Origin of the sequence: Streptomyces shenzhenensis, from assembly GCF_003688995.1 — a bacterium.
GTDB lineage: Bacteria > Actinomycetota > Actinomycetes > Streptomycetales > Streptomycetaceae > Streptomyces > Streptomyces shenzhenensis_A.
The window spans coordinates 1-113,620 of record NZ_PENI01000021.1 but is presented as its reverse complement, the minus strand read 5'-3'; the positions used below and the strand labels follow the sequence as shown (position 1 = coordinate 113,620).

General features: G+C 69.8%; 106 protein-coding genes and 6 pseudogenes (1 of these 112 cut by a window edge). 70 read left to right on the top strand and 42 right to left on the bottom strand.

Annotated elements, in window-relative coordinates; genetic code table 11:
- Nucleotides 1–693 carry the 5' portion of a GlxA family transcriptional regulator gene (locus CTZ28_RS28580; RefSeq protein ID WP_183154639.1) on the bottom strand. It extends 327 nt beyond the left edge of the window, so only the first 693 of its 1,020 coding nucleotides appear in the window; it begins with the start codon at nt 691–693; its stop codon lies beyond the left edge, outside the window.
- Between the two features lie 70 nt (nt 694–763).
- On the opposite strand from CTZ28_RS28580, the gene CTZ28_RS28575 reads away from it, so the two are divergent.
- The 3 genes from CTZ28_RS28575 (at nt 764) to CTZ28_RS28565 (ending at nt 3,890) form a co-directional block, all read left to right on the top strand.
- On the top strand, nt 764–1,789 hold the full coding sequence (locus tag CTZ28_RS28575) for an NADP-dependent oxidoreductase (protein WP_121892582.1): 1,026 nt from the start codon (nt 764–766) through the stop codon (nt 1,787–1,789).
- A gap of 170 nt (nt 1,790–1,959) precedes the next feature.
- Nucleotides 1,960–3,138 carry a sodium:calcium antiporter gene (locus CTZ28_RS28570; protein WP_121892581.1) on the top strand — a complete coding sequence of 393 codons (1,179 nt, stop codon included), beginning with the start codon at nt 1,960–1,962 and terminating at the stop codon, nt 3,136–3,138.
- A gap of 188 nt (nt 3,139–3,326) precedes the next feature.
- Nucleotides 3,327–3,890, top strand: coding sequence for an EF-hand domain-containing protein (locus CTZ28_RS28565; RefSeq protein ID WP_121892642.1), 564 nt, complete (start codon nt 3,327–3,329; stop codon nt 3,888–3,890).
- A 105-nt stretch (nt 3,891–3,995) separates the two neighbouring features.
- Here CTZ28_RS28565 and CTZ28_RS28560 read toward each other — a convergent pair whose 3' ends face one another.
- The gene (locus CTZ28_RS28560; protein ID WP_121892580.1) at nt 3,996–5,120 is read right to left on the bottom strand and encodes an FAD-dependent oxidoreductase; all 1,125 of its coding nucleotides are present in this window, start codon (nt 5,118–5,120) and stop codon (nt 3,996–3,998) included.
- 155 nt (nt 5,121–5,275) lie between these two features.
- Here CTZ28_RS28560 and CTZ28_RS28555 point away from each other — a divergent pair, with 155 nt between their 5' ends.
- A complete protein-coding gene (locus CTZ28_RS28555; RefSeq protein WP_121892579.1) occupies nt 5,276–5,929 on the top strand; it encodes a cyclase family protein in 654 nt (217 codons plus the stop codon).
- A 65-nt stretch (nt 5,930–5,994) separates the two neighbouring features.
- Here CTZ28_RS28555 and CTZ28_RS28550 read toward each other — a convergent pair whose 3' ends face one another.
- The gene (locus CTZ28_RS28550; RefSeq protein WP_121892578.1) at nt 5,995–7,260 is read right to left on the bottom strand and encodes an MFS transporter; all 1,266 of its coding nucleotides are present in this window, start codon (nt 7,258–7,260) and stop codon (nt 5,995–5,997) included.
- A gap of 236 nt (nt 7,261–7,496) precedes the next feature.
- On the opposite strand from CTZ28_RS28550, the gene CTZ28_RS28545 reads away from it, so the two are divergent.
- Nucleotides 7,497–8,741 carry a SpoIIE family protein phosphatase gene (locus CTZ28_RS28545; RefSeq protein ID WP_259471846.1) on the top strand — a complete coding sequence of 415 codons (1,245 nt, stop codon included), beginning with the start codon at nt 7,497–7,499 and terminating at the stop codon, nt 8,739–8,741.
- A 28-nt stretch (nt 8,742–8,769) separates the two neighbouring features.
- Here the strand turns inward: CTZ28_RS28545 and CTZ28_RS47265 are convergent, their stop codons facing one another.
- The 4 genes from CTZ28_RS47265 to CTZ28_RS28525 form a co-directional block, all read right to left on the bottom strand.
- Nucleotides 8,770–9,792 carry an XdhC family protein gene (locus CTZ28_RS47265; protein WP_183154638.1) on the bottom strand — a complete coding sequence of 341 codons (1,023 nt, stop codon included), beginning with the start codon at nt 9,790–9,792 and terminating at the stop codon, nt 8,770–8,772.
- Nucleotides 9,793–9,864: 72 nt separating this feature from the next.
- A complete protein-coding gene (locus CTZ28_RS28535; RefSeq protein WP_398656933.1) occupies nt 9,865–11,934 on the bottom strand; it encodes a xanthine dehydrogenase family protein molybdopterin-binding subunit in 2,070 nt (689 codons plus the stop codon).
- A gap of 190 nt (nt 11,935–12,124) precedes the next feature.
- Nucleotides 12,125–13,114, bottom strand: a complete 990-nt coding sequence (locus tag CTZ28_RS28530; protein ID WP_121892575.1) for an FAD binding domain-containing protein — start codon at nt 13,112–13,114, stop codon at nt 12,125–12,127.
- Nucleotides 13,111–13,653: a (2Fe-2S)-binding protein gene (locus CTZ28_RS28525; RefSeq protein ID WP_121892574.1), complete on the bottom strand. Its 543-nt coding sequence runs from the start codon at nt 13,651–13,653 to the stop codon at nt 13,111–13,113. Before CTZ28_RS28525 ends, CTZ28_RS28530 begins: the two co-directional genes overlap by 4 nt.
- Before the next feature lie 192 nt (nt 13,654–13,845).
- Here CTZ28_RS28525 and CTZ28_RS28520 point away from each other — a divergent pair.
- Nucleotides 13,846–14,435, top strand: a pseudogene (locus CTZ28_RS28520) (AraC family transcriptional regulator).
- Here the strand turns inward: CTZ28_RS28520 and CTZ28_RS48715 are convergent.
- Nucleotides 14,387–14,689, bottom strand: coding sequence for a hypothetical protein (locus CTZ28_RS48715; protein WP_259471845.1), 303 nt, complete (start codon nt 14,687–14,689; stop codon nt 14,387–14,389). The pseudogene CTZ28_RS28520 and the gene CTZ28_RS48715 overlap by 49 nt on opposite strands.
- A 729-nt stretch (nt 14,690–15,418) precedes the next feature.
- On the opposite strand from CTZ28_RS48715, the gene CTZ28_RS28510 reads away from it, so the two are divergent.
- From CTZ28_RS28510 to CTZ28_RS28470, 9 genes are all read left to right on the top strand, one after another.
- Nucleotides 15,419–16,975 (top strand): ABC transporter substrate-binding protein, encoded by a 1,557-nt coding sequence (locus tag CTZ28_RS28510; protein ID WP_121892573.1) that lies wholly within the window; start codon nt 15,419–15,421, stop codon nt 16,973–16,975.
- Nucleotides 16,972–17,925 carry an ABC transporter permease gene (locus tag CTZ28_RS28505; protein ID WP_121892572.1) on the top strand — a complete coding sequence of 318 codons (954 nt, stop codon included), beginning with the start codon at nt 16,972–16,974 and terminating at the stop codon, nt 17,923–17,925. Before CTZ28_RS28510 ends, CTZ28_RS28505 begins: the two co-directional genes overlap by 4 nt.
- Complete coding sequence (locus CTZ28_RS28500; protein WP_121892571.1) at nt 17,922–18,773, top strand: ABC transporter permease; 852 nt, start codon at nt 17,922–17,924, stop codon at nt 18,771–18,773. Before CTZ28_RS28505 ends, CTZ28_RS28500 begins: the two co-directional genes overlap by 4 nt.
- Nucleotides 18,770–19,564, top strand: a complete 795-nt coding sequence (locus tag CTZ28_RS28495; protein ID WP_121892570.1) for an ABC transporter ATP-binding protein — start codon at nt 18,770–18,772, stop codon at nt 19,562–19,564. Before CTZ28_RS28500 ends, CTZ28_RS28495 begins: the two co-directional genes overlap by 4 nt.
- Nucleotides 19,561–20,343 carry an ABC transporter ATP-binding protein gene (locus CTZ28_RS28490; RefSeq protein WP_121892569.1) on the top strand — a complete coding sequence of 261 codons (783 nt, stop codon included), beginning with the start codon at nt 19,561–19,563 and terminating at the stop codon, nt 20,341–20,343. Before CTZ28_RS28495 ends, CTZ28_RS28490 begins: the two co-directional genes overlap by 4 nt.
- Nucleotides 20,340–21,080, top strand: a complete 741-nt coding sequence (locus CTZ28_RS28485) for an aspartate/glutamate racemase family protein (RefSeq protein WP_121892568.1) — start codon at nt 20,340–20,342, stop codon at nt 21,078–21,080. The genes CTZ28_RS28490 and CTZ28_RS28485 overlap by 4 nt, the downstream gene beginning before the upstream one ends.
- Before the next feature lie 64 nt (nt 21,081–21,144).
- On the top strand, nt 21,145–22,200 hold the full coding sequence (locus CTZ28_RS28480) for an aminotransferase class V-fold PLP-dependent enzyme (RefSeq protein WP_121892567.1): 1,056 nt from the start codon (nt 21,145–21,147) through the stop codon (nt 22,198–22,200).
- A gap of 77 nt (nt 22,201–22,277) precedes the next feature.
- Complete coding sequence (locus CTZ28_RS28475; RefSeq protein ID WP_183154637.1) at nt 22,278–24,317, top strand: hydantoinase/oxoprolinase family protein; 2,040 nt, start codon at nt 22,278–22,280, stop codon at nt 24,315–24,317.
- A gap of 26 nt (nt 24,318–24,343) precedes the next feature.
- Nucleotides 24,344–26,044: a hydantoinase B/oxoprolinase family protein gene (locus CTZ28_RS28470; RefSeq protein ID WP_121892565.1), complete on the top strand. Its 1,701-nt coding sequence runs from the start codon at nt 24,344–24,346 to the stop codon at nt 26,042–26,044.
- Here the strand turns inward: CTZ28_RS28470 and CTZ28_RS28465 are convergent.
- A complete protein-coding gene (locus CTZ28_RS28465; RefSeq protein ID WP_220795418.1) occupies nt 26,020–26,337 on the bottom strand; it encodes a hypothetical protein in 318 nt (105 codons plus the stop codon). The genes CTZ28_RS28470 and CTZ28_RS28465 overlap by 25 nt on opposite strands.
- Entirely contained in the window at nt 26,301–26,540 is a 240-nt protein-coding gene (locus CTZ28_RS47780) for a hypothetical protein (protein ID WP_220795417.1), read from the bottom strand. Before CTZ28_RS47780 ends, CTZ28_RS28465 begins: the two co-directional genes overlap by 37 nt.
- A 319-nt stretch (nt 26,541–26,859) precedes the next feature.
- On the opposite strand from CTZ28_RS47780, the pseudogene CTZ28_RS49995 reads away from it, so the two are divergent.
- From CTZ28_RS49995 to CTZ28_RS28390, 17 genes and pseudogenes are all read left to right on the top strand, one after another.
- Nucleotides 26,860–26,943, top strand: a pseudogene (locus CTZ28_RS49995) (hypothetical protein); the annotation flags it as partial.
- On the top strand, nt 26,909–27,286 hold the full coding sequence (locus CTZ28_RS49680; RefSeq protein WP_472926673.1) for an aldo/keto reductase: 378 nt from the start codon (nt 26,909–26,911) through the stop codon (nt 27,284–27,286). The pseudogene CTZ28_RS49995 and the gene CTZ28_RS49680, both read left to right, overlap by 35 nt.
- Nucleotides 27,172–27,414, top strand: coding sequence for a hypothetical protein (locus CTZ28_RS49675; RefSeq protein ID WP_398656935.1), 243 nt, complete (start codon nt 27,172–27,174; stop codon nt 27,412–27,414). The genes CTZ28_RS49680 and CTZ28_RS49675 overlap by 115 nt, the downstream gene beginning before the upstream one ends.
- Nucleotides 27,415–27,436: 22 nt before the next feature.
- Nucleotides 27,437–29,155, top strand: coding sequence for a gamma-glutamyltransferase family protein (locus CTZ28_RS28455; protein WP_121892564.1), 1,719 nt, complete (start codon nt 27,437–27,439; stop codon nt 29,153–29,155).
- A gap of 27 nt (nt 29,156–29,182) precedes the next feature.
- Entirely contained in the window at nt 29,183–30,562 is a 1,380-nt protein-coding gene (locus tag CTZ28_RS28450) for an amidohydrolase (protein WP_121892563.1), read from the top strand.
- Entirely contained in the window at nt 30,559–31,986 is a 1,428-nt protein-coding gene (locus tag CTZ28_RS28445; RefSeq protein ID WP_121892562.1) for an amidase family protein, read from the top strand. Before CTZ28_RS28450 ends, CTZ28_RS28445 begins: the two co-directional genes overlap by 4 nt.
- Nucleotides 31,983–32,492, top strand: a complete 510-nt coding sequence (locus tag CTZ28_RS28440; RefSeq protein ID WP_121892561.1) for a RidA family protein — start codon at nt 31,983–31,985, stop codon at nt 32,490–32,492. Before CTZ28_RS28445 ends, CTZ28_RS28440 begins: the two co-directional genes overlap by 4 nt.
- Nucleotides 32,493–32,608: 116 nt before the next feature.
- Complete coding sequence (locus CTZ28_RS28435) at nt 32,609–33,457, top strand: ABC transporter permease (RefSeq protein ID WP_183154636.1); 849 nt, start codon at nt 32,609–32,611, stop codon at nt 33,455–33,457.
- 1 nt (nt 33,458) lies between these two features.
- Entirely contained in the window at nt 33,459–34,319 is an 861-nt protein-coding gene (locus tag CTZ28_RS28430; RefSeq protein WP_121892559.1) for an ABC transporter permease, read from the top strand.
- Nucleotides 34,316–35,374, top strand: a complete 1,059-nt coding sequence (locus CTZ28_RS28425; RefSeq protein WP_121892558.1) for an ABC transporter ATP-binding protein — start codon at nt 34,316–34,318, stop codon at nt 35,372–35,374. Before CTZ28_RS28430 ends, CTZ28_RS28425 begins: the two co-directional genes overlap by 4 nt.
- The gene (locus CTZ28_RS28420; protein WP_183154635.1) at nt 35,371–36,378 is read left to right on the top strand and encodes a phosphotriesterase family protein; all 1,008 of its coding nucleotides are present in this window, start codon (nt 35,371–35,373) and stop codon (nt 36,376–36,378) included. The genes CTZ28_RS28425 and CTZ28_RS28420 overlap by 4 nt, the downstream gene beginning before the upstream one ends.
- Nucleotides 36,379–36,415: 37 nt before the next feature.
- Complete coding sequence (locus CTZ28_RS28415; RefSeq protein WP_121892556.1) at nt 36,416–37,864, top strand: aldehyde dehydrogenase family protein; 1,449 nt, start codon at nt 36,416–36,418, stop codon at nt 37,862–37,864.
- 206 nt (nt 37,865–38,070) lie between these two features.
- Nucleotides 38,071–39,327: an aminotransferase class V-fold PLP-dependent enzyme gene (locus tag CTZ28_RS28410; RefSeq protein WP_121892555.1), complete on the top strand. Its 1,257-nt coding sequence runs from the start codon at nt 38,071–38,073 to the stop codon at nt 39,325–39,327.
- Nucleotides 39,324–40,421 (top strand): N-methyl-L-tryptophan oxidase, encoded by a 1,098-nt coding sequence (gene solA / locus CTZ28_RS28405; protein ID WP_121892554.1) that lies wholly within the window; start codon nt 39,324–39,326, stop codon nt 40,419–40,421. The genes CTZ28_RS28410 and solA overlap by 4 nt, the downstream gene beginning before the upstream one ends.
- Nucleotides 40,418–41,944, top strand: coding sequence for a gamma-glutamyltransferase (locus CTZ28_RS28400; RefSeq protein WP_121892553.1), 1,527 nt, complete (start codon nt 40,418–40,420; stop codon nt 41,942–41,944). The genes solA and CTZ28_RS28400 overlap by 4 nt, the downstream gene beginning before the upstream one ends.
- Nucleotides 41,945–41,984: 40 nt before the next feature.
- The gene (locus tag CTZ28_RS28395; RefSeq protein WP_121892552.1) at nt 41,985–43,895 is read left to right on the top strand and encodes a primary-amine oxidase; all 1,911 of its coding nucleotides are present in this window, start codon (nt 41,985–41,987) and stop codon (nt 43,893–43,895) included.
- Between the two features lie 127 nt (nt 43,896–44,022).
- Nucleotides 44,023–44,949 (top strand): phosphotriesterase family protein, encoded by a 927-nt coding sequence (locus CTZ28_RS28390; protein WP_183154634.1) that lies wholly within the window; start codon nt 44,023–44,025, stop codon nt 44,947–44,949.
- A gap of 81 nt (nt 44,950–45,030) precedes the next feature.
- Here CTZ28_RS28390 and CTZ28_RS28385 read toward each other — a convergent pair whose 3' ends face one another.
- Nucleotides 45,031–46,191 (bottom strand): FAD-dependent oxidoreductase, encoded by a 1,161-nt coding sequence (locus CTZ28_RS28385; RefSeq protein WP_183154633.1) that lies wholly within the window; start codon nt 46,189–46,191, stop codon nt 45,031–45,033.
- 114 nt (nt 46,192–46,305) lie between these two features.
- Between CTZ28_RS28385 and CTZ28_RS28380 the strand changes: the two genes are divergently transcribed.
- Nucleotides 46,306–47,004 (top strand): TetR/AcrR family transcriptional regulator C-terminal domain-containing protein, encoded by a 699-nt coding sequence (locus CTZ28_RS28380; protein WP_183154632.1) that lies wholly within the window; start codon nt 46,306–46,308, stop codon nt 47,002–47,004.
- A gap of 147 nt (nt 47,005–47,151) precedes the next feature.
- Here CTZ28_RS28380 and CTZ28_RS28375 read toward each other — a convergent pair whose 3' ends face one another.
- The 4 genes from CTZ28_RS28375 to CTZ28_RS28360 form a co-directional block, all read right to left on the bottom strand.
- Entirely contained in the window at nt 47,152–48,408 is a 1,257-nt protein-coding gene (locus CTZ28_RS28375) for an MFS transporter (protein WP_183154631.1), read from the bottom strand.
- Between the two features lie 12 nt (nt 48,409–48,420).
- Nucleotides 48,421–49,044: a cysteine hydrolase family protein gene (locus tag CTZ28_RS28370; RefSeq protein ID WP_183154630.1), complete on the bottom strand. Its 624-nt coding sequence runs from the start codon at nt 49,042–49,044 to the stop codon at nt 48,421–48,423.
- Entirely contained in the window at nt 49,041–49,397 is a 357-nt protein-coding gene (locus CTZ28_RS28365; RefSeq protein WP_121892548.1) for a cupin domain-containing protein, read from the bottom strand. Before CTZ28_RS28365 ends, CTZ28_RS28370 begins: the two co-directional genes overlap by 4 nt.
- A 71-nt stretch (nt 49,398–49,468) precedes the next feature.
- Nucleotides 49,469–50,194: a GntR family transcriptional regulator gene (locus CTZ28_RS28360; protein ID WP_121892547.1), complete on the bottom strand. Its 726-nt coding sequence runs from the start codon at nt 50,192–50,194 to the stop codon at nt 49,469–49,471.
- 176 nt (nt 50,195–50,370) lie between these two features.
- Between CTZ28_RS28360 and CTZ28_RS28355 the strand changes: the two genes are divergently transcribed.
- The 7 genes from CTZ28_RS28355 (at nt 50,371) to CTZ28_RS28325 (ending at nt 59,817) form a co-directional block, all read left to right on the top strand.
- Nucleotides 50,371–51,315 (top strand): PDR/VanB family oxidoreductase, encoded by a 945-nt coding sequence (locus CTZ28_RS28355; RefSeq protein WP_121892546.1) that lies wholly within the window; start codon nt 50,371–50,373, stop codon nt 51,313–51,315.
- Between the two features lie 109 nt (nt 51,316–51,424).
- On the top strand, nt 51,425–52,753 hold the full coding sequence (locus CTZ28_RS28350) for a Rieske 2Fe-2S domain-containing protein (RefSeq protein ID WP_121892545.1): 1,329 nt from the start codon (nt 51,425–51,427) through the stop codon (nt 52,751–52,753).
- Nucleotides 52,746–54,287: a glutamine synthetase family protein gene (locus tag CTZ28_RS28345; RefSeq protein ID WP_121892544.1), complete on the top strand. Its 1,542-nt coding sequence runs from the start codon at nt 52,746–52,748 to the stop codon at nt 54,285–54,287. The genes CTZ28_RS28350 and CTZ28_RS28345 overlap by 8 nt, the downstream gene beginning before the upstream one ends.
- A gap of 60 nt (nt 54,288–54,347) precedes the next feature.
- Nucleotides 54,348–54,674, top strand: coding sequence for a N,N-dimethylformamidase alpha subunit family protein (locus tag CTZ28_RS28340; RefSeq protein ID WP_121892543.1), 327 nt, complete (start codon nt 54,348–54,350; stop codon nt 54,672–54,674).
- Between the two features lie 50 nt (nt 54,675–54,724).
- Nucleotides 54,725–56,992 (top strand): N,N-dimethylformamidase beta subunit family domain-containing protein, encoded by a 2,268-nt coding sequence (locus CTZ28_RS28335; RefSeq protein ID WP_121892542.1) that lies wholly within the window; start codon nt 54,725–54,727, stop codon nt 56,990–56,992.
- Nucleotides 56,993–57,109: 117 nt separating this feature from the next.
- Nucleotides 57,110–58,201, top strand: a complete 1,092-nt coding sequence (locus CTZ28_RS28330) for an extracellular solute-binding protein (protein WP_183154629.1) — start codon at nt 57,110–57,112, stop codon at nt 58,199–58,201.
- Entirely contained in the window at nt 58,186–59,817 is a 1,632-nt protein-coding gene (locus tag CTZ28_RS28325; protein ID WP_121892540.1) for an amidohydrolase, read from the top strand. Before CTZ28_RS28330 ends, CTZ28_RS28325 begins: the two co-directional genes overlap by 16 nt.
- A gap of 84 nt (nt 59,818–59,901) precedes the next feature.
- On the opposite strand, the gene CTZ28_RS28320 is transcribed toward CTZ28_RS28325, so the two are convergent.
- Together CTZ28_RS28320 and CTZ28_RS28315 are read right to left on the bottom strand one after the other, a co-directional pair.
- Nucleotides 59,902–60,225 carry a hypothetical protein gene (locus tag CTZ28_RS28320; RefSeq protein ID WP_121892539.1) on the bottom strand — a complete coding sequence of 108 codons (324 nt, stop codon included), beginning with the start codon at nt 60,223–60,225 and terminating at the stop codon, nt 59,902–59,904.
- A complete protein-coding gene (locus CTZ28_RS28315; RefSeq protein WP_398656890.1) occupies nt 60,222–61,643 on the bottom strand; it encodes an amidase in 1,422 nt (473 codons plus the stop codon). Before CTZ28_RS28315 ends, CTZ28_RS28320 begins: the two co-directional genes overlap by 4 nt.
- 99 nt (nt 61,644–61,742) lie before the next feature.
- On the opposite strand from CTZ28_RS28315, the gene CTZ28_RS28310 reads away from it, so the two are divergent.
- Nucleotides 61,743–63,257 (top strand): GMC family oxidoreductase, encoded by a 1,515-nt coding sequence (locus CTZ28_RS28310; RefSeq protein WP_183154628.1) that lies wholly within the window; start codon nt 61,743–61,745, stop codon nt 63,255–63,257.
- A gap of 9 nt (nt 63,258–63,266) precedes the next feature.
- Nucleotides 63,267–64,295 (top strand): phosphotriesterase family protein, encoded by a 1,029-nt coding sequence (locus CTZ28_RS28305; RefSeq protein ID WP_121892537.1) that lies wholly within the window; start codon nt 63,267–63,269, stop codon nt 64,293–64,295.
- A gap of 97 nt (nt 64,296–64,392) precedes the next feature.
- Here the strand turns inward: CTZ28_RS28305 and CTZ28_RS28300 are convergent, their stop codons facing one another.
- From CTZ28_RS28300 to CTZ28_RS28275, 7 genes and pseudogenes are all read right to left on the bottom strand, one after another.
- Nucleotides 64,393–65,388: an SLAC1 family transporter gene (locus tag CTZ28_RS28300; RefSeq protein WP_259471854.1), complete on the bottom strand. Its 996-nt coding sequence runs from the start codon at nt 65,386–65,388 to the stop codon at nt 64,393–64,395.
- Nucleotides 65,389–65,408: 20 nt separating this feature from the next.
- Complete coding sequence (locus tag CTZ28_RS28295; protein ID WP_121892535.1) at nt 65,409–66,293, bottom strand: phosphonopyruvate hydrolase; 885 nt, start codon at nt 66,291–66,293, stop codon at nt 65,409–65,411.
- Nucleotides 66,290–67,219 (bottom strand): DUF1932 domain-containing protein, encoded by a 930-nt coding sequence (locus tag CTZ28_RS28290; protein ID WP_183154627.1) that lies wholly within the window; start codon nt 67,217–67,219, stop codon nt 66,290–66,292. The genes CTZ28_RS28295 and CTZ28_RS28290 overlap by 4 nt, the downstream gene beginning before the upstream one ends.
- A 126-nt stretch (nt 67,220–67,345) precedes the next feature.
- Nucleotides 67,346–69,004, bottom strand: a complete 1,659-nt coding sequence (gene phnE, locus CTZ28_RS28285) for a phosphonate ABC transporter, permease protein PhnE (RefSeq protein ID WP_183154626.1) — start codon at nt 69,002–69,004, stop codon at nt 67,346–67,348.
- Nucleotides 69,001–69,504 (bottom strand): phosphonate ABC transporter ATP-binding protein, encoded by a 504-nt coding sequence (locus CTZ28_RS28280; RefSeq protein WP_398656887.1) that lies wholly within the window; start codon nt 69,502–69,504, stop codon nt 69,001–69,003. The genes phnE and CTZ28_RS28280 overlap by 4 nt, the downstream gene beginning before the upstream one ends.
- Nucleotides 69,505–69,622: 118 nt before the next feature.
- Nucleotides 69,623–69,706: pseudogene (locus CTZ28_RS48710) on the bottom strand (ATP-binding cassette domain-containing protein); the annotation flags it as partial.
- Between the two features lie 116 nt (nt 69,707–69,822).
- Nucleotides 69,823–70,758, bottom strand: a complete 936-nt coding sequence (locus tag CTZ28_RS28275; protein ID WP_121892532.1) for a phosphate/phosphite/phosphonate ABC transporter substrate-binding protein — start codon at nt 70,756–70,758, stop codon at nt 69,823–69,825.
- 240 nt (nt 70,759–70,998) lie between these two features.
- On the opposite strand from CTZ28_RS28275, the gene CTZ28_RS28270 reads away from it, so the two are divergent.
- The 4 genes from CTZ28_RS28270 (at nt 70,999) to CTZ28_RS47260 (ending at nt 73,318) form a co-directional block, all read left to right on the top strand.
- On the top strand, nt 70,999–71,895 hold the full coding sequence (locus tag CTZ28_RS28270; protein WP_220795416.1) for a MurR/RpiR family transcriptional regulator: 897 nt from the start codon (nt 70,999–71,001) through the stop codon (nt 71,893–71,895).
- Nucleotides 71,896–72,070: 175 nt separating this feature from the next.
- Nucleotides 72,071–72,325 (top strand): hypothetical protein, encoded by a 255-nt coding sequence (locus CTZ28_RS28265; RefSeq protein ID WP_121892530.1) that lies wholly within the window; start codon nt 72,071–72,073, stop codon nt 72,323–72,325.
- Nucleotides 72,322–72,696, top strand: coding sequence for a PIN domain-containing protein (locus CTZ28_RS28260; protein ID WP_183154624.1), 375 nt, complete (start codon nt 72,322–72,324; stop codon nt 72,694–72,696). Before CTZ28_RS28265 ends, CTZ28_RS28260 begins: the two co-directional genes overlap by 4 nt.
- A gap of 472 nt (nt 72,697–73,168) precedes the next feature.
- A complete protein-coding gene (locus CTZ28_RS47260) occupies nt 73,169–73,318 on the top strand; it encodes a hypothetical protein (RefSeq protein WP_183154623.1) in 150 nt (49 codons plus the stop codon).
- A 170-nt stretch (nt 73,319–73,488) separates the two neighbouring features.
- Here the strand turns inward: CTZ28_RS47260 and CTZ28_RS28255 are convergent, their stop codons facing one another.
- A complete protein-coding gene (locus CTZ28_RS28255; RefSeq protein ID WP_121892529.1) occupies nt 73,489–74,427 on the bottom strand; it encodes an SDR family oxidoreductase in 939 nt (312 codons plus the stop codon).
- Between the two features lie 491 nt (nt 74,428–74,918).
- On the opposite strand from CTZ28_RS28255, the gene CTZ28_RS47775 reads away from it, so the two are divergent.
- The gene (locus CTZ28_RS47775) at nt 74,919–75,284 is read left to right on the top strand and encodes a hypothetical protein (RefSeq protein ID WP_220795415.1); all 366 of its coding nucleotides are present in this window, start codon (nt 74,919–74,921) and stop codon (nt 75,282–75,284) included.
- A gap of 198 nt (nt 75,285–75,482) precedes the next feature.
- Nucleotides 75,483–75,749 (top strand): hypothetical protein, encoded by a 267-nt coding sequence (locus CTZ28_RS28245; protein WP_183154622.1) that lies wholly within the window; start codon nt 75,483–75,485, stop codon nt 75,747–75,749.
- Between the two features lie 3 nt (nt 75,750–75,752).
- Here the strand turns inward: CTZ28_RS28245 and CTZ28_RS28240 are convergent, their stop codons facing one another.
- On the bottom strand, nt 75,753–76,118 hold the full coding sequence (locus CTZ28_RS28240) for a MerR family transcriptional regulator (RefSeq protein WP_121892528.1): 366 nt from the start codon (nt 76,116–76,118) through the stop codon (nt 75,753–75,755).
- A 147-nt stretch (nt 76,119–76,265) separates the two neighbouring features.
- Between CTZ28_RS28240 and CTZ28_RS28235 the strand changes: the two genes are divergently transcribed.
- The 3 genes from CTZ28_RS28235 to CTZ28_RS28225 all read left to right on the top strand — a co-directional run bounded on the left by CTZ28_RS28235 (nt 76,266) and on the right by CTZ28_RS28225 (nt 79,169).
- On the top strand, nt 76,266–77,171 hold the full coding sequence (locus CTZ28_RS28235) for an NADP-dependent oxidoreductase (RefSeq protein ID WP_121892527.1): 906 nt from the start codon (nt 76,266–76,268) through the stop codon (nt 77,169–77,171).
- A gap of 253 nt (nt 77,172–77,424) precedes the next feature.
- Nucleotides 77,425–78,267: a helix-turn-helix transcriptional regulator gene (locus CTZ28_RS28230; protein WP_220795414.1), complete on the top strand. Its 843-nt coding sequence runs from the start codon at nt 77,425–77,427 to the stop codon at nt 78,265–78,267.
- A 443-nt stretch (nt 78,268–78,710) separates the two neighbouring features.
- A complete protein-coding gene (locus CTZ28_RS28225) occupies nt 78,711–79,169 on the top strand; it encodes a DUF5707 domain-containing protein (RefSeq protein ID WP_121892526.1) in 459 nt (152 codons plus the stop codon).
- Nucleotides 79,170–79,413: 244 nt separating this feature from the next.
- Here CTZ28_RS28225 and CTZ28_RS28220 read toward each other — a convergent pair whose 3' ends face one another.
- The gene (locus CTZ28_RS28220; RefSeq protein WP_121892525.1) at nt 79,414–79,845 is read right to left on the bottom strand and encodes a hypothetical protein; all 432 of its coding nucleotides are present in this window, start codon (nt 79,843–79,845) and stop codon (nt 79,414–79,416) included.
- A 339-nt stretch (nt 79,846–80,184) separates the two neighbouring features.
- Here CTZ28_RS28220 and CTZ28_RS28215 point away from each other — a divergent pair, with 339 nt between their 5' ends.
- Entirely contained in the window at nt 80,185–80,394 is a 210-nt protein-coding gene (locus tag CTZ28_RS28215) for a hypothetical protein (RefSeq protein WP_121892524.1), read from the top strand.
- Nucleotides 80,395–80,542: 148 nt separating this feature from the next.
- Here CTZ28_RS28215 and CTZ28_RS28210 read toward each other — a convergent pair whose 3' ends face one another.
- Nucleotides 80,543–81,313 carry a transposase gene (locus tag CTZ28_RS28210; RefSeq protein ID WP_121892523.1) on the bottom strand — a complete coding sequence of 257 codons (771 nt, stop codon included), beginning with the start codon at nt 81,311–81,313 and terminating at the stop codon, nt 80,543–80,545.
- Nucleotides 81,314–81,407: 94 nt separating this feature from the next.
- Between CTZ28_RS28210 and CTZ28_RS28205 the strand changes: the two genes are divergently transcribed.
- Nucleotides 81,408–81,962 carry a hypothetical protein gene (locus CTZ28_RS28205; RefSeq protein WP_121892522.1) on the top strand — a complete coding sequence of 185 codons (555 nt, stop codon included), beginning with the start codon at nt 81,408–81,410 and terminating at the stop codon, nt 81,960–81,962.
- Nucleotides 81,963–82,316: 354 nt separating this feature from the next.
- Here the strand turns inward: CTZ28_RS28205 and CTZ28_RS48705 are convergent, their stop codons facing one another.
- The 4 genes and pseudogenes from CTZ28_RS48705 to CTZ28_RS28185 all read right to left on the bottom strand — a co-directional run bounded on the left by CTZ28_RS48705 (nt 82,317) and on the right by CTZ28_RS28185 (nt 83,987).
- The gene (locus tag CTZ28_RS48705; protein WP_259471843.1) at nt 82,317–82,928 is read right to left on the bottom strand and encodes an SRPBCC domain-containing protein; all 612 of its coding nucleotides are present in this window, start codon (nt 82,926–82,928) and stop codon (nt 82,317–82,319) included.
- Nucleotides 82,912–83,055 (bottom strand): annotated as a pseudogene (locus CTZ28_RS48700) (ArsR/SmtB family transcription factor); the annotation flags it as partial. The pseudogene CTZ28_RS48700 and the gene CTZ28_RS48705, both read right to left, overlap by 17 nt.
- Nucleotides 83,056–83,301: 246 nt before the next feature.
- Nucleotides 83,302–83,472, bottom strand: a pseudogene (locus CTZ28_RS28190) (STM4015 family protein); the annotation flags it as partial.
- Between the two features lie 137 nt (nt 83,473–83,609).
- The gene (locus CTZ28_RS28185; RefSeq protein ID WP_121892521.1) at nt 83,610–83,987 is read right to left on the bottom strand and encodes a hypothetical protein; all 378 of its coding nucleotides are present in this window, start codon (nt 83,985–83,987) and stop codon (nt 83,610–83,612) included.
- A gap of 397 nt (nt 83,988–84,384) precedes the next feature.
- Here CTZ28_RS28185 and CTZ28_RS28180 point away from each other — a divergent pair, with 397 nt between their 5' ends.
- From CTZ28_RS28180 to CTZ28_RS28165, 4 genes are all read left to right on the top strand, one after another.
- The gene (locus CTZ28_RS28180) at nt 84,385–86,841 is read left to right on the top strand and encodes a sensor histidine kinase (RefSeq protein WP_147481207.1); all 2,457 of its coding nucleotides are present in this window, start codon (nt 84,385–84,387) and stop codon (nt 86,839–86,841) included.
- Nucleotides 86,805–87,482, top strand: a complete 678-nt coding sequence (locus CTZ28_RS28175) for a response regulator (protein WP_183154621.1) — start codon at nt 86,805–86,807, stop codon at nt 87,480–87,482. Before CTZ28_RS28180 ends, CTZ28_RS28175 begins: the two co-directional genes overlap by 37 nt.
- Nucleotides 87,483–87,780: 298 nt before the next feature.
- Nucleotides 87,781–89,064, top strand: coding sequence for an alpha/beta fold hydrolase (locus CTZ28_RS28170; protein WP_121892519.1), 1,284 nt, complete (start codon nt 87,781–87,783; stop codon nt 89,062–89,064).
- A gap of 232 nt (nt 89,065–89,296) precedes the next feature.
- Nucleotides 89,297–90,232, top strand: a complete 936-nt coding sequence (locus CTZ28_RS28165) for an endonuclease/exonuclease/phosphatase family protein (RefSeq protein ID WP_121892518.1) — start codon at nt 89,297–89,299, stop codon at nt 90,230–90,232.
- Between the two features lie 95 nt (nt 90,233–90,327).
- On the opposite strand, the gene CTZ28_RS28160 is transcribed toward CTZ28_RS28165, so the two are convergent.
- From CTZ28_RS28160 to CTZ28_RS28150, 3 genes are all read right to left on the bottom strand, one after another.
- Entirely contained in the window at nt 90,328–91,668 is a 1,341-nt protein-coding gene (locus CTZ28_RS28160) for an alpha/beta hydrolase (protein WP_310887628.1), read from the bottom strand.
- Between the two features lie 315 nt (nt 91,669–91,983).
- Complete coding sequence (locus CTZ28_RS28155; protein WP_121892516.1) at nt 91,984–92,733, bottom strand: helix-turn-helix domain-containing protein; 750 nt, start codon at nt 92,731–92,733, stop codon at nt 91,984–91,986.
- A 221-nt stretch (nt 92,734–92,954) separates the two neighbouring features.
- Nucleotides 92,955–93,563 (bottom strand): TetR/AcrR family transcriptional regulator, encoded by a 609-nt coding sequence (locus tag CTZ28_RS28150; protein ID WP_121892633.1) that lies wholly within the window; start codon nt 93,561–93,563, stop codon nt 92,955–92,957.
- 143 nt (nt 93,564–93,706) lie between these two features.
- On the opposite strand from CTZ28_RS28150, the gene CTZ28_RS28145 reads away from it, so the two are divergent.
- Together CTZ28_RS28145 and CTZ28_RS28140 are read left to right on the top strand one after the other, a co-directional pair.
- Nucleotides 93,707–94,168 carry a cupin domain-containing protein gene (locus CTZ28_RS28145; RefSeq protein WP_121892515.1) on the top strand — a complete coding sequence of 154 codons (462 nt, stop codon included), beginning with the start codon at nt 93,707–93,709 and terminating at the stop codon, nt 94,166–94,168.
- The gene (locus tag CTZ28_RS28140; protein WP_121892514.1) at nt 94,165–94,509 is read left to right on the top strand and encodes a hypothetical protein; all 345 of its coding nucleotides are present in this window, start codon (nt 94,165–94,167) and stop codon (nt 94,507–94,509) included. Before CTZ28_RS28145 ends, CTZ28_RS28140 begins: the two co-directional genes overlap by 4 nt.
- Nucleotides 94,510–94,566: 57 nt before the next feature.
- Here the strand turns inward: CTZ28_RS28140 and CTZ28_RS28135 are convergent, their stop codons facing one another.
- Nucleotides 94,567–95,532, bottom strand: a complete 966-nt coding sequence (locus CTZ28_RS28135; protein WP_121892513.1) for an NAD(P)-dependent alcohol dehydrogenase — start codon at nt 95,530–95,532, stop codon at nt 94,567–94,569.
- A 104-nt stretch (nt 95,533–95,636) separates the two neighbouring features.
- Between CTZ28_RS28135 and CTZ28_RS28130 the strand changes: the two genes are divergently transcribed.
- Nucleotides 95,637–96,317: a TetR/AcrR family transcriptional regulator gene (locus tag CTZ28_RS28130; RefSeq protein WP_121892632.1), complete on the top strand. Its 681-nt coding sequence runs from the start codon at nt 95,637–95,639 to the stop codon at nt 96,315–96,317.
- Between the two features lie 73 nt (nt 96,318–96,390).
- On the opposite strand, the gene CTZ28_RS28125 is transcribed toward CTZ28_RS28130, so the two are convergent.
- Complete coding sequence (locus CTZ28_RS28125; protein ID WP_121892512.1) at nt 96,391–97,350, bottom strand: NAD(P)-dependent alcohol dehydrogenase; 960 nt, start codon at nt 97,348–97,350, stop codon at nt 96,391–96,393.
- A 151-nt stretch (nt 97,351–97,501) separates the two neighbouring features.
- Here CTZ28_RS28125 and CTZ28_RS28120 point away from each other — a divergent pair, with 151 nt between their 5' ends.
- Entirely contained in the window at nt 97,502–98,344 is an 843-nt protein-coding gene (locus tag CTZ28_RS28120) for a helix-turn-helix transcriptional regulator (protein WP_121892511.1), read from the top strand.
- 115 nt (nt 98,345–98,459) lie between these two features.
- On the opposite strand, the gene CTZ28_RS28115 is transcribed toward CTZ28_RS28120, so the two are convergent.
- Nucleotides 98,460–99,056, bottom strand: a complete 597-nt coding sequence (locus tag CTZ28_RS28115) for a TetR/AcrR family transcriptional regulator (protein WP_121892631.1) — start codon at nt 99,054–99,056, stop codon at nt 98,460–98,462.
- An 89-nt stretch (nt 99,057–99,145) separates the two neighbouring features.
- On the opposite strand from CTZ28_RS28115, the gene CTZ28_RS28110 reads away from it, so the two are divergent.
- Nucleotides 99,146–100,078, top strand: coding sequence for a zinc-binding dehydrogenase (locus tag CTZ28_RS28110; protein ID WP_121892510.1), 933 nt, complete (start codon nt 99,146–99,148; stop codon nt 100,076–100,078).
- Nucleotides 100,079–100,306: 228 nt separating this feature from the next.
- Here the strand turns inward: CTZ28_RS28110 and CTZ28_RS28105 are convergent, their stop codons facing one another.
- A complete protein-coding gene (locus tag CTZ28_RS28105) occupies nt 100,307–101,095 on the bottom strand; it encodes an SDR family NAD(P)-dependent oxidoreductase (protein WP_121892509.1) in 789 nt (262 codons plus the stop codon).
- Between the two features lie 125 nt (nt 101,096–101,220).
- Here CTZ28_RS28105 and CTZ28_RS28100 point away from each other — a divergent pair, with 125 nt between their 5' ends.
- Nucleotides 101,221–101,829: a TetR/AcrR family transcriptional regulator gene (locus CTZ28_RS28100; protein ID WP_121892508.1), complete on the top strand. Its 609-nt coding sequence runs from the start codon at nt 101,221–101,223 to the stop codon at nt 101,827–101,829.
- A gap of 258 nt (nt 101,830–102,087) precedes the next feature.
- Here the strand turns inward: CTZ28_RS28100 and CTZ28_RS28095 are convergent, their stop codons facing one another.
- Nucleotides 102,088–102,975 (bottom strand): haloalkane dehalogenase, encoded by an 888-nt coding sequence (locus tag CTZ28_RS28095; RefSeq protein ID WP_121892507.1) that lies wholly within the window; start codon nt 102,973–102,975, stop codon nt 102,088–102,090.
- A 367-nt stretch (nt 102,976–103,342) separates the two neighbouring features.
- On the opposite strand from CTZ28_RS28095, the gene CTZ28_RS28090 reads away from it, so the two are divergent.
- The 3 genes from CTZ28_RS28090 (at nt 103,343) to CTZ28_RS28080 (ending at nt 107,526) form a co-directional block, all read left to right on the top strand.
- On the top strand, nt 103,343–105,559 hold the full coding sequence (locus tag CTZ28_RS28090) for an MMPL family transporter (protein ID WP_121892506.1): 2,217 nt from the start codon (nt 103,343–103,345) through the stop codon (nt 105,557–105,559).
- Between the two features lie 90 nt (nt 105,560–105,649).
- A complete protein-coding gene (locus tag CTZ28_RS28085) occupies nt 105,650–106,852 on the top strand; it encodes a sensor histidine kinase (RefSeq protein WP_121892505.1) in 1,203 nt (400 codons plus the stop codon).
- Nucleotides 106,849–107,526 (top strand): response regulator transcription factor, encoded by a 678-nt coding sequence (locus CTZ28_RS28080; protein ID WP_121892504.1) that lies wholly within the window; start codon nt 106,849–106,851, stop codon nt 107,524–107,526. The genes CTZ28_RS28085 and CTZ28_RS28080 overlap by 4 nt, the downstream gene beginning before the upstream one ends.
- Nucleotides 107,527–107,584: 58 nt before the next feature.
- Here the strand turns inward: CTZ28_RS28080 and CTZ28_RS28075 are convergent, their stop codons facing one another.
- Entirely contained in the window at nt 107,585–108,493 is a 909-nt protein-coding gene (locus CTZ28_RS28075) for an alpha/beta fold hydrolase (RefSeq protein WP_121892503.1), read from the bottom strand.
- 254 nt (nt 108,494–108,747) lie between these two features.
- Here CTZ28_RS28075 and CTZ28_RS28070 point away from each other — a divergent pair, with 254 nt between their 5' ends.
- The 3 genes from CTZ28_RS28070 to CTZ28_RS28060 are packed head-to-tail and all read left to right on the top strand — an operon-like array spanning nt 108,748 to nt 111,371.
- On the top strand, nt 108,748–109,500 hold the full coding sequence (locus tag CTZ28_RS28070) for a GntR family transcriptional regulator (RefSeq protein WP_259471852.1): 753 nt from the start codon (nt 108,748–108,750) through the stop codon (nt 109,498–109,500).
- A 42-nt stretch (nt 109,501–109,542) separates the two neighbouring features.
- Nucleotides 109,543–110,262, top strand: a complete 720-nt coding sequence (locus CTZ28_RS28065; protein WP_121892630.1) for a phosphonatase-like hydrolase — start codon at nt 109,543–109,545, stop codon at nt 110,260–110,262.
- A complete protein-coding gene (locus CTZ28_RS28060; RefSeq protein WP_121892501.1) occupies nt 110,259–111,371 on the top strand; it encodes a zinc-binding dehydrogenase in 1,113 nt (370 codons plus the stop codon). The genes CTZ28_RS28065 and CTZ28_RS28060 overlap by 4 nt, the downstream gene beginning before the upstream one ends.
- Before the next feature lie 145 nt (nt 111,372–111,516).
- Here CTZ28_RS28060 and CTZ28_RS28055 read toward each other — a convergent pair whose 3' ends face one another.
- Entirely contained in the window at nt 111,517–113,142 is a 1,626-nt protein-coding gene (locus CTZ28_RS28055) for a GMC oxidoreductase (protein ID WP_121892500.1), read from the bottom strand.
- A 330-nt stretch (nt 113,143–113,472) separates the two neighbouring features.
- On the opposite strand from CTZ28_RS28055, the pseudogene CTZ28_RS49990 reads away from it, so the two are divergent.
- Nucleotides 113,473–113,620, top strand: a pseudogene (locus CTZ28_RS49990) (IS630 family transposase); the annotation flags it as partial.

Sequence of the window (113,620 nt, the reverse complement as noted above, 5' to 3'; positions counted from 1 at the left end):
CCGCTGCAGCGCCCAGTCGCGGGTCGGCCCGGTGCCGGTTCCGCTCGTCGGCGGCAGGGGCCGCTCGATGTACTGCGCCTGCCCGCCGTCCCGGTACGGCGGCACGACGCAAAGGCGGGCGACCTGGTTGGCCACCTCGCTGCCGTGGTCCTGGCGCACCAGGTGCAGGCAGACGTCGACACCGCTCGCCGCGCCCGCGGAGGTCAGCACGTCACCGTGGTCGACGAAGAGCACGCCGGCGTCGAGCTCGACCCGGGGGAACAACTCCTGGAAGCGGTCGGTGAGCGCCCAGTGGGTGGTGGCCCGGCGCCCGTCCAGGAGACCGGCGGCGGCCAGCAGGAAGGCGCCGGTGCAGATGGACACCAGACGGGTGCCGGGGCGGACACGGGACAGGGCGGCGAGGGCCCGCGGGTCCGGGGCGGCGGCCGAGGCCGGGGAGATCGCGTACGGAGGGATGACCACGGTGTCCGCCTCGGCCAGCACCTCGGGACCGTGCCCGGGGGTGACGGTCAGGTCCGAGCCGGTACGCACGGGCTGCCCGTCCACGCTCGCGGACAGCACCTCGTAGCGGCCGTCCGCGGATCCCAGAACCCGGTGCGGGATGCCGAGTTCGAAGGGATAGACACCGTCGAGGGCAAGGACGACGACCTTGTGGGCGCCGGGAGCACGGCGGGCGGCAGGGTCGATATGCATGGCAGGAATGTATCGGAGGATGACCTTCTGGCCATCGCCCGGGGCCGGACCGTACGGCCAGGATCGAGGCATGACTTCGACGTACACCCCTGTGAACCCCGATTCCCCGGACCCGACGGCCGCCACGGACTCCCAGGACAGCGCCGCCGAGGACGGCACTCCCGTGATGCTCGCCCTGCACCAGACGGCCCTCGGCGGCCCCGAGGTTCTGCAGCTGACCGAGCTTCCGCGGCCCACGCCCGGCCTCGGGGAGATCCTCGTCGCCGTGCACGCGGCCGGACTCAACCCCACGGACTTCAAGCACCGCGCCCTGAGCATCTTCCTGCCGCCCCCGCCACTGACCCTCGGTTGGGACGTCTCCGGCACCGTGGTGGAGACCGGCCACGGTGTCACCCTCTTCAAGCCCGGTGACGAGGTGTTCGGCATGCTCCCCTACCCGCACGGGGCCGGCTCCCACGCCGAGTACGTGACCGGCCCCACCCGCGCCTTCGCCGCCAAGCCCGCCGGGATCGACCACGTCCAGGCGGCCGCCCTACCGCTGGCCGCGCTCACCGCCTGGCAGGCCCTCGCCGAGACCGCGCGCCTCCGGGCCGGGCAGCGGGTGCTGATCCACGCCGCGGCCGGCGGTGTCGGTCATCTCGCCGTACAGATCGCCAAGGAGCGCGGCGCGCACGTTACCGGGACGGCGAGCTCCCCCAAGCACGACTTCCTGCGCGGGCTCGGCGCGGATGCCTGCATCGACCACCGCTCCGAGGACTTCACCGACACCGACGAGCGCTACGACGTCGTCCTCGACGCCCTTGGCGGGGAGAACGCCACGCGTTCCGTGGGCGTGCTCCGTCCCGGCGGCGTCCTCGTCACCCTGCTGCCGGGCGCCGAAGGCACCCGAGCCGCGGCACAGAAGGCACAGGTTCGCGCCGTCCACCTGGCCGTCGAGCACGACCATGCCGGGATGCGCGCCATCGCCGACCTCGTCGACCGGGGCAGGCTCCGCGCCCACGTCTCCGGCACCTTCCCCCTCGCCGAAGGCGCCCGGGCCCACACCCTGGGGGAGACGGGCCGCACCACGGGCAAGCTGGTCATCACCATGCGCTGAAGCGGGACGGTCCAGGGGGCGTCCCGGGTCCGCAGCACGTTCAGAGCTGTCCGTATCTGTCCCCATGCGGATAGTCACCGCTCTGATCCGCTGCTAGCTTCTGAATGACCGTCACCGCTCAGGCCCTGGGGAACCGGGCCGGTCCGTTCTGCTCAAGGGGGAGCAATCGGATGACGTCCATCCTCATCTTTGCCGGCGGAGCGGTGCTGTTGGTCTTCAGCGCCGAGAAGTTGATCACCTACCTGGTCGGCGCGGCGCGCGGTCTGGCGATCTCGCTGTTCTTGCTGGCCATCCTGTTCACCGGGATCGAGTTCGACGACCTCGCCTTCGGGGTGGTGCTCAATGTGGAGGGACTCGAAGACGTCGCGCTCGGTGTCGTCTTCGGAACCGTCATCTCGATGACGGGTCTGGTGGTCGCGATTGCCGCTCTCGTCGCGCCCTCCCGGGTGGAGATCCCGAAGGACTACATCGCGTTGTTCGCGATCGCCCCACTGATCCTGATCGGGCCCGCACTGCTCGGCGAGCTGGGGACGGTGTCCGCGATCGTTCTCATCCTGCTGTTCGTGCTGTTCGTCGCCTACGTCGCCTACCGCGAGTCCCGTCGTGCGGTGCCGACGTTCCGGAGCGCAGAAGTGCTCGAAGCGGTCGACAGCCCCGAGCTGGTCGGCGTCGCCGCCGGGACGGCCGGGGGCGGAGGCGGTACCGGCGGCAGTGGCGCCGGTGATCTCTACGAGACCGGCGAGGTCGCCGCGGCGAAGTCGAACAAGCGGCCCGGATGGGCGCTGCTCCTGCTGGCGGTCCTGGCGCTGACCGGACTCGTCGCCGGCGCCTGGGCCATGACGGAGGGGACCGGGGGCATCCTCGAGGACTTCGCGGTCAGCGGCACGGTCTTCGGGGCGACGATCGCGACGCTGGTGCTTTCCCTGGAGGACATTTTCCTGACCGCGGAGCCGGCCCGGCGAGGCGCGCCCGCCATCGGTGTCGGCAACGTCATCGGGAGCGTCGTGTTCTCGGTGACCGCGAAGGTGGGCATCATCGCCCTGGCCGGAGGCGCGCTCGTGATCTCCCCGGAGATCTTCACCTGGCACCTGCCGGCCCTCGTGGTGATCAACGGGTTCGCTGCGTACGCGCTTCTCACCGGCCACCTGCGGCGCTGGCACGGTGCGGTGCTGCTGGTGGGCTACGTCGCTTACTGGGCCGTCAGCTTCTCGGTGTTCGGGCTGGTTCCCGTCGACGACGCCCCAGGCTCCGACGACGCCGCGCGGCGTCCGGGCATCGAGGCACCGGCGGTCCCGGGCGCGCCCGCGCCCGACAACGCCGGCATCCCCGCTCCGATCGCCTCTGGCTGAGCGCCGGTCCGCTCCCGCTCGTCCCTGTCACCCAGTTGGCAATGCGTGCGCACACCGCAGTCACTCACGGTGTCGGTAACGTGCTGTTCCGTCGCCGCATCGGTGCGGCACTTCACAGATGCACCGGGTGCCGCTGCCGGCCGTCCCTGGACCGGCCCGCCCGGACGAACCACCTGGAGGTCTCCGAGATGACCAATTCCGTGCAGCTCGACCGCATCCAGAAGCGTTTCGACGGCTGGGACGTGAACGGCGACGGCCGCATCGACCGGTCCGACTGCGACGCCGAGTCCCAGCGCATCCTGCATGCCTTCGGCGAAGTCCCCGCCTCCCCGAGGGGCCGCGCGCTGACCGACGCCTACCGGGGCATGTGGAACTTCTTCGCCGACCACGCCGGGATCGACCAGGAGAACGGCCGGCTGACCCGGGAGCAGTTCAACGACATCTGCCGGCAGCACGTCCTGAAGAACGGCGGCGCGGGCTTCAGCAAGGTCGTCAAGCCGGCGATCAAGGCCATGATCCAGCTGGCGGACGCGGACGACGACGGCGGGATCAGCCAGGCCGAGTTCAAGACCTGGCTGGACGCCATGAGGGTCGAGAACATCGACCCGGCCGACGCGTTCCGCCAGATCCACGCCAACGGCGACGAGCAGCTCTCCGTCGACGAGGACGACCAGCTCTCCGTCGACGACCTGGTCCGGGCCGTCCGCGCCTACCACATGGGCGAGATCGACGTGCCGCTGCTCGGCCGCTGAGCTGACAAGAAGGCCTTCGAAGCGCGCGAAGGTGTTCGTGGAACGGTCACGGTGACCGTTCCACGAACGGAGGTGCCAGTCACCGTGGTGATCTCGGCCGGCGGTTCATGGGGTCTGCTCGTCCCGGGTGAAGAAGTTGAGCAGGTCCTCGAGCGTGGGGTTGACAGGGGTCTCGGCCTCGGCTTCGCCGACCGCGGCACTGCGAGGGAACATCACTTGCTCGTACGCGGCCAGCGCCGCCTCGACGTCGCCGGGGTGTGCCGCGAGGGCCTCGCCGAGTTCAGCGCCGTCCAGCATGGCCAGGTTGGCGCCTTCGCCGTTCGGGGGGATGAGGTGGGCGGCGTCGCCGACCAGGGTCACCCCCGGCACCCGATCCCACCGGTGTCCGACCGGCAGCGTGTAGTGGGGGCGCAGGACCGGTGTGGTGTCGCTGTCGGTGATCAGGGCGGTGAGTTCTGGCGCCCAGCCGGCGAACTCCTGCGCGATCAGCGCGGCAGTCGCGGCGGCATCGGCGAAGTCGACACCGGCGAACCAGTCCAGCGGCTTGGACAGCACCACGTAGGCGTGGAGAGTCCCGTCCTTCTCCCGGTGCGCTCCGATCTGCCGCTTACCCGGATCGACCGCGAACAGTGACCCGCCACCGACCGCCTTCGCGGCAGCCGGGTGCCGCGTGTCGGCGTCGAACAGATAGGTCTCGACGAACGACGTGCCGGTGTACTCGGGGGTGGCGGTGGAGAGCAGCGGCCGGATGCGTGACCACGCGCCGTCCGCGCCGACGAGCAGGCTCGTGACGGCGGTGCCGCCGTCGGTGAAAGTCACCTCGTGGCGGCCCTCGTCGAGGCCACGGGCACCGCTGACCTTGTGGCCCCACCGGACGGTGCCGGCCGGGAGCGAGTCCAGCAGGATCTGCCGGAGTTCGCCGCGCTGGACCTCGGGGCGTCCTCCCGTGCCGTCGTCGGCTTGGTCAAGCATGACAGTCCCGTTCCGGTCGAGGATCCGCATCGCCTGGCGGCCCTCCAGGATGATGCCGCGGAACTCGTCCATCAGGCGGGCGGCCTGCACGGCCAGTTGGCCGTTGTAGTCGTGGATGTCGAGCATTCCGCCCTGCGAACGATCCGTCAGTGAGGCCTCCGCCTCGTAGACCGTGGCCGGGATGCCGTGGACGTGCAGGACACGGGCGAGCGTCAGTCCGCCGAGTCCCGCGCCGACGATCGTGATGTCAGTGGTCATGGTGATCCTTGCCTGTCGCACGCCTGCCGGATCGGCATCCGGCAGGATCTCCAGAAAGGCTCCGTCCCCCCGCCGACAAGCCGCCGACATCGCCCCGACCGCCCCGACATAGCACCGACACACGTCGCTCCGCTGGCGACCGGGTGGATGGCGTGATGTCCCACACCGGTGTGAGTGTCGCGGCCGACCTGATGCTGGTGCAGAACCATCATGTGAAGTCGACACATATCGACGCACTGGCGCACTGGTCCAGCGACGATGAGGTCTACCCGGGCCGTCCGAGGGACCAGGTCGTGACGGCCGGAGGTGTCACCTTCGCCTCGACGGCGGCCTTCGCGGCCGGGATCGTGACGCGGGGGGTCCTGCTCGATCTGGCTGTCGAGGAACCCCTCCCGTCCGGGTACGCGGTGACATCGCGCGATCTGGAGGAAGCCGAGAAACGGCAGGGCGTCGAGGTACGGTCCGGCGACGCGCTGGCGATCCGGCTCGGCCGGCCCGCCACTCCGGTCCACGGCACGCCGACACCGGGAATCAGCCTCGACGCGGTGCGCTGGATGCATCATCGGGAGGTCTCTGTCCACACGGGTGACAGGGGCGACGCCTTCCCGCCGCTGGACCCGGACGGGCCGTCCCCGTTGCACGGCGTCGCGCTCGGCCGGATGGCGATGCCGCTGATCGACGCCTCACAGCTCGACGACCTCGCGGCGCTGTGCGCGGAGTTGGAGCGCTACAGCTTCCTGCTCATCGTCGCCCCGCCCCGCGTGCACGGGATGACCGGCAGCCCGGTCAACCTCATCGCGGTCTTCTGACGGCGCGAACCGACTGACCGCCGGTCATCGGCCGTCCGAGGCCCGGCCCGGTGCCGACCACGCCGTCAGCCGGCGGTCGTCGTGGTCGCCTCGGACCCCGGGACGGGCTGGGCGGACGTGGGGCCGGAACCGGAGTCGGCCTGGGCCGGTTGGGCCAGGGAGCCGGCGACGAGGAGGACGCCCAGGACGAGCAGCAGCGGCACGCACATGGCCGCCCGGTAGGAGACGGCCGCCCCCACCGCCCCGACCAGGGGCGGGCCGATCAGGAAACCCACGTAGTTGAAGAGGTTGACGCGGGCCACGGCGATGTCCACCGTACCCGGCAGCCGCTGCGCACCGACCACGAAGAGCTGGGGCAGGATCACGGACAACCCCGCGCCGAGGACGGCGAAACCGAGGGCACCGGTCAGGGGTTCCGGGGCGGCGGCGACGACGGCGAACCCCACGGCGGAGAGCAGGACTCCCGCCCGCACCACGGCCACCGCTCCCCACCGCTGCACCCAGCCGTCCCCGAGACCACGGCCCACCAGGGTGGCCGCCATGTAGAGGGCGTACGGCACGGTCGCCATCGCCTCCGAGCTGTGCAGGGTGTCCTCAAGGAACTTGGCGCTCCAGTTGGTGGCGGTGGAGTCGGCGATGACGGCCACGGTCATGATCAGGCAGATCGGCAGCAGCGGCTTCCAGGGGACTCCACGCGGGCGAGCGGCCGGTGAGGAGGAGGGCTGCGCGGCCGGCTCGGCTGCGGCACGACTGTCGGTCACCGTGCGCGGCTGCTTCGTCAGGCGCGGGCCGACCGACATCGCGAACGGCAGCAGCAGGGCGACGGAACCGACGAAGAGGGCGAGCAGGGACAGGTGCCAGTGGGCTCCGGCCCAGGCGAGCAGGGCGCCGAGGATGCCGCCGAGGCTGGCGGCACCGTGGAAGCCCAGCATGATGCTGCGACCGTAGCCGCGCTGGATCCCGACGCCCGTCATGTTCAGGCTCGCCTCCATGGCGCCCACCAGCAGCCCGAAGACGCCGAGGCAGGTTACGAGCTGCCAGACGGCCTCGCCCGCCCCGACTCCGACCAGACACAGACAGATCAGGGGCTGGAGCACACGTACCACCGCCGGCGCGGGAACCCGGCGCACCACCCGCGAGACGGTGACGCTGCCGACACCGGCCAGGAGCGGCACGGCGGCGAGAAACAGCGGGAGCGCGGCGTCGCTGAGGCCGTACCGATCCTGGATCGCCGGGATGCGGGTGACCAGCAGAGCGAAGACCGAGCCGTGGACGAGAAAGACCAGGAGCAGCGCGGAGCGGGCCCGTCGCAGCCGTACCGGGATCTCCATGGCGCCTCCTTCGGTGTTCGCCGCCACTCACCCGAGGCAGCGCTGGGCGTGACCATAGGGAGCGACGCTGAAGCGCGGCTTGAGCGGCAGGCAGGACCATGAGGGCATCGACCCCGAGAGCAGGGGCCCGGAACCCGTGCTGGGCGGCCCGAACCTCACACAACTGTTACGTTCAGCGTGGGACCACGGACGTGAAACCGGACAGGGGGCCACCCGAGAGGAACGGGAGAGCGGCTGTGACCATAGCGCCGATCGACTACCGGGCACTGTTCGTCGCCACCCCCAGCCCCTACCTGGTACTGGGCCCGGATCTTGTGATCCTCGACGCCAATGCGGCCTACTGCCGGGCGACCGGCCGCTCACGGGACGAACTGATCGGGCAGTACCTCTTCGATGCGTTCCCCGAGAACCCGGCCGACCCCGAAGCCGACGGAGTGCGGAACCTCAGTGCCTCGCTGCACTGGGTCCTGCGCTCGCAGCAGCAGGACACGATGGCGGCCGTGCAGAAGTACGACATCCCCATTCCCGGCCGCCCCGGGGTGTTCGAGGAACGCTGGTGGTCCACGATCAACGTCCCCGTGCTCGGGCCGGACGGACAGGTGGCCTGGATCATCCACCGGGTGGAAGACGTCACCGAGTTCGTGCTCACCCACGCCACCCGCGCGCAGCCGGGCCGGGCGATCGGCGAGCGCGAAGCGATGGAGGCCGAACTGTATGCGCGGGCGCGGGAGCTCCAGTTGGTGAACGAGCAGTTGCGGCAGGCCCACGCTCGGGAACGCAAGGTCGCCGTCACCCTCCAGGAAGCGATGATGCAGTCCCCGGACCTCGGTCAGCACCCGAACATCGCGGTGCGCTACCTGCCCGCGGCCCAGGGACTCAACGTGTGCGGCGACTGGTACGACATCGTGGACCTGCCCGATGACGGCTTCTCCGTCGCGGTGGGCGACGTGGTCGGCCACGGTCTGGAGGCGGCCGCCGCGATGGGCATGCTGCGCAGCGCGCTGTCCGCCGCCGTCCGGGCTCTGCACGATCCGGCCAGGGCGATGGAGGTACTGGACCTGTATGCCTGCTCGGTCGAAGGAGCCCTGGCCACCACAGTGGTCAAGGCCGTCATCGACGCCCGTCGCCGGCGCATCACCTACAGCAGCGCCGGGCACCTGCCGCCCGTCCTGGTACACGCCGACGGTACTTTCGTCCTGCTCGACCAGGCCACCGATCCGCCCCTGGGAGCACGCCCGCGCCATGTGCCGCGTCCGCAGGCCGCCGTGCCCTACACAGCAGGCGACACCCTCGTCCTCTACACCGACGGGCTCGTCGAACGCCGCGAGGAGGACATCGACGCCGGCCTCGACCGGCTCACCTACACCCTCGCCGACAACCCCCGGCTCGGCCCGGATCATTTGGCCGACGTCCTGCTGTCCCGCCTCGGCGTGAGCAGCGGCGGACGTGACGACATCGCCTTGATCGTCGCCCGCCTGTAGGGTCTCCCGAACGCCGGTCCGCCCGCCGTCACTGCCATCTCCTGGCGACAGGGCGTAGCCGCGTGGGTCGGGTGAGCGCCTCGGCCGTGGTGGCCCGGATGGGCAGATCGCTGTCGCGCAGGCGACGTCCGCCGCGGGCGTTGTCCACCGCGACGAGCTCGGCGAGGATCGACAGGGCGCTCTCGGCGAGCGACGCTCCGCCGAGGTCGAGGCCCGCCGGGCCGGTCAGCCGGTCAAGTCCGGGCGCGTCGGCCAGGCGCCGCAGGCGTTGCGCGTGGGTGGCCCGGCTGCCGAGCGCGGCGACGTACCCGGCGGGGCCTGCCAGAGCGGCGCGCAGCGCGCGGTCGTCGATGCGCGGGTCATGGCTGAGCGAGACGACCGCGTCGCGTACTCCGAGCGGATGGCGGGCGATCCAGTGGTCGGGCCAGGCACGGACGACGTCGGCAGTGCCGGTGAAGGCCCCGGAGGCGACATGCCTGGGGCGTGGGTCGAGGACGACGACCTTGCGGTGCACGGTCCCGGCCAGGGTGGCCAGGACTGCGGCGAGATCTGTCGCGCCGGCCAGCAGCAGCCGCGGCCGACCGGTCAGTTCCTCGGTGAACGCGGGTCCCATGTCGGGCAGTTGGTCGGCCGTGGCGGCAGTCGACCAGTGGTGGGGCGGCCTCAGCCCGACCCGCACGGTGAGCGGCCGGTCCTCGGCCAAGGCCGTGGTGATGGCGGAGTGCACCGGCTCGGGCGGCGCGGGCGTGATGAGGACGCGCAGTTCGCCGGCGCAGCCGGGAGTGTCCTCCCAGGGCAGGAGATGGTCCCCGGGCGATACCGCCGTCACCTGCGGCGCGGCCCCTGCCAGGACGGCGCGGGTCGCGTCGAGGACGATGCCCTCGACGCAACCGCCCGACAGCGAGCCGCGCCACGTACCGTCCTCGGCGACGGCCATGGTGGCGCCGAGCGGTCGTGATCCGGGACCGTCACGGTCCACCAGCCGGGCCAGCGCGACGGGCCGGCCCGCCCGACGGTGGGCGTCGACGAAGGTCCATACCTCGCGCAACACGTGTACCTCTTGTTCGGGTTCCGGGCCGGGGCGGCGACGGCAGTGGTCCACGAGCCCTTCCTCGTGGACGGCTCACGGCAGGGGCCGTTCCTCGACCAGGTGGTCCGGGCGGATGGGCAGGGTCCGCCGGCGGTGGCCGGTGGCGTGCCAGACGGCGTTCGCGATCGCGGCGGCGGTGCCGACCGTGCCGATTTCACCGACACCCTTGATGCCTGACGGGTCGCCGGGCTCATAGTCGGGTACGAAATCAGCCTCGATGTCGGGTACGTCGGCGTGTGCGGCGATGTGGTAGCCGGCGAAGTCCGTGTTGAGGTGGCGGCCGGTGGCCGGATCACGGACGCCTTCCTCGTGCAGGGCCATCGACAGCCCCATGATCATGCCTCCGACGAGCTGACTGCGTGCCAGCAGCGGGTTGATCACGCGGCCCACGGCGAACATCCCCAGGAGGCGCCGCACCCGGACCTCGCCGGTCGCAGGATCGACGGTCGCTTCGCAGAACACGGCACTGTAGGAGTGCCGTTCCATGAGGGGCAGCTCACCGAGCGACTCGGTGGTGTCGAACGAGACGGTCAGCGGCAGCGTGGCGCCGCCCGGTCGGGAGCGCAGCTTCGCCGCTGCTTCGGTGATCGCCCAGGACCATGAGGTCGTCCCCCGGGATCCGCCGGCGCCCCACGCGGGACCGAGGTCGCTGTCCGCGATCAGCAGCCGTATCCGTTCGGGAGGTACGCGCAGTGCCTCGGCGGCCACCGCGGTCAGCGCGGTGCGTGCGCCCGTGCCGATGTCGCTGGCGCCGATGGCCACGGTGAAGGCTCCGTCGGTCTCGGCGGTGATCGAGGCCGTCGAGGGCAGTGCCCCGGCGCCGAAGGACGTGGCCGCCATCCCGGTGCCGACGAGCAGATGTCCCTCTCTCCCTGTCCGCGGCCGGTGGTCGCGGGTGGCCCAGCCGAACCGGCGAGCACCTTCCCTCAGACATGCGGTGAGGTTGCGGCGGCTGAACGGCAGGCCGGACACGGGTCCCGCGGAGGGCTCGTTGCGCAGCCGAAGCTCAAGGGGATCCATGTGCAGGCGCTCCGCCACCTCGTCCATGGCGGATTCAAGCGCGAAGGAACCGGGTGTCGCGCCGGGGCCGCGCACCGAGTACGGCGGCAGGATGTCGACCGGGACAGCGCTGCGCCGGGTACGGATGGCCCGTGCCGCGTAGAGCGTGTTGGTGAGCTCGGTGCAGTTCTCCAGGTAGTCCGCGAGCTTGGACACCTCGAAGGCCGCTGTGTGGTCGATGGCGCGCAGTCGGCCGTCGGCATCGGACCCGATCCGCACCCGCTGGTCGGTCGTGGGCCGCATCGAGACCGTCTGGAACACCTGGCTCCGGGTCAGGGTGACACGCACGGGGCGGTCGAACATCGCCGTGGCCATCACCGCCAGGACCAACTGGGGGCCGCACCCCCCTGATTTGGATCCGAAGCCGCCACCGACGTGCGGAGAGCGGACGCGCACCTGCTTCGGGTCGAGGCGGAACAGTGCGGCCACCGTCATGGCGACCAGGAAGGGCCCCTGGTTGGAGTCGACGATCTGCAGGCGCCCGTCCTCCCACCAGGCGGTCGCGGAGTGCGGCTCCATGGCGGCGCCGTGTGTCTCGGGGGTGACATAACGTGCGTCGACGACCACCGCGCTCGCGGCCAGCTCCGTGTCCACGTCCCCGACGGTGGCGTCCGCTCCGATGAACGACGTCGCCGGCCGGGCGGCCGGGTGGTCGAGTGAGAAGTCGACGTCGCACGGTTCCTCGTCATACGTCACCCGCAGCGCCCTGGCCGCCGACCGGGCCTGCTCCGCGGTCTCGGCCACCACCAGCGCGACCGGTCGGCCGGAGTGGGGGATCTCATCGGTCTGCAGCAGGTGCATGCCACCGTCGGGCCCGAAGAACGATCCGGCCTCCAGGTCGAGCCGGGGGGCGTTGCGGTGGTCGATGACGCCCAGCACGCCGGGCATGGTCAGTGCCGCGGAGGTGTCGAGGTCGCGGATGCGACCGCGGGTCACCGTGGAGGTCACCGCCCAGCCGTGGGCCAGGTCGCCCATCGGCTCGTCCGAGGAGTAGCGCACCGCGCCGGTGACCTTGGCCGTTCCCTCTATCCGGGGTCGCGCCATGCCGACGGCTCCCAGCAGCGGCTCCGGCGTGCCGGCCGACGGGGCGGAGGTCCTGGTGGGGTGCGGCGTGGGTGTCCGGTCGCCGGTCGGAGCCGGGGATGGGCTGGTCGAGGAGGCGTTCATACGTTGATCTCCTTGAGGACGTGTGACGGGACCGGCGCCGGCCGGCTGCACGCCGCCGGTGCGCCCGTCACTCGGCCCGGTGGGCGAGCTCGGTCAGGACGGCCACGATGAGGTTGCGGGCCAGCGTGACCTTGTACGCGTTGTCGCGCAGCGGCCGCGCGGCGGACAGTTCCGCATCCGCGGCGTCACCGAACCGGTCGGCCGTGGCGGGGGCGTCCCGCAGGGCGGACTCGGCGACGAGCGCGCGCCAGGGCCGTGAAGCGAGGCCGCCGAGCGCGATCCGGACGCCTCGGACGACGCCCTCCTCGACGTCCAGCGCCGCTGCGACGGACACGTTGGCGAAGGCGTAGGACGCGCGCTCGCGGACCTTGCGGTAGCGCGCTCGCGGGCCTGCCGCGGCGGCCGGCAGGGTGACCGCGGTGATCAGGGCGCCCGGGGGCAGCACGGTCTCCCGCTGGGGACTTTCGCCGACCGGCAGATAGAAACCGGACAGCGGGATCTCGTGGCTCCCGTCCGGGGTCTCGTAGTGCACGACCGCGTCATACGCGGCCAGGGCCACGGTCATGTCCGAGGGATGGGTGGCCACACAGTGGTCGGACCAGCCCAGGATCGCATGGTTGTGATGCTCGCCGGTGATTGCCGAACAGCCGCTGCCCGGGCTGCGCTTGTTGCACGGCTGCGAGGGATCCGCGAAGTAGCCGCACCGGGTCCGCTGCAGCAGGTTGCCGCCCACCGTGGCCATGTTGCGCAGCTGCCCCGACGCGCCCGCCAGGACGGCCTGGCTGAGCGCCGGGTACCGGCGGCGCACCTCGGGATGGGCCGCCAGGTCGCTGTTGGTCGTGGTCGCGCCGATGACGAGTCCGCGGTCGGGGGCCTCACGGATCCCGTCCAGCGGCAGCCGGCGCACGTCCACCAGCCGGGTGGGTGTCTCGATGCCGTCCTTCATCAGGTCGACGAGATTGGTACCACCGCCGAGGAACCGGGCGCCGTCGTCGGCGGCGACCAAGGCGAGAGCCTCCCGGACCTGACTGGGCCGTAGATAGCCGAACTCCTTCATCCCGTCACCTCCGCCCGGGCGGCCGTCTCCAGCACGGCGCGCACGATCGACGGGTACGCGCCGCAGCGGCACAGATTGCCGCTCAGGCGTTCACGCACCTCCACGGCGTCCAACTCCGGTGCCGGTCGCTCGGGTGAGACGTCGGTGGTGACGGCGCTGGGCCAGCCCGCCGCGTGCTCGGCCAGCATCGCGACCGCGGAACAGAGCTGGCCGGGTGTGCAGTAGCCGCACTGGAAACCGTCGAGCTGTACGAACGCCTGCTGCAGCGGGTGCAGTTCACCGTCGGGTGCGAGGCCCTCGACCGTGGTGACGTCCGAGCCGTCGGCGGCGACCGCCAACGTCAGGCAGGACACCACACGCCGGTCGTCCAGCAGTACCGTGCAGGCGCCGCACTGCCCGCGGTCGCAGCCCTTTTTCGGCCCCGTGCGGCCTGTGTCCTCACGGAGTGCGTCGAGCAGTGTCCTGCGGTTGTCGACGTCCAGACGGTGCGTCAGACCGTTGACGCGAAGAAGTATCTCGCTGCGCGTTCCGTCCGTCATACCGCTTGTCCTTCCTCAATGCAGCGAACCTCCGAACAACAAGGTTTCAGCGACTCCGGACATTCAATCAGCACGCCCGGGGGACTGTGCTGCCCAAAAGTGGCGAAGTCTTGCACGATCCTCTCCGCGGCTGCCGCATGCCCCGGAAAGGACTGCTGGACCTCTTCCCGCCCGCGGTGTTTCAATCGGCGCATGATGCTGGAAGAACTCCGGACCCTGCTGGAGCGCCATGCCCGAGCTGACGGGACAACCGCCATCGAGCACGTTCTGGTCGGCCGCGAGGAGTCGCAGGCACCTCATGCGTCCATGACCGGAACGGTCATGGCACTGATCGCCCAGGGCGCCAAACGTCTCGCTCTGGGCGATTACGTGTACGAGTACCGTGCCGGGCAGTATCTGGTCGCGTCGGTCGACCTGCCTGTCACCGGCCACTTCACCAAGGCCACCGCCGAGCGGCCGGCGCTGGGGTTCGGCCTGCGCCTGCTCGATCAGCCGTCCGCCAGATCGGTCTCGCCGACAGCGAACTCTCCCATGTCGCAAAAGCCGTGCAGTGGATCAGGGAGAATTACCGAGAGCCGTTCCGGGTGGACGACGTGGCGGAGCTGATCGGGATGAGCACTTCGGCCTTCTACCGGAATTTCCAGGGGTTCGCATACTTCGGATACCGCGTCGGATACGACAGTCCGTCCCAGTTCAGCCGGGAATACCGACGCCTTTTCGGCGCGCCACCGAGTCAGGACGCGATGCTGCTTTCGGCACGCACGGCCGGCGAAAGGGAGTGACCGGCCGGAACACGCGGCCTGCGGGCGGAATACACCAGAGCGGGCGGCAGGTTACGGTACACCGTCCTGCTGGCGGCCACTTCTTCGAACAGCTGCCGTACCTGCGCGAGCCGGTGACGGCTCGGAGGCGCCCAGCGGGCGAAGGCGTAGGTGAATTGCGTATACACGCCGCTCTCGGACAGCAGCGAGGCGATCTTGGGTACCAGGGTACGGCCGTGCGGGCCGGCGAACGCCGACCAGGGCAGGCTGCTCACCACCACGTCCGCTGTGTGCACACCCCGGTCAGCGAGGACGCCGGGGAGGTCCCAGGCGGAGGCGGTGACTATCTCGGCGCGAGGAAACCGCTGAACCAGATGCGTGGCGAGCCGCTCGACCAGGCGAGCCGAACTCGGGACCAGGGACGCCGTCCTGAGCGGAAACCGTAGACCGATCCTCGCTCTGCCTTGCGCGATCCTTCTGCGCGCTCCGGCTTCCGCGGCAGTTGGGAAGCCACCGGACGGTAGCGGTTCACCATGTGGGCGTCGCTTGACACTGCGGATTTTCTGATCGCATCCTGAGCCCCACACACCCGGCCGTCTCTGGAGCACCATGTCCGCCTGCGCCCAGGCATCCGCGTACCGCGCGTCGCGCGACGGTGGAGCCTGCCCGGGGTGTCCGACGGGGTATGCCGCCGGGGGACAGGCGGCCGTGGCCGGCCGGTCCGTCGCACCGCGACCCCTCCGCGTGGTGCAGTGCGTCCAGCCGCACTCGGTGACCGGTTCCCGATGTCCTGTGTGAGGGCCCACCGCCTCAACGGATGAGGCGAACCTTCGACATGTCCTGAGCTCGCGCCCTCCTCGGACGCGACGTCTCCTTGCCTCCTCGTGCCATGTGCTGCGCGCGTGTTCGACGTGCGCGGCGTCCTGCCGAGCGGGCTCATCTTCCGCTCCGTGCCGCACCTTCGCGCGCCGTGGCGTACACATCGATTCCAAGGACATCTCCACATGCACATCCACGCCCGGCGCCGCCGCACGGCCGCCGCCGTTCTCGCTCTCGCCGTGCTGACGACGGGAGCGGCGGCCTGCGACTCCTCCGCCACCAAGTCCAGCGGCGCCGAAGGCTCCGGCGGCACCTTGGTGTTCGCCCGCACCAGCCGCGGTGTCACCGACCTGAACCCGACGGCCGACGAACTCGCCACCAACAACGCGTACACGCTCGACAAGATCTTCGAGCCCTTGGTGGAGCTGCAGAAGAACGGCGACATCAAGCCACTGCTCGCGAAGTCCTACAAGGTCGCCGACGACGGCCGCAGCTGGACGTTCACCCTCAGGGACGGCGTCACGTTCTCGGACGGCTCGGCCCTGGACTCCGCTGACGTCGTCTACACCCTCGAGCGGCACCTCGAACACGGCGGCGCGCTGCCGCTGTCCGCGCCGATCACCGCCGTCACCGCGTCCGACGCGCGGACCGTCGTCGTCAGACTGTCCCGGCCCTACGCCCCGCTGCTCGCGGACCTGGCGACCTTCGCCAACGTCATCCTGCCCAAGGACCTCGACGGCCGCACCGAGAAGGAGTTCTTCAACAACCCCGTGGGCACCGGGCCGTTCACCCTGAGTTCCTGGGACCGGACCACCGGGGAGATCACCCTGGCCGCCAACAAGACCTACTGGCAGGGCGAACCGGCCGTCGACAAGGTCGAGTTCACGGTCGTCGACGACGACAACCAGCTGCTCCAGCAGCTCCAGGCCGGCCAGGTCGACGTGATCGACTCGGTGCCCGCCGCCAACGTCGCGCAGCTGCGCGCCAACCCCGACGTCAAGGTCACCGTGTCCGACTCCTGGCAGCAGGGCCTGCTGGCGTTCAACACCGCCGACGGCGCCTTCAAGGACGTACATCTGCGCCGCGCGGTCGCCGCGGCGCTCGACCGCAAGGCGATCGCGAAGGCGACGACGTACGACACCGCGGCCCCCGCCACGACGTTCCTGCCGTCGAGCATCCGATTCTCCGCCCAGGACACCAAGATCCTCGGCTACGACCCGGCGACGGCGCGCGCCGAACTGGCGAAGTCGCAGCACTCCGGCGGCCTGTCGACCACGCTGATCGTGGAGAACTCCGCCACGAGCCAGACCCAGCAGGCCCAGGTCGTCCAGGCGGCACTGGCGAAGATCGGCGTCAAGGTGAAGATCGAGACGCTCGACTCGACGACGTTCTGGACCCGCTTCGGCAAGCGGGACTACGACCTGGCGGTCACCTGGGCCATCAGTGACACCGGCGATCCGAGCAACCTCGTCAACTGGCAACTGCTGCCCGACGCGGCGGATTCCTACCACACCGGCTACCACAACAGCGAGGTGACCAAGCTCGCCGCCCAGGGTGTGGCCGCCACCGACGACACGAAGCGGGCCGAGATCTACGCACAGATCCAGCAGATCGCCGCCGACGACGTGCCGACGGTGCCGCTGACCTACATCCCGACCATCACCGCGACGCGCTCCGACGTCCACGGTCTGGTCGTCCTGCCGAACGGCACCACCCGCCTGCGGGACGTGACCAGGAAATGAAGGCATCCGTCACGCCGCTCGCACGCCGAGCGGCCCACGCCCTCCTGCGAGCGGGCGGCGTGGCGGCCGGCGTCGTCGTCATCGCGTTCCTCCTCGTCCGTCTGATCCCCGGCGACGCGGCGACCGCCCTGCTGGGCAGCCGTGCCACACCGACGGCGGTCGCCCAACTGCGCGAGCGGCTCGGACTCAACGAGTCGCTGCCCGCACAGTTCTGGCACTTTCTGACCCGGTTGGTCACCCACGGAGACACCGGCGCCTCGCTCGTGAACGGTGTCCCGACCCGAGAGTTGATCCTCGCCCGGCTCGAACCGACGCTCTGGCTCGTCGCGTTCGCCACGGTGTTCGCGGTCGCCCTGTCGGTGCCCCTGGCACTGTGGGCGGCGACGCACCGCGACGGCCTCGCCGACCACGTCGTACGGATCCTCACCACGGCCGGGATCGCGATGCCCGCGTTCTGGACGGGGCTGCTGCTGATCCTGCTGTTCTCGGTGCGCCTGGGCTGGTTCCCGGTCGGCGGCGTCCGGGACGGCTACCCGACGAGCATCGTGCTGCCCGCCCTCACCGCGGCCGTCGCGATCGTCCCCGTCCTGGTGCGCAGCCTGCGCGCCGAACTGGTCGAGGTCCTGCGGGCGGACTTCGTCGCCACCCTGCGCGCCGCCGGACTGCCGGAACGGCGGATCCTGGCGCGCCACGTGCTGCGCAACGCGGCGCTGCCCGCGCTCGTGCTCGTCGGCACGAACATCTCCTATCTGCTCGGAGGCGCGCTGATCGTGGAGAAGGTGTTCGCCCTGCCCGGCCTCGGCGACCTCATGTTCGACGCCATCGGCAGCCGTGACCTGCCGGTCATCCAGGGCGTGGTGATCTACACGGCACTGGCCGTGGTCCTGGTCACCCTGGTGACCGACCACCTTGCCACCGTCCTCGACCCCCGGCTGAGGAGGGCCGCATGACCGTCGCCCCGGCCGCCGTCGCCGCGAACGTGCCCCAGAGACGGCGCGCACTCGCCCACCCGTCACTGATCGCGGGCGCCGTCGTCTTCGGCGCCGTCCTGCTCGCGGCCCTGCTCGCACCGCTGATCGTGACACACGACCCGGCCGCCCAGAACCTGGGGGCGGCCCTGCTGCCGCCCTCCGGGGAGCACCTGCTCGGCACCGACTACCTCGGCCGCGACGTGTTCTCCCGTCTGGTGTACGCGGCCCGTACCGACCTGCGGATCGGCGCGGTCACCGTGATCGTCCCGTTCGTCGCGGGCACCCTGCTCGGCAGCGTCGCGGGCTATGCCGGGGGCCGTGTGGACCGGCTGCTGGGCTATCTCGTCGACACGGTACTGGCCTTCCCCTTCTACGTCCTGATCCTCGCGATCGTCGCCATGGTGGGCACCGGGGAACGCGGCATCTACGTCGCCTACGCGCTGGTGGGCTGGGTGGCGTACGCGCGTGTGACACGTACCGCGACTGCTGTCGCCGTGGAACGGCCGTGGGTGCACGCGGCACGGGAGAGCGGCCTCTCGCACCGCCGGGTCCTGCTCCGGCACGTGCTGCCGAACACCCTGCCCCAGGCGGTCGTGTTCCTGTTCACCGACGTGGTGTTCGTGATCGCGGCCGTCGTCACGCTGTCCTACCTCGGACTCGGCATCCAGCCGCCCACCGCCGACTGGGGCTCGATGATCGCCGACGGCCGGCCCTTCCTCACCACCAAGTGGTGGCTGGCCACCGCGCCCGGACTGGCCGTCGTCGTCACCGGAGTCGGCCTGTCGCTGCTCGCGGACGGCCTGACCGACCTGTGGGGTGAGCGATGAGCACGGGACTGCGGGTCGACGGCCTGCGCGTCACGGTCCGCTCCGGGGCAGCCGAACGCACCGTCGTCGACGATGTGTCGTTCGCGGTCGAGGCCGGCGGGGCGCTGGGCATCGTCGGCGAGTCCGGTTCCGGCAAGAGCATGACGCTGCGTGCCGTGATCGGCCTGCTGCCCGAGCGGGCGCGGGTGACGGCCGGGACCGCGACGGCGTTCGGCGCGACGCGCACCCTGGGGCCGCGCGGCCTGCGGGACGCGGGGCCCGGGCACGTCGGCATGGTCTTCCAGGACCCGCTCAGCGCTCTCGACCCGCTCACCCGGGTCGGTGCCCAGGTGCGCGAGGTGTGCCGGGTGGCCGGCGACGGCCGGCGCTCCGCCAGGGAACGCGCCACCGCGCTCCTGGAACAGGTGGGACTGCCCGACCCGGACGACCTCGCACGCCGTTACCCGCACGAACTCTCCGGCGGACAGCGCCAACGGGTGGTGATCGCGCTGGCCCTCGCCGCCCGGCCACGGATCCTGCTGTGCGACGAGCCCACCACGGCGCTCGACGTCACCGTGCAGGCCACCATCCTGCGGCTGCTCGCCGACCTGCGCCGCGAACTCGGCCTGACGGTCGTCCTGGTCAGCCACGACCTCGCGGTCGTCACCTCGCTCTGCGCATCCCTGACCGTGCTGCGCCACGGCCGGGTCACCGAGGCCGGAACGGTCACCGACCTGCTGACGGCGCCCCGCCACCCGTACACGCGCGAGCTGAGCGACGCCGCCCGCGCCCTCGAACTGGAGGCACCATGACGGCCCCCACCGCCAGCCTCACGGTGTCCGGCCTCACCGTGTCCTACGGCAAGGCGGCCGTGCTGCACGGCGTCGACCTGGACGTACCGGCGGGGACCGTCGCCGGGATCGTCGGCGAGTCCGGCTCCGGCAAGACCACCCTGGCCCGCTGCCTGACCGGCCAGGTCACCGCCACCGGAGGCACCGTCACGCTCGGCGGACAACACCTGGGCCCCCGCCGCAGCGTGGCCCAGCGCCGGGCGCTCCAGATGATCTACCAGGACCCCTACTCCTCGCTGAACCCCCGGCTGACCGTCGGGCAGACACTTCAGGAACTGCTGGCCGTCCATCGGCTGGTGCCCCGCGAGACCCGGCGGGCGCGCGCGACCGAACTGCTCGACCTGGTGGGGCTGCCGGCCGAGGCGCTGCGGTCCCGACCGCGCCAGTTCTCCGGCGGCCAGCGCCAGCGCATCGCCATCGCCCGCGCGCTCGCCGTCGAACCCCGCGTCCTCGTCGCGGACGAGCCGACCTCCGCGCTCGACGTCGCCGTACGCGCCACCATCCTCGACCTGTTCGCGCGGCTGCGCGACACCCTGGGCGTGAGCATCGTGCTCATCTCCCACGACCTGTCGGTGGTCGCCCATCTGTGCGACACGGTCACCGTGCTGCGCGACGGGCGGGTCGTGGAGCACGGCAGTGCCACGGACGTCCTGCGCCACCCCCGGCAGGAGTACACCCGGTCCCTGATCGCCGCCGTGCCCCGGCTTCCGCACCCCGGCCCGCAGGAGGCGAGTGCATGACACGTGTCCTCCTGCTGGCCCCGGTCGGCACCGACATGCATTTGGCCGCCGAGGAACACTCCGCGCGCCGGGCCGTCCGCCCGGACACCCGCATCGAGGTCCGTCACCTGGCCGGGCTGCCCGAGACCGTCTACGTCCCGCCCGAGGAACTGTTCGTGCCGGTCCTCGTCCGGGCGGCCGTGGCGGCGGAACGCGCCGGCTACGACGCGGTCGGCATCTCCTGCTGCTCCGACCCCGGCCTCGACGAGGTGCGCGCCGCGGTGTCGATCCCCGTGACCGCCCCGTTCGAAGCGGCCCGCGCCCTGCTGCCCGCGCTGGCACCCCTGTGCGTGCTCTACGTGGATGTCCCGCCCGGAGCCGGCGAGAGCGACCTGGCCGGGGCCGACTGGGTGCCCGAACTCGCCGCCCGGTACGGCATGACGCACCTGATCACCGAGCCGCAGCCGGTGCCCGTGCCACGACCCGCCGTGGAACGCACCGATGGACGGCACACCGCACGCGACGTGGGGGAGGCGCTGATCGCCGCCCAGCGGTACGGCCTCGAACGGCACGGGCCCGCCGTCGCGCGCCGCGCCGAGGCCGCGGGAGCCCGCGGCATCCTGCCCGCCTGCACGTACTGGACCGGCACCACGGACGCCCTCACCGCCGTCACCCGCCTGCCCGTGCTCGACCCGGTCGAACTGCTGGCCCGGCACGCCGAATCTCTGGCCCTGGCCGCGCGCGTCCACACGGGATGAGCCGGACGAGCAGCACCGCGCCCCCGGGCCCCAACACCACCCATGAGACGAATGGAGCACCACCATGAGCGGGACCGCCTTCCCACCCGACCGCTACCGTCGCATCACCGACGGACTGGGGCGGCTCGCCGGCGGCGCCGGCCCCTCCGTGCTGATCCAGGCGGAGGCCGTCGTCGCCCTGGAAGCGCTGGCCCACGGGATCGGACTGGCCGGACGGCCCGTGCTCAGCATCGAGTCGAGCCGTTACGGGCGGCTGTCGACCGACTGGCTGCGCGCAGCCGGCGCCCAGGTCACCGCGCTCGAACTGCCCGACGGCGAGGCCGCCGACCCGCAACGCGTCGACGACCTGCTGCGTGCCGAACCGGACACCGCGGCGGTGGTGTTCACCCAGGCCGAGGTGCTGACCGGCGTCGCCCACCCGGTCGACGACATCGTGGAGGCCGCCCACCGCCACGACGCCGCCGTCGCCGTGGACGCTGTCGCGGCCGTCGGCGGCCTGGCCGCGCCACGGAATGCCGACGCCGTCGTCATCGGACCGCAGAAGGCACTCGACGGACCCTCAGGACTCTCCGTCGCGACCCTGTCCGAGCGCGGCTGGGCGCTGCTCGGCCGGCAGGACGAGACGTTCGCGTCCGTGCTCTCCCTGCCCTACCTGCGCCACAGCGCCCGGGACCAAGGAGTGCCCGGCACCCCGTCGGTGCCCGAACTGGAGGCGGCCGAACGGGCCCTCGCCGCCGTCGAGGCCGAGGGCATCGAGGCGCGGATCACCCGCCACCACGCCGCGCGTGCCGCGATCCGCGAGGGGCTGCGAGCCATGGGCCTGACCCCCTGGGTCGCGGCCGAGCAGCACGCCAACACGCTGGCCACCACGGTGGAGGTGCCGGCCGACGCGGACGCGCGCGAACTGGCCGGGCACGCCGTCGCCTCCGGCGGCCACTGGGTGTACGGAGGCAGCACCAAGCGCGGTGCGTACCTACAGGTCAGCCACTACGGACGGCGCGCCACCCTGGCCCACGTGCTCGGCGAACTGGCCGCGCTCGCCCGCGCCGCCGGCCACTTTGCCGACGTCGGAGACGCGGCCGAGGCGGCGTCCGAGGCATGGCACACGGCCGTCCTCTGACGTCTGCGACGCCCACCGATCCTGCACCACGAGGCCGTCCACTCCACGCCCCGTCCACCACCGGAAGGAACCCACCCATGCCCTACCGCCTCGCCGCCGACGTCGGCGGCACCTTCACCGACATCGTCCGCCTGGACGAGGCGACCGGCGCCTGCCTGGCCACCAAGGTGCCCACCACCCCCGACGACATCGCGGCCGGCGTGGTGCGCGGCTTCGACGAGATCGTCGACGGCGACTACTCGGACGTCACCGGCATCGTCTACGGCACCACCGCCGGACTGAACGCACTCATCCAGCGCACCGGCGCCAGGACCGCCCTCGTCACCACGCGCGGATTCCGCGACGTCTACGAGATCGGGCGCGGCAACCACCCCGACATGTACGACAACCAGTACCGCAAGCCCGAACCGCTGCTCCGCCGCCGCGACGTGCTCGAGGCGACCGAGCGCGTCGACCGGCACGGGAGGGTCGTCACCCCGGTCGACCACGGCGAACTACGCGCGCTCGCCCAGCGGTTGACCGACGGCGGCTACGAGTCGGTGGCCGTCGCCTTCCTGCACTCCTACGTCAACCCCGCCAACGAACGGGCCGCGGCCGAGATCCTGCGCACGGCCCTGCCCAGCACGGTCCCCGTGACCCTCTCCAACGACATCGCCCCGGAACTCGGCGAGTACGAGCGCGTCAGCACGACCGTCCTGAACGCCTATGTCACCCCCGTCATCCGTCGTTACGTGACGCGGCTGCGGCACCTGCTCACCGAGCGGGGCTTCACCGGGCACGCCTTCGTCATGCAGTCCAACGGCGGCGTGCTCACCGAACAGGTCGCGGCCGCCCAGCCGGTGCGCATCATCATGTCCGGACCGGTCGGCGGCGTCATAGGCGCCGGCGCGATCGGAGCGGGCCTGGGAACCGGGCACGTCCTGGCCGTCGACATGGGCGGGACCAGCTTCGACGTCAGCCTGATCGTCGACGGCGCCCCGCAGATCGCACTGGAGTCGCACCTCGAAGGCTTCCCCGTGCTGGCCCCCTCCGTGCAGACCCTCAGCATCGGGGCCGGCGGAGGCAGCATCGCGTGGACGGAGGCGGACAGCATGCGCCTGGGACCGCGCAGCAGCGGTGCCCGGCCCGGCCCGGTCTGCTACGGACTCGGCGGACGCGAGCCCACCACCACTGACGCCAACGTCGTCCTCGGCCGGATCGCGACCGAGGACTTCCTCGGCGGGCGCATGCCCCTCTCCCCGGACCTCGCCGGCCGGGCGCTCGACGACTACGGCGCCCGCCTCGGGCTGAGCGCAGCCGAGGCCGCCGAGGGCATCCTCACCGTCGCCAACAGCGCCATGGCCGACGCCATCCGGCAAATCACACTGCAACGTGGCCTGGACGCACGGGACTTCACGCTGCTCGCCTACGGCGGCGCCGGCCCGCTGCACGCCGTGGCCCTGGCCGAAGAGCTGGAGATCGGCCGGGTGGTGGTACCGCCGCGGCCCGGGGCGTTCTCGGCCTGGGGCATGCTCCACGCCCCGCTGCGCCACGACGGGGCGGTCTCCGTGCTCCGTCCGCTCGACGCGCTCACCGCGGAGGACCTGGACGACACGTTCGCCGCGATACGCGCCGGTCTCGATCCCGGCATCGTCGCCACCCTCGAGGCCGACGGCTCGGTACGGGAACAGCGCTCGCTCGACCTGCGCTACCGCGGCCAGAAGTACAGCGTGAACCTCCCGCTGGACGGGCTCGCCGGAACCGGCTCCATCCGCGCCGCGTTCGACGCGCGCTACCGGGTGCTGTTCGGCTTCGCCTCCCCCGACACACCGGTGGAAGTGGTCAACGCCCGGCTCGCGCTCGTCGTGAAGCAGGCGTATGCCGGGCCGCACGGTGTGCCCCAGCCGGCCGGCCCGGCCCGGCCACGGCACAGCATCCAGGGCCGGTACGACGGCCTGCGCCACGTGACCGCCGTCGTCGACCGCGACGACCTCGCCGCCGACGAGCAGGTCCCCGGTCCCGCCGTGCTGACCGAACTCACCGCCACCACCGTCGTACCGCCCGGCTGGCGGGCCGCCGTGGAGGCGGACGGCTCCCTGAGCATCACCCGCCTTCCGGACACCGACACCGCCCGCTGAGCCCGCCCAGAGAGAGGAACCGCACCATGACCGCCCCCGTCAGCCCCGTTGTCGTCGAGGTCGTCCGCAACGCGTTCAACTCCGCGGCGGAGGAGATGAGTGTCTCCCTCTTCCGCGGCGCCCACACACCGGTGATCTACGAGGCGAAGGACTGTGCCGTCGGCCTGTACGACGCCGACGCGCGGCTGCTCGGCCAGGCACCCGGACTGCCCATCTTCCTCGGCAACATCCAGGCCTGCATCCAGCACGTCACCGCCAAGATCGGCCTCGACGGCTACGCCGACGGCGACGTGTTCGTGCTGAACGACGCCTACATCCAGGGCTCGCACCTGACCGACATCACCGTGCTCGCGCCGATTTTCGTGGACGGCGCCCTCGTGGCCTTCGCCGCCACCCGGGCCGACGGCGGACACCTGGGCGGCAAGGACCTCGGTGTGTCGACGGGCACCCGGCACATCTACGAAGAAGGGCTGCGTATTCCGCCGGTCCGGCTGGTGAAAGCGGGTGTCCCGGACGAGGAGATCTTCGACCTTCTCTCCCTGAACAGCTTCTTCCACTCCGCCCGCCGCGGCGACCTCGAGGCCCAGATCGCCGCCTGCTACAAGGGCGCCGAGCGCATCCGGGCGATCTACCGCAAGTTCGGCCGCCCGGTGGTCGAGGCCGCCACGGCCGACATCTTCCGCCAGTCCGAGGAGCTCGACCGCCGCGCGGTCGCGGCCATCCCCGACGGCACCTACACTGCCTCCGGCCTCATCGACGACGACGGTGTCTCGGGCACGCCTGTGCGTGTGCAGGCCACGGTCCGGGTCGCCGGGGACGAGATCACCGTCGACCTCACCGGTTCGAGCCCGGCCACCCCTGGTCCCGTCAACTCCGGCCGGGTTCAGGCGATTTCCGCCTGCCGGGTCGCCTTCAAGGAGCTGATCAACCCCGAGGCCCCGGTCACCGGCGGGAACTTCCGCAATCTGTCGGTCGTGATCCCCGAGGGCAGCGTCTTCGACGCGCACGAGCCGTCGCCCGTCCAGTGGTACTACACGCCGCTGGGCCTGCTCATCGACCTCGTCCAGCAGGCGCTCGCCCCCGTGCTGCCCGAACGGGTCGCCGCCGCGCACTTCGGTGACTCGATGATCGTGTCCTTCGTCGGCACGGCCCGCGACGGCGCCGGGGCCGAGGACTTCGTCCTGATCGACGCCGAGACCGGCGGCTGGGGCGCCTTCCACGACGGCGACGGCCAGGACGCGATGATCAACGTCATCAACGGCGACTTCAAGAACCTGCCCATCGAGTTCGTCGAGAACAAGTTCCCCATCACCGTGGAGTCCTACGGCCTTCGGCAGGACTCCGAGGGCGCGGGCCGGTTCCGCGGGGGACTGGGCGTGCACAAGACGTTCCGCGTCGAACAGGAGGGCACCGCGCTGTCCCTGTGGCTCGATCGCTCCGTCACCCCCGCGTGGGGACTGTTCGGCGGCCACGAGGCCACCGGCCCGGTCGCGATCGTCGCCCCCGGCACACCGGACGAACGCCGGCTGAACAAGATCACGGACCTGCGCCTGCCCGCCGGCCGGAGCGTCCAGATCCTGACCGGCGGCGGAGGCGGCTACGGCGACCCCCACGACCGGGACCGCGAGCACGTGGCCCGCGACGTCACCGACGGATACATCTCGGCACGCCGGGCCGAGGAGGTGTACGGCCTCGACGCGAGTCAGGCCGTCACGACGACGGACTGATCGCCCGGCGCGCGGGCTTCCCCGGCTGCGCCGTGGCCGGGGTCCCTGTGGAAGGCACCGCCCTTCATGATTCCGACGATCCTCTCGCGGTGCCGCAGGACGGTGATGCCCATGAGCGGGTCGCCGTCGACGAGGATGAGATCGGCGTAGTAGCCGGGCGTCTCCATCGGGGTGTAGCCCGGGAGTTCGACGAAGTGCTGCAGGTCGCGTGCGTACGTGCCGTGCGGGGTCCAGGCGAAACCGTAGTCGCCGCCGGTCAGGACGCGGATGCCGCGTCGCCCCCGACGGCGCACTCGAGCTCGCGCCGGTAGCCGAAGGCCGCGGCGTCGTTGAGTGTGGCCACCGCGGACATGCCGCCCTCGCGGACGGTGTGGGCGCGTGTGCGCGTGGCCTCCCTGGCCTGCGGGTCCTGGGCGCGGGCCGGACCCAGCAGCACGAGCTCTGTGACCCGGCCGGGATGGGCGGCGGCGAAACCGGACAGGGCCACGGTGCCCATGGAGTGGGCGACGACGGCGGTCTCCTCGATCCCGCGCCGAGCGAGTCGGCCCCTCCTCGATCATCGCGAAGCTCTCCGCCCCCGTTGACGTCACGGCCGCCGGAGCCCCCGATCGCGGCATCCGAAAGCTCGGCGAATGAGTCGGTGACATTAGTGATGGGATCCAGTAGTGTCCGTTGTGGATCCAACCGGAGGGTGGCATGGGTGATCTCGGAGGCGCTGACGTGCTGATCGTCGGGGCAGGGCCCGTGGGTGCCGTCGTAGCCGATCGGCTCGTGCGAGCCCCGCACAGCGCCCCCGGTCCGCTGGTTCCGCCGGCATCGGCGCCGGCACGGACTGGATCGACGCCGACCACGTACACCGGCCCGATCCGGACACCGACTTCGACCAGACGCTGGGCGCGCTCACCGACCTGGTACGCACCGGCAAGATCCGCGCGATCGGCACATCGACCTTCCCCGCGTACGGCGATCGTCGAGGGGCAGTGGCCGGCCGAGCGACGCGGACGCGAGCGGGTGAGATGCGAGCAGCCGCCCTACTCGTTGCTCACCCGAGCAGCCGAGACCGAGGTGCTGCCGCTGTGTCGCTCCTATGGCATGGGCGTGCTGATCTGGAGTCCGCCGGCCGGCGGGTGGCTGTCCGGCCGGCACAGCGGCGGATCGGCGACGGACTCCAGCAGGGCCGGACGCTTCCCGGAGCGATGGAGCATCTGGAGAGCCGGCTCGGCGCGGCCGAGGTCTCGCTGAGCACCGATGTGCTCGATCGGATCGACGAGATCGTCCCTCCGGGAACAACCTTCAACCCGGCCGATGTCGACTACGACGCTCCGGGGCTGACCGACCTGGCCCTGCGGCGCCGCAGTCCCGGATCCTGAGCGAGCCACGAGAGAGGAATCCATGAGCACCCCGTCCTGGAACGTCCCCCGTCCGAGCGTGTTCGGCACCCGCCACGCCGTCTCCTCGGGGCACTACCTCGCCTCCTCGGCGGCGCACGCCATCCTCGAGGCCGGCGGCAATGCCATCGACGCGGGGTGCTGTGCCGGTATGGCGTTGGCGGTCCTCCACGCGGACGAAGTCAACTTCGCCGGCGTGGCCCCGATCATGATCCGACTGGCGGACGGCACCGCGATCAGCATCGACGGCCTGGGCGTCTGGCCCGCCGGCATTCCGGCCGATCTCTTCATGACCGACCACAACGGGACCATCCCGTCCGGACTGCTCCGCACGGTCGTGCCCGCTGCCCCCGACGCCTGGATCAGTGCCTTGCGGGACCACGGCACGATGACCTTCGGCGAGGTGGCCGAGGCCGCGATCCGACTGGCGCGTGACGGGTTCGCGGCGTTCCCGCTGCTGGTCGAGGGCATCACCGCGCGGCAGGCGGGCTATCGGAAGTGGCCGGCCAACGAGGCCATCTACCTGCCCGGAGGCCGCCCGCCCGCGGTGGGCGAGCGATTCGTCCAGACCGACCTCGCGCGCAGCATCCAGCTCATGGCCGACGCGGAGGCGCGCACCACCGGTAGCCGGGTCGATGGGCTGGAGGCCGCACGGGCGGTCTTCTACGAGGGCGAACTGGCCCGCGAGATGGTGCGCTACCACGAGGAGAACGGCGGCTATCTGACCGCCGAGGACCTGGCCGGCTTCCGCTGCCGTCACGAGCCCGTGATCACCACGAAGTGGCGTGATGTCGACATCCTCACCTGCGGCCCGTGGTGCCAGGGCCCAAGCCTCGCCCAGGCGCTCCAGATCCTGGAGGCCTACGGCATCGAGGGCCTCGCGCACAACTCTCCTGACTACATCCACATCGTCGTCGAGGCTCTGAAAGGTGTCTTCAGCGATCGCGAACACCTCTACGGCGACCCGGCCTTCGTCGACGTCGATGTGGAGCGGCTGGTGTCGGCGGCTCATGGCGCGGCGCGCGCGGCGCTGATCGATCCCGATCACGCCCACCCCGGCCTTCCCGACATCCTCTTCGGTGAGACACAGCCGCTTCCCGAGCCGAAGGACTACGACCAGTTGCCCGTGGTCGGTGAGGGGGCCACCTCGTACGTCTGCGTCGTGGACCGATGGGGTAACGCCTTCTCCGCCACGCCGTCGGACGGTGCGTCGTCGTCCCCTGTCATCCCCGGCACCGGCTTCGTGCCCTCGCTGCGAGGCATGCAGTCCCGACCGGACCCGCGTCACCCCTCAGGGGTGGCACCGGGGAAGCGGCCACGTCTCACTCCGAACCCGGCCATCGCGGTCCGCGCGGACGGATCGGTGCTGCCCTTCGGGTGCCCGGGCGGCGACATGCAGGTCCAGGCGATGCTTCAGGTCTTCCTCAACGCATTCCACTTCGGGATGCCGCTGCAGGAGGCGGTCAACGCGCCCCGCTTCTCCACCTGGAGCTTCCCGAACTCGTTCGCCCCTTTCGACTATCTGCCTTCCCGCCTCTTCCTCGAGGACCGCTTCGCGCCCGGGACGCTGGACGCCCTGCGAGCCAAGGGCCACGACGTCCGCTCCTGGCCGGCCTTCACCCGCGACGCGGCCGCGGTCGAGGCGATCTTCCGCGACAACCGGACCGGCTTTCTCGAGTCCGCGGCCGACCCCCGTCAGCCCGCCGCCGCCTATGTGTCGTGACCCGAAACCATCTGCACAGGAGGACACATGCGCCTGACCGCTCCCGACGATGTGCCGGATCGAGCCGCCACCGTCGTCATCGGACAGCTGCGGACGATGGACCCCGAGCGCCCGCACGCCGAGGCGATGGCGATCGTCGGGGACCGGATCATCGCTGTGGGCTCACGGGAGGAGGTGGCCGCGGCCTGCCCCGGAGAAGTCGCTGTGCTGGATCTCGCCGACACGACCGTCATGCCCGGCCTCATCGACACCCATCTGCACATGCAGCGCGGCGGGTTGAAGATCCTCCACGATCTCGGCGACGGCACCCATGACCTCGGTCTGGTCACGGCCACGATGAAGGAGAAGGGCTTCGAGGCCGGCTGGGGCGAGCAGCCCCCGACGCTGGAGGACCGCGCCGCGGCGATGCGCCTCGTCCAGCCACTCATGCACCAGCTCGGCTTCACCGGGATCATCGACCCGGCTGCCACCGAGGACGAGCTCAGCGGCTATCAGGAGTCGTGGCGCCGCGGCGAGATGACCATGCGTGTCGTCGCGATGCCGTACCCGGACGTCGGCGACCGGGACACACCTGAGGTCGACGCCGCCATCGAACGTCTCGAGGGCGTGGGCCTCTCGACAGGCTTCGGGGACGACCTTCTGCGCATCGGTGGCATCAAGGTGTACTTCGACGGCGAGGCGATGAAGGGAGAGGCGCTGCGCCGTACGCCGTGGCCGCACAACGGCTCGGTCGGCCACCAGCGCATCCGCACCGAGGAGTTCCAGAAGCTGGTCGACCACTGTGCCACCAGCGGCTGGTCGGTGGGCGTCCACGCCGTCGGGGGCGCCGGCATCGCAGGAGCCCTCGATGCCTTCGAGAAGGCCGACGCGAAGCAGTCGATCGCCGGGCGACAGTGGCAGATCATCCACGGCTATCTGGAGACGGAGCAGGAGTCGATGGAGAAGGCGGCCCGACTCGGTGTCGTCATCGCCGCTCAGCCGTCGATCCCGCTGCGCAATGCCGCGGGTCTGGTGGACCGGCTCGGTGACACGGCCCTGACCATGAACCCGCTGCGTTCCTGGCTGGACGCCGGTGTGGCCCTCGCGCTCGGCTCGGACGGGCCGTTCTTCCCGTTCGACCCGAGGGAGTTGATCTGGTCCGCGGTGACCCGCCGGGTGTGGGGCCGGGAGGAGCCGCTCGACCTCTCGGAGGCCATCACGATCGAGGAGGCTCTGCGGGCGTACACCTCCACCGCCGCGGTGGTCGCCTTCTCCGGGGACCGCCGCGGAATGCTCAGCCCGGGCAAGCTGGCCGACTGGGTGGCCTTCGATCGCGATCCGGTGACGCTCATGCCCGATGAGCTGCTGGATCTCCGGGTGCTCCGCACGGTGGTCGGCGGGCGCACCGTGCACGAGGTGACGCGATGAGCACCTCGGCCGACGAGCGGCTGCACTGGTGGAGCGCGCGCGACCTCGCAGCCGCGATCGCACGGAGGGACCTCTCGGCACGGGAGGTCATGCAGGCGCACCTGGACAGGATCGAGGAGGTCAACGGGCGTATCAACGCGGTCGTCTCGCAGCTGCCCGCCTCCTCGGCCCTCGCCCTCGCCGACGAGGCGGATGAGGCGGTCGCCCGTGGCGACGACCTCGGTCCGTTGCATGGTCTGCCCACGGCGGTCAAGGACCTGATGGACGTACGCGGCTTTCCCACCACCCACGGATCCGCGGCCCACCGCTCCGCCGAACCCGCCACCGCCGACTGCGTGCTGGCAGCACGGCTGCGCCGCTCGGGCGCCGTCATCATCGGCAAGACGAACACGCCCGAGCACGGCCTGGGTACGCTCACCTTCAACCCCGTGTTCGGGACCACGGTCACGCCCTGGGACGAGCAGCGCCACGCAGGCGGAAGCAGCGGGGGAGCGGCAGCGGCACTCGCAGCGGGGATGCTGCCGATCGCCGACGGGTCGGACTCGGGCGGGAGCCTCCGGTATCCCGCGGCCTTCTGCAACGTCGTCGGGCTGCGTCCGACTCCCGGCACGGTGCCCACCGGCCGGCGAGGGGACGGCTGGAGCCCGCACGGCGTGCTCGGTCCGATGGCGCGCAGCTCGTCCGACGCCGGCTTGCTGCTCTCCGCGATCAGCGGCATCGACAGCGGATGGCCGCAGTGCTGGGTCAAGGATCCAGCCGGCTTCGCCGGTCTTGACGAGGTCGATCTGCGCGGTGTGAGGCTGGCCTGGAGCAATGACGCCGGCGGTCTCGAGGTCGACCCCGAGGTGAGAGCCGTGCATGCCGCGGCGCGGACTGCTCTCGAAGCGGCCGGAGCCACGATCGTGGCTGCCGAGCCCGACTTCTCCCGGGCCGACGCGGCCTGGGAGGCGATCGAGATGTTCGAGTTCTATCTGGGCGGGCACGCGGCTGTGGACCTGGACCCGACCGGTTATCGCGAGGACTACCTGCGCAACGTCGAGCAAGGCCGCCGCACGACGGCCGCCGAGCTCGCCGAAGCGCTGAGCCTGCGCACCGAGCTCTTCCGCCGTACGGCCGGGCTTCTCGAGGAGCACGACGCGCTGGTGCTGCCTGCGGCCCCCGTGCCCCCTCCGGCCAAGGCGCTGGAGTGGGTCCCCGAGGTGGCCGGGGTCAGCTACGACCGGTACTTCCGCTGGCAGCGGATGGCCAACCGGATCACCGTCACGGAGCACCCGGCGCTGGTGACACCGGCCGGCTTCACCGCGGCCGGGCTGCCCGTCGGCCTCCAGGTGGTGGGCCGCTACCGCGGCGACCGTGCCCTGCTCGGCCTGGGAACCGCCATCGAGGCCGCGCTCGGTCACACCAAGAGGAGACCACGGCTGTGAGCACACCGGACACGAGCCCCGAATCGAGGGTGCGCGCCCTCGGCCTGGAGATCCCCGACTATGCCGATCCGCCGTACGGCGGGAGGTACGGAACGGTGAAGGCGTTCCATCGCACCGGTCGCCTGGTGATGCTCAGCGGCATCACCGCGGAGGACCGCCAGGGGAACGTCTTCAACCCGGGGCGCCTCGGTGACTCCCTGACCGTCGAGCAGGGGTACGCCGCTGCCCGTCAGGCGGCCGTCAACACGCTCGGGCTGATGCGGCTGGCGCTGGGGTCCTTGGACGAGGTCGGCGCGGTCGCCACCGTCCTCGGCTTCGTGGTGGCAACGCCGGAGTTCGAGGAGCACCATCTGGTCGGGCAGGCCGTCAACGACGTCTATGTCGACGTCTTCGGCAGGGACCGGGGAGTGTCGGGGCGGGCCTTCATCGGTGCGTCCAGCCTGGCCCGCCGCAATGCCGTCGAGCTCTGGGTGACGATCGAGGCCTTGAGCGACCCCGCTGAGTGAATCCGGGATTTACCTGTAGGAAACACCTTCACAACCGACACGGATCCAATAATCCATAGTATGGATACAATCTATCGTAGGGGGTGTCTATGTCCACATCGGGTGCCGCCGTGTCCGTGGCGACTCGAGCGCGGCGCCGCGGATCCAAGACCTTCGGCACTGCCGAGCGGCATTGGCTGCTGTGGCCGCCGTTGATCTTCTTCGCGCTGCTGCTGGTGGTGCCGCTCGTGGCCCTGTTCCAGCAGGCCCTGACGGGCCAGGGCAACACATTCTCCGAGGCCGTCCACATGGATGTGTTCGCGAAGGCGGTCGAGCGCACTCTGATCCTGGCCGCTGTGGTCACGGTTGTCACCGTGATCCTGGGCGCATGCTACGCCCTGGCCATCGCGGTGGGCCCGGTGTGGATCAAGGTCACGTTGATGGCGGGCCTGCTGATCTCTCTGTGGACCTCGGTCATGGTCCGCACGTTCGGATGGATGCTGATGGAGCTGCCGACAGGGGCGCTCTTCTGGGCGCTCGACAAGCTCCAGCTCCGCTCCGAGCCACTGAACCTCTACCAGACCACTCCGGGGATGTATCCGGCGATGGTCGCCGTGATGCTCCCCTTCGCCGTCCTGCCCGTGATGGCCGCGCTCTCCTCGCTGGACGGCGAGCAGGTCGACGCGGCCACCATCTTCGGGGCCGGGCCGCTGCTCGTGCTTCGGGCGGTGGTGCTGCCGGCGCTGCGGCCCGCCCTCGTCAGCGCGGGTGTGCTGGTCTTCGTGATGGCGCTGGGGTTCTATGTCACCCCCCTGCTGCTGGGCGGGCCGTCGAACATGACGCTCTCGGGTGTCATCAACGCCCAGCTCAACAACGCCAATCGCGCCGATGTCGGCGCGGCGATGAGCATCATCCTCATCGGCGGGACGGTCGTGATCTATCTGATCGCCGACCGCCTCTTCAAGGTGAGCGAGAGGTGGGGTTGAGATGGCCCGCACTGCCCCGCCGCCGCTCACACGTGGAGTGGGCTGGACCCGGCTGCCCATCCTCCTGGCGGGGCTGGCCGCGTGTGTCCTGCTGTTCATCGTTCCGTTCCTGGTCGTGGTCGCGACCAGCTGGACGAGGACCTCCTTCGTCGCCTTTCCGCCCCAAGGGTTCTCCCTGAGCTGGTATCGCGACGTGCTCCACGACCCGGAGTGGACGGATTCGTTCAAGGTCTCGCTCCGTGTCTCGGCCATCGCCACGCTCATTGCCGTCGTCTTCGGCACACTCGGCGCCCTGGCCCTCAGCCGCCTCAGGTCACGTGCGGCACGGAGCTGGCTGAGGACCTTGTTCATCATTCCCATGGCGATCCCGCCGGTGGCCTACGCGGTCGGCATGTATTCGGTGAACCTGAAGGTGAGCGCCTTCCAGGAACACCTGACGTTGCTGGTGCTCGGTGAGGCTCTCCTGGCCGTTCCCTACGTCTTCGTCGTGGTGTCCACGGGCCTGAGCCAGGCCGACCCGGCCCTGCGCCCCGCGGCGGCGACCCTGGGCGCGCCATGGCCCATGATCGTGCTGCTCGTCGACCTGCCGCTGATCCTTCCGCAGATCCTGGTCGGCGCGGTCTTCGCCTTCGCGGTGATCTTCGACGAGGTCGTCCTCTCCGTCTTCCTCGCCCCCATCGGGGTGAAGACCTTGCCGCTGCAGATGCTGAACGCCTCCCAGGAGGCGCTGTCGCCCCAGTTGACGGCCGCGTCGACGCTCATTTCCCTGCTGGTGATGGTCCTGCTCGGCCTCGTCAGTCTGGTCTCCGGCAGGCGGGCGGCCCGTGCCCGTGCCATCGCCCGAAAGGCAGCGACCGCATGACCATCGCTCTCACCATCCAGGACGTCCATGTCACGCTGGGCCAGAGCCTGATCCTCAAAGGCGTCAGCCTCGACGCGAACCCCGGTGAGTTCGTCACCCTGCTGGGAGCGAGCGGAAGCGGCAAGTCCACGCTGCTCAACGTCATCGCCGGCCTCCAGGGAGTGGACAGCGGCCACGTGCTCTTCGACGGTGTCAACGTCGAGAAGCGGCCGCCACGCAAGCGCAACGTCGGTGTCGTCTTCCAGTCCTACGCGCTGTTCCCGCACATGACGGTGGGGGAGAACGTCGCGTTCCCGCTCCGCGCCGCACGGCGTGGCTCCGCGGAGCGGAAGAAGGTGGCGCAGGAGATGCTCGATCTCGTCGATCTGGGCTCCATGTTCGACCGCAAGCCCGTCTCGCTCTCCGGCGGACAGCGTCAGCGGGTGGCGCTCGCCCGGGCGCTGGCGGCCAATCCCGGAATCCTGCTCCTCGATGAGCCGATGGCGGCCCTGGACAAACAGCTTCGAGAGCGCATGCAGGTCGAGATCAAGAGAATCCAGCAGCAGGTCGGCATCACGACCCTCGCGGTCACACACGATCAGGCCGAGGCGATGACGATGTCGGACCGTGTCGCGATCATGCATCAGGGTCGCTTCGTCCAGTGCGACCGCCCCGAGAACCTGTACCGGCGCCCCGTCGACGCGTACGTCGCCAGCTTCCTCGGCGAGGCGAATCTGATCGAGGCGCACGGTGACGACGGCAGGTCTCCGGTCGTGACGGGCACCGCCGTGGTGCGCCCGGAGGATCTCTCCTTGACCAGGGCGGACGCCCCGGCCGGCCGCTGGGCCTTCGAGGGACCCGTGACGCTCCTCAGCTTCCAGGGCAGCCGGTACCGGCTGGAACTGCTCAACGTCAACGGCGAGCGGATCGTCTGCTCCCTCGGCCCACACACCGACGTCTCCGGCATCGTGGTGGGCCGGCACGTCCGGGTCGCATGCCTCGACCCCTCGCTGGTGCACATCATCGACCACCGGTCCGTCGGCGGTGCGGTCGAGCAGATCGAGCCTGTCGCATGATCGAAACCGTGCTCGGCCCGATCCGGGCCGATGACGTCCGGCGCGTCAACATCCATCAGCACCTTCTCAGTGACGCCTCCGGCCTGAGCCGGCCGGGCAACGAGCCCGCTCCGCCCGAGGAGCGGGTGAGTCCCGGCAACCGCGGCTTCCTGAACTGGAACGCGCTGGCGCTGGCGGACAACCTTCGGCTCGACGATCCCGACCTGGCGGTCGAGGAACTCGCGCGGGCCGGTGGGCCGGCCGGCGTCGACCTGGTGCTCGAGTGCACGAGCGTCGGACTCGGGCCGAGCCACGCGGGGCTCCCGGCCGTCGCGCGGGCCAGCGGCGTCCAGGTCGCGGTCGCCTACGGCTTCTACGTGACACCGGTCCTGCCGGAATGGGCCCGTGCGCTGAGCGAGGACGACGTACGCGAGCACCTGCTGGCGGCCCTCGTCGACCACATCCCCGGCGTCGGCTTCCGCGCGGCTTCGATCGGCATCATGGGCACCACCGGGGACGTACCGGGCATCGAGCGCGCCCGCCTGCGGGGAGCCGCGGCAGCGGCCGCGGTCGCCGGCGCGACCGTCAGCGTACGGCTCGACGACGAGAGCAGGTGCGGCCCCGAGGTGGTGGCCGAGCTGGTCCGGGCCGGGCTCGCGGCCGACCGCGTCCTGCTGACCAATGCCGATGAATACCTCGATACGGGCTACTGGAACGACCTTCTCGACACCGGCGCGGTCCTGGAGATGTGCTTCGGCACGGAGTCGCAGCACATGGGCAGGATGCGCAATGCCTCCGACCTGCAGCGCCTCGACTTCCTGACCGGTTTCGTCGAGAGCCGGCCCACCGCCCGGCTGGTGCTGGGCGGGTCCACCTGGACGAAGACGCAGTTGCGGCGCTACGGCGGCTACGGATACGACCACCTCACCGCCCGCGTGCTTCCGGAACTGGGGCGGCGCGGAGTGCCCGAGGACCTGCTCGACGCCATGGTGACCTCGGAGCCCCTGCGGCTCCTCAGCCGCTGAGACCCATCTGAACCCCTTCGACACCCGGAGACGGCCCGTGCGACACGCCCTTCCCGCTCTTCCCGATTCCCAGTCCCTGTTCATCGACGGCGCCTGGCGGCCGGGTGAGGATCTCTTCGACGTCGTCGACCCTGCCACCGAAGAGGTGCTGACCCGGGTTCCGCAGGCGTCCATGGCCGATGTCGATGCCGCTGTCGCCGCGGCGCGCCGGGCCTTGACCGACCGGGCATGGACCGGCTTGGCGCCGCTTGAGCGGACCAGGATCCTGAGTCGCATCGCGGACCTCATCGAGGGCGAGCTGGAGGAACTCGCGGTCCTCGAGACCAGGGACAACGGCAAGCCGATCGAGCGCTCCCGCGCCGACACCGCCTCAGCGGCGCGCACCTTCCGGCACTTCGCCGGCGCGCCCAGCCGTCTGCTGGGAACCACGATCCCCATCGACGGCGGCTCGCATCACGTCTACACCACCCTGGATCCGGTCGGCGTCGCGGCGCTGATCCTGCCGTGGAACTTCCCGATCATGACGGGTGCCTTCAAGATCGCGCCCGCGCTGGCAGCCGGCTGCTCGGTCGTCGTCAAGCCTGCGGAGCAGACTCCACTGACCATGCTGCGGCTCGCGGAGCTCATCCGTGAGGCCGGCGTACCCGCTGGTGTCTTCAACGTCCTGACCGGCGACGGCCGGGTCGGCGCCGCGCTGGTCGAACACCCGGGCGTCCAGAAGGTGTCCTTCACCGGCAGCACCGCCGTGGGCCGCGTCGTCGGAGCGGCGGCAGCGAAGCGGTTCAAGAAGGTGACCCTCGAACTCGGCGGGAAGAGCGCGAACATCGTCTTCGCGGATGCCGATCTGGACGCGGCGGTCGCGACCGCCATGCGTGCCTCCTTCGGTCATTCGGGGCAGATGTGCACCGCGGGAAGCCGGTTGCTGGTGCAGGAGGCGATCCTTCCCGAGTTCAGCGAGCGCCTGGTGGCCGCCGCCAGGAAGGTGCCCATGGGGGACGGGCTGGCCGGTGGCGTCTCCGTCGGGCCGCTGATCTCGGCAGAGCAGCGCGACCAGGTCCTCGGCTACATCGAGAAGGGACGCACGGAAGGCGCGGACCTGCTGGTCGGCGGCGGGACGCCCGCGGGAAGCGGGTTCTACGTGGAGCCGACCGTCTTCGGGGGCGTCACGAATGACATGCTCATCGCACGCGAAGAGATCTTCGGCCCGGTCGTCGGTGTGCTCGGCTTCGAGGACGACGCCGACGCGGTCCGGATCGCCAACGACTCCGCCTACGGCCTTGCGGCCGGGATATGGACTCGTGATCTCGGCCGAGCGCATCGCGTCGCGGCTCAGCTCGAGGTCGGCACCGTATGGGTGAACACCTACAACGTCTTCGACCCGGCACTCTCCTTCGGGGGTGTGAAGGACAGCGGTCTCGGACGGGACCTGGGCGATGAGGCGTTGCTCGGCTACACCGAGTCGAAGGCTGTCGTCGTCGCCCTCTGACCCGGCCCTCCTGAGGCGCACTGCCGGCAGCAGGCGTGGCCGCCTCGGATCATCCGCACCGACCACCACCCCCGGGGCATGACCCCACAACATGATTGGATCCATAATCAGTCAATACGGATCCAGCGTCATGGCGGCGCTGGGGTGCGATCCGCTACAGTGGATCCACTAATTCGGATATTGGATCCGACTAGGACGGACAGGACGTGGATCTCTCGGTGAACACCGACCTTTCTGAGGCTCGCGGGGTCGTCGGCTCCGCTCTGGCGCCGGTCGACGTGGCCGCCGAGCGAGCTCGGACGATCGGCGCGACGTACTCCCACCACCTCAACTCCGCAGGCTCCGCGTTGCCGACCCGCACAGTCGTCGAATCGGTCATCAGGCACCTGCGGCAGGAGGAGAAGGAGGGCGGATACGAGGCATCGGCCGCCCGCAAGGACGACATCGAGGCCGTCTATGTCTCCGCCGCCCGTCTGATCGGCGCGGAGGCTGAGGAGATCGCCCTCGTCGACAGTGCGACCACGGGTCTGCGCGTCATCGTCGATGCCCTCCGGTTCGGCACCGGCACCCGCTTCCTGGTCAACCGCTCCACCTATGTCAGCCACGCTCTGCATCTGCTGAGCATCTGTGCCGAGACGGGTGCGGAGCTGCACATCGTCCCCAGCGGCGAGGACGGTGCCCTCGATCTGAGGGCACTGGAGGAACTGCTCGCCGTCGGCCGTGGCAGCAGCGACGTCCTCTGCGTCGCGCACGTACCGACCTCGTCCGGACTCGTGGAACCGATCGCCGAGATCGGAGCCCTGGCCCGGCGGTACGGCGCGCTGTATCTGCTGGACGCCACTCAGTCGGTCGGTCATCTGCCGGTCCACGTCGCAGAGATCGGCTGCGACGCGTTGGTGACCACGGGCCGGAAGTTCCTCCGGGCGCCGCGCGGCACCGGCTTCGCCTACGTCCGCCGCTCGCTGCTGGAGAACCTGACCCCGGTGGCACCGGACGTCCGGGGAGCGGTCTGGAACGACGTACGCCACTGGGAGCTCTCCGCGACCGCCCGGCGCTTCGAGACCTTCGAATCGTCGGTCGCCTCGCGGCTGGGACTGGGAGTGGCGCTGGACGAGCTGCTCGCGCGCGGCATCGATGCCACCGCGGGCTACCTGATCGCGACGGCGGCGGCTCTCCGTGATGAACTCGCGAACATGAGCGGGGTGACCGTCCAGGATCCTGCGGCCTGTGCCTCCGGCATCGTGACCTTCACCGTCGACGGTCTGTCGGCTGAGGACGCCAACAGGCGGCTGGCGGCGATGAAGGTCCGCACCGTGTCGGTGCCGGCCAGCCATGGCCAGTGGGACCTCGGGCTGCGCGGAGTGGCTTCGGTGGTACGCGCATCGGTCCACGTCTACAACGACTCCAGCGATACGCGGGCACTCCTCGACGCCGTCGGCGCCCTTGCCGGAGGACGGGCATGAGGGGCCCGGACGCGGACGCCGTCGTCGTCGGCCTCGGGATCCACGGCTCCGCGGCCGCGTTCGAGCTGGCGCGTCGCGGGGTCGGCGTGCTCGGGCTCGACCAGTTCGAGGAGGGACACCACCGCGGGTCGTCGCACGGCCGGACCCGGATGATCCGGCGGGCCTACCCCAACCCCGTGTGGAACGACTTCGTCGCCCGCGCCTTCGACGGGTGGGAGCGCTGGTCCGAGGCGAGCGGCGAGACCCTGATCCGAACGACGGGCGGGCTCTACGCGCACCAGGGAGTGTCTCAACTCCAGGGCCCCGGCTGTGAGTCGGTCGAGGACCCGGGCCGGATGCGCGAGCTGATGCCGTCCTTCGCGGTCCCGGCCGGCTACCGCGCCGTCTACGACCCTTCGGCAGGCGTCGTGGAGGCCGCCGCGGCGGTGGAGGTCGCGCGCTCCGGTGCGCGCGCCGCCGGCGCCGAGCTCTCCTTCGGCGAGCGGATGCTGTCCTGGGCGAGGAGCGACGGCGGAGTCGTGGTCACGACCGACCGCAGGGTCGTACGAGCGCGTCACCTGGTGCTGACTGTCGGCGCGTGGGCCGGGCGGGTCCTGACGCCTCTTTCGGATCTCTTCGAGGTCTGGCGCATCGTGACCGTCACCCTGCGCGCCGAGCAGAGCGTCGCCGTGCCACCGGCTCTGGGCGCCTTCTCCGTGGACCGGCCCGAAGGCCTGGTCTTCGGGATCCCTGATGCTGCCGGCAACGGATTCAAGGCCGGCGTGGATGCCGGTCCGGTCTGGGACCCGGCGGAGCCCACAGCGCCGCCGACCGAGGCGGAGGTCGCTGCCTTGGTGGAGTTGATGACCGGCTACGTTCCTGGCGTGGACCCCGACGTCGTCGAGGCAGCCTCCTGTCTCTACACCATGACGGCCGACCGCCGGTTCGTGATCGGGCGGCTGCCCGCCGAGCCGGAGGTGATCGTGGCGGCGGCCTGCTCCGGCCATGGCTTCAAGTTCGGTCCGGCCGTCGGCGAATCGGTCGCGGACCTCGTCACCGGCGTGGACCGTGCGGATCTGAGCTTCATCGGCGTCGGCAGACGGGTACGGAGATGAGCGGCGTGGCCCGCTCGGTCGCGGTGGCCGCGCCGCATCCGGCGGCTGTCGGCGCCGCGGAGGACGCGGTTCGGCGCGGCGGGAACGCGGTCGATGCCGCGCTCGCCGCCGCCACGGTCCTGACCGTGGTGTATCCGCACCAGTGTGCCCTGGGCGGCGATCTCATCGCCCTGGTGCGGGCCCCGGGACAGGCCGGAGCCACGGCGGTGGTCTCGGCCGGCGCACAGCCCGCGGGCCTCGACGTCGGCGCGTTGACGGCGGCGCCGATGCCCCGCCGGGGGATCCGGACGGTGACGACCCCCGGCGTCGTCGGTGGGTGGACCGCGTTGGCGGACCTGGGCGCGCTCCTCCCGCTCGGCGCCGCGCTCGACACGGCCGCCGCTGTCGCGGACGACGGCATCGAGGTCTCGGCCGGGCTCGCACGCGGCATCGAGGCGCAGCGCGACGCCGTTCTGGCCGATCCGGGACTGCGCGGCGTCTTCGCCGCGCGGGGCGATGTCGCCACCGCGGGCGACACGCTGCGCCAGCCCGCACTGGCCGCCACGCTCCGGGAGCTGGCAGCTGAGCCGGACGCCTTCTACCGAGGGCCGGTGGCCGCTCGCCTCGCAGCAGGCCTCCGGGCGCTCGGGGGCGACCACACCGCAGAGGATCTCGCGGCTCACCGTCCTGAGATCGTCCCGGCCCTCGAACGTGAGATCGGTGCCGGGCGGTGGTGGGTTGCGCCGCCGCCTTCGCAGGGCGCGCTCCTTCTCGGGGTCCTGCCCGCCGCGATGGACCCCGACCGTGCCGGCCGGGAGGCCGACCCGCTCGTGACGGCGTGTGTGCGCGGGATCGAGGTGCGCGATCGCGAGCTGGGCGACCCTCGGGGTACCGCGGTCGATGTCGACGCCATGGTGGAGCTGCGGCTCGCGGACGGGATCAGTACGCCGCCCGCGGGCCGGGCCCTGGGCGACACCGTCGCGATCAGCGCCGTCGACTCCGACGGTCTGGCCGTGTGCCTGATCCAGAGCGTGTTCCAGACCTTCGGCGCGGGACTTCTCGAGCCGAGCACCGGGATCGTTCTGCACAATCGTGGTGCTGCCTTCAGTACCGCCCCGGCCAGCCCCGGCTACCTGCGCCCCGGCACGAGACCGCCCCACACCTTGTGTCCCGCGATCGCCTGGTCGCCGGACCGCCTGATCGCGCTGGGTTGTCAAGGTGGCCGTGCCCAGGCGTGGATCCTGGCGCAGGTGGCGCGCGAGCTGCTCTCCGGCAGCATGGCTCCGGGAGAGGTCCTTGCCAGGCCCCGCTGGGTCGTCGGCGCGCGCGATCTCGGGTACGACCGGACCGTGCTCCTCGCCGAGCCCGGTGTCCCGCACGCACTGGCGGCCGCCGGCGAGCTCGGCCTCCCTGTGGTCGAGACCGAGGGGCCCATCGACGAGGCCGGGCATGTGCAGGCCGCCGTCCGCACGGCGGACGGGCACCTGCGCGCCGCCACCGACCCCCGAGCCGACGGCCGCGCGAGCGTCGTCGCCGGCTTCTGACATCCGCAACGATCCACCCGTAGAGCAGGAAGCAGGGACGATGAGCACCAACCACTGGACCGACCCGCTGACCGAGGCCGAGATCGCCGAAGTGGTCGCCCTTGTGCGCGCGGACTCGCGGATCGGCGAGCGCCCGCGGTTCTGGGGCATCGCCGTGGAGGAGGGGCTGGCACGGGCACTCGCACCAGGCCAGGGCCGGCCCGTCCGCCTGGTCGTGATGAATCCTGACGCGCACGCGGCCTGGGAGGTCGGGGCCTGGACAGCCGGCACCGATCGTGCGGCCTCGGTCGCCTCCTGGACACCGGTCGATGCCCGTCGTCCCGGTGTCTCCAGCGAAGAGGCGCGGATGGTGGCGCAGGCCTGCCGTGATGACCAGGGCTTCCAGGCGGCCCTTGCGAAGCGCGGCATCGATGACGTCTCCCTCGTCTGGGTCGACCCGGAGTCGATCACCGGCTTCGAGCCGGAGGAGCTGCAGGGGCGCCGGCTCTCCTGGGGCACGGTCTGGCACCGCGAGACGGCGGACGACAACGGCTACGCACGACCTGTCGCGGGACTGGTGCCGATCATCGACCTGGAGACGCTGGAGGTGGTCCGCATCGAGGACCACGGCGTCGTCCCCCTGGCCGGCGAGGGAGGGAACTACCGGTCGGGGACCTGGGGACCCGATCGCGAGGTGGCGCCGCTGGAGATCATCCAGCCGGAGGGGCCGGGCTTCACCATCGAGGGCCAGCTGGTCACCTGGCAGAACTGGTCGTTCCGCGTCGGCTTCACCCACCGGGAGGGCCTGGTGCTGTACGACGTCGTTCACCACGACGGCGACGAGGTCCGTCCGGTGATGAAGCGAGCCTCCGTCAATGAGATGTACGTGCCCTACCTGGACCCGGACCCGACGGCGTACCGGAAGAACTTCTTCGACTGGGGCGAGTACGGCGCCGGTCCGCTGACCGCCTCGCTCGAACTGGGCTGTGACTGCCTGGGGGAGATCCGCTACTTCGATGCCGCCGTCCTCAACGGCCACGGTGAGGCCCGCACGATCTCCAACGCGATCTGCATGCACGAGGAGGACTACTCCATTCTCTGGAAGCATGTGAACACGCGCACCGGCGAGGCCGACGTCCGCCGTGCTCGCCGGCTGGTGATCTCCTTCTTCGCCACGGTCGCCAACTACGACTACGGGTTCTACTGGTCCTTCTACCAGGACGGAATGATCGACCTGGAGATCAAGCTGACCGGCATCCTGTCCGTCTCGGGCATCGACGACGGCCGGACTCCGTCCTACGGGCGGATGGTCAGCCCCAATGTCCAGGCGCCCAACCACCAGCACTACTTCGGCCTGCGTCTCGACATGGCGGTCGACGGAGCGGTCAACCGCCTGTACGAGGTGCACGCCGAGGTCGAAGAGGACGAGCGCCTCAATCCCTACGGCAACGCCTGCAAGATGGTGCGGACCCTGATTCCCACCGAACGCGAGGCCGCTCGCACCACGGACCCGTCGCGCGCGGTCCACTGGCTCGTCGAGGGCACCACCCGCACCAACCGGTACGGCGATCGGACCGCCTACCGACTGACCCTCCCCAACACGGCCCGCCTGTTCGCGCGCCCCGGCAGCATCGCGGAGCGGAAGGCGCCCTTCGTCGCGAAGCAGTTGTGGGCCACCGCGTACGACGCCAGTGAGCGCTTCATCGCCGGCGAGTACCCCAACCAGGCTCCGCTCGGCGAGGAAGGCGTCCAGGCATGGCAGCGGGCCGATCGCTCGCTGGACGGCGCGGAGCTGGTGCTGTGGCCGGTCGTCGGGGTCCACCACGACCCGCGTCCGGAGGAGTGGCCGATCATGCCCGCCCATCGGATCGGTATGCGGCTGGAGCCGGACGGCTTCTTCGACCGCAACCCCGCGCTGGACCTGCCGGCGCCGAAGGCCCACCGCGCCGACGGCGACGCCTGCTGCCACTGACCTGTCCCTCCCGCCACCCCCGTCCCGCTTCCCTTCGGAGGTTCACATGCCCGAGGTGCAGTCGGTCACCGGTCCGACAGGTCCCCCGACCGGCGTCTCCCTTCCTCATGAGCACACGTTCGCGAACATGACCCCGACGGAGCCGCGGGACGGATTCCTGACGGTGTGGGAAGAGCGCGTCGCCGACATCGGCAGGTTCGCCGCCGCCGGCGGGAGTGTGCTGTGGGACGTGACCAATGGCGAGCTCAGCAACTACGCGGCGCCGATCTACTTCGACCGGGACCCGGCACACCAGGTCCAGAACCCCCTCACCGGGTCGCGGTCGGTGGCGAACGTACTGGCCACGAAGGCGATCGCGGAGGAGACAGGTGTGTCGATCGTCCTCGGCACCGGTCACTACTTCGAGGCCTATTTCGACCAGGCGTGGTGGGAGCGCACGACGACCACGCAGATAGCCGACTTCCTCATCGCCGACCTGGTCGATGAGATCCCTGGAACCGGGGTGCGTGCGGGCTTCCTCGGGGAGATCGCGTCCGACCTGCCGGTCATCACGCCGAACGAGGAGAAGTCCTTCCGGGCCACGGGGAGGGCAGCGGCCGAGACCGGGGTACTGGTGAGCACGCACGCACCGACGTTCCCGACCGGTCTCGGCCAGGTCGAGCTGCTCACCTCCGAGGGGGTCCATCCGGAGCGGATCGTCATCGGCCACACGGACACGGTCAAGGACATCCGCTATCACCGGGAACTGCTCGGCAAGGGCGTCTACATCCAGTACGACTGCATGATGGCCTGCAAGATCGGTGGCCAGATCATCCCGCACGAGCTCGACCGGCGGGTCGGCTACCTCAAGCAGCTGGTCGACGAGGGACATCACCGCAAGATCCTGCTCTCCCAGGACGTGAGCCAGCGCTCGCACCAGGCCGCTCTGGGCGGTCCCGGGCTCACGTTCGTGCTGGAGGAGTTCCACGAGAGGGCGGTCGCCGCGGGCATCCGGGAGGACGTTCTGCGCGAGATGGTGGTCGACAACCCCCGGCGGGCGATGTTCGGCGAGTGAGGCGGCGATCGAGGCCCAGGCCTGCGGGGTCTGTCACACCGGTCTGCACAGGGCTCGGCGGCGGTGTCGCTCAGGAGTGGCTCAGGACTGCGTCCAGGCCGTGTCCTGGCCCTGGGGGCCACCGGTGAACAGGCCGATGAATCCGAACGGTGCGCGGTCGCCGAGGCAGAGGTCCAGCATGTCGTGCGCCTCGGCGTAGATGGGTTCGGTACGCGGGAACAGCGCCTCTTCGTAGGTGGTGAGAGCCGCCTCGAAGTCGTCGGGGTGAGCGGCGACGGCCTTGCCGAGTTCGGCGCCGTCGAGCATCGCCAGGTTCGCGCCGTCACCGGACGGCGGCATCAGGTGCGCGGCATCGCCGAGGAGTGTCACGCCGGGCACGCGCTCCCATCGGTGTCCGTCGGGGAGTGTGTGGATCATGCGTGCGACCGGAGCGGTTTCGCCGTCGGTAATCAGCGCGGTGAGCTCCGGGGCCCACCCGTCGAACTCGGCCGCGACCCGAGCAGTTGCGGCGGCGTCGGTGAAGTCGATGGCGCCGATCCACTCGGCGGAGCGGTTCAGCAAGACGTACGTGTGAAGGATGTTCCCCGCCTCGCGGTGCGCGATGATCCCCTTGCCCGGCGTCAGCGCGTACATCGCGCCGACACTGACCGTCTCGGCCGTCGCGGTGTGCCGCTCGTCGGCGTCGTACAGATAGGTGTCGATGTACGTCGTGCCGGTGTACTCGGGCTCGGCGTCGGAGAGCAGGGGGCGGATCCTCGACCAGGCGCCGTCGGCGCCGACGAGGCTGCTGCTGGTGGTGGTCGCGCCGTCCGCGAAGGTCAGTTCGTGTCGGCCGTCGCCGAGGGTCCGGACACCGGTGACCTTGTGTTCCCACTGGACCGTCCGGTCGGGCAGGGAGTCGAGCAGGATGCGGCGCAGGTCTCCGCGGAGCACTTCGGGGCGCTGCCCCGTGCCGTCGTCGGGGGCGTCGAACAGCACCTTCCCGCGCGGGTCGAGCACACGCGACGCCTCGGCGCCTTCGTGGATGATCGCGCGGAACTCGTCGGTGAGGCCGGCGTCGGCGAGTGCGCGTTGCCCGTCGTCCTCGTGGATGTCGAGCTGGCCGCCCTGTGTGCGGGACTTTGCCGACGGGTCGGCCTCGTAGACCGTCGCGGGGATGCCGTGGACGTGCAGGACCCGGGCGAGGATCAGGCCTCCGAGTCCGGCGCCGACGATGGCGATCGGGTGGTGGATGGGGTTCATGGGCGTCCTCGTTTCTGTACGGGCGCAACCCGGGCCGCTTCCCGGGGCGCCAATATGGTCCCGCGTTCCATAAGTAATATGGAACGCGGGACCAGGGTGTGTCAAAATGCGGTCATGCAACGGACACGAGGAAGAGCACCCACCGGGGGGCGGGCCGGCGCCCTCTCACAAGAGCTGATCGTCGACGCGGCCGTTGAGCTGCTGGACGAACGCGGCGAACGGGGGCTCACCTTCCGGCTGTTGGCCAAACATCTGCACACCGGACCCGGCGCGCTGTACTGGCACGTGACGAACAAGGACGTGCTCGTCACCCTGGCCGCCGATCAGGTGCTCGGCCGCGCCCTCGCCGCGGCCCCGCGCTCCGCGGAAGACGCCGGCTCCGGGCTGCGCGCGCTTGCCATCGCCGTCTTCGATGCCCTTGATCGGCACCCGTGGGCGGCGCCCCACGTCAACGCGCCGCCCACGCTGGAGAACGGACTGCGCCTGCTCGACCGCATCGGCACCCTTGTCGCACGAACGGGGCTGCCCGCCGAACGGCACTTCACGGTCTCTACCGCGATCTCCTACTACATCACCGGCGTCAGCGCCCAGATCATCGTCCCCTGCGCCACCCTCGACGCGACCACCAGCCGCGACGCCTTCCTCGACCAGACCGCCGCACGCTGGGAGGAACTCGACCCCGCCGACTACCCGTTCCTGACGAGCACCGCCAAGGACCTGCGCGACCACGCCGACCGCGACCAGTTCATCACCGGCCTCGACATGCTCCTGGACGGCCTGAACACGACCGCGGACCCGCGGCCACCCGCATGACGCCACGGTCCGGGCGAGCCGGCTGTCCATGCCCGGCTCGGACCGACCGTACGGATCTGCATGGGTCCCGTCGAGACCTCCACCGTGCAGCCGAGTTGCCCGTCCGAGGGCGGACCTGAGACGCGGCCGGTCACCTCGCGGCTCGGCTCAGGCGCCGGTCACGCCGTCGACCGGTCGCTCCGGGTATCGCCGCCCTGTGGGGCCGGGCCGTACAAGGAGGAGCATGACGCCGACGGCCTGGAGCGCGCCGGCACCGACATACGCCGAGGTGGTCCCGAACAGTCCCCCGGAGACGCCGCCGCCGAACTGCCCGACGGCGGTCCCCAACGAGGTCGCCGCCTGGAAAAGGCCGAGCCCCGCCCCTCGGCTGTGCGGTGGGAGTGCCTCGGCGGCGAGCATCGTCAGCGTGGGGTAGAGGGACGCGAAGCCGAAACCCAGGACGGTCATGGCGACCGCCGCGACCGCGAAGCTCGCGGCGGAGCCGAGGAGGAGGCAGCCGCAGGCGACCGTGGCCAACGAGGCGCAGGCGAGCACCGCCGGCCGGTGGCGATCGACCGCGCGGGCGAGGCCGATCCGGCTGACGATGACGCTGACAGCGAAGATCGGGAACACGCTGGAGGCGCCCCAGACACCGGCTGGAGCCATTCCGTGTCCGGTCAGGTGGACGATGGTGTAGGTCATCACGACTGCTTCGGCCGCCCAGGCGGCCGCTGCCGCCCCTCCTGGCCGGGCGATCGCGCTCAGCAAGCTCACCCAGGACAGCCGGGATGCGCCTTGTCCGTCGGACGCCGGCAGTTTCGGCTCACGCGGGGCCACCCGGAAGCACAAGTGGTAGCAGAGGAGCGAAAGCGCAGCCAGCGAGGCGACGCAGAGCCACAGCCCCAGGCTGCCGCCGTTCTGGTAGGCGGAGGAACAGACGACCGGTCCGAGCGCCATTCCGATCCACACGCTCAGGCCGTAGATGCTCAGCGCCCGCCCCTGTCGACCGCGGGGAGTGAACGCCACGACCCACGCGGTCGCCGCGGTGTTGAGCGCCGCGCCACCGCTCCCCATCAGGACGCGGCTGAGGGGCACCAGCCACTGCGAGCCTCCGGCCAGCATCAGCAGCGCTCCGAGGACAGCGGCGCAGCCGCCGACGATCCCGGTGGTGCGATGGCCGCGCCGGTCAGCGAAGGCTCCGGCCCATGGCTGGACCACCAGTGTGGCGAGGGGCCCGCTCGCGGCAATGGCGCCGATCACCCAGCCCTGGCTTCCGAATCGGGTGGTCAGGTCCTCGGGCAGGATGGTCGAGGAGCCCGCGAAGGCGGCGTTCTCGATGGTCGCCGCAGCGAAGATCCACCAGAAGGCGACAGTGCGGGGCGGCGGACGGCGCGGGCGACTCGAACTCCGGAAAGGGATCCACACGGAACGCAGACCTCAGCTCCTGGGCTGCTGTTCGAGCCAGCTGAAGACCTGGTCGCTGGTGACCAGCGCGTCGCGCTGGAGATACTCGATCGCCCGGAGGGCGTATGCGTGGGCCTCGCGCGAGGAACCCCCGACGCAGTCGGTGAGCACGCGGACGTGATAGTCGTGCTGGTGTGCGTCCACCGCGGTGTAGTGGACGCACACATCGGTCAAGCCGCCGATGAGCAGCACGGTCTCGGCCCGGTAGGCCTTGAGCACGATCTCCAGCTCCGTGCCGAAGAAGGCCGAATATCGGCGCTTGCGGATCAGGAATTCCTCCGGCCGTGGCTTGACCCAGGGGGCCAGCTCCGTCTCCGGCCAGCCTTCCACGCAGTGCGGCCCCTCCGCGCCGTCGAGCTCGCGACCGATGTCGACCAGGCTCGGCTTGTGGACCTCCTGGATGAAGACCACGGGCACGCCGTGCTCGCGACAGGCGTCGATGAGGCGCTCAACGCGGGCAGCTCGCTCGTGGCGGCCACCCATCTGCGCGATCTCGGACCGGGACACGTCGTCGGGTACCTCGCCGCCCTGGATGTCGACGACGATCAGGACCGCGTTGCCGACAACGGCCGGAGCGGGCAGTGCGGAGGCGCTCATGACTTGAAGACCACGTACACCTTGCGGAGGGTCTCGTGGACCGTCCAGGTGCCACACCAGCCGATGGGGAAGTACGCCGTCGTGCCCGCGGTGACCTCGACCGGGTCCTCGCCGTCGCGCTGCACGGTCATGCGCCCGGAGATCACGTGGATGATCTCGCCGCGGGTCAGGAACTCCCATCGCGAGCTTCCCGGATCGCTCTCCCAGATGCCTGAGACGACCGTGCGCTCCTCGTTGGTGAAGTCGACGCGGCTGCGCACGAGTATCTCGCCGCTGAGCGGCTCGGCGCTGGGCGGCCCCAGGGGCTTCACCTCCAGGCCGGTCGCGGTCGAGGGGGTGTTCGTGATCGTCATCGGACCTCCATGAGTCGAGGAGGTCAGCCTAGCGAAAAGGATCCCATCCGCAAGAGATTGGATCCATAATCTCATCCGTGGAACACGGTGGACGACCGCTGCTCGTACCAGTGGGCCAGTTGTTCGCCGGCCTTGATCACGTGCTCGCGCATCTCCTTGGCGGCCTGGGCGGTGTCGCCCGCCGCCAGGGCGTCGATGATGCGCTCGTGCTCCTGGAAGTTCTCCTCCCGGTGCCGGGCGTCGGTGACGACCAACTGTGCCGAGACGTTGCGGGGAAAGGTGGTGTTGATGTCGTCGATCGTCTTGGTGAGCCGCGCGTTCCCCGAGATCGAGCTGATCAGCGTGTGGAAGAGATCGTTGTTCTGCTGGTGGGCCGGAGTGTCGGAGGCCGGGTCCTGCGCCGCTGCCGCGGAGGTGTCGAACATCTCCTTGTTCGCCCCGCGCAGGTCGTCGATCTGCGCGCGGGTGATCCGGCTGACGGCGCGGGCGGCCGCGAGGGCCTCGAGTTCGGCGCGCACCTCGTAGGACTCGCGCACCTCCCAGGGTGCCGGCACGCGCACCACGGCGCCGCGATGAGGGAGCACCTCGATCAGGCCGCCGGTCTGGAGCTGGCGCAGCGCTTCCCGGATCGGGGTGCGTGAGACGCCGAAGTTGCTCGCGAGCTCGGCTTGGCGCAACTGGGCCCCGATCGGGATCTCCCCGGTCATGATGCGATCGCGAATCTGGCTCGCGAGGTCATCGACCAGTGCTGATCCCGACTTGTTCGAGGACGTCAGAGCGTCGGTGGTCTGGGTCATGGGGGGTCTCCTGGCATCGACGGCTGCGACGACGCTTTGGTAGCTCAGTGTAGCGATCCTGGCCCCGAAATGATAACAGACCGTCGTCGACGTGGACCCAGTCCGAGTCAAGGTGTGTGTAGCCCTTTTCTTTACGGATCCGAAATGCTTACGATTGGATCCAAGAGAGGAGTGCTGTGAGTTCCAAACGAGAGTTCGTCGTCCGCGGCCTGCGGCTCGAGGCGGACGCGGTCCTGTCCGTGGAGCTGACGCCCGCCGACGGGGGCGGCGTGCCGCACTGGGAGCCCGGCTCTCACATCGACATCGTCGTCGGGGACGGCACGTCGCGTCAGTACTCCCTTTGCGGGGAGCCGGGGGAGGGCGCGCTCCGGATCGCCGTGCTCCGCGAGCCGGCGGGCCGAGGTGGTTCGGCCTGGGTGCACGATCAGCTGCGCCCCGGCGCGGTGCTCTCCGTCGGCGGGCCGCGCAACCACTTCGCATTGCGCGCCGCGCGTTCCTACCTCTTCGTCGCGGGCGGCATCGGCATCACTCCGCTTCTTCCGATGGTCTCCGCGGCCGGTTCGGCAGCGGCCGACTGGCGGCTGCACTACTTCGGGCGACGACTGGCGACGATGCCGTTCCGCGATCGGCTCGGACCCCATGGGGACCGAGTCCTCCTGCACCCCGCGGAGCAGGGCGGGCGTCCCGATGCCGCGTTCCTGCTGGACGGCCTGGACGACCGGACACTGATCTACGCATGCGGCCCCGCGCGTCTGATGCAGGCACTGGAGGCGGGCGTGGCCGCACACGGCTGCCGGGACAGGTTCTTCACCGAGCTCTTCACCGCCCCCGAGGACGAGACGCCTCGGGAGAAGGGCGCCTTCACGGTGCGCCTGGAGCGCAGCGGCACAGAGTTCGAAGTCCCGGCCGGCCGTTCTGCGCTCTCGGTGCTGACGGAAGCAGGCTTCGACCTCCTCAAGGACTGCGAGGAGGGGATCTGCGGGAGCTGTGAGACACGGGTCCTGTCGGGCGAGGTCGATCACCGCGACCACATCCTCACGCCGCAGGAACGGGCCGCGAACGACTGCATGATGCTGTGCGTCTCGCGGGCTGCCGGTGACCGGCTGGTGCTGGACCTATGACCCTCACGACGGCCCGCCGTCCCGTCCCCCTTCTCCACGGCTGCGCCTCCAACGGGCGCGTGAGCGTGGCGCACGACCCTGACGAGCCCGACCTACGACGGAGGAAGCCGTGCTGAGACAGGCCGACAACGACAAACTCACCCAGACCGGGCCCGGGACGCCGCTCGGCGGCCTGATGCGGTCCTACTGGCAGCCGGCGGGGCTCGTGTCGGAGATGCCGGTCGAGCGACCCGTCAAGGCGGTTCGGCTGTTCGGGGAGGACCTGGTGCTCTTCAAACGGGCTGACGGGTGGGGCCTGATCAGCCGCTTCTGCGCACACCGCGGTGTGGACCTCTCCTTCGGGCGGCTCGAGGACGGGGGACTGCGCTGTCTCTACCACGGCTGGCTCTACAACGACGAAGGCCGCTGCGTCGAGCAGCCGGCCGAGCCCGCGCACAGCCAGTTCCTCGACAAGATCCGGATCTCGAACTACCCCTGCGTCGAGCGCAACGGCATCGTCTTCACCTACATGGGCGCCGGTGACCCGCCGCCGTTCCCGACCTTCGACTGCTTCACCGCACCTGAGGAGTACACCTTCGCCTTCAAGGGCCTGTGGGAGTGCAACTGGCTGCAGGGACTCGAAGGCGGGATCGACCCGAGCCACGTCTCCTTCCTCCACCGCTTCATCGGGGAGGACCCGCGCGAGGTCTACGGGCAGCAGTTCAGCGAGGAGGTGGAGGGCACGGGGCAGAAGCTCTCCAAGCTGGTCGGCGACCACTACCGGCCCGACATCGAGGTGGAGAGCGCCGAGCACGGGCTGCGGGTCTTCGCGGTGCGGCAGCTCACCGAGGAGATCAAGCACGTCCGGGTGACGAACCTGATGTTCCCCAACGCCTTCGTCGTGCCCTTCGGCAACAACCGGGTCTTCACCCAGTGGCACGTTCCGATCGACGACGAGAACCACTACTGGTACATGATCTTCTACGACTTCAACGAGGTCGTGGACAAGGAGACGATGCTGCGCCAGCGGCTGGAGAACGTCTCGCTGCCGGACTACCGGCCGCTGCGGAACCGGGGCAACAACTGGGGCTTCGACGCCCGCGAGCAGAACGAGCTCACCTACACCGGAATGGGCCTGGACATCAACGTCCACGACCAGTGGGCGGTCGAGAGCATGGGCAGCATCCAGGACCGCACGCAGGAGCGGCTGGGCGTCTCCGACCGCGCGGTGACCGCCAACCGCCGCCTGCTGCTGCGGGCGATCGACGCGTTCGAAGCCGGCGGCCCCACGCCGGCGCACCCGCTCGACGAGGCCGAGGCGGCTGCCTACATCGGTCCTCTGGCGGTCGACACCATCGCGGCGAACGACGGCTGGCAGCAGCGCTGGCTGGAGAAGGAGACCGAGCGTCGTCAGGCGTCATCGTGGTTCAGGTCGCAGCCGGAGGTCGCAGATGCGTGAGTCCATGCGCAACGCCGACGAGCGCAAGGTCGCCGAGGGCGGTGGCGGCAGCAGCGCCCGCCCGATGCTGGCCAAGGACCGCGGCGGCTTCATCGAACGACACGGGTTCTGGACCGAGGCCCACTATGCGGCCGCGGCCCAGATGCGCCGGGTGATCGACGAGCTCGGCATCGAGATGGTGCGCTTCGGCTTCGTGGACCAGCACGGTCTGATCAGGGGCAAGACGCTGACGCGCAGCTCCGTCTCGGCGGCGATGCGCTCAGGGATCACCGCGCCCAGCTCGCTCCTGCTCAAGGACACCTCGGGCATGTCCGCGTTCTCGGTCTTCGCCGCCGAGACCGGCGTCGGTGTCTCCGGTTTCTCGGGTGCCGGTGACATCGTGCTGGTCCCCGATCCGACCTCCTTCCGGGTCGTGCCGTGGGCCGCCCGCACCGGCTGGCTGCTGTGCGATGTCGTCTTCCCCGACGGGACGGCGGTGCCCTTCTGCAGCCGAACGCTGCTCCGCAGCCAGCTGGACACGCTCGCCGAACGCGGCTACCGGATGACGGTCGGTGCCGAGCTGGAGTTCCATGTCTTCCGTCGTGCGGAGGAGCCGATGGACCAGGGCCGGATCGGCCGGCCGGGCGCGCCAGGTCTGGCGGCCGCCGTGACGCCGACGACCTGCGGGGCCCAACTGCTGCACGAGGAGAGCCTCGACGGGCTCGACGACCTGGTTCAGCAGCTCCATCTCGGACTGACGTCGCTGGACCTGCCGTTGCGTTCCCTGGAGCTGGAGTTCGGACCGAGCCAGCTGGAGCTGACGATGGAGGCCGACGACGCCGCGGCGACGGCGGACGCTGTGGTGGTGTGCCGCAGCGCGGTGCGGCAGATCGCCCGCCGGCTCGGCTATCACGCGACCTTCATGTCCCGGCCTCAGGGGGCCGAGACCGCGTCGACCGGATGGCACCTGCACCAGTCCCTGACGAACATCCACACCGACAGGGCCGCTTTCATGCCCGACGCCGACGACACCAGCGACGTGCTGTCGGTCACGGGCCGCTCCTGGCTGGAGGGGATCCTGCGGCACGCCTCGGCTGCCGCCGCGTTCGCGACCCCGACGGTCAACGGCTACAAGCGCTACCAGCCCTACAGCCTCGCCCCCGACCGGGTGGCCTGGGGGATCGACAACAAGGGCGCGATGGTGCGGGCGGTCGGTGGTCCGGGCGATACCGCCACCAGGCTGGAGAACCGTTCGGGCGAGCCGGCGGCCAACCCCTATCTCTACATCGCCTCGCAACTGGTCAGCGGACTCGACGGGATCACGAACCGCCTGGAGCTCCGCGCCCCCACGACGGATCCCTATGCCGCGGACGCGCCGCCGCTGCCACGCTCGCTGGGCGAGGCGGTCTCGGCCCTGGAGACGGATCAGGCGTTCCGGTCCGCGTTCGGGGACGTCGTCGTCGACTGGTACGTCCACCTCAAGCGCACCGAGTACGAGCGTTACCTGCGGCATGTCTCCGACTGGGAGCAGCGGGAGTACTTCGGGATGTTCTGAGATCCCCGGCCGCGGCAGGCGACGCGGCATCTGTCCGGAGAGCTATCGGGAGGACACGAGATGGCGCTGACAGTCCAGGACGAAGTGATCCTGGCGCGGATCAAGTCGATGGTGACGGCCACCTTGATCGAGAGGGCGGCGGCACAGCCCGACCCTCCCTACCCGCCCGATGTGGTCGAGGTGATGGACTTCGTGCGCCGGAATCCGGATCCGGAGAAGCCTCGCTATCTCATCGTGACGACCGAGGACGGGTTCGCGATCGGGGTCCGATCGCGGGAGCGCGGAGGTGTGCCGGAGCTGCTGGGCGAGGTTCCGCACCGCACCCGGGACGAGGCCGAGCACGCGGTGTTCCTGCGGCGGCTGCGCGACTACGGCGTGACGTGGTGAGCCGGCTCGGGCTCATGTCGGCGGGCTGAGGACGAGAGGGAGAGCGAGGCATGTCGATGGGTGAGGAAGCGCGGCCGGTCCTGGTGCCGCCGGGCGTGATGGGCTACACCGACCGGGTCTCCTACCGGCCCGGTGAGACGGTCAGGCTGGCAGTGAGCACCACCGCGGACAGCTGGAGGGGAGAACTGGTTCGGCTCCATGCGCTGGCGATCCCCTCCGCCGGTGTGCCACGCCGTCAGTCGCCGGTGGCGGGGGCCGAGGTGATCGAGGCGCCCGGCATCGATCAGGTCTCGCCGGTGGGCTCGTACGTACGTGTGGACGACGTCCCCGGGATCCGGCCCGCCGGCCTCGTCGTCGCACTGGCGGTGATGCCGACACGTGTCGGCGACGGTGCGCAGACACTTCTGTCCCATGGCGGTCACGGCGGCGGGTGGTGGCTCGGCCTCGACGAGCGGGGGCGGTTCGCCCTGAGAGTCACCACGGACGCCGGACCTGTGGAGGTCACGGTCGACAGCGAGGTCCGATCGTGGTGCTGGTACGAGCTTCGCGCCGGCATCGGCGGCAGCGCGGGCCAGGAGGTGCGACTCGTGGTCGAGCAGGCCGGAACCTTCGAGTCCAACCGGTCGGTCCGTCCCGCCGTCGCTGCGGTGTCCGCGTCGGCGGAGCTGCCCGGCGCGCCCGTGTCCTCCTCCGCCACGCTTCTCTGGGGCGGCTCGCACCTTGCCCCCACCGGGCCGCAGATTCCGTACGACGGGCGCATCGAGTCGCCGGTCCTGGTCGCCGACGCGACCGCGACCGGTGGACGCCGTGAGCTGGTCGCGCACCCTGCTCTGCTGGCTCACTGGGACCTGGCCGCAGCGATCACCCGCGCGGGCATCGTGCGCACCAGCCGGGTGACCGATGCCGGGCCGCACGGCCTGCACGGCGCAGCGGTCAATCATCCGCAGCGCGCCGTGCGCTCCTCGGCCTGGGACGGCGACGTCGCCGACTACCGCTTCGCTCCCGCTCAGTACGCGGCTCTTCACCTGCACCGCGACGACATGACCGACTGCTCGTGGCGCTTCCAGGGCGAGCTCACACTTCCTGACGAACTGCCCAGCGGCGTCTACGGCATTGTTCTCTCCGACACGTCCGGCGGGCGTGACACCGTCCCGGTCTTCGTCGCGCCGCCGGCGGACGAGGCGACCTCGGAGATCCTGGTGGTGCTGCCGACCAACAGCTATCTCGCGTACGGCAATGACCACGTCGGCGTCGACAGCCCGCGTACGCAGGTCTGGAGCCAGATGGTTCCCACGCTCGACGACTTCGAGCTCTTCCGTGATTCCCGCAGGGACCTGGGCTACTCGCTGTACGAGGCCCACGGCGACGGTGCGGGTGTCTGCTACTCGAGCTGGCGGCGCCCGCTGCTGACCTTGCGTGAGCGGGTCTACGACCACAATGCTCCGGTCTGGCAGTTCACCGGTGACATGCAGCTGATCGACTGGCTCGACCGTACCGGCAGGGCGGTCGACGTCGTGACGGATCACGATCTCCGACGGGAGGGCGGCCGGCTGCTCTCCCGCTACCGGGTGGTCATCACCGGCACGCATCCCGAATACCCGACCGCCCAGATGCTGGACAGCTACGAGAGCTATGTCGCGAACGGCGGGCGGCTGGTATACCTCGGCGGCAACGGGATGTACTGGGTGACGGGCCACGATCCGGAGGACGACCAGGTCATCGAGATCCGGCGCTGGGGCGGCACTCAGGCGTGGTCCGCAGATCCGGGGGAGTACCACCTCGCGTTCACCGGACACCTGGGCGGCCCGTGGCGCTTCAACGGCAGGGCGCCGCAGAAGGGCTTCGGCGTCGGTTTCGTGGCCGCCGGGAACGCCGGGGCGTCGGCCGGCTACGTGCGAGTGGCGCGCGATCCACGTGTCGACTGGCTCTTCGAGGGAGTGGACGTGGACGAGTTCGGCTCCTACGGTGTCTCCCGAGCCGCGGCAGGACTGGAGATCGACTCCGTCGATCCGCTGCTCGGGACGGCCCCCGAGGCGATCATCCTGGCCACCTCGGCCGGGCATTCCGATGACATGTTGGAGGCCCGGGAGAACTTCAACATGACCAGCCGGGTCCTGGGCGGGCGGCGGAACCCACGTGTCCGTTCGGATGTGGTCCTGGTGCCGCGGGACGGAGGGGGCGCCGTCTTCTCGACCGGATCCATCGCCTTCGCCGGTGCGCTCTACGATCTCGGCGGCCACACCGAGATCGGTCGGCTGTTCGGCAACGTCCTGGACCGGTTCTGCGGCGATGACCCGGTGCTGGATCCGATGCCGTAACACGATCGATACACGAATTCTGGATGCGGATATTACGATACGGATCCATCGAAGGTTGGATTGGATCCAATCGGGTCGCCATCGAAGACCCTGCCACGTACGACTATGGAGGCAGTCTTGGCTGCATTGAAGAGAATCCTCGGCTGGCGCCGGCGTGGCGCCATCGCCGCGGTCGGCGCCGGTGCCGCCCTCGCGATGGTGTTGTCCGCCTGTGGGTCGAGCGGTGGCTCCGCCACCGAGGGCGCATCGGGGAGCGGCCTCAGCGGTCGCGTCGTGTGGGCCGACTTCGGCGGCACCACCAACAAGGCCCGCTACACGGCGTACTTCGACGACTTCACCAAGGACACCGGGGTCAAGGTGGCGTCCGAGGTCGAGAGCGACTCGATCGCCAACACGATGCTGTCGGGAGGCAAGGGCGCTTACGACGCGATCCACGTCGGACTCGACCAGGTGTACCGGAACAAGGCCAACATCGCGGAGCTGGATCCCGACGTACCCCGGGACACCAACCTCCCGGAGAACATCCGCGACCACGCGTTCGGGACGTTCTCCGTCGGGCACGTGCAGGCCTATCTGGCCGCCACCTTCCCCAACGGCGGGCCGAAGACGTGGGCGGACTTCTTCGACGTCAAGAAGTACCCGGGCAAGCGAGGCTGGATGGGCAGCCCGGGAAGCTATGACAGCGCATGCGAGATGGCCGAACTCGCCTCCGGTATCTCCGTGAAGAACCTCTACCCGCTCCGTCTGGACCTGTGCACCACCAAGCTCAACGAGCTGCGGCCGCACATGGTCTTCTACACCTCCTACCCGCAGATCCAGCAGCTCCTGACCTCGCACACCGCCGCGGTGGTGGCCGGCCCGTCCGGGCAGGCCTACGGCCTGCTGCAGCAGGGGGTGGACGTGACGATCTCCTGGAACCAGGCGATCGTCTCGCCGAACGTGATGGCGATTCCGAAGCAGGCGCCCGACACTTCCAACATCCAGGCGCTCGCCAAGGTGTTCAACGAGCCGCAGCGGCAGGCCCAGTTCGCGAAGCTCACCGGGTACGGGCCCGGCAACCCGGATGCGTTCAAGCACATGGATGCCAGGACGAAGGCCAACATCGTCAACTCCCCTGAGCACAAGGACGTCGTGTATCAGGACTCCGAGGCCCGCGCCAAGCAGGACGACGCGCTGCTGGCCTGGTACACCAAGTGGCTGGCCGGGTGACCGGCGACCGGCTGCTCCTGCTGGGCCGGATCCGAACCATGGATCCGGCCCAGCAGGTTGTCCGCGGCATGCTCGTGACCGGCGACCGCATCACGGCGCTCGGCGAGCCCGATCGTCTGCGCGCCATGGCTCCCGGCTCTCACGAGGTCGAGGCGGCGGGAGTGGTGGTGCCCGGCTTCCTCGACTCCCACCTGCACACGCTGGTCGTCGGCATCGAGCGACGCCGCCTGACGATCTCGGAGGCCTCCTCGGTGGCGGAGGTCTGTGAGCGCATCGGGGCCTGGCTGGCGGAGCGGCCGGATCTCGACTGGGCCGTCGTCGGCGCCCATTTCCATGCCGAGGACCTCGCCGAGGGCAGGCTGCCCGACCGGCACGATCTGGACAAGGTCACCGGCGGCCGTCCCGTCGTCCTGGACCGGCGCACGCACGACGCCATCGCCAACACCGAGGCGCTACGACGCTGCGGCATCGACGCCGCAATCCCCGAGCCGGTCGGCGGCCGCATCGAGCGCGACGCGGCGGGGACACCGACCGGGCTCCTGGTCGAACGTCCGGCCGCCGATCTCGTCATGTCACGGGTTCCGGAGATCACCCACGAAGAGCGCCGAGCGGCGCTGGCCGAGGCACAGGCGTATCTGCATACGCTCGGGATCACCGGAGCCGGCGAACCGGGCCTGGTTCCCGCCGAGATGGAGGTGTACGCCGAAGCGGTCGCGGAGGGCCGGCTCACCCTGCGCACGATGGGAATGCCGCTCGCGGACACCGCCCGCCCGGCACAGGAGTTCTTGGCATCGCTCGGTCCCGGCGGTGTGGCGACCGGCCGAGGCGATGTCTGGTTCAGGCGTGGCCCGTTGAAGATCTATCTCGACGGCGCGGGTGGGTTCGGCACGGCGCTGATCTCCGGCGTCTGGCCCCGAACCGACGGGTATCACGGCAATCTCACCTGCCCGGCCGATGTCTTCGCCGACCTTGTGGCCGATTGTGCCGAGAACGGCAACTCGGTGGCGGTGCACGCGGTCGGCGATGCGGCGGTGACCCTCGCGCTCGACGTCTTCGAGGCGGTCGACAGGCAATGGCCGGTCGCGCCCCTGCGGTTGTCGGTCATGCATGCCTATCTATGGCCGTCCCGTGCCGACATGCGCCGCGCGGCACGACTCGGAGTGCTGCTGTCGACCCAACCCGCCATGCAGTGGCGGGTGGCGGCCGGTCTCGCCGACAAGTTCGGTGACGAGGCCAGGCTGGCGCCCTTGCGTGACTGGGCCGACGCGGGTGTGACACTGGCAGGGGGTTCCGATGGGCCGGACTTCCCGATGTCCCCCCTCTTCGGCATGTGGCAGGCGCGCAGCCGTCAGGTGCGGGGCCGTGAGCGGCCGCTGGGCGCGGATCAGGCGGTCTCGGCCGAAGAGGCGCTGGCGATGTACACCACCGGAGCGGCGAGGTACTGCTTCGCCGACCAGGAGCGGGGACGCCTGGCACCCGGGTTCCTGGCCGACTGGGTGGAGCTCGACGTGGACCCGGTGGAGGCAGACCTCTCCGAGCTGTACGAGGCCGCGGGCCGCCCGGTGCTCCGTACCGTGGTGGGCGGCAAGGTCGTGCACGGAGAAGCGTTCGGCTGACCTCCGAGGCTCATCGTCATGGGGCGGGGTGCCGCAGGACCGGTGTCGGTCCGGCGGCACCTCGGTCTGTTCCTCCGTGAGCGGTCACGGCCCCGTGGTGCGGCCGGACATCATGTCGAGGAACGTGGTGACGGCGTGGCCAGGCCCTCGTAGACCGTGGCCGGGTCTCGGCGTCGCAGCCGGAGATCGCTCCGCACACCACGCGGCGGAGACGAGGACGGTCAACCCGGGTGCCATGCGAGCCACCTGGGTGAGCCCGACCCAGGCCATCTGGTCCCGCATAATGAGGTTCCGGACGCGGACCTCGTCCTGGGCGGGCGGCCGTACCGCGCGCTCGACGGTCACGAAGTCGTCCGCGCCCGCCCGGCCGCTGGGGTACCGGCGCAGCCGGATCTCCTGGCTGATCATGCCGGAACCACGTTCGGCTGCCGGGCCATGATGTCGGAGACCGCCTCTTCCCACGCCGCGCCCTGGGCGAGCAGGCGCTGCTCACCGCGGTGACGTCCGACGAACTGCACTCCTACGGGCAGGCCCTCATCGGTGAATCCCGCCGGCAGGGCCAGCACCGGGAGGCAGGTCGTCGTCAACCGGGTGCATGACCGCTGCCAGGTGTAGTAGCGATCCATGGGAACCCCGGCGATCCGTCTGGGGTACTCCCACTCGACGGGGAACGGCGGCAGTTGGGAGGTGGGGGCGATGAGGAGGTCGAACCGGGCGACCAGAGCCTGCGTCCGGCGGAAGACCTCGGCACGCAGCGCCTGCGCCCGCGCGATCTGCTCGGCGGTCAATGCCATGCCCCAGGCGACATCGTCGCGAACCGACTGCTTCACCAGGGCCGGGTGTGCGCGGACCTCCGTGGCGTAGGAAGCCACGAACTCCAGGGAGCGCAGTGTCTGGAACGCCTCGTCCGCTCCCGAGAGGTCGGGCTCGACCTCCACCACCTCGGCCCCGAGTCCGGCCAGGCGCGTGGCGACCTGGTCCATGACCCGGGCGACGGCCGGCTCGAACGGCAAACCGTCCACGGTACGCGACAGCGCCACCCGGGCACCCCGGAAGGAGTAGGGGGCGATGACCGCCAGAGCCGCGCCGTCCTCGGGGAGGGAGAGCGGGGCGCGGTCGTCCGGCCCGGCGATGACGGACAGCAGCAGAGCAACGTCGGCGCACGAGCGTGCCATCGGCCCCAGGACGGACGCCGGATCCCATGCGTCGCCGGGCCGCGTGGATCCCACCCTGCCTGCTGAGGGACGCAGCCCCACGACGTTGCAGAACGACGCCGGGTTGCGAATGCTGCCCCCCAGATCGGAGCCGTCCGCCAGCGGGAGGAGGCGGGCCGCCAGCGCGGCAGCGGCGCCACCGCTGCTTCCGCCGGCCGAGCGGTCGAGAGCATAGGGGTTGCGGGTAGGGCCGAAGACAGGGTTGAAGGTGTGTGAACCCGCGCCGAACTCCGGCGTGTTGGTCTTGCCGACGACGATGGCGCCCGCCTCGCGCATGCGCTGAACGATCAGTGCGTCATGACGGGGCACATGGTCGGCGTAGATCGGGGAGCCGTAGGTCGTACGGATGCCCGCGGTGTCCATGAGGTCCTTGATCGCCACCGGCAGGCCGTGCAGTGGTCCCAGGGCGTCGCCGCGTGCTGCGCGAGCGTCGGCCTCGCGGGCCTGGGCGAGCGCCTGCTCGGGCACCAGGCTCACCACCGCGTTGACGGCCGGGTTGACCTGCTCGATGCGATCGAGATGCGCCGAGACGAGTTCGACGGCGCTCACCTCACGGCGCCGGACGGCCTGAGCCATCCGCTGCGCCGGCCATGCACACAGCTGCTCGTCCACCGGCATCTCCCAACTCGTCGGAACGGTCCTGTCACACCGCACGCCCGACTGATAGTATCCAATTCATGCAATCACGGATCCAATGAGAGGACGGGCGTGGTGACGCGAGATTTGCCCCGTGAGGTCGACACGGTCGTGGTCGGCGGCGGAACGAGCGGCAACGTGGTCGCCGCTCGCCTCGCCGAGTCGGGCACCGACGTGCTGGTTCTCGAGGCCGGTCCCGACTTCGGGCCCTTCGGCTCCGAGGCATGGCCCTCCGACATCCTGGATGCGACTCGGCTCGGCCACTCGAACGACTGGGGCTACGACTCGGGCGACACCCTCCCGGTGAAGGTCGCCTTCGAGCGCGCCCGGGCGATCGGCGGCTGTTCGGACTTCAACGGCACCACCCAGACCTGGGGACACCGCCGTGACTACGACGGCTGGGCCGAGGCCGGTAACGCCGGCTGGTCGACCGACGAACTCCTCCCGCTGTTCGAGGAGGGGACGCGCAAGATGCGGGTCAAGCGTTACCGGGCAGCAGAGCTCACCCCGTGGCAGCGCGCATGGTACGACGGCGGAACCGCTGTCGGCCTGCCGCAGCTGGACACCCTCAACAACCTCGACGAGACCGTCGGGTTCGCCCCGGAGGACAACAACATCGTCGACGGTGTTCGGTGGAACACCGCCTTCGCGTACCTCGACCCCGCCCGGCAGCTGCCGAACCTACGGATCGTCGGCGACGCACACGTCGACCGGGTCGTGGTCGAGCACGGCCGCGCGACCGGCGTCCTCGTCCACTGGCGCGGAGCGGCGCACACCGTACGCGCGGCGCGGGTCGTCGTCGCCGGGGGAGCGTACAACTCGCCGCAGGTGTTGCAGCGGTCGGGCATCGGTGCGCCAGGACTGCTGCGGGGACTCGGGATCGAGGTCGTGGCGGATCTGCCGGGTGTCGGCGAGAACCTGCACGACCAGCCGTTCGCGCTGATGAGCTGGAGCGGGTCGGAGAAGATGGCCCGTGCCATGGACGAACTGCGGGCGACGGGGTGGGCGCCGGACGAGCAGGCGATGGCGAAGGCGGCCTCCAGCTTCGATCCGGATGTCTTCGATCTCCACTTCCTGCCCTACAGCCCCACCCACCGAGGCGCGGAGAAGCGGTGGAGCTGCGGCGTGGGGGCGCTGCTCCCGCACTCCCGAGGCCATGTGCGGATCCTGACCCGTGATCCGGAGGCCAAGCCGCTCATCGACCACCGCTTCCTCTCCGACCCCGACCGCCACGACGCACAGGTGCTGGCCGAGGGGATGATGCAGCTGCGTGAGATCGCCGCCGCACCGGCGATGCGCGACCTCGTGGGGACCGAGATCCACCCCGGGCCGGAGACCGGCGGACTGGACGGCCTGGTCCGCCACGTCGAGGCGAACCCGGACAACTACTGGCACCCGGTCGGCACTTGCAAGATGGGCCCGGCCGACGACCCGACTGCCGTGGTCGGGAACGACGGCCAGGTCCACGGCATCGCGGGCTGCTATGTCGCCGACTGCTCCATCATGCCCGTCACTCCGCGTGCCACCACCGCGATGCCCGCTGTGGTGATCGGGGAGCGCATCGCACAGTTCCTGATCAAGAGAGTCTGAGCCCGAACCATGCCTATCCACACCGTCCTCGGCCCGATCGAGCCCGAGCGGCTCGGCCCCACCTCCATGCACGAGCATCTCCTCAGCGACCTACGGGTCTGGGCGAAGCCTCCGGTGGAGGAGCCGCCCGCAGGAGCGCAGATCGGGCCGGAGCTGATGGGCTATCTGCGCTGGAACGCGCTCTCGCTGCCCGAGAACCTCGTGCTGCACGACCCCGACGTCGCCGTCGCGGAGTTGCTGGCCGCGAAGGCGGGCGGAGCGAGCGGCGTGCTGGAGCTCACTCTCCCCGGCATGGGGCGCAGGCTGGAGGAACTGCCCGAGATCTCCCGGCGAAGCGGCGTCCATGTCTGTGTCGGCGCCGGCTGGTACGTCGAGAACGCGATGCCGGAGCACATCAAGAAGGCGGACGTCGACGAGATCGCCGCAGGGTTCGTGACGCAGCTGACCGAAGGCATCGACGGCACCGGCATCCGGCCGGCCCTGTTGGGAGAGATCGGCACCAGCTCCCCGATCACCGACGCGGAGTGGCGGGTGCTCCGAGCCGCCGCCCGCGCCGGCGCGCAGACCGGTACGGCCGTCTATGTCCATCTCTCCTTCCGCGAGCAGGCCGGGGTGAAGATCCTCGATACCTTGCTGGAGGAGGGGATGCCGGCCGATCGCGTCATCGTCGGTCATCTCGACGAGAACTTCGACCGGAGCTATCACGAGGCCGTCGCACGTCGCGGCGCCGTTCTGGCCTACGACACATTCGGCTCGGACTTCTACTACGGCGATCCGTCGCTTCGCAATCCGACCGACGCCGAGCGTCTGGAGATGGTGGCATGGCTCCTTGAGGCCGGCTTCGCCGAGCAGTTGATCATCGGTGGCGACCTGTGGACCCAGGCCAACCTGAGACACAACGGCGGCAACGGCTACGAGCACCTCTTCCGTCGCATCGCCCCCGCCATCGGCCGCCTTGCCGGAGACGGCGACGCGGGGGAGGCGCTGGTCCGGCGCATCATGGTCGACAACCCACGCCGCCTGCTGAACCGACCATGACGGGAACCCGACAGGTCCCTTGGCGCGCGCGGTGCGGTTCCGGCCGGCTGACCGCAGCGCCGGTTTCACCGACGTGTCGTCCGGCGACGAGCGTGACTCAGACGACGTCTCGGCGCTGCTGAACCGTTCCTTTCAGAGCAGATCGCGTCACCAGGGCCGCGACGACGAGCACCAGCAGCGTGACTCCCCCGAGCAGCAGGGTGCCCACGGCACGGAATCCGTTGAACGGTTCGGCGGCCCCCCACCGCAGGAGGAAGGCGACGGCGGAGCAGACCGGAAAGGTGAAGGTCCAGAACGCGACGCTGACGGGGAGCCGCCGATAGGTCCCGAGCAGCGAAACCTGTACCAGGGCCATCGCGATGGTCACACCGACCAGCGTCCGGGCCAGCGGATCAGGTTCGTCGCCGTTGAGGTTCATCCAACAGATCCCTCCGACGGCCGGCGGCGCCAGCAGGATGGCCGGCGTCGGGACGAGCGGCGTCGGGAGCCTGTCGCCGAGCAACAGCCTGCACACGACCACCGCGCCGATGAATCCCCATGCGACGAGGGCGACGCCGAACAGGATCTCCGCCGCGAAGTGCTCTCCGACGCTCCCCAGGGCCGAGCTCGATACGAAGGGCGCGGCGACAGTCGGCACCATGTAGCCCGGATGCACGGCCGCGATGCCGGCTTCTCCGGTGAACCAGCGACTGAGCAGATATACGGCCATCACCAGGGAGATCCCGGCGAACACCCCGGCCGCACAGCGTGCCACGGCAGGCATGTCGAGGGCGTGGTGTGTCGCCAGGAGGGAGCCGACGAGGGGTATCAGGGCCGCGGACGTTCCGGACACGGGATGCCGTAGTTCACTTGCCAGACCCGACAACCGTCCCCGGCGGCCGATGCCGTACAACGCGATGAGAACAAGCCATGTGCCGGCCGCCGACGACCAGAGGACGTTCGCGACCCAGGGCGAGGTTCCCAGCGCCGTCCGTGCCACCGACCATGTTCCGGCGAGCCCGCACAGTCCGAGTGAGATCCCGAAATGCCCGAACCCGACCGCCGGCAGGGGCGGTAGTCCGCCGCGGTGGCGGCCGGTGTTCTCGGCCGCCACCGCGGACTCGGTCGACGTCGTCACCGCAGGAAGTGCTCTTCGACGGCTCGCATCCGGGCGTCACCCGCCAGCTCGATGACGTCCTGGGTGGCCGGCAGATCCGGTGTCACCGTGTGGATCCCGCCGTCACGGCGGATGCGCGCGAAGACATCACGCATACCGCCGATCGCCGCACGGACGGCGTGGTTGCCGTAGATGACCAGTTTGATCTTGCCCAGATCCCGGGCCGCCTCCTCGGTGAGCTCGGGGAACGCGGTGGGGACGATCACCAGCGGGACGCTGCTCGGCCATGCCTCGACGAAGGAGATGATCTCCTCGGACGTCGGCTGCTTCGAGTGGATCAGCAAGGCGTCGGCGCCGGCCTCGACGTAGGCCAGACCGCGCCGGATCGCCTCCTCCCGGCCGAGCCCGGCGTTCAGGGCCTCGGTGCGGGCGATGATCGTGAAGTCGGGGCTCTGCCGGGCCGCCACGGCGGCCTCGATCTTTCCGGAGAACTCCGCCGGACTGATCAGCTTCGGCCGGCCCCCGACCCGCAGGCTGGTGTCCTTGGGAAAGTTCTTGTCCTCGATCACGACTGCCGAGACTCCGGCGGCCTCGTACATCGGGATGAGATAAGAGACGTTGACGGCGTTGCCGAATCCGGTGTCGATGTCGGCCACGAGTGGGATGCCGGTGCGGTCCGCGATCGCGCGCATCAGGTCCAGGTGGGTGTTCCAGGCCAGGATGTTGGCGTCCGGCACGGCGTAGCTCGTGCTCAGTTCGAAGCCGCTGCCCCAGATCGCGTCGAACCCGGCCTCCTCGGCAAGGAGCGCGGACAGGGGGTTGTGCGCGGCCATGACGGTGCCGAGCCCGTCACTGTTCAAGATCTCCCGCAGCCTGCGGTTCTTCTCGGATCGGGTGGTCATCGGGTCTGCCCTTCGGTGGCGGAGTGGGGGAGGGGAGCAGCGAGGATCGCGACGACGTCCTGGTAGCGGGACGGGGCGGTGGCGAAGGCGCCTTCCAGAGCGGTTCCGCTCTCGCGAATGCGGTGGGCGGCCCCGGCTGCCATGAACGGCGACATTCCCAACTCCTCCAAGGTCGCGGCGACTTCGAACATCTCGTCCGCCCGGCGCCTCCCGTGCACGGCGGTGCGGCCGAGCAGGTGGTCCGCCAGGGCCGACCAGCGAAGTCCCGGGTAGCCTTCCTCGACCTTCGCCAGGACCCGGTCCGCGACGTCGTAACGGGCGGCCGCGGTGAGGCTTTCCAGGAGAAGTGCCTCCAGGCCCTTGGCGATGATGCTGCGGAACATCTTGGTCGCCGACGCCTGTCCGAGGTCAGGACCCAGGTTGTCCACGTTCATGCCTCGCTCGCCGACCAGGGCGGCGAATTCACCGGCACGTTCTCCGCACGCGTAGATCGGGGTGCCGTGGCCGTTGGCGCTGATGTTGGTCATGATCGCGGCCTCGACGAAGGCCGCACCGCTCGCCGAGACGATCGTGCTGATCCGCTCCTTCGTGGCGGGGGAGACCGAGTTGAGGTCCGCCACCAGGTGGCCGGGCCCGACGTGGGGGGCCAACTCCTCCGCCACGGCCACTGCGGCGGCTGCGACGACGGTCGAGAGCACGATGGTGCAGGCTGCGGTCAGTGCGCCGACCGAGGTGGCTACGACGAGCGAGTCGGGGGCGGTGCGGCCGGCCGCCGTTGTGCGGCCGGTGAAGGTCGGGTCGTAGACATGGACGACCGTTCCCGGCTCTCGCGCCAGCCCGTTGGCGATCGCTGAACCTGCCTCGCCGTATCCGACGAAACCGATGTGCAGGGGACGCCGGGTGGTTTCTCCAGGTGGATTGAGCAATGCGAACTCCTGTGAACGCGGCTCGACGCCGCTGAATGAGATGAAAGGGAACAAGGTGCCGCTCGGCGCGACCGCTGCGTGGGGTGTCTGCGCCGTTGGACGAGGGTGACCGGGCGCGTTCCGCGGTCAGCGGAAGGCCCTGCGCGCCCCCATCGCGAGGAACTCCACGACGGTGATGAGGGCCAGGACGCACAGCAGCAGTGCGGTCATCTCGTGCTGGTCGCCGCTTTGGGCCCGCAGGAGCATGAAGCCGATGCCTCCACCGCCGACGATGCCGAGGATGACCGCGCCGCGAAGGTTGCTGTCGAACAGATAGAACGTGTGCGAAACCAGAGCGGGAAGCGACAGGGGGAAGGTCGCCGCCGCGAACACCTGGCTCCGGGAGGCGCCGGCGGCGCGCAGGGCTCGTTCCGGCCCCGGTGGGACTTCCTCGATCGAGTCGGCGGCAAGCCGGCCGAGCAGCCCGATGCCTCCGACCGCGAGGGCGAGGGCCCCTGCCGTGGAACCCATTCCGGTCATGATGATGAACAGCAGCGCCAGGATCAGTTCCGGGATCGCTCGGACGCTTACCAGGATTCCGCGGGAAACGGTGCGCACCACCGGGTGAGGTGTGACGTTGCGTGCGGACAGGACGCCAAGCACCAGCGCCGGGACCAGAGAGAGCAGCGTTGCCGCGAGGGCGATCTGCACCGTCTCCAGAAGTGCCGGGCCGATCTTCCCTTGCGTGGTCTCGCTCAGGGCGGGTGGCCACATCCGGCCCCAGGCGTACCCGGCGTTCGCCCAGAAGTCGACGCCGGAGGTGCGGGCCTGTCCGGCCGCGGTCCACAGCGAGCCGGCCACCACCGCGACGGCGCTCCAGGCGAAGACATGACCCCGGATACGGGCGGAGGTCCACGGCCTGCGCCGGGGATCCGCCGGACCTTCGGCGGTCCGCCGGATGCCCGGGGACCGTGCCGGGGCCAGGATCGACCGCCGCAGCGCGGAGGACAGCACCTCGAACACCAGGCAGAGCAGGAAGAGGATCAGGGCCACTCCGATGGCCGCGCCGTAGTCCAACGTGCCGAGGTACTTGTCGAGCAGGTCGCCGAGCCCGCCGACACCGACGAAGCCGAGGATCGCGGAGGCGCGGAGGTTGATGTCGCTGCGGTGCAGCACCGAAGCGATCCAGCTCGGCGTCACCTGGGGCAGGATTCCGGAGAAGAACTCCTGGGCCGGGCCTGCACCGGCCGCACGCAGCGCGCGTCGTGGCCCCTCGTCGATCTGCTCGATCGCCTCGGCGAACAGCTTGCTGACCATCCCGACCGAGTGGATCCCCAGAGCCAGGATGCCCGGCAGGGGTCCGTTCCCGAGGACGGAGGCGAAGACGAGTGCCAGGACGATGTCCGGCGCGGCCCGTGAGTACAGTCCGAGGAAGCGGCCGAGCAGCACCGAGAGCCGGCCGGTCCCGACGTTGCGGGCGGCGAGGAGCGCCACGGGCACCGAGAGCACGGCGGCCAGCAACGTCCCGCACACGACGATGGCGAGAGTCAGCAGCGTCAGGGTGACGATCTCTCCCGTGCCGGGGAACTCGATCGGCATGGCGCGCTCGAAGAACCGGGTGACGTGCGGCCAGTTGTCCACGAACTCCGTCGGTGTGAAGTCCAGCGACGAGATGGACCACAGGCCTGCCACAAGGATGGTTCCCGCCGTGACGGCCGCGAGCACCGAGCGGAACGATCGAGGGGTTTGGGGTGCCGGCCCGGCCGCCGAGGCGACCGGGGCGGGGGGCGTCCGGAGGTCGGTCATCGGGACGGCCTCGACGGGGTCGGCTCGAGAGCTGTTTCCGTGCCGGGTTTCGCACTGCCCTGGTAGAGCCCCGAGATGGTGCCGACGGTCAGTTCCCCGGCCGGTTTGTCCAGGACGATCCGTCCGGCCCGCATACCGACGACCCGTTCCCCCCATTCAAGAGCCAGGGACACTTGGTGCAGGCTGCAGACGACGGTCAGACCGTGACTGGCACGAATCGAATGCAGCAGGGTCATGATCTGCCGGGAGGATTCGGGGTCGAGCGAGGCGACGGGCTCGTCCGCCAGGAGAAGCCGTGGCTGCTGCATCAGCGCCCTGGCGATCGCCACGCGCTGCTGCTGCCCGCCCGACAGGGTGTCGGCCCGCTGGTGGGCCCTGTCGAGCATGCCGACCTCGTCGAGCAACGAGAAGGCCTGGTCGCGCAGGCGCCTGCCGTAGGACAGAACGCCCAGGCGAGGCCCGCGCAGGCGGCCCAGCGCACCGGTCATCACGTTCTCCACCGAGCTGAGCGATCCGACCAGATCGAACTGCTGGAAGATCGATCCCGATCGACCCGCGCAGCTCTCGAAGTCCCCGTCCCCGTAGGGCGGTCACGTCCTTGCCGAGCACGTGGACGCTGCCCGCGCCCGGCCGTTCCAGGCCGTTGATGTGACGCAGCAGCGTGGACTTGCCCGCCCCCGAGTGCCCGAGCAGGATCAGCATCTGCTTCTCCGGCACCCGCAGGTCCACGCCGTCGAGCGCGGCAGGCCCGGAGCCGTACTGCTTGCTCAGCCCCTGGACCTCGACGACCGGGCTCTGCGAGGTCCGTGAGGCGGCGTTCACGGCCGGCACTGCGCGGACTTCGTGAGTTCGCAGACTTCACGGACACCGTCGTAGTAGGAGTCGTCGGTCGCGACCGCGCTCCAGAACTGCGAGACGAATCCGTCCGGCGTCTTGATCCCGCTCTTGGCGATCTTCGGGACCGAAATGCCCACCAGTGCGTCGGTGATGGCCTTCTGTACGTCCTTCGGCAGCGTGGTGGAGACGACGATCGGCTTGCCGGGGATCTCCGTACGGTTCACGATCCGCAGGTCGCCCTCCTTGAACAGGCCGTCCGTGACGCCGGTCGTCTCGACGACCGAGTTCTGCGCGAACCCGGCGTCGCACTCCACCCCCTGCGCCGTCTTCTGCGCGGAGAGGCTGTGGTCGCCGGCCATCACCGGGGTGATGTCCTTCTCCGGGTCGACCCCGGCATCGAGCAGGGTCGCGCTGGGGTAGAGATAGCCGGACGTCGAGCCGTAGTCGACGAAGCACACCTTCTTGCCCTTGAAGCCCGCGACATCGGTGATGCCGGAGTCCTTCGGGACGATCGCGACCGAGTCGTACCCCGGCTCGCCGCCTTCCTCCTCGACGACGGCGGCGATCGGGTCGAACTTCGCACCGGCGTTGGAGGCCGCGACGTAGCTGAAGGCGGAGATGACGCCCATGTCGAGGTGTCCGGCCACCGAGGCCTCGATCAGCGCCGCGTAGTCGACCGACTCGACGAGTTCGACGTCCTTGTCCAGCGACTGCTCCAGGTACTGCACCAGGGGTTCCCACTGGGTCGCGGCACCCTGCTGGTCGGGGACGATGCCCAGGATCAGCTTGTCCGCACTCTGCGCGTACCCCGTGTCGCCCGAGCCGCCCGTGGAGGACGAGGAGCAGGCGGACAGAGCGAGAAGCGAGGCGAGTCCACAAGTCGCGAGCGTGAGCGCACGGCGATGCCGCCGGATCATGAGAGGGCCTTTCAGCGCTGGGAACACCGGGAAGTCGGGCCGAGGCACCGCGTATTCGCTGCTCGACCCGGACATGTGGATCCTTCGGCGGCCAGATGAACGAGCGATGGCGCGCAACCATCCTGGGAACTAAGATCCATGATCTGTTCTGAGATCGGGAATTCAATTCCAACGAATCTGGTTCGGGAACCCGCCCGGGCCCGCCAGTCGCCCCATGTTGCTTCGGATAGGTTGTGCAGCGTGACGCCCAAGCCGACCACTCCACCGGCACGGCATCGACCCACCGGCGAGTGGGACTCGACCGTGCGCGCTTCCGGGCGCCGATGGACAGCTACCGACCGCAAGGTCATCGACATGATCGACGCCAACCAGGCATGGATCGTCAACGCCTCGGTGAAGGAGATCGCCGAGCGTGCGGACGTGAGCTCGTCGTCCATCGTCCGGGTCTGCCAGCGTCTTGGTTTCGCGGGCATACACGAAGTCAAGCTCGTACTCGCCCGCGACCTGGCCCGCCAGGAGTCCCGCGGGGAGTTCCCGGCCGCGGTCGCGCAACTGTCCACCCCGCAGGAGATCCTGTCCACGGTTCTTCAGCACAGCGCGCAGACCGTCCTCGACGCCACCCACACACTCGACGACGAGGCGTTCGCGACCCTGATCGAGAAGATCTCCGCCGCACGGACACTGCTCATCGCCGGCAACGGCACCAGCCGCGGCCCGGCATTCGACTGCGCCTACCGGCTCACCTCGCTCGGGATCGTCACCCGGCCGGCCGGGGACTCCCTCGAACAACACCTCGTGGCGGAGCAACTCACCGGGGCCGACGTCTGCCTGTGCATCAGTCACACCGGCACCACCCGCGAGACCCTCATCGTCGCCGAAGCCGCAAAGAACGCCGGGGCGACGGTGTGCGCCCTGACCAGCTATCGCGAGTCCCCGCTCAGCACGATCGCGGACCTCGTGCTCGTGGCCGGCGGCCCGGAGTACGGCTTCCGCCACGAAGCCATGGTCGGCCGCATCTCCCACATGGCCGTCATCGACGCCGTCTTCGTGGCGGTGGCCATGAGTCGGCCCGGCGCGCTCGACCACAGCCAGGTGATCACGACCAGGATGCGCGAGCGGCACACCGGAATCGCTTGAGGCCCACCGCGGAGGTGAGCGCGGCGGCGTCCGGTGGTCAGCGAGGCCGTACTCGGGGACTACGGCCGGCATGTCATCGGTCATGAGGTGAGCGGCAACCTGCGGGTCTGGCGATGGCCCGCCAGCTGCGCCGACGGGATCACCATGATGTCTACCGGTGGTAGAATTGGGTCTCATGAGCAAGCCGACCAGCATCAAGACCAGTGAGGAAGTGCGTGACCGACTGCGCATCCTTGCTCACGAGCGCGGCACCACCATCACAGAGTTGCTGGAAGAGCTCGCCGGCCGTGAGCTGACGGCTGCCGAGCGGGAGCAGCGGGCTGTCGAGGCTGCCCGCGAGCTCGGCGTCGAGTACACCGAGCAGGTCAAGCAGGCCGGCCAGGACGCCTGGGCGAAGGTCCGTGCCCATCAGGGCGGCGCCGCCGCATGAATCTGACAGCGGTTCTGGACCACACCGCTCTGACCGCCCTCTTTCGTGCGGATGCTTTCTTCACCGGCCTCTATATCGAAGCCTCGCGTGGCACCGGCCGGGTCATCGTCCCGTCGCTGTCCGTGCCGGCCGCTGAGCGACAGGTCGCCGGGGCAGGCCAGCACGCGGCGTCCCTGCGGTTCGCTGAGAACGTGCCGTTCACCGCGGCACACGCGGTGGATGCGATGGACTGGAGACACGTTGACTGGCCGGTGGCGCACGCCGCGGCGATCGCCTGGCAGGCGGTGAAGGCGGGGGAGCCGCTCACCGTTCTGTCGCTGGAGCCCGAGCTGTACGCGGGCACCGGCATCACTCCGCTGAACCCCACCTGACCTGCGGCCTGGCGAGGTTTCGCCGCTATCGGCGTCTGACGCTCCTCGGGGCTTCCGTCGTTCCCACCGCCGCGCCAACGCCCTCGGCGGACTGACCTGGTCGTTCATCGCCCTCGCCGCCGCCCGCCGTGCCCTCTCCCGGTCCACCACCGTCCCGCCGACCGGCGCGCGAGCACGAGCGTGACCCGAACTTCTCAACTTGCGGGATCGGCAGGGCCATCGTGCAGCGATACGGCTCCCCTTGGGCACGCGTCGTCGTCAACTACTCCGGTGTCGCACGCTCCTGCCTGTGACGGGCGATCGGTAGCCGCCGTAAACCTTCCCTGACCTCAGTCACGACAGCGTTCCTTGTCCCTGCTGGCGGAGGAACGCTCAAAAGGGGCTGCGAACGGCCCTTGTCCGAGCCATCGAATTGCACCCACCGGCATCAACACGTCCACATTCACTACGCGCGGCGCAAGTTCTGGCCGCGATGGAGTTCGCGGAACGCCACCGGTGGATGGCGCCGGATGACGCCCTGGCCGAACCCTGGTCGTACGAACGTGTGCCGGACCTTGTCACGTCCTACGCCGCGGGCGACATCGACACCTACTTCCCGCTCATATGCGTCAGTCCGGACTGATCCGTCCTGGAGGCGTCTTCAGATGTGTCGGCTTCGAACCCGACCGTGAGGCCGCCGAGGAGAACCGGGGCCCGGTTGCTGCGGCGGCTGGGGGACGGGACCGCGGAGCAAAGACGGATCGCCGGCGCTCTCGATGCGAGAGCGGCTGCCGGCGATCCGTTCTCTGGGGGTCAGGCGGGGAATCGCACGCCGACCAGCCGCTCGGAGGCCTCCCAGAGCCTACGGGCGTCGTCCATGCTGCGCAGCGGAGCCCACAGCTCCTGCTGCGCGGCAGCGCCGCGGAGGTTGCCACGTCCGTCGGGGCCGTAGAACTGGCCGCCCTGCGAGTCCGGGCCGGTCGCGGCGAGCAGCGCGGGCAGAGCGGCGGTGTCGGCGGTCCCGACGAGGACGCCCATGCGGGAGAACGTGCGGATCAGGCGGACCGAGCCGGTGTCCTTCTGCCGTCCCATGCCGGGCTGTGCGGACAGCAGGTTTGTGGGGGAGATGCCGGGGTGGGAGAGGTTGCTGGTGATGCCCCACCCCGCCGCCGCGCTGCGCGCGTCGAGCTCGCGGGCGAACAGGCCGACGGCGATCTTCGACTGGCTGTAGGCCTTGCGCACGTCGTAGCTGCGCTCCCAGTTCAGGTCACCCCAGTTGATCGCACCGCTTCGGGCGGCAACGCTCGTCTGGTGCGTGACCCGGGCCCTGCCCGCGCGAAGCAGCGGCAGCAGCCCCGTGGTGAGGGCGAAGTGGCCGAGGTGGTTGGTGCCGAACTGCAGCTCGAAGCCGTCCTTGGTGACCTGTCGGCTCGGCGGGGTCATCACACCGGCGTTGTTGATGAGGATGTTGATCGGGCGGCCTTCGCCCACAAGCTGTTCCGCGAGGGCGGCCACCGAGTCGAGCGAGGCCAGGTCGAGGACCCGGGTGGAGACCTGCGCACCCGGGACGCGGCTGCGGATGTGGTCGGCGGCCTTCTCGCCCTTGGCCGGGTTGCGGACCGGCATGACCACCTCCGCACCGGCTTCGGCGAGACAGGCGGTGATGACCAGCCCGATCCCGTCGCTCGCACCGGTGATGACGGCGAGCATTCCGGACAGGCCAGGGATGGCGATGTCGATGGTCCGAGTCATGGGCGGTCCCCTTCGTGCTGCGGCGAATCGGCCGCGGGTCGGCGTGTGAGTCCATGCTCGAACCGCGCCGTCTGTGGATTCAGGGCCCACGGGTCCGCGGATCGCCGATCCGCCTCTCGGTAGCGGCCGCGTGCCTACGCCGAACCCACCCCATCGCCACGATGCCGACCAGCCGGCCCGCGGCGGCCTTGCTCACGGAGCAGAACCCGAGCTCCGGCTACAGACTGACCGCGGTGTTCGATCCGATGTTGATGATTCAGCCGCGGCGGCTCCCGGCATGATGAGCGCCATGACGAACAGCGCACACCTGCACCTGGACCAGATCCCCGGCTACGAAGGCGGCCCCCTCGCCCACCTTCACCGTCCCGGTCACCGCAGGCCGCCTGCACATCGTCTACCGCAACCTTGAAGGAGACGCGGGCACCGACTACCTCCTGCACCACCCCGACTGGGACCGCGCCGAACTGCTCGCCAGCGATGACGGCCACTTTATGGGCCCGGGTCTTTCCTGGGCCGAGCTGGCATCAGCTGCCGACAACGGCTCGGCCGGTGGCTCCACCACCGATCCCCACAGTCGTCTACTGCTCCTGCTGCCCGCATTCGGAGACACAGCGATACCCGCCACGGCCGCCGAGCGCCTGGCGTCCGCGCTGCACGCCCGAACCGCCGTCGAGGACCCCGAACAACTCGCGGTAGCTCTACTCGAAGCCCAAGGTCCCTGTGGCCCCACGCACTGGACCACATCCAGAGACGGCCAGCAGATCAACGACGGTTTCTACTCGTTCCGCAACCCCACCAACGGCTTCGCCCTGTCGGCGGACCGCCTCGCCCGGGTGACCGCAGCACTGGCTCCCTGATCCAAGCCGCCCTGGTTGGATCACCCCGAGACTGATGATTTGAGGGTGCGGGGTGGCTCAGCCGAAGCCGTGGGAAGTTGATGACGAGCTATGGGAGATTGAGCCACTGCTACCCAAGGTCGAGCGTCGGACCCGGCACCCAGGGTCGTGGTGCCGGTGCGGGGAAAGGTCGGTCGGCCCCGGCGCCGCCCGGACACGGTGCTGGGCGACCGCGGCTACGACCACGACAAGTACCGTCGGCTGACCTGGGATCTCGGCGTGAAGCCGCTGATCGCCCGCCGCGGCGCCGAGCACGGCCCGGGGCTCGGCGCTCAGCGCTGGGTCGTCGCGCCTGCGTTCGCCTACCTGCACTGGTTTCGCCGCCCGCGCATCCGCTGGGAGATCCGCGACGAAATCAACGAGGCATTCCTCACCCTCGGATGCGCACTCATCTGCTGGCGACGCCTGCAGTCGTTGCGGCAGTAGTCGTCAGCGCTCGTGAAAGCAGTCGGGGCCAGGGTTCTGTGTGTTGGCGATCACGTGATCGAGCCGGTCGCGCACAGCGAGCAGGTTGGCGATCTGCTGCTCGATGCGAACGCGTTGGGCTTCCATTTCCTCCAGGAGTTTCGGGGGTACTTCACCCGCGTCCAGGCACTGCAGCACTTGGCGGACCACTCTGCTCGGGAGGCCCGCGGCATACAGCTGCTGGATGAGCCAGACCTGGGGGACAGCTTTGTCGGAGTAGTGCCGCTGGCCTCCGGGGCTGCGGTCCGCCTGGAGCAGATCCTGTTCTTCGTAGTAGCGCAGAGCCCGGACGCTCACTCCTGCCTTGTCTGCGACCTCACCGATGCGCACCAGTCCTCCTCTGCCCCAGGCGGCCCGCCCGACTTGCACCTGACGTTGACGTGAGGTTTTAGCGTAGTCGACGTCGGCGTTCGTCGGCATCCATCGCAGCGATCCCAAGAAACGGCCGGCCGCGGCCGTGTGGAAAGGCAGCACATCATGCGCGCAGTCCGCTATCACGAGTACGGCGGTGTGGAGACCCTTGTGGTCGAGCAGGTGCCGGACCCACATCCCGGGCCGGGCGAGATCCGCATCCACGTCGCGGCAGCCGGCGTCAATCCCGTCGACTGGAAGGTGCGCTCCGGTGCGGTGCGTGAGGTGTTCCCCGTGGACCTGCCCGCGATCCCCGGGCGTGAGGCCGTCGGCGTGGTCGACGAGATCGGTGAGGGCGTGCACGGGGTGAGCATCGGCGACCGTGTCTTCGGGCTGGGCGGCGTCACGGGCGCGACAGCGGAGCTGGCCGTGCTCTCGGCCTGGGCCCACGCGCCCACCACATGGACCGATCAGGAAGCCGCCGGCGCCGCACTGGCATCCGTGACCGCGATGGGCGGGCTGAAGGCGCTCGGTCCCCTGCGGGGGCGCACCCTGCTCATCGAGGGCGCCGCCGGAGGCGTGGGCAGCGCCGCCGTCGAGATCGCGGTGGCCCGGGGCGCAACCGTGATCGGGACGGCCAGCGAGCGCAACCACGAGTTCCTCACCTCCCTCGGAGCCGTTGCGACCACCTACGGAACCGGTCTCGCCGAGCGCCTTGCCGCCCTGGCTCCCGACGGCGTCGACATCGCGCTCGACACCGCGGCTTCCGGGTCCCTGACCGATCTCCTCGCGATCGTCGGTGACCCCGCTCGCGTGTCGACGGTCGCCGACCACATCAACGCGCAACGACTGGGCGTGCTGGTGGCCAACGCGGAGAACGACTCCACGCTCCTCGCCGAAGCAGGCGAACTCGGCCGCCAGGGCCGCTACACACCGCGCATCGAGCGAACCTACCCGCTCGAACGGATCGCGGAAGCGCACACCTACGCCGAACGCGGACACACGCGGGGGAAAATCGTGATCTGCATCTGAGACCGCCCCACCGTTCAGGGCTTCCCGCAGCTTTGGCCGCAGCTTTGGCCGCGGGAAGCCCGCCTCTTCGGAATATCGATCCAACCGCCTCGGAGATCATTTCGTTGGGAGTTCTTAGGAGCTGGAGCGGCGGCAACGGCCTTTCGGGCCGTGGAGTTCAGGACTGTGCAGCGCTGTGAAGGGGGGATCGGCAAGCCGTGGATGTGGAGACGCATGGGCGGTAGGAATAACTCGATAACGAGGGAGACAACGTATGGTGATCGATCGGACCGGGCTGGCCGAGTTTCTCCGGCGCCGCCGGAAATCGCTGCAACCCGAAGACGTCGGCCTCCCGCGCGGACAACGCCGCCGAACCGACGGGCTGCGGCGGGAAGAGGCGGCGGCGCTCTGCCACATGTCGACCGACTACTACGCACGACTCGAACGGGAACGCGGACCCCGGCCATCGGAGCAGATGATCGCCTCCATCGCGCAGGGACTTCACCTCTCCCTCGATGAGCGTGATCACCTGTTCCGCCTCGCCGGGCACAACCCACCCACCCGCGGCGCGGCCAGTGAGCACGTCAGCCCCGGCCTGTTGCGCATCTTCGACCGCCTGCACGACACTCCCGCGGAGATCGTCACCGAACTCGGGGAGACGCTCCGACAAACCGCACTCGGTGTCGCGCTCACCGGTGACACCACCGGCTACACCGGGCCGGCCCGCAGCATCGGCTACCGGTGGTTCACCGACCCCGCCACGCGGCAGCTGTACGCGCCCGAAGACCATCCGTTCCTCACACGTATGTTCGCCTCAGGCCTGCGCCAGATCCTCACCCTCCGCGGTCCTGGTTCCCGGGCGGCCCACCTCGCCGACCTGCTCCTCGCCCACAGCGAAGAGTTCCGGACGGTGTGGAACGACCACGAGGTCGGCGTCAGCCCCGACGATGGGAAACGCTTCATCCACCCCGAGCTCGGCACACTCGACCTGAACTGCCAGCGGCTGGTCGACCCGGTCCAGTCCCATTCGCTGCTCGTCTACACCGCGATTCCCGGCAGTGAGAGCTACGAGAAACTGCAGCTGCTGTCCGTCATCGGAACACAGCCGCTTCGCTGACGCCCGCGATGGGACCTGCGCGGCGGGCACCTCCCATATGCCGCGTGCTGTACTCGAGGTCGGTCCGGATCCGTTACCAGGCACATAGCTCAACGACTTGGTTCCCATGACACCCTTGAACTCGTCGAGGCTGCGGCGATGCCTGGGCTGACGCGCGCGAAGCGTGTCGATCCCTGCGGTCTGATGCCGAATCGCTGCTCAGCACTTTCGCCGGACCTGATGAAGTCGCGCTGAGCGACATACATTCCTGTGCCGTGCAGCGCCCCACCGGACGGAGTTGTGTCGGCCACGGACGGACCGTCCGGCTGAGGGGCCGGCTTACTCAGGTAGGGCTGAGTATGCGCGCTCATGTCCGGCCAATCGTCGCGCGGCGAGAATCGGTGCAGCGGCGCCGTCGAGTGGCGCCGACCCGATCCAGTGCTGAGACAGTTTCGGAGGATCCCATGTCCCGACGTGTTGCTCTGGCCGTTGCCGCCGGTGTCGTTTCCCTCGGTGGTGCCGCGGCTGGTGCCTTCGCTCTCGCTCACGCCGGGGAGCAGACTCCGACGCTGGCACACAGCACTGCCCGCTACACCGCTCCCGACGGGGACCGCGACGGCTCGCTGACCTTCGTCACCGATGTCACGGCGCCCTCCGGTGTCAAGAGCGTGAAGGTGCTGGCCTGGCCGCAGAACTCGTCCCTTGCCGAGAAGAGTCTGACCGCCAAGGACATGGCCGCCGCGCAGCCGGCCGCCTGCAGGCCCTCCGGGCAGGACACCGTGCGCTGCACCTACACCGCCGAGGTCAGCACTGCCGACGCCGAGTCGTCCCCGCGTGGTGCCTGGCACGTCGCCGTCCTGGCCACCGCGCAGGACGGCACCACGACCTTGGACACCGAGGCGGCCGACTTCACCGTCCGGTGACCCGGACGCCCACGTCGCGAACCGGCCAACGTCCTCGCCGGGTCGGCTTCCCGATGTCTGCCCGGCACACACACGTCTGCCCGACATTCACGGAGCTGCGGATCAACAGGGAGGAAGGCGTGACGCGTGTCAAGGGCCACCATGCTTGAGCCAAGGACGTCTTCGTACCTCGCCGATCGGCTGCGCCGGCGTCGCTGCCAGGTGACTACGGGATGGCGCGGACCCCGCTGCTCATCCACAACTCCTATCTGCTCGCCTTACGCAGCAGGGCTGCAACGCGGATAGCGGTCTTCTCACCTGCTTGCTGCTTGATCAGGCCTTCCTTGGCAGCTGCACGCAGCCGGACTTCCGAGCTGTTCTCCCCGGCATGCGACACCAGCGCAGTCACGGCTACCGGATTCATCCCGCCGGTACCGCCGCTCGCAACGACACGGATGGCCTCTTCGTCCCTGCCAGGGCCAACTTGCGTGGTCTCGACTGCTCGCCCTATTTGATTGAGCACCCTTGAGACACGCTCCGCGGCGTCGTTGAACGGCAAGGGGATGACGAGGTCGATCTCATGGACGTTTTTTCTCATCAGCATGGCTACAAGCCGGACCAAGCGACCGCTGCCGCCACCCACAGCACCCAAAGCAGCGAGCTCATCCGCAAGGATCTGGTCTTCACTCTGGTCCACGCGCCCCCCATTACGGCTCGGTCGCCCTATGGTTCGCCACAGGCGTCTCGAACAAGTTCAGTTATCCCCGCAGAGCATCATGCTGACGCATCCCGGGCAAGCACTCGTCGACACCGTCCTTCACTCTTGACCGGAGAGGCAACTTGACTTCTCAGCCCCCTGAGATGTCTTGACCAGGCGCGGGTCGCGCTTCTGTGAGGGGCACCGTCGGCCTGTATTCCGGCCGTACAGAAGCGGTTTGGAGCCAACCAGCGGGAAACGCCCGGACACGCTGGGTGGTTGAGGCTACAAGGGATCCTGGACGCTCTTGCCTGACGGGGAGGGACTGGCCAGGTAGTACTGACAATCAACGTGGCAGTTCTGCCGGCGGTCGTCATCTTCCTACGGCTCCGTCGGCGAACGGAGGCCCGGAGCCGGTCCGACGAGAAGATGACCGTGGTCATTGTGCTGGTGTTCGGTGTACTGATCGCCCCGACAGCGTTCGGCCAGGGAGTCCTGAATGTCGTGACCCAGCTTGCACAGGGCATCTCGCAGACGGGGACGCCGTGAGCCCGTCTGCCAGACACCCGGCCCTGGCGGCCAGCCCGACCACGAGACAGACCAGCATCAGGCAAGCCCGGGTGAGCTCTTACCGCCGGCACCGGCGTTCCTACTGCTGATAAGGGTTGTCCCGTAAAAATCTTTGAGTCGTGCCGACCTACCCGGCGAGGGCGAGGTTGTGCATCCAGGCGATGCCGAGTATGGCGTGGTGGACACCGTCGCCTTCGAGGCGGCAGTCGCGGAGAATCTTCCAGGCCTTCATACGAGCGAAGACATGCTCGACGCGGGCCCGAACCTGCTTGTGGGACTTGTTGTGGTCCTCTTTCCCGGCCGGGAGCTTGGTCTGGCCGCGCTCGCGGCGGTGCGGGATGACGAGTCCGGTGCCCGGGTAGCCGCCGTCGGCGATGGTGAGGGTCTTGCCGACGGCAGCCTTGGCGCCGGACTCCTCCCACGCCTTGCAGTCGTTGCGGTTCCCGGCGAGCGGCCGGCCGACCACGACGACCATGCGGGTGTCAGCATCGATGACGACCTGGTGGTTGGTGGAGTACCGGCAGTTCTTCGAACGTTCGGCGATGGTGTGGTCGCGGGTGGGGATCAGGGTGCCGTCCATAATGAGCACGCTGTCCTTGGCGAACCGCTTGCGGGGCCGGAGCGTGAGCAGGGGTCCGAGGTGGTTGATGACTCGGCAGGCTGTCGACTTCGAGACGCCGAACAAGGGGGCGAGCTGACGCAGCGTCAAGTCGGTACGCCAATAGGCCGTGGCCAGCAGCACCCGATCCTCCAGCGGCAGACTCGACGGCCGGCCCCGGTGAACTACATCTGCCCTGTTGCGCCGCAGCGTTGTCAGCAGCTTGCCGAAGCAGCGCGGACTCAACCCGGGGAACGGGGCTATCCAGGACGGCTCCGATGCCGTGATCACACCCACCACATCGTGATCATCACTCAGGCCGGCCCAATGCCGAGACGATCTCTGCAGCTACGCTTCTTCGGGCAGTCGACAGTGAGCAAGACCGGGGGAAACCGTGAACCGACCACTGCTGTTCCTCGACGTGGACGGGCCGCTCAACCCTTACGCGGCCAAGCCGGAGAAGCGTCCCGACGGCTACACCACACTCAGAGTGCCCCTGGACAGCGAGGCCCATGAGAAGGACAGGGGCCTCTCGTCCCGGCGGCGCCCCCTGCGGGTCTGGCTCAACCCGGAGCACGGGCGATTCCTGCTCCGGCTCGGTTTTGAGCTGTGCTGGGCCACCACATGGATGGATGACGCCAACCGGTGGATCGCACCGGTGCTCGGCCTTCCGGAACTTCCCTTCGTCGACTTCGGCGACGTCCTGCTCAAAGAGCGCCCTGATGGAGTCCACTGGAAGACCGGTCCGCTGGTGGACTACGCCAACGGCCGTCCTTTCGCCTGGGTGGACGACGAACAGAGCGAGCCGGATCAGACGTACGTAACCGCCCACCATCGCGGGTCCGGGCTTCTGCACCACGTCAACCCGCGGGTCGGCCTACGTGAGAACGACTTCCGCACGCTCGCCGACTTCGCCCGATCCCTGGACACTCCACGAGCCACCGGCTGACCACATCGCCGGCTCTTCCGTACTCGGAGCCGCGATCATTGCGGGACAGCCCTGAGCACGGCCGTGCCCGGCACTCACCCCGCCCATATTTCCCCGGCTCACCACGGGCTTCCGGGACCGCGCCGGATCGTCACGACCCTCTTCTCTCCCCTTGCCCTTGAGCTGGTTGTCGGTGGTGGGGGAGACCAGCGGGTTCGGGGGCCCGGCGCCCAGCCGATGGCCGGTCGCGGGCGACGGAGACGGCGGTCGCGATGATCCGCCCGAAGCCCGACCTGGATCTGGTGGCCGGTGAACCCGCTGGTGCGGTCGCCGCCGCCCAGTTCGTCGTCGACGCCCCCGACGGGATCGGCACGATCACTCCGCAGAGCGGGAGGCTCTGCGGTCTGTGTGCGCGGACTGCGGGTAGAAGTTCACTACCTCGGTGAGCATCCACAGTGACGTGCGGCCGTGCTTCTCGGTGAAGACGGCGGTGTTCACCGCGGCGTTCTTTTCCGCCTCCTCCGGGGTCATTCCCGGCACACCCTCGAACACCTCGGTCCAGACGATCCGCTCCTCGGGAACGATCTCGTGGTACTCGCCGTGGAAGGCGATCTCGAATCCGCCGTCGGCCGTCATGACGTACCGCCACTTGCCGCCGACACGGAAGTCCATCTCGACGGTGTCCATCGTGCCGCGCTCGCCGCACCACCAGCGCTTGACCAGTTCTGGCGTGGTGCACGCGCGGTAGACCAGTCGGCGGGGCGCGTCGAAGTCCCGGGTGATGAGGATCTGGTCGTCCGCCGGCAGGGTGAGGGTCGCGGTGCTCTTGCTGTTTGAGGTCCTCGATGACGGCGTCCAGCCGGTCGAACCGTACCGACCAGAACCGCTCGTATCTCCCGACCCAGTCGTGGATCGGCTTGAGCGCCTCGGCGTTGAGCCGGTAGAGCCGGTGCCGGCCGTCCTCCCGGGCGTCCACGGCACCGACATCCCGCAGGCCGTGCAGGTGTTTGGAGACCTGCGGCTGTGTCAGCGCAAGCTCCTCGACCAGGGCGGTGACGGTGCGTTCGCCGTCGGCCAGGACGTCGAGGATCCGCCGGCGCTGCGGTTCCGCCACGGCGTTGAACGCATCTGCTGTTGTCGGGGCACGGAGCCGATGTGGGCGTATGCGAGGAGTTGACTGGCCTGGCCTCGTTCATTGTGGGCGTGGTGCTCGACGTGTGGCCCGAGGGTCAGGTCGTGGTCTTGCAGGAACGGGACCCGGGGGATGCCGTTCTGCAGCACAAGCGCGGTCGGATCCACTGTTCGCTGGGGAAGTTCAGTAGCTGGTAAGCGGTCCCGCGCATATGTGTCGGAAGACGGTGCCGTCGTCGCTCAGGGTCCCCAGGGACAGGTCGAGCACCTCAAGCTGACCGACCACCGGGGCGGATGCCACCGCGGCGGCGACTTCGTCCTGGATCTCGCTGTTGCGTAGCGCCAGGTGCCGCAGGTGGGGCAGATGGGCGCCGGAGAGGATCGGCCCCAGGTCGGCCACCTAATCAGAACGCGGACCCGTGTCCCCACATGGCCGATCGGTGTACCAGCGCCTGTGGGTGTTCCGCCAGGTACCGGCACGCCGGACAGAGCCACTACGGTTCCCACCCTCCGGCAAGTCACGTTACGTGTCGGACCTCACGAGTCAGGGGAAGCATCCTCGACGGGATTGACCACAAGGGTGGTGTGCTGGTTCTCCAGGCCTTCCACCATCACGAGCGTGCAGGCTGTCACCTTGGCCCGGTAGACGCGGCTGACCTCGAGGTCGGAACGCGGCTCGGACGAGTAGTTGTTCGGCACGAAGTCGTTGCCGCCGTTGTCCCAGCGGCTCACGTGCCGGTGGTTCATGTAGCGGATCCCGGTGTCCAGGTCGAGGATGACGGGGATCTGGAACGGCTCGCCGCGAGCGTAGGTCCGGCGTTTCTTCTCGGGCCGGGTGTCGAGGAACTCGGTCACTTCGATCACGTGGCCGACAGGTATCGCTGCGGGATAGTTGAGGCGGATCGGCACAGACATGACGTGAGCGTATCCGTGCCGTTGGCCTTTTACCGCGTATCAACTGTCTCCCGCCTTTACGGCCCTCACCTTCCCTGCCGACCTGCCCACACACGCCGTTGCAGCCCCCAGACCGACGCGCCTGCGAGGTGCCGACCGTCTGGCTTTCCGTACTCCCACGACACTCCCGCGACGGCTTGACCTCCGGACCCCAGCAAGCGGGACGACGTCCCCGGCAATCAGCTTCACCGTCCGTGAGGGTGCTCGGCCGTACGGGAGGCCGGGGCCGGGTTCGTTATCCTGCGGGCATGGGGAGGGGCATGCGGGATCCGGTGCCGCGGGTCCCGCCCGGACGGTTCCGGCGGGCGGCGCGGCTGCCGCGCGGGTACGCGTGCCCGTACGCCCGCGGGGCGCGGCCGTGAGCCCGCCCGTGGCCGCCACCGCCGTCGCCGTGGTGGCGTTCGTCGTTCTGTACGCCCTCGCGCTGCGCCGTACCGCCGGGCTCGCTGTCGCGGGATCGGCCGTCGCCGTCGCGGCGGCAGCCACGACGGGCGCCGCTGCCGGACTGCGCCCGTGGAACGTCGCGGGTACGGCCTTGGTCGCGGCCGGCGCCGCGGCCGTGGCCTGGGCGCTGGGCAGATCCCAGCGGCGGCGCCGGGCCGAACAGGCCGCCCTGGCCGCGTACCGCACCGGCGCGGCGGCCATTCCGCGGTTCGCCGCGCTCGCCGAACGGGACCGGCTCGCCGTCGAACTGCACGACGTGGCCGCGCACCGGCTGACCGCGATCGTCGTCTCCGCCGCCGCGGCCCAGCGCCTCACCGACCCGGACCTGATCGCCGACGCCCTCCGTCACGCGGCGGACGCCGGCCGGAAGGCAGTGGCGGAGCTGGACCGCCTGGCGGACCAGGGCGAAGGAACGGGCGGCCCCGCCGCGGCCGTCTCACTCGCCGACGTCGCCGCCCTGGCCACCGAGTGCGGCGCCGAACTGCACGACACCACCGACACCGTGCCCACCGTCCCCGCCGCGACGGTCGCGTACCGCGTGGTCCGCGAGGCGCTGACCAACACGGCCCGCTATGCCAGCGGCGCGGCCGTACGCGTCGCCCTCGGCAGCCGCCCCGGACTCCTCACGGTCACCGTGACGGACGACGGCGGCAGCGCCGCGGAACCGGACCTTGGCACCGGCCGTGGCCTGACCGGACTGCGCGGCACGGTCGGCGCGGCCGGCGGCACGCTCTCCTACGGGCCGACGTCCGGCGGCTGGGCCGTCCACGTCGAACTCCCCTTGCCCGGGCAGCCGTTGTGCGGGCCGGTGCCCGGCGGCCCGCGAGGCGTGGGCCTCGCGTGGCGCGGCACGGCGGCGGAGAGAGCATGCCGCTGGGTCCGGTGGCTCTGTCCCTCGACGCTGCCCGGACGCCCACTGTCCCTGTCCCGACGACCGGCTCCCGCCGCCGAGCCCATTCCGCCGTGTGGCCCGGATCAGGACGTGGCGCCCGCGTCCAGCGACACACGGGCCCCAGGCGGCGCGGCGCCCTCGCGCCGTTCGCCGCGGACTCGCCCCGCCGGGACTCGCAGCCCGCACCGGGCGGCGGGGGCGCGCTTCACCGGCCGTTTCCGCCGACGCACCTGGGCGCGGGTGAGCCCTGCCGGGGGGTTCAACCACCGCCCCTGGACCCGGTGTTGTCCTGTCGAGTCGGTCAGCCCGCGCCGCCGGGTACGGACGAGCCCAGCCGGGCCGCTCTGGCGCGGGCCCACCGCCCTCGACTGGGCCCTGGTCGTGCTCGCCGTCGCGCTCTCGCTCGGCGCGGGCCTGCTCTCCGACGACGTGCCCGACTCGTTCCGCGGCGTGCTGTCCGGCCTCCCCTTCGTCCTGCTCTCCGCCCTGCACGCCGTGCCGCTCGGCTGGCGGTCGCGCGCGCCCGGGGCGGGGCTGACCGCGGTGCTGTCGGCGCTGGTGCTGTGGTGGGGCTGCGACCAGGCGGGCTGGACCCGGCCGCCGGTCAGCGACATCTTCCTCGTGTACTGGTGGGTCGAGCTGACCTTCGTGTACAGCGCGGGCGCGTATCTGCCGCTACGGCGCGGCGTTCTGGCCCCGGCCGCGGTGGCCCCGGCCGCGGTGGCCCCGGCCGCGGTGGCCGCGACCGGCGGGTTGGCACTCGCCAGCGGCAGCGGTATCACCGGCAGCCGAGTGGCGGCCTGGGCAGCGCTGACCGCCCTGCTCGCCGTCCCCGCCTTCGCGCTCTGGGGGCTGGGGGTGCGCACCGCCCGGCTGCGGGAGCGCCACAGGGCCGCCACGGCCCGGAGCCGGGAACTGCTCGCGCGGGACGCCGACGCCGCCGTACGCCACCAGCGCCGCGTGATCGCCGCGGGCCTGCTGCGCACCGCGCAGCGGCACACGTGTGACGTGGTCACTGCGGCCGACGCCGGACGGCTCGACACCGTCCTCGCCGAAGCACGGGCCGGCCTCGCCGCGCTCAGAGAACTGCTCACGAACCTGCGCGGCGAGGGCACCGACGGCAGGGGCCAGGGCGGCGACGACACCTACGGTCACGCGCCGCCGCCCACGGTCGCCGGCATCTCCGCGCTGGCCGCCCGCTACGGCGCCACCGTCAGCTACCGGGGACCGCGCGCCGCCGAGCCCGTCGTCGTCGGCGTGGCCGCGTACCGCGTCGCCGCGATGCTGCTGGCCGAGGGCGTCACCCTGACCGTGCTGCGCGGCGCCGCGGGCGTCGAGGTGTCGGGACCGCTGCCCGCCGCGCCCGGCACGCGGCGGCACGTACGGGCGGTGGCCGACGCCATGGGCGGTACGCTCACCCGGACCGACGACGCGGTACGCGTATGGCTCCCGGAGGTGTTCCCATCACGATCAGGGTGACCGTCGCCGACGACCAGGCAGTCGTACGCGCCGGAATCGTGGCGATCCTCGACGCCGAACCGGGTTTGTCCGTCGTCGGACAGGCGGCCGACGGCGAGTCCGCCGTCGCGCGCGTGCTCGAACTGCGGCCGGACGTCGCCCTGATGGACATCAGGATGCCGGGCGACGGCGGGCTGGCCGCCACCGCCCGGATCACCGCGGACGCCCCCGGCACCCGCGTCGTCGTCCTGACCACCTTCGACCTCGACGAGTACGTGTTCGCCGCGCTGCGGGCCGGAGCTGTCGGCTTCCTGCTCAAGGACGCCGAGCCGGAGCGGGTCATCGACGCGGTGCGCGTCGCCGCCCGCGGTGCCGCGCTGCTCGACCCCGTGGTGACCCGCCGGCTGATCGAGCGGTATGCCACCGGTGACGTCCCCGCCGACGCCGCCCGGCCGCGGCAGCTCACCCCGCGCGAGACCGAGGTCCTTCGGCATGTGGCCCGTGGGCTGACCAACGCAGAGATTGCCGCCGAACTCGGCATCAGCCCGGCCACCGTAAAGGACCACGTCGCGGTGGTCCTCGCCAAACTCCGCGTCCGCGACCGCGTACAGGCGACGATCGCCGCGTACGAGACCGGCCTTGTACGCCCCGGGGTGCGCTGAAGCATCGGCCGGGAGTGCAGGGGCGGTGCGCTACGGCATGGTCGGCGGGTGGAGCGAGGTCCACCGGAGCCTGGGGGACAAGGTGTCGGCCCGCTCACTCACCCGTCCAACACAGGATGCCGGCGCCCGGGACTCCCGGCGCCGGACCCTGGGGAATCTCCCGCCGTCCTCCCCGAGGGGGTGGTGACCCCCGCCGTACGGCGGGGGTCACCACCCCCTCCACCTGCGGATTTCGCCGCCCGACGGTCATCCGGCGGCCTGACGACCGGGCCCCGCACCCGCGCCTAGCCTCGCGGTCATGGCACTCAGGTCTTCCCCGTTCGGTCCGTTTCCCCCGCTCGCCCGTCGCATATGCGGCGGCCTTCTGCTCGCCGTCACCGTGGCGCTGACACCGGCCGCCGCGGCGGCCGGGTTCGTCGCAGCGGCGTTCGCGACCGCGAGCGTCCCGCTGCTCGTGGCCACGGGTCTCGCCGTCGCCGCGGCGGTCGCCGCACTGCTCGGCGGCGCGGCGTTCAGCTTGCTCGGTAAGGGCGGCCTGCGGGCCACGGCCACCCTCACGGGCGTTCTGCTCCTCGGCGTCTCGGCCCTGGCCGCCGCCACGGTCTTCCACTCGATGCCGACTCCGGCCGCGGGCCCGGTCCCGTCCGACGTCCGCTTCTGGAACCTGCCGACCGGCTCCCGTATCGCCTACGTCCACACGGCCGCCGTCGGCACGCCCCGGCCGACCCCCGTCATCTTCCTGCACGGCGGCCCCGGCACCCCCGGGGAGGGCATCCCCACCGGCGGGCGGGAACTGGCCGCGAACGGTTTCGACGTCTACTCCTACGACCAGGTCGGCGCGGGCCGTTCCACCCGGCTGTCCGACATCACCGGCTACACCGTCGCCCGTCAGGTCGCCGACCTCGATGCGATCCGCCGGCTCCTCGGCGCGGACCGGATCGTCCTGGTCGGCCAGTCGTGGGGCGGCTCCCTGGCCGCCCAGTACCTGCGGGCGCACGCCTCACACGTGGCGAAGGCGGTCTTCGCGTCGCCGGGTGCCCTGTGGGGCCGGGAGTATCCCGGAGCCAAGGCCGGTGAACCCTGGGACGACCTGACGCCGGCCCAGCGTTCCCGGCGCGACGACCTGGACAGCAGGCCCCGACTGATCGCCGCGAGCCTGCTCCTCGGCGTCAACCCGCGCGCCGCGCACGCCCTGGCCGGCGACCGCGAACTCGACCACTGGATGCACGAGGTGGCTCTTCTCGGCAAGGACACCACGTCGTGCGCGGGGGCGGCGCCCACCGAGGCGCACAGCAACCCGCAGGGCTTCTACAACAACCAGATGACCGTCAAGGACTTCGAACAGCTCCCCGACCCGCGTCCCGTGCTGCGCAAGGTGCATGTCCCGTCGCTGATCCTGCGCGGCCAGTGCGACTTCGTCAAACCCGAGGTCACCCAGGAGTACCGCCAGACCCTGCCGGACTCCCGGCTGGTCCACGTCCAGGGCGCGGGGTACGCCATCGCGCATGCGCAGCCGCGCCTGTACACCGCGCTCCTGCGGGCTTTCCTGCTGGACAAACCGCTCCCGGCGCCGGAGTCCTGATCCCCGGGCACGCTCTCCGGTCACCGCAGAGTACGCAGACACGACGCGATCTCTCGGTGTGGAGTGGGTGGTGGTGAGATTTGGTGGCTGCCGATGTGCAGGGGCACCTCCCGCCTCAACTTATCCACGGGATTTGACAGTGACTCGGTGTTTGATAGCCGTGATTCAAATCAAGTTGCGGGTAACCTCTGGATCTCCTGCAAGAGAATCATGCCGACCAAGGAGCGTTTGCATGGAAGGTTCACGTCCTTTCACCCGTCGTATCAGCCGGAGATCTTTATTAGCAACGGCTGTCGTCGCACCTCTCGTCGGCACAGCGTTGATCGCGCCGCCCGCATCGGGTGCCGTAGCGGACTCGCCGGTACTGCAGATCATGACGTACAACCTCGAGGGTCGGGGCACCGCCGGGCCAAGCTGGAAGAACCGCAGGCCGGTCGAGCGTGCGATGTTGCGGCAGGCACAGCCGCAGATCGTGAACACTCAAGAAGGCGACTACACGCAGGTGAAGCAGGTTGCCGCCGACCTCGGTGAGAACTACGACTGGATCGGTAAGGGCCAAAACGGCGGCCACAAGGGGATTATCAACGCAATCTTCTTCGACAAGCGCCGTCTGAAGGTCCTCGGGCACAACACGTTCTGGCTCTCAGCCACACCCACCAAGGTCGGCTCGAACACGTGGGGTGCGAAGCACATCCGCACCGCCACCTGGATCCACTTCCAGGACAAGCAAGACAGCGGCCGCGACTTCTACGTCCTCAACACCCACTTCGACAACGGAAAGGGACAGCACGCCGACGGCGTACGTCTGAAGAGTGCCAACCTCGTTGGCAAGTGGATCGCCAAACTCCCCGCCGCCAAACCAGTTCTGGTGTCCGGCGACTTCAACTCCCCCGCGGAGAAGACTCAGGTATACACCAGACTGCTCAACCGCAGCGGACTTGTCGACACCTGGAAGACTGCCGCCACACGCGCCAATGAGTACGGCACGCACACAGGGCACAAGGCACTCAAACCGAACGGCGACCGTATCGACTGGATCCTCTCCGATCCAAAGGTCACGACCGATCACACGGAGACCAACATCTTCTCCAAGGACGGCCTGACCCCCAGCGATCATCTACCCGTGCAGGCATGGGTCCATCTGCGACAAGCGGGGCCGTTCGGCTGACTGCGGCTCAGCAGAGGTGTGGGGCATCTACCAGCGAGGGTGGCCAAGAGGTGAAGGACCTCGGGTCCGCGGCGGCCGACCCTCGCGGCCGAGGTTCAGGCCGACGCCCGGCACTTGACGTCCTTCTCCGGCATCGCCCCGTCGACCAGCCAGGCCGTGCCGACGTTCAGCGCACACGCGTTGCCGCCGTAGACGTAGACACCATGACCGCTTCCGTCCACGGTCACCAGACGTGAGCGATCGGTGAACTTCTTCCGGAACAGCTGTCCACCGAGCAACGGCGTGACCGGGTCGTGCCGATTCTGCATGATCAGGATGTTCGTCGGCCCGTCATCGTTGATCTTGACCTGCGGCTCGGACGGCGCGAGCGGCCAGAACGCGCACGGCAGGATGTTGGCCGTCGCCGCACCGAACAGCGGATACTTCTCTCGGTCCGCGGCGACGCTGCGCTGGTACGCCCGGACATCGGTGGGCCACTCCACGTCGTTGCAGGTCACCGTGAGGAAGACCGACCACGAGTTGGAGTACGACGCCGCCTCGCCGACTGCCGCCGGTGCACCGGGAGTTGCTGCCATCAGCCTCTTGACCGCGGTCTCGTCGGCGTCCTTGATCGCTTCCCAGAGCTGCGCCGTCTGGCCGTACCTCCGCTCGGCGTAGAGGCCACCGAAGGTGGCCAACCGGAAGAGGCGGCCGTCGATGCCGAAGACCGGCTTCTCGTCGAGCTGCTCGGCCAGCGTGAAGTACATGTCGCGCACTTCCTCCGGCGTCCGTCCGAGCCCGTACGCGTCGTTCCGTGCCGCCGCCCACTTCGCAAAGTCGGGAAACGTCTCCTCCATGCCCAGCGCGTACCGACGGATACCGGCGCGGTCCAGAGACGTGTCACCGAGGTTGCTGTCGATGAGAATCCGGTCGGTGGTGTCCGGGAACATCGAGGCGTACGCGGCGCCCAGCGCCGACCCGTACGAAAGGCCGAAGTAGCTGGCCTTCTCCTCGCCGAGCGCGGCCCGGATCCGGTCCAGGTCCCGCGCTGTGTTGGCGGTGGTGATGTGGGCCATGCGGCCGTCGGTGTCGTTGGCCGCGCACTGCTCGGCGACGCCCTTGGCGATCTCGGCCTGCTTGACCACGGCTGCGTTGTCCACGGCGTACGGCGGGACATTGCCGATGTAGTCCTGACCGACGGTGAACTTGCAGTCGATCGGCGCCGAATGGCCGAAGCCGCGGGTGTCCATGCCGATCAGGTCATAGGTGTCGAGGACTTTTGACGGGATGCCCAGGTCGGCCAGACCGGCCGGCATCGTCAGCGCGGACCCGCCCGGACCGCCCGGGTTCAACAGCAGCACGCCGCGCCGCTTCTGCGGGTGCTCACTCGCCAGCCGCGACACCATGAGGTCGATCTGCGTCCCGTCCGGGTCGTCGTAGTCCAGCGGCACCGTCACTCTCCCGCACTGCACGTTCCGGGTCGGCGCCGCGGCCGTGACGTCGTCCGGACAGGTGCCCCACTTCACCTGACCTACGTCGTCCCGATCGGCGGCCGCGGGCGGCGCCGGCGCCAATGCCCCGGCGAAGCCGATCGCAACCATCAGGGCCAGACCCCGGCTTACTCCACGCCTTCGATGCATGACCATTCCTCCGAATGCGGCCTCGATGTGCTTCCTGGCGTGATCAAGGGCAACCTCTGCCCTTGGGGCCAGGTCAAGCCGGACGAGCGTGGAGATCGCAATCGGTGTGGCTGTTCTGCCGGAACGTCAGCCTCAGCGCTGCTCGGCAGCGTCAGTACTTGCCGTGGATCTGAACTCCTGGTTGAGCGCGTGGGCCCGGGCGAGGGCTTTGAGCTGGGCCCGGTTGTAGAGCTCGGCGACGGCGGGGGCGATCACGGCCTCGGCGAACTGCTTGCCTCGTGGCGCGGCGCTTACCGGGTCGCTCATCCACGGGAATCGGTCTTGATGGGCGCGGATCGCCACGGCAAGATGCCCTGCCAGTTCGTCGATCGTCGCGTCGTCCGCGTCCTCGGGGATGGACTCGAACTCGTCCTCGTAGTCATCGGGTTCCGAGATGAGCTGGCGCAGGTCGTCGAGGGCGTCGTCGTTGAACACCTGCGAGTAGACGGTGACCAGAGCATGGTCTCGCTCGCCCAGCTTGTGGGCGACGGGACCGAACGGCGGCGGGGTGTCGAGCGGCGCCCGGTGCTTGAGGATGACGGCCAGCTCGGCGCGTATCCGCTGCAGGCGTTCGATGGTGTCCGCCAATTCGGCGTCCAGGAGACGGATGGCCTTGTCGGGCTTCTCGTCCGCTCGTCCCATCGCGCCGATCTGCGAGAGGGAAACACCAAGGCTACTCATGCGCTTGATCTGAAGTAATCGGACGAGATGAGCCGGCTTGTACTGCTTGTAGCCGTTCGAGGCGCGTGCGGGTTCGTCGAGCAGGCCGATCCGGTGATAGTGACGCACCGTTTTGACGGTGGTACCGGCGAGATCGGCAAGCTGCTGCGTGCTCCACGCCATGACGTTCGGCCCTTCCGGTCTCGGTGCTACGCCCCAGTGGAAACACAACCTATGCCCCCAGAGCAGGGGCAACGCAGCGCTTTACGACGCCGAGATCTTGACGCCGCCTGAGGAACAGCCGTTGGCCGGCGCGAGGTAGAGGGCAGGTGTGCAGCCACCAACGAGTGGCTGTGACCCACGGCCGTCATGCGGTCGGATCCACGTTCCAGCCGCAGGCAGACCTAGGCTGCGGAGGCGTCCGCGACTGCTGTCGCGGTGATTCTGCGTGCGGTGGTCACGAGGCTGGTGATCGCAGAGTCGGGTGGCAGGTCGCACAGGTCGATCAGAGTGAAAAGCGACTCCGCGCTGATGACGACGGCGAGGTCGCGGACCAGTTGTTCGATGTCCGCACGTCCCGCGAGGCCCTCCCGGTCGATCCAGGGGGCAAGTGCGTACTCGATGAGCGCGAAGCGATGGGCGGGACGGCTCTTGGCGGAAGACGGTTTCGCGACGGTCGCAGCGATGAGGGCCCGGACGGCACCTTGTCTGCGCAGCACGGCCCGGCCGAGGACTTCCGCGGCCTGGCCGATCCGTTCGACCGGGTCGTCGCTGTCCGTCATCGATCGGAGAACCTCGACCTGGTCCTCCACCGGGACGGCGGCGCGCAGAAGCGAGACGAGGTCGGGAAAGTACCGGTAGAGGGTTGCTTCGGAGACTCGTGCTTCGGCCGCAATCACCGACATCTTGATCTCCGAGCCGCTGTCCGCAAGAGCACGGGCGGCCGCGACGATCGCGGACCTGGTGCGTTCCATCTGGTTGGTGCGCTGGCGTGGGCGACCCTGCCCGTCCATGATCATCCTCCTTCGCTGTCCAGCAGTGTACAGCACAGCTCTCACGATGAGGGATGACCTTCTTCATGAGAGTCCACTTGCACGAGTGGAGTGGATGGTCCTAGAGTCCTGGCCACGGTCAACTACCAGTCACAGGAGGCTTCATGGTCGAGGTGTCGATCGTCGGTCCGGGCGATGGCGAGCTCTTCGTCAACGGGCCGTCGCAGATCCGCATCCTTGAGGACGGCAGCAGCACCAACCACCGCCTGGGGATAGGTGAGATCACCATTCCTCCCCACACTCCCGGCCCGCCGCAGCACCGCCATGCCCAGCACGACGAAGGCTTCTACGTGCTCTCGGGCAACGTGCGGTTCACCGTGGGGCAGACCGACTACGATGCCGGCGCCGGCACGTGGGTCATGGTTCCGCCGGGTGCACCGCACACCTTCGCCAACGTGAGCGATGAACCCGCGGCCATGCTGAACACCTTCACCCCGGATCTGTACGTGCAGTACTTCCGCGACCTCAAGGACATGGTGGAGTCGGGGCAGCCGCTGACACCCGACTCCGTGGCAGCAGTTTGGACGAAGTACGGCACCGAGCCGTCCACGGAGTACGCTCCGTGACCCTTCTCCTCGTGGCCAACACCATCGCCGCCGTTGCCAGTATCGCCTTCGCCGTGGTGGGTGGCGTACGACCGGCGGCACTGACCGACAGCGATCCGCCGACCGGCGGTGAACGGTTCTACGGCTGGATGTACGCCGTCAGGGGGCTCCCTCTGGGGGCCGCGGCCGGTGTCGTACCGCTGCTGTGGTCAGGTCCGGCCTCCGTAGTCATCCTGTACGCGGCAGCTGCCGCCCAAGTGGGCGATGCCGCAATCGGAATCGCCCACCGAAAGTGGACGATGATCGTCGGCCCATTGCTCCTGACCGCGATACACGTGGCAACGGCTGTCGCCGCTCGATGAGGGGCCTTCCCACTCGCGTCATTCCTGCTCCGGGCAAGATCTGTTCGAAGGTGGACCCTAGTCGACCCTGACCACATACTTGCCCCGCACACCGCCCGCCTCCAGCGCCCGGTGTGCCGCCGCTGTCTCCTCCAGTGGGAAAATCGTGTCCACCACCGGGCGCAGGTTTCCCTCCGCCACCTCGTGGGCGAGGGCGTCGAAGAGCGCCCGCTTGGGGTTGCCGCTGAAGAAGCGCACCCGGCTGCGTCCGTGTACGGCGCTGGCCGCGATGTAGCCGAGCGAGGCGGCGGGCCGTGTCTGGTCGAAGGCGATGGTGACCATGCGTCCACCGGGTTTCAGCAGGCGCCGGAAGGCCCGCAGGTCGGTGCCCGCCGTGTCGAGGACCACGTCGAACAGGCCCAGTTCCGCCGGCGGAACGGTCCGGTGGTCGACGACGTGGTGGGCGCCGAGCGTGCGGACGAAGTCGAGGTTGGCGGCGCGGGCCAGGGCCGTGACCTCGGCACCGTATGCCTGCCCGAGCTGGACAGCGGCGTTGCCGACGCCGCCTGCCGCGCCCCGTACGAGCAGCCGTTCACCAGGGCGCAGCGCGGCCTTGTCGCGGAGCGCGGTGATGGCCGTGGTTGCCACCGGCAGCGCGGCGGCGGACACCAGGTCCAGTCCGTCCGGGACCCGGCCGAGCCGCTCGGCCGGCACGGTCACGTACTCGGCGGCGCTGCCGAACCCGGAGGCGCGGCCCACGACGCCCCACACCGGTTCGCCGACCGCGACGCCCGTCGCGCTGGTACCGAGTGCGACGACCTCACCGGTGAAGTCCAAACCGACGCGCTGCGGGAACTTCTGGCCGTTGATGAGGCGGAGGCGGCCGGAACGGACCGCGAGTTCGCCACCGTTGACGCTGAACGCGCGCACCCGCACGAGAACCTCGCCGTGTGCCGGTGCGGGGCGTGGCACCCGGCCCACGTACAACACCTCAGGGCCGCCGAAGCGGTCGAACAGTACTGCTTTCATGGTGCGGTCGTTCATCGTTCTCACCTTCACTACCAGCGGCCGTGCGGGGGATCTGGACGCCGAGCGTAGGCTGTGAAACGGACGACATCGTCCGTTTAGGCCGGAGGTGAGAGACAGTGGTGGGGGAATCTTCTCGGATCGCGGGCCCGGACGGGCTTCGGGCCGACGCCCGGCGCAATCGGGGGCGCATCCTCGTTGCCGCCCGTGCGGTCTTCGCCGAGCATGGGATCGATGCGCCCATGGCGACCGTCGCCCGACGGGCGGGAGTCGGCGTGGCGACGCTGTACCGGCGTTTCCCGACCCGGGATGCCCTGGTGCGGGCCGCGTTCGCGCAGCAGATGGAGACCTGCGACCGGACGCTCACCGAGGCGCTGGCCGACCCCGACCCGTGGCGGGGCTTCCAACGGCTGGTCGAGACGATCTGCGAGCTTCAGCGGGAGGAACGGGGGTTTCCGGCCGCGTTCGTCGCGGCTTTCCCGGACAGCGCGGTGGAGCAGACGCGGGTCCGAAAACGGGCCGAGCGGGACCTCCTGACCCTGGTCCGCAGAGCCCAGGAAGCGGGCGCGCTGCGGGCCGACTTCCACCCTTCTGACCTTGCCGTGGCCCTGTTGTCCCACTGCGGTCTGGTCACCGCGCTGCCGCATGACCGTGCGGCGTCCCGGCGCCTGGTGGCGTACCTGCTCCAGTCGTTCCGCGCCGAGGCGGCCCACGGGGCCCTGCCTCCGCCGAGCGCTCTGCTACTGCGCAGTCTCCCGCTCGCGGCCGACAGCTCCCCGAGACAGCGACCCTCCAGAGCCTGACGCGAAACGCCGCCTGCCGCATGACATGCCTTGCCGGAGTTGAGGTCCCCGCGCCTCCGCTGACCGGTCTCCGTCAGACAGAACTGCGCGGCACCGTCACCACGTGTTTGCCCACGACGCCGCCGCGCTCGAAGGCCCTGTGCGCCGCGGCGATGTCTGCGAGCGGGTAGACGCTGTCGATCACCGGGCGCAGCGCGCCGGAGGCGACCTGGACGGCCAGGTCGCGCAGCACGGGGGTGTGGGGGTTGGCGCTGAAGGTCCGGATGCGGCGGGAGCCGTGCAGGCTCGACGCGGCGATCTCGGCCAGGGCCGACGGTGACAGGCCGACGGTGACCATGCGTCCGCCCTTGGCCAACCGGCTTCGGTAGCAGTGCAGTTCCGAGCCGACGGTGTCGACGATGACGTCGAACGGACCTATCCGGTCCGAGGTGGTGGTGCCGTAGTCCAGGACCTCGTCGGCGCCGAGGTCGGTCAAGAGCTCGGCGTGGCGGTCGCGGGCCAGCGCGGTCACATGGCCGCCCATGGCGTGCGCCAGCTGTACGGCGGCTGTGCCGACTCCACCGGCCGCGCCCCGGACCAGGACCCGTTCTCCGCTCGTGAGGCGCACGCTGTCGCGCAGTGCGATCAGCGCCGTGGAACCCGCTACTACCAGGGCTGCCGCGTCGACGGCGGCGAGGTCCGCCGGGGCGTGCGAGATCCGGTCCGCGCTGACGACGACATACTCGGCCGCGGCGGCGACGGTGTGCCGCCGGCGCGGATGCACCATGCCCCACACCCGGTCCCCGGCCCTGAAGCGGGCGACATCGGTGCCGGTCGCGACAACGGTGCCCGCGAAGTCCAGTCCCGTGCCGATCGGGAACCGGCGTCCCGACATCATCTTCAATTCCCCGGTGCGGACGATCACATCGTGTCCGTTCACACTGGTTGCCTCGACCGACACCAGAACCTCGCCGACGCCGGGAGCGGGACGATCCACGTCATTGATCCGCAGGACGTCTGCCGTACCGAAGCTCATGATCTGAACGGCCTTCATGTCGCTGTCCTTCCGTGAACGGCTGGGGTTGCTCCGATGCTGGACCCCGCACACGGCAGCACGGTCGTTCACTTCTTCCTGGGTCCGGCAGACCCACCCTCGCGGGCCGGGCCGACGGCATACTGGCGCCGTGACCGACTCCTCTCACGCCATGAGCGACGATCCCCGGCGCGAACTCGCCGACTTCCTGCGCACCCGCCGAACCCGGCTGCGACCCCAGGACGTCGGGCTGGAGCCCGGTCCGCGACGGCGCGTCGCCGGGCTGCGGCGGGAGGAACTGGCGCTGCTGGCGGGGGTGAGTTCGGACTACTACCAGCGCATGGAGCAGGGACGCGACGTCCGGCCCTCCGAGCAGGTGCTGGACGCCCTCGCGCGTGCCCTGAACTTCTCCGCCGAGGAGACCCGCCATCTGCACAGCCTCGCCGCCGCCGCGCGTACCCCGGTCCGCCTGTCGCGTTCGTACGAACCGGAGGCGGTGCCGGACACCACGCTGCGAGTGATGCGCGGCATGACCGCGCCCGCCCTGGTCGTGGGCCGTTTCCTGGACGTGCTGGCCTGGAACCCGCTCGGCGGCGCTCTGCTGGGGGAGTTCATCAGGCAGCCGCAGAGGGAGCGGAACCTGCTGGCGTTATTCCTGCGCCCCGAGGCCGACCGGGCGTGCCCGAACCGCGCGGCCACCGTCGCAGAGCTGATCGGGATGCTGCGGACACAGATCGCCGCCGATCCCGGCCACCCGCGCGCGGTCGAGCTGGTGGGTGAACTCGCGCTCCGCAGCGATGAGTTCGCGGCCCTGTGGGCCCTCCACGACGTGGCGGAACCGACCCGCGGCCACATGAGCATCGACCACCACCAGGTCGGCGAACTGAACCTGGACTGGGACGTCTACCCGATACCGGGCAACCTCGGCCCCGCGCTCATGGTCTGCACCGCAGCCGAAGGCAGCCCCGACGCCGCACGACTTCGGGTGCTCGCGGACCTTCTGGGCACCCCTTGACCCGTCCCCAGGCCGTGACCGCTCCGCGCCCAGGACCGTGTCGGCGTGCCAGGCATTCTCCTGCGGCCTGAGCACGTGCGGAGCCCTGTTCGACGCCGGACGGCACAGAACGGGCTCACGCCTCCAGGCTGAGGGCGGAGTTCATGGTCGAGCAGACCCGGCGCAAGATCGCGGGCAGTTCGCCCGGTGTGCAGTCGGGCAGCCATTCGTCCAGAGCGCAGCGCCAGGCGGCCACGAAGAACTCGATGAGGAGCCGCAGTTCGAGACGGTTCTGTTCGTCGAGCTGGCGCGCGATCTCGGCCTGGACTTCGGCGCAGTGCCGCAACGTGTGCCCGTCGAGTGCGGGTGAGTCGGCGATCAGCCGGAGTGTGAGCGGGAAACGCCGGTACCAGCCCTCGTCCATGCGCTCCAGAGTGGTCAGCATGGCGGAGAGGAAGACATCGGCCAGCGGCCCGGACTTCTCGATGCCGTCGAACACGTCCAGGTAGACGTCCCAGAGCTGCTTGACGGCGGTGAGCGCCACGTCCTCCTTGGAGCGGAAGTTGCGGAAGAAGGTCCGCCGGGACACCTCGACCTGCTCCAGCAGCGCGTCCAGCGGAGTGCTGTCGAATCCGCGTTCACCGAAGAGTGTGACGGCGGTGTCGATCAGTGCCTGGCGAGTACGCAGCTTCTTGCGTTCGCGCAGGGTGGCGGGCTGTTCGGAGATGGTCATCACGAACACTGTACCAACTGCGCCAGGATCAGGCATATGCTCTTCTGGAGCAAACGCCACACTGTGGCATTTTGGAAAGGGGTCCTCCTGTGCGTGCACTCGTCGTCGACCACACCTCACCCGGACACCTGTCCCTGACGGACGTCCCCGCCCCGCGGCCCGCCGCCCACGAGGCGCTCGTACGGGTCGAGGCGGTCTCGCTGAACTTCGGTGAGGTCCATGAGGCGACCCGTCCGGAGCGGCCGGACGGCACCGTGCTCGGATGGGACGCGGCCGGCGTGGTCGTCCAGGCGGCCGCCGACGGCTCGGGTCCGGCCGAGGGAGAGAGGGTCGTCACCCTCGGAGAGGCCGGCTGGGCCGAGTTGCGGGCCGTACCCGCCGCCCTGCTCGGCACCGCGCCCAAGGACGCCGATCCCGGCGCACTGAGCACCATTCCCGTGGCCGGGCTGACCGCCCTGCACGTGCTGCGCCGCATGGGATCGCTGCTCGGTCGCCGCGTGATGATCACCGGTGCTTCCGGCGGTGTCGGACGTTACGCCGTCCAGTTGGCCGCCCGTGCGGGCGCGCACGTCGTTGCCATCAGCCGAAGCGCCGCCCAGGCGGACCGGCTGCGAGCCCTGGGCGCCCACGAGGTCCATCCCGAACCGGCCGCTGTGCAGCAGCCGGTGTCGGCCGTTCTCGACAACGTCGGCGGACAGCACCTCGTCGACGCCTTCGCCTCCCTGTCGGCCGGCGGCAGCCTCTTCAGCGTGGGCCGCTCCTCGGAGGCCGACGCTGTGCTGGCCCCGGATGCCCTGCTGGGTGACGGAGGACGGCACGACCGGTCGATCCGTACCTTCTTCCTCTTCGGCGACCCGACCACCGACTTCTCCGCGGATCTGACCTGGCTGGCCGGAGAGATCGCCGCAGGCCGCCTCGATCCGGGCATCAGCTGGCGCGGCCCCTGGACTCGCCACTCCGAGGCCGTCAAGGTCCTGCTCGACCGCCGCCTCCACGGCAAAGCCGTCCTCGACCTCAAGTAGTCGGTCAGGCGGAGGTGGCTATGTCCAAGGACACGGGTGACGGTCAGTGGTACGTCCTGCATGGTGCTCGGCGCGGCGTCCTCCCACGGGTATGGGGCGGGAGCCGCCGTGCTGGCGCCGGATGACCGGCAAGGTGAGTCGGCCGTCGGCCCAGCAGCGTGTTTCGGGCACCGCCGATGACCGGCGGGCCTGGGTGTGCCGTGCCGGCGGCACGGCCGGGCAACCCGTTCAGACGATCTTGGTGGCGCCCGCGTCGACGAGCCAGTTCCCGCCGATCGCACTCGGCATGGTCGGGGAGGCCAGCAGCAGCACCGCCCGGGCGACCTCGGCGGGGTCGATCAGGGTGCCGGTGAGCATCCCGGTCTGCTTCGGCAGGCTCGCCACCAGCACGTCGTGCTCGACGCCCAGGCCTGCCGCCACCTGTGCGATGTAGGCGTCCTTACCCGCGATCAGGTCGGTGCGCGTCGCTGACGGCGACACCGCGTTGACCCGTACTCCGGACCCCGCCATACGCTCGGCCAGCCCCCGGGTGAAGGCGTTGAGGGCTGCTTTGGCGGCGGAGTAGGGCAGCGGCTCCGACCCCGGCCGACGCGAGCTGTCGGAGCTGATGTTGACTACGGCGCCCCTGGCCTCGATGAGCGAGGGCAGTGCCGCGCGGGTGGTGCGTACTGCCGCGTCGAGGTTGAGGGCGAACGCGCCCGACCAGTGGGCGTCCTCGCCGTCGAGCGGATTGCCGAACGCCTCCGCCGGCATCACCCCGCCTCCGGCGTTGTTGACCAGGACATCGAGCCGGGGGTCGACGGCCAGGGCGGCGTCGAGCATGCGCTTCGGACCGTCGGCCGTGGCGAGATCGGCGGGAACGAACGTGGCTCCGGTGGCCTCAAGCTCGGGCGTGCTGCGGCGGGCCGTCGCGGTCACCGACGCCCCTTCCGCGAGGAACGCCCGAACGATCGCGAGGCCGATGCCCCTGCTCGCACCGGTGACGAGGACACGCTTGTCAGCGAGCTGAAGATCCATGACGTACTCCAGTCGGGGAGAAGGATTGAGGCGCCGTAAGTGAAACAGTGCCGTATCAGGTCTGTCAACTGTGTCATACTTGTTTCACTTGTTGCCGGCAGGGTGACGCTGACGGAGGAAGTGGCATGGGCGGGGAGAGTCCTCCGCGGCGGATCCGAGCAGACGCCGAACGCAGTACGGCCCGCATCCTGGAGGCGGCCGAGGCTGTGTTCGCCGAGGACCCGGCCGCGTCCCTGGAGCGGATCGCGGACGCCGCGGGGCTTGCCCGCGTCACCGTCCACCGCCGGTTCGCCTCGCGCACCGCGCTTCTGGACGCCCTGGCCGAGCAGCTGAGTCAGCGCTATCTGCTCGGACTGGCGGAAGCGCGGGTGGAGACCGCGCCGCCCCTTGTCGCGCTGCACCGCCTCACGGAGATCGTCTTCGATCTCAAGCTCGGCCACCGCTTCGCCGTCCAGCTTTCCGCGGCCCTCACGCCGGCGGTCGTGGACGGCCTCGACCTGCTCTTCGCCCGTCTGCGGGACGCCGGAGCGATCACCGCGGCGGATCCGGCCTGGTGCCGCCAGGTCTATCTGGCTCTTCTGCACGAGGTCTACGACCTGCCCGCGGGTTCTCCGACCCTGACCTCCGCGGGTGCCGGAGACGAGGTTGAGGCGAAGGTCAATCTGCTCGTCCGAACCGCGGTCGGCGCGCTGGGCGGCAGCAGCGACACGACGGGCGTCGCGCTCGACAGGTGACCGCGCTGGTGTGCTCTACGCACCTGCGCTCTGCCCACACCGGTTTGGGCGCGTCGTCGGGCGACGTAATCGGCAGAGGCTGAGTGAGGAGCTGATCGACGAGATGGAAGGCGTCGTAGCCGATCAGCAACGAGTCGCTTCGGGTTGGGTGAGAACCCGCTTGACCGCCAGGACTCGCCCATATTGCCGGCGACGACCGTCCCGACTGCTCGGATGCGGCTGTACGACGTCGCGTCAACGTGGTCCGCTACGGTCCCGTCAGCTCAGCGAGCCCATCCACTCGGCGATGGCCGGCCCGATCTCGTCCGGCGAATCCTCCTGGACGAAATGAACCCCTGCCACCGTCACCTCGGTCTGTGCCGGCCACTTGCGGACGAAGTCGAGCAACCAGTCGCTGGCGAGGATCGCACCGGGCTCGGCCTTCAGGAACAACTTGGGTACGTCGCTCGTGGCCAGCCAGTCCGCGTAGGAGGTCGCGATCGCGTCCACGTCGGCGGGCTCGCCCTCGATGGGGATCTCGCGGGGCCACGTCAGTGTCGGCCGTCGTCCCTCTCCGGGTTCGGCGAACGGCCTTCGGTACGCCGCCATCTCTTCTGCGGAGAGGGGGCGCAGGACGGCCTGTGGCAGCACCTCCTCGATGAAGAGGTTGTCCTCCAGGACCATCGCCTCGCCGGCCTCGGAACGTAGCGCGTGCAGGAACGAGCGCTTGCCCATCTTGTCCCAGTGGTCCCAGCCCTGTGACCGTACGATCGCCTCCATGTAGGCGATCCCCTTCACGGCCTCGCGATGGCGGTTGGCCCAGTCGAAGCCGAGGGCCGAGCCCCAGTCATGGACGACGAGCGTGACACGCTCGTGCACGTCCAGAGCTTCCAGCAGGGCGTCGAGGTAGCGCCGATGCTCGACGAAGCGGTACGAGCCGGGGCCACTGTCAGGCAGCTTGTCGGAATCACCCATGCCGATCAGGTCGGGGGCGATACAGCGGCCCAGCGGCTGCAGATACGGCAGCACGTTGCGCCAGAGGTACGACGAGGTGGGATTGCCGTGCAGCAGCACGATGGGGTCGCCCTCGCCAATCTCCACGTACGCCATTTCGAGGCCGAGAACCCGCCGACGCTGCTTCTGGTACGGAAATGCCGCAGAGATCATATGTGGCTCTCTCTCGTGTGGCAGCCGAGTTTCATCACTGCTCATGCCATGGATCTCGGAACATTTCAATTTTACTACATTCTCATAAATGGCATTGCAGTGCGGTCCTCGTGCGACCGCCTCCAGGCGCAGCAGGCGGGCGTGCTGACGCTGCCTCATGTCCGAGACACCCAAGGCGAGTTCGGCAGCAGACGGCTGCCGTCTCCTATCAGTGCGGTATGCCCGTCTCCTCCTTGAGGACGAGACGCGTGCCGCGCCCTGGTGCCGTTTCACCAGGCAGAAATGACAGCACGGGCACGACGCCTCGGTACATCTCCGCACGCCACGCTGGTGATATCCCGAAACCGGACCTGGAGATCAGTTTCCCGTGGCTACCTTGCTCTACCGGCTGGGCCGGACCGCCTTTCAGCGGCGCTGGCTCATGGTGCTCTTGTGGGCCGTACTCCTCGGTGCCGTGGGCGCCGGGGCCGCCAAGGCGCCGGCCGCTTCCGACGACGGCACGTCGTTCATGCCCGGCATCGAGGCGCAGAAGGCGTTCGACCTGATCGCAGAGCGCTTCCCCGGATCGTCGGAGGATGGCGCGAACGCGCGGATCGTGTTCGTCGCCCACGACGGCGAGAAGGTGACCGCGTCCGGCAATCGCGCCGCCATCGACGCCTTCGCCAAGGAGGCCGCCGACGCGCCCCAGGTCTCCAGTGCCGTGAACCCCTTCACCGCAAAGGCGGTGAGCAAGGACAGCTCCACCGCCTACGCCACCGTGAACTACAAGGTGGGGGCCGCAGACCTCACCGACGCCGACAAGGCCGCGCTGGAGAAGACCATCGAGCAGGTCCGTGACTCCAGGCTCACCGTCGAGGTCGGCGGCACCGCGCTCGCCGAGCAGCCGGCTGCGGGCGGCTCGTCCGAGGTCATCGGCGTCGCCCTCGCCGCAGTCGTACTGCTGATCACCTTCGGTTCTCTGGCCGCCGCCGGTCTTCCCCTCCTGACCGCCATCATCGGCGTCGGAGTCAGCATGGCCGCCATCATGGCGCTCGCCGGCCCCCTCGGTCTGTCCATGACCACCGGAACGCTCGCCTCGATGCTCGGCCTCGCGGTCGGCATCGACTACGCGCTGTTCGTGGTCTCCCGCTACCGCGAGGAGCGCGCCAACGGGCACGAGCCGCGCGAGGCGGCCGGGCTGGCCGTCGGCACGGCCGGTTCCGCGGTCGTCTTCGCCGGACTCACCGTCGTCATCGCGCTCGCCGGGCTGTCCGTGATCGGCGTGCCGATGCTCACGAAGATGGGCCTGTGCGCCGCGGGTGCCGTGGCCATCGCCGTGGTGATCGCCCTCACCCTGGTGCCCGCCCTGCTCGGCATGTGGCCGAACGCCACGCTCTCCCGCGCCGCACGCCGACGCGGCCGATGGAACACACCCGTGGACAACGGCGGCTCGCGCTGGGCCCGCTTCGTGCTGCGCCGACCGGTGGCGGTCATGGTGGGCTGCGTGGTGGGCCTGGGCGCCCTCGCCCTGCCGGCCGCGCACCTGGAGATGGGGATGCCGGGCGCCGAGTCCAAGCCGGTCTCCTCGACGGAACGGCGTGCCTACGACGCCCTCGCGGACGGTTTCGGCGCGGGCTTCAATGGACCGCTCACCATCGTCGCCGATGTCGAGGGCGCGCACGATCCCAAGGCGGTGGTGGCCCGGATCGCCAAGGAGATCACGGGCACCGAGGGGGTCGTGTCCGTGTCCGCTCCGCAGTTCAACCAGGCAGGCGACGCGGCGCTGTTCTCGGCGGTCCCGGCCACCGGCCCGAACGACCAGAAGACCAAGGACGTCGTCCGGACGATCCGCGCGGAACGTGCGGTCCTTGAGCGCGAGACGGGCGCGACCTTCGAGGTCACCGGCGCCACCGCGATGAACATCGACGTCGCGCAGGCTCTGCAGGACGCCCTCGTGCCCTACCTGGTCGTCATCGTCGGCCTGGCCCTGATCCTGCTGCTGGTCGTCTTCCGCTCCGTGCTCGTGCCCGTCAAGGCCGCCTTCGGGTTCCTGCTGAGCGTGCTGGCCGCTCTCGGCTCGGTGGTGGCGGTCTTCCAGTGGGGCTGGGGCGCGGGCCTGCTCGGCGTGGAGCAGGCCGGACCGATCATGAGCCTGATGCCGATCTTCCTGGTGGGCATCGTCTTCGGCCTGGCCATGGACTACGAGGTCTTCCTCGTGTCACGGATGCGTGAAGCGTACGTCCACGGCGACCGGGCCCCGCAAGCCGTCGTCACGGGCTTCAGGCACAGTGCACGAGTGGTCGCCGCCGCGGCCGTCATCATGATCGCGGTGTTCTCCGGGTTCGTCGGCGCCGACGAGTCGATGATCAAGACGATCGGCTTCGGTCTCGCCGTCGCGGTGCTCTTCGACGCGTTCGTCGTCCGCATGGCCCTGGTACCCGCCGTTCTCGCCCTGCTCGGCGACAAGGCATGGTGGCTGCCGAAGTGGCTGGACAGGCTGCTGCCCCGTGTCGACGTCGAAGGCACCGGGCTCACCACAGTGGTCGCCCGTAGCACCGGAGCGGTGGACAGCGAGCCGCTGCCGCAGGCGTCCACCCGCGTCTGAGCCCCCGCCGTAGGCCGCGGCGCCTCCTGCCGAAGCACCGCGACCTACGGTGTGTGAGCATGAATGTCCTTGGATTTCTCCCGGAGCGCGATGAACACGAGATGGCAGCGCCGGGCGGCGGCCCATCGCCGAACCGCCGAGGCTCTGACGCCGGCGCTGCTGGCCGCGCTCACGGTCACCGGTGTCCTGATCAGCTGGGCCGTGATATCCGAGCCACCTCTGTGGCCGGCCCTTGCCCTGGCCCTCCTCGCCTGTGGCACGCTCCACTGGCGACGCACTCGCCCCTTCGCGGTGCTGGCCGCCACATTGCTGTGCACCATCTGCCAAGGGGCGCTCGGCTACCTCCTGACACCCCTGCTGATGGGACCGCTGCTGGCCGCGCAGTACACGCTGAGCGTGTACAGCCGCCGCCGTGCCACCTGGTACAGCGTGGTGATCGCCGCCGTCGCCACGGCAGCGACCGGCTTTCTCTTTACCCGGCTCCACGACTCTCCGGTCCTCGCCGTCGTCAATCCCACGTCGTGGGTGCTGCTTTCCGCGGCCGTCGGGAGCTATGTCCGGGTGCGGCGCGAGTACGCGGCCGCGCGCGCCGAGCACGCAGCCCGGGAGCGCGAGGAGGAAGCACGGCACCGGGTGATCCAGGAACGCATGCGCATCGCGCGGGAGTTGCACGACGTGGTCGCCCACCACCTGACCCTCGCCGACGTCCAGGCCAGCACTGCCGCCCACCTTGCGACGACCCACCCGGACCAGGCACTCGGCATCATCGGCAGGCTGCCCCAGACCACCTCCGCCGCTCTGCGTGAACTCAAAGCGACCGTCGGGCTCCTGCGCCAGGACACCGACCCGGACGACGGACTGACCCCGGCACCGGGCCTGGGGCAACTGCCCGCCCTGGTCGACGCCTGCCGGGCGGCCGGGCTGACAGTCACCGTCACCACCGGCGGGGAGTCCCGCCGGCTCACTCCGATCCTCGACCTGACGGCGTACAGGATCATCCAGGAGGCCTTGACCAATGTCGGCAAGCACGCCGCCACCCGCACCGCACGAGTCCGTCTCGGCTACACCCTCCACCACCTGACCCTGACCGTGACGAACGACATGAGCCCTGGCCGCGCCGTCGCTACAGCCGGCCCCAAGGGAGGCTTCGGGCTCATCAGCATGCGCGAGCGCGCCGCAGCCGTCGGTGGCACCTGCTACGCCGGCGAACTCGCCCAGGGCGGCTTCGAGGTCAGCTGCACTCTGCCACTCGACAGCCGCGAAGACAGCTTCGACGAAAGCCCCGTCACATGACCATCCGCGTCCTGCTCGCCGACGACCAGGCCCTGCTCCGTGCCACCTTCCGCATTCTCATCGACACGGTCGAGGACATGACGGTGATCGCCGAGGCGGCCGACGGCCGGGAGGCCGTCGACCTCGCCCTGGCCCACCGGCCGGACGTGGTCATCATGGACATCCGCATGCCCAATGTCGATGGTGTGGCCGCCACCGCCGAGATCTGTGCCCGACCGGAACTCACGCAGACCCACGTCCTCATCCTCACCACATTCGAGGACGACGAGAACGTCGCCAAGGCCCTGCGCGCCGGAGCGAGCGGCTTCCTCGGCAAAGGCGTCAGCCCTGACATCCTTTTGTCCGGCATCCGTACTGTCGCGGCCGGCGAAGCCCTCCTTTCCCCGGCTGCCACCCGGACCCTCATCACCCGCTTTCTCACCACCCCGGACACGGACGATTTCCGACCCCTCCCCGACACCATCAAGGTCCTGACCGACCGCGAACGCGAAGTCACGGTCCTGGCAGCGCACGGCAGGTCGAACGACGAGATCGCCACCAAGCTGGTGGTGAGCCCGCTGACCGTACGCAGCCACATCCAGCGAGCCATGACCAAGCTGAACGCCCGCGACCGCGCCCAACTCGTCGTCATCGCCTATCAGAGCGGCCTGGTGAAGCCGCACCCGCCCAGCTGAGCCAGCCGTGGTGTCCAGGTGGCGGGAGTCGCTGGTGAGGTGCGTGGGGTGGGCCGGGCTACCGCCGCCGCACTGTCCACCTCAGTCGGGCCACGGCGGCGGCGAACTCCTCGGGTGCTTCCTGGGGCGGATTGTGGCCGACGGGAAGCCGAAGGTCGTCGACCAGGCGAGGGAATCGTTCGGCATGTGTTTCCGGGGTCTTGGGATCTCTGAGCCCGTCACGGAGGGGGCTGATCGTGATCGTCGGGACCTCGACGCGGGGGCGTGCCGCGATGCGGTCCTCATCCGCCTGGTACAGCGGGTCACCAGGCACGAGCCCGAAGCGATGCCGGTAGGAATGGACGACGACAGCGACGAAGTCGGGGTTGTCGAAGGAAGGGGCGGTCGCGGCGAAGTCGGCGTCCGTGAATGCCCAGCCGGGTGACCATTCCGACCACAGCAGCCGGGCGAGGGCTGCGCGATTCCTCGCAAGTCCTTCGCGTCCGCGTTCGCCGTGGAGGTAGTACTGGTACCAAAGGCGTCGCTCGCCTTCAGGCGCGATCGGCGTGGCTCCCTCGGCGATGTCCTGGACGTTGTAGCCATCGACGCTGACGAGTCCGGCGACCCGGTCGGGGTGCAGCATCGCGGTGAGCGTCGCAGCGCGACCGCCCCAGTCGTAGCCCGCGACGACGGCAGGGGCCAGACGTAGCGCGCCGAGCAGCGCGAGCAGGTCCGCGGCGAGTGCCGCCTGCTGCCCGGAGCGCATCGTGGTGGTGTTGGCGAACCGTGTGGGCCCGAACCCGCGCAGATAGGGGACGACGACGTCGGCTCCTTGGTCGGCCAGACGCGTCGCGACAACGTCGTAGCTGCGCACGTCATAGGGGAAGCCGTGCAGCAGCACCACCGGTGGCGCGCCCGGGGTTCCGTGGCGTTCGAAGGCGATGTCGAGGACTCCGGCACGGACGTACTGCAACGGATGCCTGCTCATGAGGGGATCCTTCGGGTGTCGTGTCACAAGCCGGCGTGCCGGCATGCGTTCGGGCACCAGGGCACCTGCGCGACTGCCGCAGAGCAACTTGTCATGCCAACGAGGTTCTCGGTCGGTCGATCGCGAGTCAATGGCATAGGGTGCGTGAGCTGCCATTGTTCTCCGCCCGTTCAACTTCCAGGCCCATTGGCGGACTGGGCGCTCAAGGGGGCTTGCGGACACTTGTTAGGACATGTAAGAGTGCCCGGGTGTCCATGACCTTGCATGAAGCGATCGCGGAGAGTGTCCGCGAGCAGATCCGACGAGGCGAGCTTTCCGTCGGGGACGCACTGCCGTCCGAGGCGGAGTTCTGCGACCGCTGGAAGGCATCACGCGCACCGGTGCGGCAGGCCCTCGCCACGCTGCGTTCCGAAGGCGTGATCACCGGTGGCCGAGGGAAACCGCCGGTGGTGTGCGCCTCGTCCTTGGGGCAGCCGTTCGACACCCTCCTGTCCTACTCGGCATGGGTGCATTCGATCGGTCGTACGCCGGGACAGCGCACGCTTGAGCTTGCGTTGCGGCCTGCCGACGAGGTCGCCTCGGCCAACCTGCACGTCGATGCGGGGGCGCCGGTGGTGCACGTTCTCCGGCTCCGCTATCTGGACGGCGAACCCGCGATGCTCGAGCGTTCCATGTATGTCGAGCGGGTCGGCAGGTTGCTCTTCGACTTCGACTGCGACTCGGGATCCCAGTGGACCTACCTGCAGTCGCGCGGTGTCAGGTTCGCGACCGCTTCACATGTCATCGACGCCGTGGCCGCCGATCCCGTCGACGCACGGAACCTCGGGGTTCCCGAGGGGGCCCCGCTCCTGCGGCAGCGTCGGACAACCCGTGACCCCGACGGCGATGTCCTTGAGTTCCACGACGACCGTTACCTGCCCAGGGCCGTCAGCTTCACCCTCAACAACACCATCGACTCGCGCAGTGCTCTGGCGCGCGCGACGCCTGGCTCTGCCCTCGATCTCTGATTCGACATGCACGACTGGAAGGCACTCCTGCGAATGACCTCCATGACCGCACCACTGCCCGAGCTCGTCGTCCTCGACATGGCCGGCACCACGATCGACGAAGGCCTACAGGTCTACCGCGTCCTGTCCGAGACCGCGGCAGCTCATGGCGGGTCACCCTCGGAGGCCGACATCGCCCGGTGGCACGGGTCGGCCAAGCACGAGGCGCTGCGCGCCCTCCTCACCCCCGACGGCGGCACACCTCCCAGCGACGACGTTCTCGAGGCAGTTGTCGCCGACTTCCGGGCTCGGCTCACCGCGGCATATGCGGAGCGTCCGCCTCGGGCGCTTGCCGGGGCCGGCGAGGCCCTGGCGGAGTTGCGGGCCGCCGGCGTCCGCATCGCGCTGAACACGGGCTTCGACCGTGACATCGTCAACTCGCTGCTCGCGGCCCTCGGTTGGGAAGGCGATGCGGTGGTCGATGCCGTGGTGTGCGGGAGCGACGTCACAACCGGGCGTCCGGCACCCTTCATGATCTTCCACGCCATGGAGCAGACCGGTGTCACCGAGGTGGCACGGGTCCTGGTCGCCGGTGACACCCCGCGCGACCTTGAAGCCGGAACCAACTCGGGTGCCGGCTACGTCGTAGGGGTTCTCTCCGGGGCCGGCGATGTTGCTGAACTCGGCACACACCCCCACACGCACCTGCTGAGGTCTGTCGCCGAATTGCCCGCTCTGCTCGGCCTGCGCGGCAACGCTGTGAGCAAGGCGGTCAGCGCATGACCGCGCAGATCACGCCATCCACGCGGGCCCTGGGCACCGCCGACAGCTCCGACCACACACTCGCCGCCGTCTGGCGCGGAGGCGACGAGATCAACCTCGAATCCGTCGCACTGCCGCCGCTGGGCCCGGGAGAGGTTCTCGTCCGCGTGCGACTCGCCACAGTGTGCGGAAGCGACCGCCACACGGTGAGCGGACGCCGTCAGCAACCGTGCCCGTCCATCCTCGGACACGAGACCGTGGCGGAGGTCGTCGCCCTCGGGCCGGACAACGCGGACGCGCAAGAGGCGGTACATGCCGTGGACGGGCGACCGCTGAAACGTGGACAACGGGTCATCTGGTCGGTGACCCTTCGCTGCGGGACCTGCGACCGCTGTCTCGCCGGCGTCACAGCCAAGTGCCGCACGCTGCGCAAGTCCGGCCACGAGTCGTTCGAATCCGACTGGAGCCTGTCGGGCGGGTATGCCCAACACGCCGTCCTCCCCGCGGGGATGCCCATCGCTGTCGTCGACGACGAGATCGCCGACACACTTGCCGCGCCCGCCGCCTGCGCCACCGCCACCGTGATGGCGGTCATCGAGCGGGCAGGCATGCTGGTGGGTCGACGCGTGGTGGTCATCGGCGCCGGGATGCTCGGGCTCACCGCGGTCGCGGCAGCTTCCTCAGCGGGGGCCGCCTCCGTTGTCGCGGTCGACCCCAACCGTGCCAGGCGCGAGATGGCCGAGCGTTTCGGCGCGTCCGAAGTGCGGTCCTCCACTGCCGGTCTCAAGGACTGCGACACACTCCTGGAATTCTCCGGCTCTTCCACGGCACTCCAGGAGGGGTTGCGAGCACTGGACGTCCGGGGCGTTGCGGTCCTGGCGGGCGCTGTCGCCCCGGACGCTGACGTCACATTCGATCCCGAGTCGGTGGTGCGTCGGCACATTTCCATCACCGGTGTGCACAACTACGAGCCCAGGCACCTGACCGCAGCCCTGGACTTCTTGCAGGAGACGCGAGGGCGGTTCCCCTGGGAAGACCTCGTCGCCGACCCAGCGCCACTCGATGACATCGTGGCCCTGCTGACGCAGCCGCCCGGCCCCAAGCCGCGGTACGCCGTCGCCCCACGCTGAATCACCCCAGCGGCTGAACTCGCCGAGGTGGGCCATGACGAAGCCGCCGGCCATGGCCCACCAACGCCTGGCGCTCCGGCGCTGACCAGGGGGACGCTGCGGGTGCTTTACGTCGGCCCGGACCCCCGGCCCGTCGCTGTGGTCATCAGGAGGTGACGTCCTCGGCGAGGATCCGGTCGAGGTTGCGTTCAGCGAGGGCGGTGATGGTGACGAAGGGGTTGACGCCGACTGATCCGGGGATCAGTGCGCCGTCGGTGACGTAAAGGTTGCGGTAGCCGTGGACCCTGCCGTAGCTGTCCGTTGCCTTGCCGAGCACGCAGCCACCGAGAGGGTGATAGCAGAAGTCATCGGCGAACGCGCGCGTGTCGGTGAAGAGGTCGTGACGGTAAGCGGTGCCGTTGACCTGGTTGATTCGGTCGAAGAGCGACTTGGCGGCGGCGACTGAGGGCTGGTTCTGATCACGGGTCCAGTCCAGGCCCATGGCGTCGGTCGCGCGGTCATAGAAGAAGGTGCCGCGTTCCGGGTTCTTGGTGATGGCCAGGTAGAGGCTGATCCAGGTCTCGATGCCGGCCGGTACGGGAGCGATTTCGGCGAACACGGGATGGTTCGGGTTGCTCCAGTCGTCGATGGCCAGGGCGGGGATGGCGGACTGCTGGAAACCGGTGGGGTTCCACAGGTGGTTGGCTCGGGCGGTCATGATGTTGCCGTTGGGGCCCCAGCCCTTGCCGACAGTGTCCGTGAGGTCGGGGAGAGCGCCGGTGTCCCGTGCCCGCAGCAGGAGTTCGGTGGAGCCCAGACTGCCTGCCCCCAGAAACAGGTGACGGCAGCCGATCTCGCGTGTGGCCACGAGCGTGCCGCTGGTGTCGATCTGCGCCACCGACAGCACATAGGTGCCGTCAGGTTCCTGCCGGACACTCTTCACTTGGTGGAGCGTCTCGATGGTGACGTTGTTCGTTCCCAGGGCAGCGGCGAGATAGCTGTGATCGAGGCTGCGCTTGCCGTGGTTGTTCCCATAGATCACTTCGGCTGCGAGGGCGGATTTGGGGACCAGTCCTGCCTCCTCCCGCGCCATGTAGTCGAAGTCGTACACGTTGGGAACGAAGGCGGTCTTCAGGCCGGCGTTGGCGGCCTGGGCGCGGGAGACGCGGGCATAGCGGTAGTACTCGCTGCGTTCGAACCAGTTCTGAGAGACAGAATTGACACCGAGCATGTCCGTGGCGCGCGGAAAGTAGGTTCGATACATCTCGTCGGCGTCGACGCCGGGCAGTACCTCCTCGAAGTACGCGCGGACCGGGGTGACCGCCATTCCGCCGTTGACCAGGGAGCCGCCCCCCACACCCCGCCCCACATACACCGACATGCCCGGGAAGGTGACCCGGTCCAGCACACCGGCGTAGGGCTCGATGTTCCGGTTGACCACATCGAGCCAGAGAATGGTGGATAATGGCGCCTCGGTGCGGTTCCGGAACCACATGGAGCGGTGGTCGGGAGCGGTCATGCTGCAAAAGGTCGACTCACCGTCAGCTGGAGTTTTCCATAGCTGTCCCATTTCCAGCACCAGAGTGCGAACGCCTGCCTGGCCAAGCCGAAGGGCAGCGACAGCGGCACCGTAACCGGAACCGATCACTACGGCGGGGGCCCATTCGCGGGCCGCGGTCGGCTCGGCGGTACCTGCCCGAGCCGTGGCGGCGGTAATAGTGGTGAGTCCGGCGACGGCTGCTGTGTGGAGGGCAGCGAGCCCCAGGAGCCGGCGACGGGTCAGCTGCGTCATAGAGAAGCCTCTCTATCGATCGTGCGCACGTCGAAATGCTGAACGGTTTTCAGATGCCCGACTTGAGTACCACATGATTAGCTGAGGGCACTGTGCATCATCGAGGGTGACCAACTGCAACCGTCTTTGGCGTTTCATACACGATTTGGCGGCCAAACAGAAGCCGTTTCTGACCGCTGGCCCAGCTGAAGAGACTTCCTGGTGCCGGGGCGGAGGGAGTTGATCGAGCCGTACACTGCGACGATCCCGTCTCCCCGTCGCATTACTGAGCTTCAAAGCGTGGTGTCGGTGGGGGCTGACGGTTCGTGATCCCTGCGGTATGCCGATTGCATGAGGTATGCGCAAGGGGGCGGGCTGACCGACGAGTGGCGTGCCTTCCGTGAGAAGTTGAGGATGGAGGCTGCCGAGCGGTTCGTCCTGGGCGACGAGAACGTGGTCATCGCGCACGACCTGCGGGTCGGTGTCCGGTCGGTACAGC

Coding starts and splice junctions, on each gene's coding strand:
- CTZ28_RS28115 (WP_121892631.1), bottom strand. CDS start 99,056: ATGACCATCTCCGAACAGCCCGCCACCCTGCGCGAACGCAAGAAGCTG.
- CTZ28_RS28480 (WP_121892567.1), top strand. CDS start 21,145: ATGAGCGGGACCGCCTTCCCACCCGACCGCTACCGTCGCATCACCGAC.
- phnE (WP_183154626.1), bottom strand. CDS start 69,004: ATGACCGACCTCCGGACGCCCCCCGCCCCGGTCGCCTCGGCGGCCGGG.
- CTZ28_RS28145 (WP_121892515.1), top strand. CDS start 93,707: ATGGTCGAGGTGTCGATCGTCGGTCCGGGCGATGGCGAGCTCTTCGTC.
- CTZ28_RS28455 (WP_121892564.1), top strand. CDS start 27,437: ATGAGCACCCCGTCCTGGAACGTCCCCCGTCCGAGCGTGTTCGGCACC.
- CTZ28_RS28575 (WP_121892582.1), top strand. CDS start 764: ATGACTTCGACGTACACCCCTGTGAACCCCGATTCCCCGGACCCGACG.
- CTZ28_RS28430 (WP_121892559.1), top strand. CDS start 33,459: ATGGCCCGCACTGCCCCGCCGCCGCTCACACGTGGAGTGGGCTGGACC.
- CTZ28_RS28385 (WP_183154633.1), bottom strand. CDS start 46,191: ATGAACCCCATCCACCACCCGATCGCCATCGTCGGCGCCGGACTCGGA.
- CTZ28_RS28535 (WP_398656933.1), bottom strand. CDS start 11,934: ATGGCGCGACCCCGGATAGAGGGAACGGCCAAGGTCACCGGCGCGGTG.
- CTZ28_RS28510 (WP_121892573.1), top strand. CDS start 15,419: ATGCACATCCACGCCCGGCGCCGCCGCACGGCCGCCGCCGTTCTCGCT.
- CTZ28_RS28170 (WP_121892519.1), top strand. CDS start 87,781: ATGGCACTCAGGTCTTCCCCGTTCGGTCCGTTTCCCCCGCTCGCCCGT.
- CTZ28_RS28135 (WP_121892513.1), bottom strand. CDS start 95,532: ATGAACGACCGCACCATGAAAGCAGTACTGTTCGACCGCTTCGGCGGC.
- CTZ28_RS28560 (WP_121892580.1), bottom strand. CDS start 5,120: ATGACCACTGACATCACGATCGTCGGCGCGGGACTCGGCGGACTGACG.
- CTZ28_RS28425 (WP_121892558.1), top strand. CDS start 34,316: ATGACCATCGCTCTCACCATCCAGGACGTCCATGTCACGCTGGGCCAG.
- CTZ28_RS28340 (WP_121892543.1), top strand. CDS start 54,348: ATGGCGCTGACAGTCCAGGACGAAGTGATCCTGGCGCGGATCAAGTCG.
- CTZ28_RS28445 (WP_121892562.1), top strand. CDS start 30,559: ATGAGCACCTCGGCCGACGAGCGGCTGCACTGGTGGAGCGCGCGCGAC.
- CTZ28_RS28235 (WP_121892527.1), top strand. CDS start 76,266: ATGCGCGCAGTCCGCTATCACGAGTACGGCGGTGTGGAGACCCTTGTG.
- CTZ28_RS28265 (WP_121892530.1), top strand. CDS start 72,071: ATGAGCAAGCCGACCAGCATCAAGACCAGTGAGGAAGTGCGTGACCGA.
- CTZ28_RS28320 (WP_121892539.1), bottom strand. CDS start 60,225: ATGATCAGCCAGGAGATCCGGCTGCGCCGGTACCCCAGCGGCCGGGCG.
- CTZ28_RS28120 (WP_121892511.1), top strand. CDS start 97,502: ATGAGCGACGATCCCCGGCGCGAACTCGCCGACTTCCTGCGCACCCGC.
- CTZ28_RS28175 (WP_183154621.1), top strand. CDS start 86,805: ATGGCTCCCGGAGGTGTTCCCATCACGATCAGGGTGACCGTCGCCGAC.
- CTZ28_RS47780 (WP_220795417.1), bottom strand. CDS start 26,540: ATGGGCACCGTGGCCCTGTCCGGTTTCGCCGCCGCCCATCCCGGCCGG.
- CTZ28_RS47775 (WP_220795415.1), top strand. CDS start 74,919: ATGGGCCCGGGTCTTTCCTGGGCCGAGCTGGCATCAGCTGCCGACAAC.
- CTZ28_RS28505 (WP_121892572.1), top strand. CDS start 16,972: ATGAAGGCATCCGTCACGCCGCTCGCACGCCGAGCGGCCCACGCCCTC.
- solA (WP_121892554.1), top strand. CDS start 39,324: ATGAGGGGCCCGGACGCGGACGCCGTCGTCGTCGGCCTCGGGATCCAC.
- CTZ28_RS28155 (WP_121892516.1), bottom strand. CDS start 92,733: ATGGCGTGGAGCACGCAGCAGCTTGCCGATCTCGCCGGTACCACCGTC.
- CTZ28_RS28100 (WP_121892508.1), top strand. CDS start 101,221: ATGGGCGGGGAGAGTCCTCCGCGGCGGATCCGAGCAGACGCCGAACGC.
- CTZ28_RS28365 (WP_121892548.1), bottom strand. CDS start 49,397: ATGACGATCACGAACACCCCCTCGACCGCGACCGGCCTGGAGGTGAAG.
- CTZ28_RS28295 (WP_121892535.1), bottom strand. CDS start 66,293: ATGACCACCCGATCCGAGAAGAACCGCAGGCTGCGGGAGATCTTGAAC.
- CTZ28_RS28060 (WP_121892501.1), top strand. CDS start 110,259: ATGACCGCGCAGATCACGCCATCCACGCGGGCCCTGGGCACCGCCGAC.
- CTZ28_RS28555 (WP_121892579.1), top strand. CDS start 5,276: ATGTCCCACACCGGTGTGAGTGTCGCGGCCGACCTGATGCTGGTGCAG.
- CTZ28_RS28500 (WP_121892571.1), top strand. CDS start 17,922: ATGACCGTCGCCCCGGCCGCCGTCGCCGCGAACGTGCCCCAGAGACGG.
- CTZ28_RS28230 (WP_220795414.1), top strand. CDS start 77,425: ATGGTGATCGATCGGACCGGGCTGGCCGAGTTTCTCCGGCGCCGCCGG.
- CTZ28_RS28065 (WP_121892630.1), top strand. CDS start 109,543: ATGACCGCACCACTGCCCGAGCTCGTCGTCCTCGACATGGCCGGCACC.
- CTZ28_RS28165 (WP_121892518.1), top strand. CDS start 89,297: ATGGAAGGTTCACGTCCTTTCACCCGTCGTATCAGCCGGAGATCTTTA.
- CTZ28_RS28495 (WP_121892570.1), top strand. CDS start 18,770: ATGAGCACGGGACTGCGGGTCGACGGCCTGCGCGTCACGGTCCGCTCC.
- CTZ28_RS28335 (WP_121892542.1), top strand. CDS start 54,725: ATGTCGATGGGTGAGGAAGCGCGGCCGGTCCTGGTGCCGCCGGGCGTG.
- CTZ28_RS28530 (WP_121892575.1), bottom strand. CDS start 13,114: ATGAAGGAGTTCGGCTATCTACGGCCCAGTCAGGTCCGGGAGGCTCTC.
- CTZ28_RS28490 (WP_121892569.1), top strand. CDS start 19,561: ATGACGGCCCCCACCGCCAGCCTCACGGTGTCCGGCCTCACCGTGTCC.
- CTZ28_RS28150 (WP_121892633.1), bottom strand. CDS start 93,563: ATGGACGGGCAGGGTCGCCCACGCCAGCGCACCAACCAGATGGAACGC.
- CTZ28_RS28420 (WP_183154635.1), top strand. CDS start 35,371: ATGATCGAAACCGTGCTCGGCCCGATCCGGGCCGATGACGTCCGGCGC.
- CTZ28_RS28105 (WP_121892509.1), bottom strand. CDS start 101,095: ATGGATCTTCAGCTCGCTGACAAGCGTGTCCTCGTCACCGGTGCGAGC.
- CTZ28_RS28085 (WP_121892505.1), top strand. CDS start 105,650: ATGAACACGAGATGGCAGCGCCGGGCGGCGGCCCATCGCCGAACCGCC.
- CTZ28_RS28255 (WP_121892529.1), bottom strand. CDS start 74,427: ATGACTCGGACCATCGACATCGCCATCCCTGGCCTGTCCGGAATGCTC.
- CTZ28_RS47260 (WP_183154623.1), top strand. CDS start 73,169: ATGGAGTTCGCGGAACGCCACCGGTGGATGGCGCCGGATGACGCCCTG.
- CTZ28_RS28185 (WP_121892521.1), bottom strand. CDS start 83,987: ATGTCTGTGCCGATCCGCCTCAACTATCCCGCAGCGATACCTGTCGGC.
- CTZ28_RS28095 (WP_121892507.1), bottom strand. CDS start 102,975: ATGATCTCTGCGGCATTTCCGTACCAGAAGCAGCGTCGGCGGGTTCTC.
- CTZ28_RS48705 (WP_259471843.1), bottom strand. CDS start 82,928: ATGTCGGTGCCGTGGACGCCCGGGAGGACGGCCGGCACCGGCTCTACC.
- CTZ28_RS28395 (WP_121892552.1), top strand. CDS start 41,985: ATGAGCACCAACCACTGGACCGACCCGCTGACCGAGGCCGAGATCGCC.
- CTZ28_RS28570 (WP_121892581.1), top strand. CDS start 1,960: ATGACGTCCATCCTCATCTTTGCCGGCGGAGCGGTGCTGTTGGTCTTC.
- CTZ28_RS28360 (WP_121892547.1), bottom strand. CDS start 50,194: ATGACCCAGACCACCGACGCTCTGACGTCCTCGAACAAGTCGGGATCA.
- CTZ28_RS28125 (WP_121892512.1), bottom strand. CDS start 97,350: ATGAAGGCCGTTCAGATCATGAGCTTCGGTACGGCAGACGTCCTGCGG.
- CTZ28_RS28400 (WP_121892553.1), top strand. CDS start 40,418: ATGAGCGGCGTGGCCCGCTCGGTCGCGGTGGCCGCGCCGCATCCGGCG.
- CTZ28_RS28345 (WP_121892544.1), top strand. CDS start 52,746: ATGCGTGAGTCCATGCGCAACGCCGACGAGCGCAAGGTCGCCGAGGGC.
- CTZ28_RS28475 (WP_183154637.1), top strand. CDS start 22,278: ATGCCCTACCGCCTCGCCGCCGACGTCGGCGGCACCTTCACCGACATC.
- CTZ28_RS28485 (WP_121892568.1), top strand. CDS start 20,340: ATGACACGTGTCCTCCTGCTGGCCCCGGTCGGCACCGACATGCATTTG.
- CTZ28_RS28070 (WP_259471852.1), top strand. CDS start 108,748: ATGACCTTGCATGAAGCGATCGCGGAGAGTGTCCGCGAGCAGATCCGA.
- CTZ28_RS28450 (WP_121892563.1), top strand. CDS start 29,183: ATGCGCCTGACCGCTCCCGACGATGTGCCGGATCGAGCCGCCACCGTC.
- CTZ28_RS28390 (WP_183154634.1), top strand. CDS start 44,023: ATGACCCCGACGGAGCCGCGGGACGGATTCCTGACGGTGTGGGAAGAG.
- CTZ28_RS28565 (WP_121892642.1), top strand. CDS start 3,327: ATGACCAATTCCGTGCAGCTCGACCGCATCCAGAAGCGTTTCGACGGC.
- CTZ28_RS28470 (WP_121892565.1), top strand. CDS start 24,344: ATGACCGCCCCCGTCAGCCCCGTTGTCGTCGAGGTCGTCCGCAACGCG.
- CTZ28_RS28225 (WP_121892526.1), top strand. CDS start 78,711: ATGTCCCGACGTGTTGCTCTGGCCGTTGCCGCCGGTGTCGTTTCCCTC.
- CTZ28_RS28380 (WP_183154632.1), top strand. CDS start 46,306: ATGCAACGGACACGAGGAAGAGCACCCACCGGGGGGCGGGCCGGCGCC.
- CTZ28_RS28260 (WP_183154624.1), top strand. CDS start 72,322: ATGAATCTGACAGCGGTTCTGGACCACACCGCTCTGACCGCCCTCTTT.
- CTZ28_RS28370 (WP_183154630.1), bottom strand. CDS start 49,044: ATGAGCGCCTCCGCACTGCCCGCTCCGGCCGTTGTCGGCAACGCGGTC.
- CTZ28_RS28525 (WP_121892574.1), bottom strand. CDS start 13,653: ATGACGGACGGAACGCGCAGCGAGATACTTCTTCGCGTCAACGGTCTG.
- CTZ28_RS28075 (WP_121892503.1), bottom strand. CDS start 108,493: ATGAGCAGGCATCCGTTGCAGTACGTCCGTGCCGGAGTCCTCGACATC.
- CTZ28_RS28055 (WP_121892500.1), bottom strand. CDS start 113,142: ATGACGCAGCTGACCCGTCGCCGGCTCCTGGGGCTCGCTGCCCTCCAC.
- CTZ28_RS28550 (WP_121892578.1), bottom strand. CDS start 7,260: ATGGAGATCCCGGTACGGCTGCGACGGGCCCGCTCCGCGCTGCTCCTG.
- CTZ28_RS28080 (WP_121892504.1), top strand. CDS start 106,849: ATGACCATCCGCGTCCTGCTCGCCGACGACCAGGCCCTGCTCCGTGCC.
- CTZ28_RS28305 (WP_121892537.1), top strand. CDS start 63,267: ATGCCTATCCACACCGTCCTCGGCCCGATCGAGCCCGAGCGGCTCGGC.
- CTZ28_RS28275 (WP_121892532.1), bottom strand. CDS start 70,758: ATGATCCGGCGGCATCGCCGTGCGCTCACGCTCGCGACTTGTGGACTC.